The 115,343-nt window shown below is 50.4% G+C and carries 106 protein-coding genes and 6 tRNA genes; 27 read left to right on the top strand and 85 right to left on the bottom strand.

Annotation, left to right across the window (positions count from 1 at the left end; all coding sequences use genetic code 11):
• Positions 1-92 precede the first annotated feature (92 nt).
• The 5 genes from M6D81_RS11180 to M6D81_RS11160 all read right to left on the bottom strand — a co-directional run bounded on the left by M6D81_RS11180 (position 93) and on the right by M6D81_RS11160 (position 6,858).
• Complete coding sequence (locus tag M6D81_RS11180; protein WP_262676963.1) at positions 93-449, bottom strand: HesB/IscA family protein; 357 nt, start codon at positions 447-449, stop codon at positions 93-95.
• A 672-nt stretch (positions 450-1,121) separates the two neighbouring features.
• The gene (locus tag M6D81_RS11175; RefSeq protein WP_262676962.1) at positions 1,122-3,614 is read right to left on the bottom strand and encodes a glycoside hydrolase family 31 protein; all 2,493 of its coding nucleotides are present in this window, start codon (positions 3,612-3,614) and stop codon (positions 1,122-1,124) included.
• Between the two features lie 77 nt (positions 3,615-3,691).
• Entirely contained in the window at positions 3,692-4,984 is a 1,293-nt protein-coding gene (locus tag M6D81_RS11170; protein WP_262676961.1) for an ABC transporter substrate-binding protein, read from the bottom strand.
• A gap of 129 nt (positions 4,985-5,113) precedes the next feature.
• The gene (locus M6D81_RS11165; RefSeq protein WP_262676960.1) at positions 5,114-5,950 is read right to left on the bottom strand and encodes a carbohydrate ABC transporter permease; all 837 of its coding nucleotides are present in this window, start codon (positions 5,948-5,950) and stop codon (positions 5,114-5,116) included.
• Positions 5,950-6,858: a carbohydrate ABC transporter permease gene (locus M6D81_RS11160; protein WP_410795720.1), complete on the bottom strand. Its 909-nt coding sequence runs from the start codon at positions 6,856-6,858 to the stop codon at positions 5,950-5,952. The genes M6D81_RS11165 and M6D81_RS11160 overlap by 1 nt, the downstream gene beginning before the upstream one ends.
• A 178-nt stretch (positions 6,859-7,036) precedes the next feature.
• On the opposite strand from M6D81_RS11160, the gene M6D81_RS11155 reads away from it, so the two are divergent.
• The 4 genes from M6D81_RS11155 (at position 7,037) to M6D81_RS11140 (ending at position 12,809) form a co-directional block, all read left to right on the top strand.
• Positions 7,037-8,809, top strand: a complete 1,773-nt coding sequence (locus M6D81_RS11155) for a cache domain-containing sensor histidine kinase (protein ID WP_262676958.1) — start codon at positions 7,037-7,039, stop codon at positions 8,807-8,809.
• Between the two features lie 5 nt (positions 8,810-8,814).
• Positions 8,815-10,419, top strand: a complete 1,605-nt coding sequence (locus tag M6D81_RS11150; protein ID WP_262676957.1) for a response regulator transcription factor — start codon at positions 8,815-8,817, stop codon at positions 10,417-10,419.
• A 158-nt stretch (positions 10,420-10,577) separates the two neighbouring features.
• Complete coding sequence (mqnE, locus tag M6D81_RS11145) at positions 10,578-11,681, top strand: aminofutalosine synthase MqnE (protein WP_262676956.1); 1,104 nt, start codon at positions 10,578-10,580, stop codon at positions 11,679-11,681.
• Between the two features lie 60 nt (positions 11,682-11,741).
• Positions 11,742-12,809: an NAD(P)/FAD-dependent oxidoreductase gene (locus tag M6D81_RS11140; protein ID WP_262676955.1), complete on the top strand. Its 1,068-nt coding sequence runs from the start codon at positions 11,742-11,744 to the stop codon at positions 12,807-12,809.
• Between the two features lie 9 nt (positions 12,810-12,818).
• Here the strand turns inward: M6D81_RS11140 and M6D81_RS11135 are convergent, their stop codons facing one another.
• Complete coding sequence (locus tag M6D81_RS11135; protein ID WP_262676954.1) at positions 12,819-13,091, bottom strand: YuzB family protein; 273 nt, start codon at positions 13,089-13,091, stop codon at positions 12,819-12,821.
• An 88-nt stretch (positions 13,092-13,179) separates the two neighbouring features.
• On the opposite strand from M6D81_RS11135, the gene M6D81_RS11130 reads away from it, so the two are divergent.
• Positions 13,180-13,425 (top strand): NifU family protein, encoded by a 246-nt coding sequence (locus M6D81_RS11130; protein ID WP_262676953.1) that lies wholly within the window; start codon positions 13,180-13,182, stop codon positions 13,423-13,425.
• A gap of 111 nt (positions 13,426-13,536) precedes the next feature.
• Here the strand turns inward: M6D81_RS11130 and M6D81_RS11125 are convergent, their stop codons facing one another.
• From M6D81_RS11125 to M6D81_RS11045, 17 genes are all read right to left on the bottom strand, one after another.
• Positions 13,537-14,319 (bottom strand): SDR family oxidoreductase, encoded by a 783-nt coding sequence (locus M6D81_RS11125; protein ID WP_262676952.1) that lies wholly within the window; start codon positions 14,317-14,319, stop codon positions 13,537-13,539.
• A gap of 25 nt (positions 14,320-14,344) precedes the next feature.
• On the bottom strand, positions 14,345-15,058 hold the full coding sequence (locus M6D81_RS11120) for a Cthe_2314 family HEPN domain-containing protein (RefSeq protein WP_262676951.1): 714 nt from the start codon (positions 15,056-15,058) through the stop codon (positions 14,345-14,347).
• Positions 15,059-15,115: 57 nt separating this feature from the next.
• Positions 15,116-16,036, bottom strand: coding sequence for a COX15/CtaA family protein (locus tag M6D81_RS11115; RefSeq protein WP_262676950.1), 921 nt, complete (start codon positions 16,034-16,036; stop codon positions 15,116-15,118).
• Positions 16,037-16,264: 228 nt separating this feature from the next.
• On the bottom strand, positions 16,265-17,866 hold the full coding sequence (locus M6D81_RS11110) for a copper amine oxidase N-terminal domain-containing protein (protein WP_262676949.1): 1,602 nt from the start codon (positions 17,864-17,866) through the stop codon (positions 16,265-16,267).
• Positions 17,867-18,032: 166 nt separating this feature from the next.
• The gene (locus tag M6D81_RS11105; protein WP_262676948.1) at positions 18,033-18,476 is read right to left on the bottom strand and encodes an OsmC family protein; all 444 of its coding nucleotides are present in this window, start codon (positions 18,474-18,476) and stop codon (positions 18,033-18,035) included.
• Positions 18,477-18,588: 112 nt separating this feature from the next.
• A complete protein-coding gene (locus M6D81_RS11100) occupies positions 18,589-20,274 on the bottom strand; it encodes a putative polysaccharide biosynthesis protein (RefSeq protein WP_262676947.1) in 1,686 nt (561 codons plus the stop codon).
• A gap of 27 nt (positions 20,275-20,301) precedes the next feature.
• Positions 20,302-20,784 (bottom strand): DUF456 domain-containing protein, encoded by a 483-nt coding sequence (locus M6D81_RS11095; protein ID WP_262676946.1) that lies wholly within the window; start codon positions 20,782-20,784, stop codon positions 20,302-20,304.
• Between the two features lie 184 nt (positions 20,785-20,968).
• Positions 20,969-21,718 carry a Cof-type HAD-IIB family hydrolase gene (locus M6D81_RS11090; protein WP_262676945.1) on the bottom strand — a complete coding sequence of 250 codons (750 nt, stop codon included), beginning with the start codon at positions 21,716-21,718 and terminating at the stop codon, positions 20,969-20,971.
• A gap of 76 nt (positions 21,719-21,794) precedes the next feature.
• Positions 21,795-22,166, bottom strand: coding sequence for a DMT family transporter (locus M6D81_RS11085; RefSeq protein ID WP_262676944.1), 372 nt, complete (start codon positions 22,164-22,166; stop codon positions 21,795-21,797).
• Positions 22,167-22,181: 15 nt separating this feature from the next.
• Positions 22,182-22,502: a DMT family transporter gene (locus M6D81_RS11080; RefSeq protein ID WP_262676943.1), complete on the bottom strand. Its 321-nt coding sequence runs from the start codon at positions 22,500-22,502 to the stop codon at positions 22,182-22,184.
• On the bottom strand, positions 22,499-23,029 hold the full coding sequence (locus M6D81_RS11075; protein ID WP_262676942.1) for a TetR/AcrR family transcriptional regulator: 531 nt from the start codon (positions 23,027-23,029) through the stop codon (positions 22,499-22,501). Before M6D81_RS11075 ends, M6D81_RS11080 begins: the two co-directional genes overlap by 4 nt.
• 1,415 nt (positions 23,030-24,444) lie before the next feature.
• Positions 24,445-25,341: a metal ABC transporter permease gene (locus tag M6D81_RS11070; RefSeq protein ID WP_262676941.1), complete on the bottom strand. Its 897-nt coding sequence runs from the start codon at positions 25,339-25,341 to the stop codon at positions 24,445-24,447.
• Entirely contained in the window at positions 25,338-26,279 is a 942-nt protein-coding gene (locus M6D81_RS11065; RefSeq protein ID WP_262676940.1) for a metal ABC transporter permease, read from the bottom strand. Before M6D81_RS11065 ends, M6D81_RS11070 begins: the two co-directional genes overlap by 4 nt.
• Positions 26,276-27,085: a metal ABC transporter ATP-binding protein gene (locus M6D81_RS11060; RefSeq protein ID WP_317259114.1), complete on the bottom strand. Its 810-nt coding sequence runs from the start codon at positions 27,083-27,085 to the stop codon at positions 26,276-26,278. The genes M6D81_RS11065 and M6D81_RS11060 overlap by 4 nt, the downstream gene beginning before the upstream one ends.
• A gap of 38 nt (positions 27,086-27,123) precedes the next feature.
• Positions 27,124-28,119 carry a metal ABC transporter solute-binding protein, Zn/Mn family gene (locus tag M6D81_RS11055; RefSeq protein WP_262676938.1) on the bottom strand — a complete coding sequence of 332 codons (996 nt, stop codon included), beginning with the start codon at positions 28,117-28,119 and terminating at the stop codon, positions 27,124-27,126.
• Positions 28,120-28,376: 257 nt separating this feature from the next.
• Positions 28,377-30,482, bottom strand: a complete 2,106-nt coding sequence (locus M6D81_RS11050; RefSeq protein ID WP_262676937.1) for a peptidoglycan D,D-transpeptidase FtsI family protein — start codon at positions 30,480-30,482, stop codon at positions 28,377-28,379.
• A 56-nt stretch (positions 30,483-30,538) separates the two neighbouring features.
• Positions 30,539-31,039 carry a hypothetical protein gene (locus tag M6D81_RS11045; RefSeq protein ID WP_262676936.1) on the bottom strand — a complete coding sequence of 167 codons (501 nt, stop codon included), beginning with the start codon at positions 31,037-31,039 and terminating at the stop codon, positions 30,539-30,541.
• 165 nt (positions 31,040-31,204) lie between these two features.
• On the opposite strand from M6D81_RS11045, the gene M6D81_RS11040 reads away from it, so the two are divergent.
• From M6D81_RS11040 to M6D81_RS11030, 3 genes are all read left to right on the top strand, one after another.
• On the top strand, positions 31,205-32,368 hold the full coding sequence (locus tag M6D81_RS11040) for an MFS transporter (protein ID WP_262676935.1): 1,164 nt from the start codon (positions 31,205-31,207) through the stop codon (positions 32,366-32,368).
• Between the two features lie 99 nt (positions 32,369-32,467).
• Positions 32,468-32,605: a sporulation protein YjcZ gene (gene yjcZ / locus M6D81_RS31685; protein WP_317259113.1), complete on the top strand. Its 138-nt coding sequence runs from the start codon at positions 32,468-32,470 to the stop codon at positions 32,603-32,605.
• A 118-nt stretch (positions 32,606-32,723) separates the two neighbouring features.
• A complete protein-coding gene (locus M6D81_RS11030) occupies positions 32,724-33,098 on the top strand; it encodes a ribonuclease M5 (protein ID WP_262676934.1) in 375 nt (124 codons plus the stop codon).
• On the opposite strand, the gene M6D81_RS11025 is transcribed toward M6D81_RS11030, so the two are convergent.
• Together M6D81_RS11025 and cyoE are read right to left on the bottom strand one after the other, a co-directional pair.
• Positions 33,099-33,707 carry an SCO family protein gene (locus M6D81_RS11025; protein WP_262676933.1) on the bottom strand — a complete coding sequence of 203 codons (609 nt, stop codon included), beginning with the start codon at positions 33,705-33,707 and terminating at the stop codon, positions 33,099-33,101.
• Positions 33,708-33,744: 37 nt separating this feature from the next.
• Positions 33,745-34,632 carry a heme o synthase gene (gene cyoE / locus M6D81_RS11020; protein ID WP_262677053.1) on the bottom strand — a complete coding sequence of 296 codons (888 nt, stop codon included), beginning with the start codon at positions 34,630-34,632 and terminating at the stop codon, positions 33,745-33,747.
• 239 nt (positions 34,633-34,871) lie between these two features.
• Here cyoE and gerQ point away from each other — a divergent pair, with 239 nt between their 5' ends.
• Positions 34,872-35,342 carry a spore coat protein GerQ gene (gene gerQ, locus M6D81_RS11015; protein ID WP_410795724.1) on the top strand — a complete coding sequence of 157 codons (471 nt, stop codon included), beginning with the start codon at positions 34,872-34,874 and terminating at the stop codon, positions 35,340-35,342.
• Positions 35,343-35,346: 4 nt separating this feature from the next.
• Here the strand turns inward: gerQ and M6D81_RS11010 are convergent, their stop codons facing one another.
• On the bottom strand, positions 35,347-35,631 hold the full coding sequence (locus M6D81_RS11010) for a hypothetical protein (RefSeq protein ID WP_262676931.1): 285 nt from the start codon (positions 35,629-35,631) through the stop codon (positions 35,347-35,349).
• A gap of 92 nt (positions 35,632-35,723) precedes the next feature.
• Here M6D81_RS11010 and M6D81_RS11005 point away from each other — a divergent pair, with 92 nt between their 5' ends.
• Positions 35,724-36,710: a metal-dependent hydrolase gene (locus tag M6D81_RS11005; RefSeq protein ID WP_262676930.1), complete on the top strand. Its 987-nt coding sequence runs from the start codon at positions 35,724-35,726 to the stop codon at positions 36,708-36,710.
• A 164-nt stretch (positions 36,711-36,874) separates the two neighbouring features.
• Here the strand turns inward: M6D81_RS11005 and M6D81_RS11000 are convergent, their stop codons facing one another.
• Positions 36,875-37,078 carry an alpha/beta-type small acid-soluble spore protein gene (locus tag M6D81_RS11000; protein ID WP_262676929.1) on the bottom strand — a complete coding sequence of 68 codons (204 nt, stop codon included), beginning with the start codon at positions 37,076-37,078 and terminating at the stop codon, positions 36,875-36,877.
• Positions 37,079-37,194: 116 nt separating this feature from the next.
• Here M6D81_RS11000 and M6D81_RS10995 point away from each other — a divergent pair, with 116 nt between their 5' ends.
• The 3 genes from M6D81_RS10995 to M6D81_RS10985 all read left to right on the top strand — a co-directional run bounded on the left by M6D81_RS10995 (position 37,195) and on the right by M6D81_RS10985 (position 39,426).
• Positions 37,195-37,374 carry a DUF5325 family protein gene (locus M6D81_RS10995; protein ID WP_262676928.1) on the top strand — a complete coding sequence of 60 codons (180 nt, stop codon included), beginning with the start codon at positions 37,195-37,197 and terminating at the stop codon, positions 37,372-37,374.
• A 94-nt stretch (positions 37,375-37,468) separates the two neighbouring features.
• Positions 37,469-38,500, top strand: a complete 1,032-nt coding sequence (locus tag M6D81_RS10990) for a permease (protein WP_262676927.1) — start codon at positions 37,469-37,471, stop codon at positions 38,498-38,500.
• Positions 38,497-39,426 (top strand): TIGR03943 family putative permease subunit, encoded by a 930-nt coding sequence (locus tag M6D81_RS10985; RefSeq protein WP_262676926.1) that lies wholly within the window; start codon positions 38,497-38,499, stop codon positions 39,424-39,426. Before M6D81_RS10990 ends, M6D81_RS10985 begins: the two co-directional genes overlap by 4 nt.
• A gap of 114 nt (positions 39,427-39,540) precedes the next feature.
• Here M6D81_RS10985 and M6D81_RS10980 read toward each other — a convergent pair whose 3' ends face one another.
• The gene (locus M6D81_RS10980) at positions 39,541-39,948 is read right to left on the bottom strand and encodes an O-methyltransferase (protein ID WP_262676925.1); all 408 of its coding nucleotides are present in this window, start codon (positions 39,946-39,948) and stop codon (positions 39,541-39,543) included.
• 271 nt (positions 39,949-40,219) lie between these two features.
• On the opposite strand from M6D81_RS10980, the gene M6D81_RS10975 reads away from it, so the two are divergent.
• Both M6D81_RS10975 and M6D81_RS10970 read left to right on the top strand, forming a co-directional pair.
• Positions 40,220-41,485, top strand: a complete 1,266-nt coding sequence (locus M6D81_RS10975; RefSeq protein ID WP_262676924.1) for a methyl-accepting chemotaxis protein — start codon at positions 40,220-40,222, stop codon at positions 41,483-41,485.
• A 134-nt stretch (positions 41,486-41,619) separates the two neighbouring features.
• Positions 41,620-42,450 (top strand): polysaccharide deacetylase family protein, encoded by an 831-nt coding sequence (locus tag M6D81_RS10970; protein ID WP_262677052.1) that lies wholly within the window; start codon positions 41,620-41,622, stop codon positions 42,448-42,450.
• 76 nt (positions 42,451-42,526) lie between these two features.
• On the opposite strand, the gene M6D81_RS10965 is transcribed toward M6D81_RS10970, so the two are convergent.
• The 4 genes from M6D81_RS10965 to M6D81_RS10950 all read right to left on the bottom strand — a co-directional run bounded on the left by M6D81_RS10965 (position 42,527) and on the right by M6D81_RS10950 (position 46,303).
• On the bottom strand, positions 42,527-43,150 hold the full coding sequence (locus M6D81_RS10965; protein ID WP_262676923.1) for a 3D domain-containing protein: 624 nt from the start codon (positions 43,148-43,150) through the stop codon (positions 42,527-42,529).
• A 78-nt stretch (positions 43,151-43,228) separates the two neighbouring features.
• Positions 43,229-44,059 (bottom strand): CAP domain-containing protein, encoded by an 831-nt coding sequence (locus tag M6D81_RS10960; protein WP_262676922.1) that lies wholly within the window; start codon positions 44,057-44,059, stop codon positions 43,229-43,231.
• A gap of 428 nt (positions 44,060-44,487) precedes the next feature.
• On the bottom strand, positions 44,488-45,513 hold the full coding sequence (locus M6D81_RS10955; RefSeq protein WP_262676921.1) for a Gfo/Idh/MocA family protein: 1,026 nt from the start codon (positions 45,511-45,513) through the stop codon (positions 44,488-44,490).
• A gap of 22 nt (positions 45,514-45,535) precedes the next feature.
• On the bottom strand, positions 45,536-46,303 hold the full coding sequence (locus M6D81_RS10950; protein WP_262676920.1) for a sugar phosphate isomerase/epimerase family protein: 768 nt from the start codon (positions 46,301-46,303) through the stop codon (positions 45,536-45,538).
• 297 nt (positions 46,304-46,600) lie between these two features.
• Here M6D81_RS10950 and M6D81_RS10945 point away from each other — a divergent pair, with 297 nt between their 5' ends.
• Entirely contained in the window at positions 46,601-46,828 is a 228-nt protein-coding gene (locus M6D81_RS10945; RefSeq protein ID WP_262676919.1) for a 3-dehydroquinate dehydratase, read from the top strand.
• Positions 46,829-46,894: 66 nt separating this feature from the next.
• On the opposite strand, the gene M6D81_RS10940 is transcribed toward M6D81_RS10945, so the two are convergent.
• On the bottom strand, positions 46,895-48,175 hold the full coding sequence (locus tag M6D81_RS10940; RefSeq protein WP_262676918.1) for an MFS transporter: 1,281 nt from the start codon (positions 48,173-48,175) through the stop codon (positions 46,895-46,897).
• 257 nt (positions 48,176-48,432) lie between these two features.
• On the opposite strand from M6D81_RS10940, the gene M6D81_RS10935 reads away from it, so the two are divergent.
• The gene (locus tag M6D81_RS10935; RefSeq protein ID WP_262676917.1) at positions 48,433-49,350 is read left to right on the top strand and encodes an ROK family protein; all 918 of its coding nucleotides are present in this window, start codon (positions 48,433-48,435) and stop codon (positions 49,348-49,350) included.
• Positions 49,351-49,370: 20 nt separating this feature from the next.
• Here the strand turns inward: M6D81_RS10935 and M6D81_RS10930 are convergent, their stop codons facing one another.
• The 11 genes from M6D81_RS10930 to M6D81_RS10880 all read right to left on the bottom strand — a co-directional run bounded on the left by M6D81_RS10930 (position 49,371) and on the right by M6D81_RS10880 (position 65,092).
• Complete coding sequence (locus M6D81_RS10930; protein ID WP_262676916.1) at positions 49,371-49,952, bottom strand: TetR/AcrR family transcriptional regulator; 582 nt, start codon at positions 49,950-49,952, stop codon at positions 49,371-49,373.
• Positions 49,942-50,676, bottom strand: a complete 735-nt coding sequence (locus M6D81_RS10925; RefSeq protein WP_262676915.1) for an MBL fold metallo-hydrolase — start codon at positions 50,674-50,676, stop codon at positions 49,942-49,944. The genes M6D81_RS10930 and M6D81_RS10925 overlap by 11 nt, the downstream gene beginning before the upstream one ends.
• A gap of 527 nt (positions 50,677-51,203) precedes the next feature.
• Positions 51,204-53,744: a beta-mannosidase gene (locus M6D81_RS10920; protein WP_262676914.1), complete on the bottom strand. Its 2,541-nt coding sequence runs from the start codon at positions 53,742-53,744 to the stop codon at positions 51,204-51,206.
• A 268-nt stretch (positions 53,745-54,012) separates the two neighbouring features.
• On the bottom strand, positions 54,013-54,792 hold the full coding sequence (locus tag M6D81_RS10915; protein ID WP_262676913.1) for a YheC/YheD family protein: 780 nt from the start codon (positions 54,790-54,792) through the stop codon (positions 54,013-54,015).
• A gap of 125 nt (positions 54,793-54,917) precedes the next feature.
• Positions 54,918-55,784, bottom strand: coding sequence for a protease modulator HflC (gene hflC / locus M6D81_RS10910; protein WP_262676912.1), 867 nt, complete (start codon positions 55,782-55,784; stop codon positions 54,918-54,920).
• Positions 55,781-56,854, bottom strand: coding sequence for an FtsH protease activity modulator HflK (gene hflK, locus M6D81_RS10905; protein WP_262676911.1), 1,074 nt, complete (start codon positions 56,852-56,854; stop codon positions 55,781-55,783). Before hflK ends, hflC begins: the two co-directional genes overlap by 4 nt.
• A 118-nt stretch (positions 56,855-56,972) precedes the next feature.
• Positions 56,973-57,530 (bottom strand): hypothetical protein, encoded by a 558-nt coding sequence (locus M6D81_RS10900; RefSeq protein ID WP_262676910.1) that lies wholly within the window; start codon positions 57,528-57,530, stop codon positions 56,973-56,975.
• Between the two features lie 151 nt (positions 57,531-57,681).
• Positions 57,682-61,425: a thiol reductant ABC exporter subunit CydD gene (gene cydD, locus M6D81_RS10895; protein WP_262676909.1), complete on the bottom strand. Its 3,744-nt coding sequence runs from the start codon at positions 61,423-61,425 to the stop codon at positions 57,682-57,684.
• Positions 61,426-61,437: 12 nt separating this feature from the next.
• Complete coding sequence (gene cydB, locus M6D81_RS10890; RefSeq protein WP_262676908.1) at positions 61,438-62,454, bottom strand: cytochrome d ubiquinol oxidase subunit II; 1,017 nt, start codon at positions 62,452-62,454, stop codon at positions 61,438-61,440.
• Positions 62,455-62,484: 30 nt separating this feature from the next.
• Entirely contained in the window at positions 62,485-63,846 is a 1,362-nt protein-coding gene (locus M6D81_RS10885) for a cytochrome ubiquinol oxidase subunit I (protein WP_317259112.1), read from the bottom strand.
• A gap of 637 nt (positions 63,847-64,483) precedes the next feature.
• A complete protein-coding gene (locus M6D81_RS10880; RefSeq protein ID WP_262676907.1) occupies positions 64,484-65,092 on the bottom strand; it encodes a hypothetical protein in 609 nt (202 codons plus the stop codon).
• 200 nt (positions 65,093-65,292) lie between these two features.
• On the opposite strand from M6D81_RS10880, the gene M6D81_RS10875 reads away from it, so the two are divergent.
• Positions 65,293-65,460 (top strand): hypothetical protein, encoded by a 168-nt coding sequence (locus M6D81_RS10875; RefSeq protein ID WP_262676906.1) that lies wholly within the window; start codon positions 65,293-65,295, stop codon positions 65,458-65,460.
• A 412-nt stretch (positions 65,461-65,872) separates the two neighbouring features.
• Here M6D81_RS10875 and M6D81_RS10870 read toward each other — a convergent pair whose 3' ends face one another.
• The 15 genes from M6D81_RS10870 to M6D81_RS10800 form a co-directional block, all read right to left on the bottom strand.
• On the bottom strand, positions 65,873-67,735 hold the full coding sequence (locus M6D81_RS10870) for a leucine-rich repeat domain-containing protein (RefSeq protein ID WP_262676905.1): 1,863 nt from the start codon (positions 67,733-67,735) through the stop codon (positions 65,873-65,875).
• A gap of 447 nt (positions 67,736-68,182) precedes the next feature.
• Positions 68,183-68,265: transfer RNA gene (locus M6D81_RS10865), tRNA-Leu, on the bottom strand.
• 136 nt (positions 68,266-68,401) lie between these two features.
• Positions 68,402-69,322: an IS4 family transposase gene (locus tag M6D81_RS10860; RefSeq protein WP_410795723.1), complete on the bottom strand. Its 921-nt coding sequence runs from the start codon at positions 69,320-69,322 to the stop codon at positions 68,402-68,404.
• Positions 69,323-69,665: 343 nt separating this feature from the next.
• Entirely contained in the window at positions 69,666-70,208 is a 543-nt protein-coding gene (locus M6D81_RS10855; protein WP_262676904.1) for an Ig-like domain-containing protein, read from the bottom strand.
• A gap of 259 nt (positions 70,209-70,467) precedes the next feature.
• A complete protein-coding gene (locus M6D81_RS10850; RefSeq protein WP_317259111.1) occupies positions 70,468-70,767 on the bottom strand; it encodes a hypothetical protein in 300 nt (99 codons plus the stop codon).
• 70 nt (positions 70,768-70,837) lie between these two features.
• On the bottom strand, positions 70,838-71,800 hold the full coding sequence (locus tag M6D81_RS10845) for a copper amine oxidase N-terminal domain-containing protein (protein WP_262676903.1): 963 nt from the start codon (positions 71,798-71,800) through the stop codon (positions 70,838-70,840).
• Between the two features lie 401 nt (positions 71,801-72,201).
• A complete protein-coding gene (locus M6D81_RS10840) occupies positions 72,202-72,357 on the bottom strand; it encodes a hypothetical protein (RefSeq protein ID WP_262676902.1) in 156 nt (51 codons plus the stop codon).
• Positions 72,358-72,359: 2 nt separating this feature from the next.
• A complete protein-coding gene (locus M6D81_RS10835; protein WP_262676901.1) occupies positions 72,360-72,566 on the bottom strand; it encodes a hypothetical protein in 207 nt (68 codons plus the stop codon).
• A gap of 156 nt (positions 72,567-72,722) precedes the next feature.
• Positions 72,723-73,184 (bottom strand): site-specific integrase, encoded by a 462-nt coding sequence (locus M6D81_RS10830; RefSeq protein ID WP_262676900.1) that lies wholly within the window; start codon positions 73,182-73,184, stop codon positions 72,723-72,725.
• A gap of 121 nt (positions 73,185-73,305) precedes the next feature.
• Positions 73,306-73,391, bottom strand: a tRNA-Leu gene (locus tag M6D81_RS10825).
• Between the two features lie 59 nt (positions 73,392-73,450).
• Positions 73,451-73,526, bottom strand: a tRNA-Lys gene (locus M6D81_RS10820).
• A gap of 51 nt (positions 73,527-73,577) precedes the next feature.
• A tRNA-Glu gene (locus M6D81_RS10815) sits at positions 73,578-73,652 on the bottom strand.
• A 194-nt stretch (positions 73,653-73,846) separates the two neighbouring features.
• Positions 73,847-73,937 (bottom strand) — tRNA-Ser (locus tag M6D81_RS10810).
• 6 nt (positions 73,938-73,943) lie between these two features.
• Positions 73,944-74,019: transfer RNA gene (locus M6D81_RS10805), tRNA-Asn, on the bottom strand.
• Positions 74,020-74,047: 28 nt separating this feature from the next.
• On the bottom strand, positions 74,048-74,527 hold the full coding sequence (locus M6D81_RS10800; RefSeq protein ID WP_262676899.1) for a SprT family protein: 480 nt from the start codon (positions 74,525-74,527) through the stop codon (positions 74,048-74,050).
• 108 nt (positions 74,528-74,635) lie between these two features.
• Here M6D81_RS10800 and M6D81_RS10795 point away from each other — a divergent pair, with 108 nt between their 5' ends.
• Both M6D81_RS10795 and cmpA read left to right on the top strand, forming a co-directional pair.
• Positions 74,636-75,004 (top strand): hydrolase/acyltransferase, encoded by a 369-nt coding sequence (locus M6D81_RS10795; RefSeq protein ID WP_262676898.1) that lies wholly within the window; start codon positions 74,636-74,638, stop codon positions 75,002-75,004.
• A 157-nt stretch (positions 75,005-75,161) separates the two neighbouring features.
• Positions 75,162-75,302, top strand: a complete 141-nt coding sequence (cmpA, locus tag M6D81_RS10790; RefSeq protein ID WP_262677051.1) for a cortex morphogenetic protein CmpA — start codon at positions 75,162-75,164, stop codon at positions 75,300-75,302.
• Between the two features lie 593 nt (positions 75,303-75,895).
• Here cmpA and M6D81_RS10785 read toward each other — a convergent pair.
• The 5 genes from M6D81_RS10785 to M6D81_RS10765 form a co-directional block, all read right to left on the bottom strand.
• Positions 75,896-76,558: a nitroreductase family protein gene (locus M6D81_RS10785; RefSeq protein WP_262676897.1), complete on the bottom strand. Its 663-nt coding sequence runs from the start codon at positions 76,556-76,558 to the stop codon at positions 75,896-75,898.
• 148 nt (positions 76,559-76,706) lie between these two features.
• A complete protein-coding gene (locus M6D81_RS10780) occupies positions 76,707-78,935 on the bottom strand; it encodes a Tex family protein (RefSeq protein WP_317259110.1) in 2,229 nt (742 codons plus the stop codon).
• 81 nt (positions 78,936-79,016) lie between these two features.
• Entirely contained in the window at positions 79,017-79,664 is a 648-nt protein-coding gene (locus M6D81_RS10775) for an MBL fold metallo-hydrolase (RefSeq protein ID WP_410795718.1), read from the bottom strand.
• A gap of 3 nt (positions 79,665-79,667) precedes the next feature.
• Entirely contained in the window at positions 79,668-80,234 is a 567-nt protein-coding gene (locus M6D81_RS10770) for a thioredoxin family protein (protein WP_262676896.1), read from the bottom strand.
• A gap of 41 nt (positions 80,235-80,275) precedes the next feature.
• The gene (locus M6D81_RS10765; RefSeq protein WP_262676895.1) at positions 80,276-80,884 is read right to left on the bottom strand and encodes a DedA family protein; all 609 of its coding nucleotides are present in this window, start codon (positions 80,882-80,884) and stop codon (positions 80,276-80,278) included.
• Positions 80,885-81,047: 163 nt separating this feature from the next.
• Here M6D81_RS10765 and M6D81_RS10760 point away from each other — a divergent pair, with 163 nt between their 5' ends.
• Complete coding sequence (locus M6D81_RS10760; protein WP_262676894.1) at positions 81,048-81,359, top strand: dehydrogenase; 312 nt, start codon at positions 81,048-81,050, stop codon at positions 81,357-81,359.
• A 92-nt stretch (positions 81,360-81,451) separates the two neighbouring features.
• On the opposite strand, the gene M6D81_RS10755 is transcribed toward M6D81_RS10760, so the two are convergent.
• The 16 genes from M6D81_RS10755 to M6D81_RS10680 form a co-directional block, all read right to left on the bottom strand.
• On the bottom strand, positions 81,452-81,637 hold the full coding sequence (locus M6D81_RS10755) for an H-type small acid-soluble spore protein (protein ID WP_262676892.1): 186 nt from the start codon (positions 81,635-81,637) through the stop codon (positions 81,452-81,454).
• Between the two features lie 16 nt (positions 81,638-81,653).
• The gene (locus tag M6D81_RS10750; RefSeq protein WP_262677060.1) at positions 81,654-81,839 is read right to left on the bottom strand and encodes a hypothetical protein; all 186 of its coding nucleotides are present in this window, start codon (positions 81,837-81,839) and stop codon (positions 81,654-81,656) included.
• Positions 81,840-81,915: 76 nt separating this feature from the next.
• Complete coding sequence (cls, locus tag M6D81_RS10745) at positions 81,916-83,352, bottom strand: cardiolipin synthase (RefSeq protein WP_262676891.1); 1,437 nt, start codon at positions 83,350-83,352, stop codon at positions 81,916-81,918.
• Between the two features lie 138 nt (positions 83,353-83,490).
• A complete protein-coding gene (locus M6D81_RS10740; RefSeq protein WP_262676890.1) occupies positions 83,491-84,495 on the bottom strand; it encodes a glycosyltransferase family 2 protein in 1,005 nt (334 codons plus the stop codon).
• Positions 84,485-85,891, bottom strand: a complete 1,407-nt coding sequence (locus tag M6D81_RS10735; protein WP_262676889.1) for an undecaprenyl-phosphate glucose phosphotransferase — start codon at positions 85,889-85,891, stop codon at positions 84,485-84,487. The genes M6D81_RS10740 and M6D81_RS10735 overlap by 11 nt, the downstream gene beginning before the upstream one ends.
• 195 nt (positions 85,892-86,086) lie before the next feature.
• The gene (locus M6D81_RS10730) at positions 86,087-87,040 is read right to left on the bottom strand and encodes a glycosyltransferase family 2 protein (protein ID WP_262676888.1); all 954 of its coding nucleotides are present in this window, start codon (positions 87,038-87,040) and stop codon (positions 86,087-86,089) included.
• A 16-nt stretch (positions 87,041-87,056) separates the two neighbouring features.
• A complete protein-coding gene (rfbD, locus tag M6D81_RS10725) occupies positions 87,057-87,920 on the bottom strand; it encodes a dTDP-4-dehydrorhamnose reductase (RefSeq protein WP_262676887.1) in 864 nt (287 codons plus the stop codon).
• A 138-nt stretch (positions 87,921-88,058) separates the two neighbouring features.
• On the bottom strand, positions 88,059-89,048 hold the full coding sequence (rfbB, locus tag M6D81_RS10720; protein WP_262676886.1) for a dTDP-glucose 4,6-dehydratase: 990 nt from the start codon (positions 89,046-89,048) through the stop codon (positions 88,059-88,061).
• A gap of 2 nt (positions 89,049-89,050) precedes the next feature.
• Positions 89,051-89,614 carry a dTDP-4-dehydrorhamnose 3,5-epimerase gene (gene rfbC / locus M6D81_RS10715; RefSeq protein WP_262676885.1) on the bottom strand — a complete coding sequence of 188 codons (564 nt, stop codon included), beginning with the start codon at positions 89,612-89,614 and terminating at the stop codon, positions 89,051-89,053.
• Positions 89,615-89,628: 14 nt separating this feature from the next.
• Positions 89,629-90,372 carry a sugar phosphate nucleotidyltransferase gene (locus tag M6D81_RS10710; RefSeq protein ID WP_262676884.1) on the bottom strand — a complete coding sequence of 248 codons (744 nt, stop codon included), beginning with the start codon at positions 90,370-90,372 and terminating at the stop codon, positions 89,629-89,631.
• Between the two features lie 335 nt (positions 90,373-90,707).
• The gene (locus M6D81_RS10705) at positions 90,708-91,781 is read right to left on the bottom strand and encodes a CDP-glycerol glycerophosphotransferase family protein (RefSeq protein ID WP_262676883.1); all 1,074 of its coding nucleotides are present in this window, start codon (positions 91,779-91,781) and stop codon (positions 90,708-90,710) included.
• 75 nt (positions 91,782-91,856) lie between these two features.
• Positions 91,857-93,035, bottom strand: coding sequence for a CDP-glycerol glycerophosphotransferase family protein (locus M6D81_RS10700; RefSeq protein ID WP_262676882.1), 1,179 nt, complete (start codon positions 93,033-93,035; stop codon positions 91,857-91,859).
• 54 nt (positions 93,036-93,089) lie between these two features.
• Positions 93,090-93,485: a glycerol-3-phosphate cytidylyltransferase gene (tagD, locus tag M6D81_RS10695; RefSeq protein WP_262676881.1), complete on the bottom strand. Its 396-nt coding sequence runs from the start codon at positions 93,483-93,485 to the stop codon at positions 93,090-93,092.
• 17 nt (positions 93,486-93,502) lie between these two features.
• Positions 93,503-96,001, bottom strand: a complete 2,499-nt coding sequence (locus M6D81_RS10690) for a glycosyltransferase (RefSeq protein WP_262676880.1) — start codon at positions 95,999-96,001, stop codon at positions 93,503-93,505.
• 45 nt (positions 96,002-96,046) lie between these two features.
• The gene (locus M6D81_RS10685) at positions 96,047-96,787 is read right to left on the bottom strand and encodes an ABC transporter ATP-binding protein (RefSeq protein WP_262676878.1); all 741 of its coding nucleotides are present in this window, start codon (positions 96,785-96,787) and stop codon (positions 96,047-96,049) included.
• A 22-nt stretch (positions 96,788-96,809) separates the two neighbouring features.
• On the bottom strand, positions 96,810-97,586 hold the full coding sequence (locus M6D81_RS10680) for an ABC transporter permease (RefSeq protein ID WP_262676877.1): 777 nt from the start codon (positions 97,584-97,586) through the stop codon (positions 96,810-96,812).
• Positions 97,587-97,815: 229 nt separating this feature from the next.
• Between M6D81_RS10680 and M6D81_RS10675 the strand changes: the two genes are divergently transcribed.
• The 3 genes from M6D81_RS10675 to M6D81_RS10665 all read left to right on the top strand — a co-directional run bounded on the left by M6D81_RS10675 (position 97,816) and on the right by M6D81_RS10665 (position 101,730).
• Positions 97,816-100,071, top strand: a complete 2,256-nt coding sequence (locus tag M6D81_RS10675) for an O-antigen ligase family protein (RefSeq protein WP_262676876.1) — start codon at positions 97,816-97,818, stop codon at positions 100,069-100,071.
• A gap of 88 nt (positions 100,072-100,159) precedes the next feature.
• On the top strand, positions 100,160-101,218 hold the full coding sequence (locus tag M6D81_RS10670) for a peptidoglycan DD-metalloendopeptidase family protein (protein WP_262676875.1): 1,059 nt from the start codon (positions 100,160-100,162) through the stop codon (positions 101,216-101,218).
• A 65-nt stretch (positions 101,219-101,283) separates the two neighbouring features.
• Entirely contained in the window at positions 101,284-101,730 is a 447-nt protein-coding gene (locus M6D81_RS10665; protein WP_262676874.1) for a bactofilin family protein, read from the top strand.
• 120 nt (positions 101,731-101,850) lie between these two features.
• Here the strand turns inward: M6D81_RS10665 and M6D81_RS10660 are convergent, their stop codons facing one another.
• The 4 genes from M6D81_RS10660 to gltB all read right to left on the bottom strand — a co-directional run bounded on the left by M6D81_RS10660 (position 101,851) and on the right by gltB (position 109,279).
• Positions 101,851-102,654 (bottom strand): ABC transporter permease, encoded by an 804-nt coding sequence (locus M6D81_RS10660; RefSeq protein ID WP_262676873.1) that lies wholly within the window; start codon positions 102,652-102,654, stop codon positions 101,851-101,853.
• Positions 102,638-103,558, bottom strand: a complete 921-nt coding sequence (locus M6D81_RS10655) for an ABC transporter ATP-binding protein (RefSeq protein WP_262676872.1) — start codon at positions 103,556-103,558, stop codon at positions 102,638-102,640. The genes M6D81_RS10660 and M6D81_RS10655 overlap by 17 nt, the downstream gene beginning before the upstream one ends.
• A gap of 113 nt (positions 103,559-103,671) precedes the next feature.
• A complete protein-coding gene (locus M6D81_RS10650; RefSeq protein ID WP_262676871.1) occupies positions 103,672-104,496 on the bottom strand; it encodes a sugar phosphate nucleotidyltransferase in 825 nt (274 codons plus the stop codon).
• Between the two features lie 178 nt (positions 104,497-104,674).
• The gene (gltB, locus tag M6D81_RS10645; RefSeq protein ID WP_262676870.1) at positions 104,675-109,279 is read right to left on the bottom strand and encodes a glutamate synthase large subunit; all 4,605 of its coding nucleotides are present in this window, start codon (positions 109,277-109,279) and stop codon (positions 104,675-104,677) included.
• 314 nt (positions 109,280-109,593) lie between these two features.
• Here gltB and M6D81_RS10640 point away from each other — a divergent pair, with 314 nt between their 5' ends.
• Positions 109,594-110,925, top strand: coding sequence for an SGNH/GDSL hydrolase family protein (locus tag M6D81_RS10640; RefSeq protein ID WP_262676868.1), 1,332 nt, complete (start codon positions 109,594-109,596; stop codon positions 110,923-110,925).
• Positions 110,926-111,105: 180 nt separating this feature from the next.
• Here M6D81_RS10640 and kapB read toward each other — a convergent pair whose 3' ends face one another.
• Positions 111,106-111,498 carry a kinase-associated lipoprotein KapB gene (gene kapB / locus M6D81_RS10635; protein WP_262676867.1) on the bottom strand — a complete coding sequence of 131 codons (393 nt, stop codon included), beginning with the start codon at positions 111,496-111,498 and terminating at the stop codon, positions 111,106-111,108.
• 177 nt (positions 111,499-111,675) lie between these two features.
• On the opposite strand from kapB, the gene M6D81_RS10630 reads away from it, so the two are divergent.
• Both M6D81_RS10630 and M6D81_RS10625 read left to right on the top strand, forming a co-directional pair.
• On the top strand, positions 111,676-112,791 hold the full coding sequence (locus tag M6D81_RS10630) for an MGDG synthase family glycosyltransferase (protein ID WP_262676866.1): 1,116 nt from the start codon (positions 111,676-111,678) through the stop codon (positions 112,789-112,791).
• A gap of 245 nt (positions 112,792-113,036) precedes the next feature.
• A complete protein-coding gene (locus M6D81_RS10625; RefSeq protein ID WP_262676865.1) occupies positions 113,037-114,452 on the top strand; it encodes an NAD-dependent malic enzyme in 1,416 nt (471 codons plus the stop codon).
• Positions 114,453-115,343 lie beyond the last annotated feature (891 nt).

Below are 115,343 nucleotides of genomic sequence, written 5' to 3'. Positions count from 1 at the left end.
CTCCGTTCACGCCTACGCCAAGCGTCCGGCTAAATCAACGGAAATGGCGACGTATGCAAACTCCGAAATCCCGCACGGTTACGGCAATTACGTTAGCAGTCACTATCCGGCTTGCCCGCCGCTGCTGCTGTACGGAACGATGATCCGCAACCGCAAGTTACTGTAGCGTTGGGATTGTCAATCGTGAAACCGCCGCCCATGGCAGATTCCTTCCAATCGATGATCAAGCCATAAAGATATTTTTTGCTTTCTGCATCGACAACTACCTTTAGCCCGCCGGCTTCAATGGTTTCGTCTCCATCCTGATTCTCGTCGTCGAATCCCATGCTATAAGAAAAGCCGGTGCATCCGCCTTCTTTCACACCTACTCGCAGGAACAAATCAGGTGACGCCTCTTGCTCCAGCATTTCCTTTATCTTCTCGGAAGCTTGTTCACTAATTGTGATCATGCTCGATCCCTCCAATCATACTGTAAACATCAGTTCACTTACTTAATTACAGTATACTTCACTTGCTCCTCTACCTCAAGCACCCTCTTACCCAGTCGAAGTCGATGTTTTGATACTGCGCTTTAACCGAGGATTCATGCTCTACTGGCGTAAAAGGAGCTACTACTATTTTATTCGAGTATATGCAGTATGTGGCATACACTACCGAGCCTCAAAACCAACAATCCGCCGCTTTTGTGCATGCCACATACACTATCGAGCCTCAAAACCAACAATCCGCCGCTTTTGTGCATGCCACATACACTAACAGGCCTCAAAACCAACAATCCGCCGCTTTTGTGCATGCCACATACACTAACAGGCCTCAAAACCAACAATCCGCCGCTTTTGTGCATGCCACATACACTACCGAGCCTCAAAACCAGCCGCACAGCATTCAAGCGGCTGCAGCTTCACGCTCACCAAGTGTACGCACATATTCCAAGCTCCACCATGGCTTCATAACCAACCGCAACCGCTTCCCAAAACAAAAAAAAGCGCACCAGCCGGGCGCACAGTAATGGTTTCTCAGGCCAAACATTTTCCGGCTGATGCACATTCACATACTCTCTCTACGCGAAAGAGCTGTTATTCGTTCCAATTTTTTCGATAACATTTTAAATTTTTTTCCAATTATCTTGCTGTAATTCGGATATTTCCACCAGACTTCCGATCCGCTACCTGAACGATCAGCTCTCCGGCCGCTTCACTCACCAGCCATCCCTCGGCGCCGGACGCCATCTGCTCGGGGCTGATCTTCTCCATCCCCTCCACTCCGGCAGCCTCGAAGGCCGACTGGCGGAAAGAGAAGCGAAGCTGCTCGCGACCGGATGCATAAGCGCAGCCCTTCTCACCATACGTCCAGCTTACTTCCACTCCGTTCCCGTCGCCTGCAGCCGATACGTCCAGACGTGAATACGCCCCTTCGCGATAAGCGTAAGTCGAGCCGTCATCCTCATACAGGGAATACGCTGCCCCGAATCCGGCATCGACCGATGCGCCATACGCATGGAAGGTTATCGGCATTCCGGCCGATTGTCCCGCTGCTTCCCCCGCATATTGCTCCAGAGGACCTTCCGGCACGATTGCACCAGCCTTTACATAGATCGGCATCGTCTCTAACGGGGCATGCGCCAGAATATGGCGGCCCCCCATATGAGACTCGCCCGTCCAGAAGTCAATCCACGTTCCCTCCGGCAAGTAGACGGCACGATGACTCGTACCGGGACGATAGACAGGAGCAATAAGCAAATGCTCGCCTACAAGGAATTGGTCGCACAGGTTCGTTACCTCCGGATCATTCGGATACTCCAGCAGCAGCGGTCTCATGACCGGCAAGCCCGTCGCCGCAGCCTCATGGAACAGATTGTACAGATGCGGCATGAAGCGGTAGCGTAAACCAATATACTGACGCACGATCTCTTCGATCTCACCGCCGAACGACCACGGCTCCTGGCGCACTGTTCCCAGATTGGAGTGATTGCGGCAATACGGGAAGAACGCACCCATCTGCGTCCAGCGGACGAGCAGCTCGCCCGAGGTGTCATGCGCGAAGCCGCCGATGTCGGGTCCGGCGAACGGGATACCGGACAGCCCCATATTCAGCACCATCGGCATCGCCATCGCCATATGCTCCCAGAAGCTGCGGTTGTCTCCCGTCCATACCGCTGCATAACGCTGGATGCCCGCATAACCCGCGCGGGTAAGCACGAATGGGCGCTCGCCGTCCAGCAGCTTGCCCAGACCTTCGTACGTCGCCTTCGACATCAGCATACCGTACAGGTTGTGCAGCTCTTCATGCGTCTTCGGATCGCCGTTGTTGCCGTGCATGGCGTCGAGATCCATCGTCTTGCTCTCGTTGAACAGTGCCGGCTCGTTCATATCGTTCCATATGCCGGCAATGCCGAGGTCCGTATAATAACGATGCTGCTCGCCCCACCACTCGGCAGTGCGGTCCTCCGTGAAGTCGGGGAATGCACTGATGCCCGGCCACACTTCGCCAAGCGCGATATCCCCCTCCAGCCTGCGGACAAAGTGATTGTCCTGCACGCCTTCCCGGTAGATCCGGTACTTGGGGTCCTTCTTCACGCCGGGATCGACGATCGGCACGATGCGGATGCCCATCGCCTTCAACTCCGCCATCATACCTTCCGGATCGGGGAAGCGGACGGGATCGAAGGTGAACACGCGATACTCATCCATATAATGAATGTCCAGATAGATGACGTCGCAAGGAATAGCCTTCTCGCGGAACATACGGGCCAGCTCCAGCACTTCCTGCTGGTTCATATAGCTGTAGCGCGACTGATGATAGCCGAGCGCCCACTTGGGAGGCAGCTCCATACGGCCCGTCAGAGACGTGTAGCGGGAGACGACCTCCTTCAAGGACGGCCCGTGGATATAGTACAAGTCGTATGAACCTGTAGAGCATCCCATAGAGAACGCCGCTTCAGTCGAATGCGAGCGCATATCGACATCGGTCCGGCCCGGATTGTCCAGGAACAGTCCGCAGCTGAGTCCGCTATGCATGTGAATGACTAACGGAATCGACTCGTACAACGCTTCAATCTCCGGCACGTGAGGTGCGAACACATCGGTATTCCAGTTCGTATAGCGCTCGCCTCGCTTGTCCAGGAAGCCGGTCTTCTCGCCCAGCCCGTAGAAATGCGAATCTGACGGCATGCCATACATGGCAGTCAGCTCGCCGCGCGCATTCCAGCTTACCGTCTTCTGCTCCACTACTTGCTTGCCGCTCTTATCTTCTATCCGGAAGCTGAAGTCCCGCTTGTCCAGCACGAGCTTAATGGCATCCGTAGCGAACGCTATGGCTGCGTCGGTCTCTTCGACGACAGCCTCCCCCGTCCGATCCTGCGGCACCACTCCGGGAGTAGTCGACAGGTCCAACCCTCCCGCCACGACTGCCGCCAACGCCTCTTTCCCGTGCAGCACCTTCATGCGGACGATCTCGTCACTCAGGAAAACAAGCGCCATGCCGCCTTTCTCCCCCCGGATGACATAAGCGTTCCCCACTCTCTCCACCGAACGGACCGCCCCCAATTGTTGTCTCGCTTTCCCCTCTTCTCGCATCCCCATCTTCTCCGGATGAATCGCTGCGCTACCTTCCATCGGCTGTTCCCTCCTTGTTGTGAATAGAAAAGGCGGGCCGCCGCTATTCCGGTGTCCGCCTCTTCCTTGTTCAATCTTTATTTATTCAAGCTTACCCATGCTTTCTGCAAATCTTCGATCAGTTGTTTCGAATCGATTTTGCCGGCCACGTAAGCCTGCATCGGGCTTGCAAATTCATTCATTCCGCCGTCCGGGAATTTGTTGAAATTCCAGCTAAGCGCCTTGTCTTCCTGGCTGTACTTCACGACTTCGGAGCCAAGCGGACCAAGGTCTTCTTCTTTTGTTTCAATGCTCTTCACAGCCGGGATGAATTTGAACTCTTGCGTAATGTAACGCTTGCCTGTCTCGGAAGTGACGAGCCAGTTCAGGAAATCCTTCGCTTCTTCCTTCACAGGGGAGTTCTTGTTCACAACCCAGTTCGTCGGAACGCCGATCATCAGCTTGTCTTGACCTTCGTTGTTGTTGATCGGCATCGGCAGGATACCGACGTTCATGCCAGGCGTAATGCCGTCGATTTGCACCTGCGTCCAGTTGCCTTGCTGCGCCATTGCCGCTTCGCCCTTGGCGAACAGCGTCATTTGCGTATTGTAGTCTGTCGTCAGCGGGTTCTTGTTGCCGTACTTCAGCGTCAGATCGAACAGGTTCACCCAGTCTTCAAATATAGGGTTGCCAACCATCGTAGCCGATCCGTCGTTCAGACCTTGAATAAATGCGTCAGGGTCTTCCTGATTCGCGAATGCTACATTCAGCAAGTGCAGACCCAGCACCCATACTTCCTGATAGCCGTTCGAGAACGGTGTAACGCCGATAGCTTCAAGCTTCTTCGCCGCATCTTCAAGCTCAGCCAGCGTGTCCGGCGTCTCCGTAATGCCCGCTTTCTCGAACAGGTCCTTGTTGTACAGGAAGCCGTAGCCTTCCAGGTTCGCCGGCATGCCGTACAGCTTGCCGTCCTTCGTCATAGGCTCCTTCGCCACATCAACAAGATCGCTTACCCATGGCTCGTTCGACAAGTCTTCCAACGAGTCGATCCAAGTCTCCAGCTCCTTGTGGCCGCCGTTGATGAAGATATCCGGCTCTTCGCCGGAAGCGAACTTCGTCTTTAGAGCCGCGCCGTAGTCCGCGCCGCCGCCCACTGTTTGAATGTCCAGTTTAATGCCGGGATGCTCTTTCTCATATTCCGCTTTCAGACCGTTAAGCGCTTCGGCGATTTCAACCTTCAATTGGAAGATGCTGATTGTTTTCGTCTCGCCGCCTTTGCCGCCGTTGCCGGCAGCTTCGTTGCCTTCCTTACTGTTTCCACTGCCGCAAGCCGACAGCAGCAACGAGGATGTCAGCAGCATGGCCGCCGTTACTTTTAGAGATTTTTTCATGTCAATATGCCTCCCCTTTTTCTAGTCTGACTGTTGCTGTAATGCTGTGTACTCCTTCATTGTAGATGGATGAGCCCATCGGTTGAAGGCAGAATATTGATCAATCAGGTAGACGGAAGTGACCTCCCGTCATCCCTTCACAGCGCCTTGTGTAATGCCCTCAATAATATACTTCTGCAAGAACAGGAAGAAGATAATGATCGGCAGTATCCCCATCACCAGAGATGGCAGCGCCAAGTCCCATTGCTTCGTATATTGGCCGAAGAATGCGCTCGTCGCAATTGGTATAGTGCGCAGATCCGGCGATTGCAGCATAATGGACGGCAGCAGGAAGTCGTTCCATATCCAGAGCATATTCAAGATGAACACGGTGACCAGCATCGGCTTCATAAGCGGAAGCACTACCCGGAAGAATACGCCGTAAGCGTTCGTTCCGTCCACCGTAGCCGCTTCTTCAATCTCGAGCGGAATCGACTTGACGAAGCCGTGGAACAGGAAGACCGACATCGGAACGCCGAAGCCGAGATAAGCGACAATAAGTCCCGGAATGCTGTTCATCAGATTAAGCGTGCTCGTCACTTTCACAAGCGGAATCATGATCGACTGGAATGGAATAACCATCGCAGAGACGAAGACCACGAACAGGATGCGATTGAACTTCGTATTGCTGCGAACCATCCGGTAAGCCGCCATGGAGCTGATCATGACGATAAGCACGTTGCTCACGACGGTAATGACGGTAGAGTTCCAGATTGCCGAAGGGAAGTTCGTCAGCTCGAACGCTCGGGAGTAGTTGCTCCATTGGAACGATTCCGGCAAGCCGGCCGTATTCGAAAGCAGGTCGCCGAACGATTTCACAGAGTTGACGAGCAGGAAGTAGAACGGCACCAGGAAGATTAACCCTGCCACAATCATGACAATTTCTGTTATGATGGTTCCGGTCTTGTACTTTTTAATGACATCCATCAGGCTTCAACCTCCCTGCTCTTCGTCAGCTTCACCTGCAGGCTGGTAATCACCGCAACGATGATGAAGAATATGATCGCCTTGGCTGTTCCCAGCCCATAGCGGTTCTTGTCGAACGCTTCGTTGTAGATGTTCATGGCAACCGATTCCGTCGAGCCGAACGGTCCGCCCTTCGTCAGCGACAAGTTCAGATCGAACATTTTGAACGACCAGGAGATAGCCAGGAACAAGCAGATCGTAGCCGCCGGCATAATGAGCGGAATAATGACCGAACGCAGTACTTGCAGCTTGCTCGCACCGTCAATTTCCGCGGCCTCCAGAATATCCTTGGGCACATTATTCAAGGATGAGATGTAGATCACCATCAGATAACCGGCCGTCTGCCATACGAATACCAGCGTAATGCCCCAGAACGCTGTCGCTTCCGTACCGAGCCATGGGAGGTTGAAAAATCCGATACCCGTCGCTTCGCCGATTGCGGAGAAGCCTCTTACGAAAATGAACTGCCAAATAAAACCGAGCAAAAGGCCGCCGATAACATTCGGCATAAAGAAGATTGTCCGCAGCACATTCCGCGTTTTGAGCGGCTTCGTCAAAAAGTAAGCCAGCATAAAGCCGAGCACATTCGTCAACAGCACGCCAAGAATGGTAAACTTGGTCGTGAACAGGAATGAATCGCGGAATTGCGGGTCGTCTGTGAATATTTGTTTGTAGTTGTCGAAGCCTACCCATGATACTTCTCCCGATACACCGTTCCAATTCGTAAAGGAGTAATACAATCCCAGAATGAACGGAATGAGAATGATCAGGGAGAAGAAAATGACGGCAGGTCCGACGAATACGGCTTGCTGTCCGAACTGAGACAATTTGTTGGATCTCACGTTGACACTCCCCTTTGCACACTGCATTGTTGATAATTTAAGTATACCGAGATCGTGTACAATAAAAACGGACGATCGTGAACCGTTAGGGACACGATATTGATCAGCGGCCATCTAACGGATAGTGAAAGAAAGAACTAACTAACGAAGGGAAACGTTACGACCTATGCAAAGCATAAGCATACGCAAGAGACTTATTCAATTCATGCTTATAGTAACGATCATTCCGTTGACCCTATCGCTCTTCATCACCTTGTTCCATACGAGAGAATCGATCAAGGAACAGTCGATGAGCGAGAATACCCGCCTAATTTTTCAAGGGAAAACGAATCTCGTCAACTACTTGAACAATATTAACCACGCCAGCATGATCGTCTATTCCGACCCGCATTTCGTGACGAATATATCCAAAGGGCTGGATGACTTCCAAGCGGTGGCGGAATTGTACGCCACTATACAAGGATTGCAAAATTCGATCTCGGATATTCATCAAATTTACCTGCAGTCGTTCCAGAGCGGGCTCGCCACACTCATTACGAACAGCGTGTCGAGAAGAGAATATCGGGACAAGCCCTACGAAGCCATCGCGCCTTATCTGGTTGAGAGGACGGGCATTGAACCGCCGCACACCGTTCATCGGTACGGCTTCCCGCCCATCCTGAACGAGAATATGGATGAGACGGTCTACACGTTCTACCGCCCCATTACGAAAATTCCGTCCTCCGAGCTGCTTGGCATGCTTGCGATCGACGTAAGGCTGGATGGCATCGCCGACATAGGCAGGCAGCTGTTCGATGCTTCAGACGAATCGCTTTATTTGCTGGATGAGAACGGCATCGTCATCTACTCCGGAGACGACACGCTTATGGGGCAGCAGATTGACGAGAAGCATGTCCGGCTGCAATCGCTGCAAGGACATTCCGGCGTAATCGATGACAGCGATGCGATATGGGTGTACGAGAAGCTGGGCTTGTCATATGCCGACTGGACATTGGTGAAGCAGGTGCCGCACAGCGTATTGTACCGCACCTCTACCGAGCTGATCACCATCAACGCCTTCATCGCCGCCTTGGCCCTGCTCGCCGTCATTATCGGCACGCTGTACATCTCGATCCGCATTACGGGACCGATCAAGCAGCTTGCCAGCTACATGAATCAGATTCAAGCGGGACGTCTGGATACGAATATCCACATCGACAGCCAGGACGAGATCGGCTTCCTGTCCCGGCAGTTCAGAGGCATGATGGATACGATCAACAATCTGATTCTGCGTAAGTACAAGCTGGAGTTGGCGAATAAGACAAATCAGCTGCAAGCACTGCAAGCCCAGATCGACCCTCACTTCCTGTACAACACGCTGCAGTCTATCGGTACCGTGGCGTTGCAGCATTCCGTCCCCCGCGTCTATACGCTGCTCTCGTCGCTCGCGGATATGATGCGCTACAACATGCGCAGCGATGAGACGGTAGTGACGCTGCAGGAGGAAGTGAACCATCTCCGCTTGTACTTGGAGCTGCAGAGCGAGCGCTTCGACTCCCAGTTCCAGGTCGTCTGGGAGCTGGAGGAAGACAGCCTGTCGGCCAACATACCTAAAATGACGCTTCAGCCGCTGGTGGAAAACTATTTCAAACACGGTTTAGCGAACGGACCTGAGGGCGGCGTGCTGACGATTCGAAGCAGCGTGTCATTCGAAGGCAGGTTAAGACTGGAGATTGAGAACAACGGCGCCTCCATACCGCTGGACAGGCTGAGACGGATTCAGGCGGAGCTGGAGCGGGTGATGCATGACCAGCCGGAACGCCTCGACGAGCGGCAGGACGAGGATGAGGCCGCAGCCGGCGGCGCCCGGGCTTCTATCGGCTTGTACAACGTACTGATGCGGCTTCAGCTGCTGTCTGACGACAACGCATCGCTGCATATTGCGAACAGAGAGCCGCAGGGCGTAACGGTAACGATTGAATATGAATGGAGAATGTGATCCGCATGAAGGTATTAATTGTAGACGATGAGAAGCATGTCAGAAGCGCCATTGAACTGCTGGCCGATTGGGAGGCGCATGGCATTAAGGAAGTTAGACAGGCGGCGGATGGCGAGGAAGCTGTCGAGCTGATCGCCGCCTATTCGCCGCAAATCGTGCTGACGGACATGCGGATGCCCCGCAAAGACGGTGCGGAGTTATTATCGTGGCTGTATACGAACAAGCCCCATATGAAGGTCATCGTCATAAGCGGCTACGACAACTTCGAATATGTCAGGCATGCGGTGCGCCACGGGGGGATGGACTACATCCTCAAGCCGGTGAAGAAGGAGGCGCTTAACGAAGCCCTTGCGAAAGCGGCCAATAGCTGGCGCAAGGAAGAGGAGCAACGGCAGCACATGCTTCAGCAAAGCATCGAAGTCAATGAGATGAAGCCTCACTTCGTCGATGTGCTGCTGACGGACCTGGTGACCGAGCAGAGTCGCATGGACCTTCGCGCTCAGCTGCAAGAGGAAGCCCGTATCCCTCCTTCCGTCGCATCGTGCACAATCGCAGTGATAGCGATCTCGCAGCTGGATGCGGAGCTGCTCGACATGTTCAATCAGCAGCAGCAGCTTCTGTTCTTCGCCTTGACGAACATATGCAACGAGGTGCTCGGTACGAGCGGCATCGCCTTCCGCCAGTTGAACAGCAAGGAGGATATCGTCATTATCTATTGGGATCAAGCCCGGACTTTAAAGTCCGTACTGGGCGACATCAACGACGGTATCTTCCTCTCCTTGAAGCGAAGGGCGCATTACGGCATTTCCGCCGCTTCCTCCTTCCCGCAGCATATGCCGCAAGCCTACATCGAGGCATCCAAGGCGCTGTGGAAGAGGAATCTGCTCGGAAGCAGCCGGTTCCATACGCTTTCGGGCGACCGCTGCATGCCGAAGGCGGTGCGGTTGACAGCGATGGAAGAGAAGCTGCGTCTGGCCGCGCTCAGCAACAGCAGGGATCAGATTCACGATGTTGTGTCGGAATGTCTGGCGCAAGTGAAGGAGAACGGCTATCTATCGCCGGAGCAGCTGCTGCAGTGGCATAACGAATGGGAATGGATGCAGCTGCGCTGGTTCGAAGGCGAAGCGGCGGTCATGGATCATAACGAAGGGACGGAGGAGCTGTCTTCCTCTTCCCCTCTTCCGCTCAATACTGAAGGGGCGTTGTCTTGGGAACGTCTGACTGCCATGATGACCAAGCGACTGGAGGCGGCATCGAAGGTGCTCACGGAGCAGCACGTGAAAGAGCATCACTTCATCCACGATATCGCCCAATACATCGATCAGCATTACCTGGAAGACATCTCTCTGCAGAATGTGGCTGCGCGGTTCTTCTTGAGCAGGGAATATATCGCACGCAAGTTCAAGCAGGAGTACGGCATGACCTTGCTGGAATACTTGACCCGCATTCGCATCGACAAGGCGAAGCTGCTGCTGCATAATCCTCATCTGCGGATCGCGCAAGTGGCGGAGATGGTGGGCTATCAGGATGAGAAGTATTTCAGCCGCGTATTCAAGAAGCTGGAAGGAATGAATCCGGGAGAATTCCGCAAGGAGCAGACGCTCGGCTGAGGCCGGGCGACTATGCTTCCTTCTTTTTTGGGAGCATCCATATATGGAAATGGAAATAAACAGGTTTGATATTGCCCACTGTCGGGAATGAGGTTTATAATAGTTACAGCTTATGCAATGATATAGCATGTTATTTTTTTCACAAGGAGGCTTTCTCGATGCACGTTGTTATCCCGACAGAAGAGAAGCGAATGCAGCAAATTGCCGAGAAAGTACGCAACGGACAGCGTCTGACGCTGGAGGAAGGCGTATTTTTATATGAGTCCGACGATTTATTGACGATTGGCCAGCTGGCCAACGAAGTGAACCTTCGCAAGAACGGCAAGAAGGTCTATTTTATCGAAAATATGAGTCTCTACTTCACGAACGTATGCGAAGCGCATTGCGCCTTCTGCAATTTCCGGAAAGACGAAGGCGCGCCCGGCGCTTATACGCTCTCTGGCGAGGAGATGATCGAATATGTCGATCAGCATATTCATCCCGGCGTGCGTGAATTCCATATTGTAGGCGGCCATAATCCGCATGTGTCGTTCCAATACTATGTGGATTCGCTAAAGGCGCTAAGAGACAAATATCCCGATGTCACCTTGAAGGCTTACACGGCGGCGGAGATTGACTTCTTCTCCCGCATCAGCGGATTGTCCTACAAAGAAGTGCTGGAGGCGCTCATGGATGCCGGCTTGAAGTCGCTAACCGGCGGCGGGGCCGAGATTCTGTCCGATCATTACAGGAAGAAGATGCGCGTCGACAAGGCGGATGTGTCCCAGTATCTGGACGTTCACCGGACGGCCCATCAATTGGGGCTGCGCACGCATACGACCATGCTGTACGGCTCCATTGAATCCAAGGAAGACCGCGTCCGCCATTTGATGCAGATTCGCGAGCTGCAGGACGAGACGAACGGCTTCCTCGTATTCATCCCGCTGTCGATGCAGCCGATCAATCCGAAAGCGGGCATCCGGCGCCGCAACTCTGCCTTCGAGGACTTGAAGACGATCGCCATAAGCAGGCTAATGCTGGACAACTTCCAGCACATTAAGGCTTACTTCATTAATATAGGCGTGCAGCTGACGCAGGTTGCTCTGACGATGGGAGCTTCCGACGCTCACGGCACGATCGTGAAGGAGAAGATCAGCCATGCTGCAGGCGCATTGACGCCGGAAGGCATTACGCGGGAAGATCTGATCTGGCTGATTAAAGGCGCGGGGCGTATTCCAGTTGAACGGGATACGTTCTATAATGAAATCAAAGTGTACGAGTAAACCTGACTTTCTAAGCATAACCTAACGTACAACATCATGAAACATGGAGCTGGGGAACCGATGAGAAATGTAGTGATACTGGGTGGCGGATACGGCGGAACGGCCATCGCGAACGAATTGTTGGAGAAAGGCATGCCCTATGACGTGTCCATCGTCTTGATCGACCGCATGCCGTTTCAAGGATTGAAGACGGAGTATTACGCGCTCGCGGCGGGTACGGTATCCGATCTGGAGCTGCGCGTCCACTTCCCTGTCGATCCAAGGGTGAAGCTTACGTATGGCGAAGTGACGAACATTGATATGGAGACTCAGCTCATTCATGTGGAAGGCCACGATCCGATCTCCTATGAATGGCTCGTCATCGGACTTGGCTGTACGGATAAATATCACGGAATCGATGGCGCGGAGCAGTACGCCAACAGCATTCAGACATTCTCGGCCGCCCGCCACACGTATGCCCGTCTGAATGATGTCAAGCCATACGGTCAAGTGACGATCGTCGGCGGAGGCCTTAGCGGCGTGGAGGTAGCCTCCGAGCTGCGCGAGAGCCGGCCCGATCTGAATATTCGCATATTGGACCGGGGACCGAAGGTCATGTCCGCTTTCCCCGGCAAGCTGCAGGACTTCGTAGCGGAATGGTTCATGGAGCATCACGTCGAGATGCGGGGCCATGTATCGCTGCATAAGGTGGAACCGGGCATGCTGCACGACTCCAATTCCGGAGAAACCATCTATACGGACATCACGGTATGGACGGCGGGCATACAGCCTGTAGAGCTGGTGCAGCGTATGAATTTGCCGAAGGACAACGCTGGCCGCTTGGTCATTAACGCTCATCACCAGCTGCCGGATTACAATAACGTGTACGTGGTCGGCGATTGCGCCGCGCTGCCGCTGTCGCCAAGCGGGCAGGCCGCAGGCGCGCAAGGCAAGCAGATCGCAGAAGTGCTGTCTGCGATCTGGCAGGACAAGACGCCTCGTCTCGGCAAGATCAAGCTGAAGGGCGTACTTGGATCGCTCGGCAAGAAGAGCGGCTTCGGCATCATGGGCAGTACGCCAATTATGGGCAGAGTGCCGAGAATGATCAAGAGCGGCGTGTTATGGCGGTCCAAGCGCCATCTGGGCTAACGGACGGCCCTACAGGTCGTCCAGCAGCTTGTCCAGCGCTTCTCGATCTGCCTTCTGAGCAATTAATGCTTGCTTGATGGCTTCATCCAGCTCTTGCACGGTATCGGCAGCCACGATCGTGCCGTCCACAAGTGCGAACGGACGAAGGTAACATTCGCCGCAATTGCCCAGGCAGCCGTATTCCATCACTTCCACATCGTCACCCAGCTCAAGTCGGTTCATAATATCGTCGGTTCCATGATGCATGTTGCTCGCACAGAATTCAACCATAGGTTTTAACATTGTTGGTCACCTTGCTTTATGATTTATAGACATCCATTTTCAATTGCATCGCTTTGTACTATAATAGGGGAGAAAGGAGTTGAATGCAATGAGTGAACAAGTTCGCGACACCATGTACGATGAAGTACTGGACGTATTGGATAAGCTTCGCCCGTTCCTGCAGCGCGACGGAGGCGACGTGGAGCTAGTAGACGTAGAGGACGGCATCGTGAAGCTTCGCCTGATGGGCGCATGCGGCAGCTGCCCAAGCTCCACCATTACGCTGAAGGCCGGTATCGAGCGTGCATTGCTCGAAGAGGTTGAAGGCGTAGTCGAGGTAGAGCAAGTATTTTAATCGCCAACATGCAAAGAGTCTTACCGATAAGAAGCGGCAAGCTTCCCCGTTCGGTAAGACTCTTTTTGGTTCGCTGTTAGTGCCAGTTCAAAAAGTTCGGTTCTCAGTCTATTATGTAATATCTTTAATGTTCGCCCGGATAGGATCGAAGCCCCCGGTCACATCGATCACATTGCCGGTCAGGAAGCTTGATTCGTGCTGACAGAGGAAGTGTATGACGCGGGAGACATCCTCTCCCGTTCCGGGGCGGCCAAGCGGCGACTCTGCATCCATCTCCTGCTCCGCCTCCCGGATCGACCTCTCCTTGTTCGCGCCGCGAATATCTCCCGGACCGATCAGATTCACGGTTATGCCGTGCGGAGCTTCCTCGACGGCCAGCGACTTCGTGAACGATACGAGGCCGGTCTTCGCTGCGGCGTAGACAGCACGATGCGGCCAAGATCTTGCTTCTCCGGCATGGCCGAACCCGAAGTGAATAATGCGCCCCCAGCGCTGCTGTCTCATCCATGGCAGCAAGCGGTGGTCCAGCATCATGACGCTCAGCAGATTGCCGTTCATCAGCCGTATGATCGTCTCCTCGTCATATTCGGCGAACAGCTTGCGCTTGCGGACGAACGGTCCCGCATTGTTCACCAGAATATCCACGCCGCCAGCCCAGCTCTCCGCCTCGTCGGCAAGCTTGTGCGCCCCATCCAGCGTTGCGATGTCCGCTTGTACGGCGATGGACTTGCGTCCCATTCCGATAATGAGGTCGCGAACCTCACAGGCTTCCTTCTCGCTCTCCATATAGTTAACGATGACGTTGCAGCCCTCACCAGCCAGCTGCAGCGCGGTGCGCTTCCCAAGGCCTTTGGCACTTCCCGTCACCAGTGCGGTTTTGCCAGTCAGCTTCATTCCTGTTCACCTTCTCCCGGATGAATTATACCGACTGCTTGCGCATAAGCCTGCAAGCATACTGGAACGTCAATCTAAGCGATTCCATGCTCAGGTGCAAGCAATCCGTCAAATCTTGCGATTGCAGATGAATATCTTCCAATTGAATTTCCTGTCCGTACATCCGGTGCAATTGGATCAGATCGTCCTGCATTTCCGAATTCATATAATGAATTTCCGTATTTCTCCGTTTGCGAAGCCGCTTCATCGGCTCCTTGTAGCGCTCCTTCAGCTCGTTCAGCTTCCGGCTCAATTCCGGATGCTCATTGCTCTCCCGCATGTTGCGCAGCACCGTAAAGTAAGAGAAGTGAGGCTTGATCTTCTCCGTCCGCAGTTCCAGAAGATCGTTCAACAGCGTGCCCAGCTTGTCCAGCAGAGAGAAAACGCGAATAAATCCGTTTTTGTCAAAATAGACGTAGCGATCGTAGTTCAGCTTCTCTTCGTCAGACATATCTTCCACGGAAGTGGACGTAATCCTGCGCTTGAACCCGCTTGCGGCGTATTGGCTTTGCTCCAGCTCGTGCAGAGAAGCTCGAAGGCCGAGCGTCCAGATTTTATACTTCCTCAGCTTATGATCCGGGTCCTTGCCGGCGGTGATCAGTCTCGCCATATATTGTGCGAACTGCTCCATGAGATTGTATGTTTCCCCTAACCCGCCATCCGGTTCCCTGTCCGATTCATTGAACATGTAGTAAAGCATAGGCGTCGTCTGCCCCCTCTAGTCTCTGGTTCGCATGCCGGACCGCATCCGATTCCTCTACTTATGCGGCCGTAACCGCCATGAACGGATAAGGATATCCAGTAGAAGCCCGAATAAGCCGACAATGATCAAGTTATGAATGAGGCTTGTAAAGATGAATGTATTGGGGTCGTCGACAGTCGCTGTCAGGATGGCCCCGCTGAATATTTGCGCAAGCACGAGCAGTACCACCCACCATGAGCTCTCCGTCAAGCCTTCGCCCGAGCTTACCTTGCGAATATGCAAGTACAAGCCGAGCAGCATAAGGCCAAGAATAAGAGCAGCAACGCGGTGGACGAACGAGATTCCCGTCGCTCCGGTCAGCTCCGGAATAACCTCTCCGTTACAAAGCGGCCAGCCGACACAGCCATGTGCCGATTCCGTATGCCGAATGAATGCGCCTAAATAGATAACGACATAACAATAGACGGCCGAAGCGAGCGCGAACGGCATAACAGATCGCGGCACAGACGGCTCCTGCGGAATGCCGCTGCGCGTCCTGAACGTCCAGATGACCAGAAGAAGCGTTGCTGCAAAGGCGATGATGGAAATGCCGAAGTGCAGCGCCATAATCGGCGGAGATTGCGGCCACATGACAGCGGCTGCGCCCATCAATGCCTGAATAATCGTGAACAGCAGGGCAAATCCCGCATAATACATCGGCTCCCTGTAGGCTTGACGATCGCGTCTGAACTTGCGGTACATCGCGACGGCAACCCCCAGTACAAGAAATCCTTCCAGCGCGCTGACGACGCGATGGGAATATTCAATCATGGATTCCAACGTGTACGCAGGAATGAACTTCCCGTGACATAACGGCCAATCGTCGCCGCAGCCACGTCCTGACTCCGTATTCGTAACTAGCGCCCCGGCAAGAAGTACAAGAAGCATTCCGATACACGATGCGATAGCAAACGTGCGAAAACGGCCGGATACCATATGTTATCACCTTATTTCCATGAGATATGACAGTTCAATTATAGCGATAACAAGCGGCAAAAGCCATGTTGAAAATGTGAAACTTCGCACAAATGCGCTTCAAGGGCTGTGTCATTGTTAGTATGTCCAATCCATCCGTGATTAGGATGCAGCAAGGTCCGCAGAAAGCTGCGGGGCGACAATCACCGCCTCGCGCTTCTGCGGACCTCGTTATGCTGTACGGCTTCTCTACAGATCGCGCTGAATTGTCAGCATCTTGAAGTCTTCATACAGCGTCTCCCATTCGATCGTTGCCCCAAGCGCCTCAACAAAAACTCGCGCCGGCACGTAAGCGGTGGAATCGATCGATGTGACCGGGAACGGCCACACTGCCGCTTCCCCGTTCACCGTCACCTGGTCGCTGCCGATCGCCATAACGATCGTCGTATCCGTCGCCTCGTCGTATAGCTCAATGCTCCGCGTCTCAGGATCATACGCAATCTCCGAGCCGAACGTATCGGCTACATCCCGAAGCGGTACGATCGTAATATAGCCGGGCACAATAATCGGCGGATTGTAATAATCATCGTTGTAGGCGGTATACGTCTGACGGGTAATGTGCAGCTTGTTCTTAAGCAGATCGTACAGGAAGGAGTCTTCCTCGAACAGTCTGATCGTTTCATAGCCTTGCATGCTGTCCAGCTCTTGCACATCAATCGTATCTTCCGTCACGACAGGCTTATCCGCTTCCACAGAGCCGTTCACATTCCATTGCTCCATATCGGATTTCAGCGTAATGCGCTTGAGCGGCAATATCTGCTCCTCCAACTGATCGTCGCCCAGTTCTTCGTTCAGTTCGTAACTCAGTTCGAAGCCCGACTTGCGAATGTTCAGTTTGTTGTCCACATACATATCCACTTTCATGTTCAGTGCGTCACTCACTACGATGTCGAAGGAATCATCCACTTCGGCCGTCCTCATCTCTTCCTGCAGCGATTCCAGCATCTCCATGATCCCATCCGCTGCATCGGAGATCTCTTCGTCTACGGTCGGAGCATCCAGAACACCCTTCTCGGGCTGCAGCATTTCATTGTAAAGCGGCCACAGCTCGGTATTGTCGTTCATCAGTTCGATGACGCCCTTCATCATCGCTTCAAGTCCTTCGCGATCCGAATAGAGCGCGTCTACATACCCTTTCGCCCAATCCCACAGCTCCGGACCGTTCATTTCCATCTGTACATGCATCAGCGACGTTCCGACACCGTTAACTTGCTCGTAGACAGGCGATACTTTCAAATTGCGCGGATTAGGAAGATTATCGATCGCGTAATTGCCGACCATATCGATCATCTCCATCACAACGGGAGTGAGCGCCTCGGTATCGATCGACTCCATCTCCTCTTCGCCCTCGTACATCCACTCCTCATCCGCTAACGCCATCGAAGCGAGATCAACGACGAACGGATGCTTGGCCCCTTCCAGATCGGCTACCAGCTTCTCGGGGGACAGTTGGAAGGCGAAGGACAGGCCGGTATCGTCTCCGAACGACACGCGTCCTTCCATTGACATGTTCTCCGCGTCCTGAATCTTCACTTCGCTCAGCTCAAGCTTCACATGGGACAACATCCTGACAACCGCAAGCTCTTCTTCCGGAATGTCCTCCAGCATCTCGTCGTTCAGCTCAAGCTTGAGCTCCAACGTCTGCTTGCTCTCGCCAGACTGCACCTTCAGCGCATTCTTCAGCACCTTGTTGAAGTCGACACCGCCGACGGCTTGACAGCCGGCCACCAATACAAGCGACATTGCCAGCAGCAACAACATCAGCCTGCTACGCCACGATCTCTTTCCCATTTCAAGCATTCGCTCCTTTAATTATGTATCTCAATCTATGAACCTATCAGACTTCTCTATTGTACTAGAGATCAGAATCGCTTGTAAATCTAGGAGAGAGAGGATATTTTTTATAATGAAAAAACCCCCGTCTCCTGTTAAAAGGATCGGGGGGCGGTCCGTTCAATTACGACTCGATAATAATTTGATTGCGCTTGACATTCACAGGATTGGCGATCGTATCTCCTACCGGGCAAGTCTGCTCGATAAAGTCCACGAACTTCTCTACCTGTTCTCTGTCGGCATCCGTCTGTATAACGATATTGTAACGGATATCGGAATAACCGCGTCTTACATCGGATTTGTTCATGAAGCCGTCTGTATCCAGATCGCCTTCCAACTCTACCCGGAAGCTGTTCAGTTGAATATCGAATTTCTTTGCGTAGACTCTGGCAACAATCGCCTGGCATGCGCCAAGAGCGCACAGCACCATCTCTACCGGATTCATGCCGGTGTCGGTGCCTCCGAGCGATTTGGGTTCGTCCAGCGTTACCTGGAATCCTCTGGAGCCCGCTTTCACCACGAGTCCTTGTTGCAGTTCTGCAGTTGCTTTGAAAGTTTCTACAGCCATGATGCTCTCCTCCCAAAATGCAATTATATGGTTATGGTTCCATCATAGCATGCTTATCCCAATTGCATTGTGACTTTTGTTACATTGTCGCAAATGTGTCATAATTGCGTGCTTATACTGCCCGTTGCCGATAAATCAGCTTCATCAGTATATTAAACGGCTTGCGCAGCGCGGCTGGAAAGGCGTTCACATCTTCCGGCCTGACGACACGGAGCAAAATAAGCAATATCAGATACAGTCCTCCAATCACAAGTGCTACGGATGCCGCGGCAAGGAAGTAGGAGATTTTGGCATGCAGACCGTCTGTTAGCGACAATACGCCGACCTCCGCTCCCCATCCCGCCAGCGCCGCAATGGCAACTGCCGCGATATAGGGCAGCCAGCGCTTGCCCAGCACGGTAAGCTTCGCTTCCTTCTTGTTCAGCCAGCGCAAGTTCAGCATCGTCACGACGACGAAACAGATGATCGAAGCGACGACGAAGCCGTACACGCCCATCAACGGTGCAAGCGCGATGCTGATGATGGCCTTGAGAATGAGCCCGATCAGCGTATGGGTCATCGATATTTTTTGCTTGCCCATGCCATACAGGATAGAGTTGGATGTCATCATCGTAATTTGTACAATGGTGCTCGCGGATAGAGCCGCAACTACGTCGCTTCCGCTCGGTGACTCGAACAGCAAGCCCGTAATGGAATAAGATGCGATTGACAGAAGAAGAGCGAACGGCACGCCGGTAAAACATACAATGCGAATCACATTGGAGGCCTGACGCTCCACTTCCTTCATATTCTTCACTTTATAGGCAGCGGCAACGATAGGAACAATGGAGGAGCCTAGCGCAATAGCGAGTATCGGCGGAATGCCGGCCAACGACTGCGCCTTCAACGTCAAATCCTCCAATACGACCGTAGCTGCATCCTTCAAATAATAGCCATCGGTCAGTCGATTGAAGAATACCAGATCGAACAAGTAGATGACGTTGATCGCCATGGAAGTGACGATAGCGGGCAAGGACATCGAGAAAACTTCACGGTAAATTGCGGAATACTTCACTTTCGATCCGCCGCTTCTTCCGTTCGTTCTTGAGTGGATTGGCATGAACGGCGAAGACGACTCCGCTTTCATTCTACCGGCGTCTGCAGTATCCATCCGCTTCAGCTTGCGGGCAAAGTGCAGCATCACGCCGAAAGCGGCGATGCTTCCGAAGACGCTTCCGAAGGTAATGGCGGCAGCTGCCCAATCGTCTCCCCATCCCAGCTGCAGCACCAGAAAGCCTAGCGCCAGACCGAGCAGCACGCGCACGAATTGCTCCACAATCTGCGACATGCCGCCCGCCGACATCATTCGTCTGCCCTGGAAGTAGCCGCGCATCATTGCTATAATCGGGAACAAAATTAACGCAGGAGCAATAGCCCTTACAGCAAATACGGCCTCCGGACTTTGAGCTATTTCGCTAGTAATGAAAGGGGCGAATGCAAATAAAGACGTTGCAAGAATAAGCCCGGATACCGCTCCGAACACCAAAGCGGCGTGGTAAATACGCCTTGCTTCTTCCACTTTGCCCAGCGCATAGCGCTCCGACACCATCTTGCTGATCGCACTGGGGAAGCCAGCTGTGGCGACAAGCAACAGGACGAGATAGATTTGATTCGCAAGACCGAAAGCGATGTTCCCTTCTTTGCCCAGCATATAATCCAGAGGAATTTTTTGCAGCAATCCCAGAAATCGCGCCACCAGCGCCGCAGCCGCCAGGATGAGCGTGCCTTTAATTAATGAATCTTTCTTCAACATGGACATAGTCGATCATCATTACTCCTCAAAAGCTTAGAATATTAGCCACAGCACGAACAGGACGATCATGGCCAGCTGCAGCAGGAATTTCACCACAACACTTGTGAACAAGCCGACGACCGAACCGAAGCCGACCTTGATCGATTTCTCAATGTTAGCGCCTGCAATCAGTTCCCCAATAACCGCACCGGCGAACGGACCGATAATGAGTCCGAACGCCGGGATGACGAACGGGCCGAATATGAGCCCGATTGTACTGCCGACGATAGATGCCTTGGAGCCGCCGAATCGCTTCACGCCCCAGGCGCTGACTGCATAATCCGCAATGAACAGCACGACGACGATTAACGTCTGCACCGTCCAGAATACCCAGCCGAATTCACTGAAGCTGAAAAACCAGCCGTAAACAAAAAACGCCGCATAAATGGCAAGCGCACCCGGCAATATAGGGTAGATCGCCCCGGCCATCCCTACGACAAACAGCAATATGACAAGTATCCATCCCAAAATATCCATTGACAGCTCACCTTTCGCATATTCGCATGTATTATAGTAGCAGTCTGCCTATTATTCCTCCAACTGCGTTCTCATATATACGATGAACCGCCGCTGTCGTTCCGGTTAGTTGCTTGTCTATCGATGAGCCGCCAAAGGTAACGTGACCGTACTTGTGCTGATCGGAGCCTTAGCCAATGGCGGCCTATCTCAACACGTAATGCTTGATCAGCTCTGCTACGCCATGCTCGTTGTTGCTTAACGTTACGACATCGGCAGCCTGCTTCACTTCCTCCTGCGCATTGGCCATCGCCACGCCGAGTCCCGCTTCGCGAATTGCGGCAATGTCGTTCAAGCTGTCTCCGGCCGCCACTACCTGGGACATGTCAATATTCATTAACTTGCACAATTCCTTCAGTGCACTCGCCTTGGATACGCCTTGCGGATTCAACTCGATGTTCTGCGGCGATGAATTGCTGATCTCCAGCGCTCCCCAATTCTGCACTTCCGCCAGTATGGCTTCTCTAGCTGCATCATCTTCCGTATAATAGCCGAATTTCAGCCAGTGGTAATTGTCATAATCCTCTACTTCCTGGTACCAATTCTCCTTGTTGTAGATGCCGACAGTCGAATAAGCCCAGTACCAGACCTCGGGATAAGCCCGTGCCAATTGGTGGAGCTGCTTCACATACATGGAGCCCAGTTGAGTTCTTTGATGCAAGACGTGGGGACGTGACCAGATCTCTCCCCCGTTAACCGTTATCATCGGCGTCTCCAGCTTCAATTGCTCGGCGAAGGGATAAGCGCTCTGAAAGCCTCTTCCCGTCGAGAAGATGACAGCCACTCCGGCATCCAGCGCTTTGTGTATCCATTTCGCGTTTTCCTCGCTAACCTCGCTTGCTTCGTTCAACAGTGTGCCGTCCATATCCAGTGCTACCAGCTTATATTTTGTCATGAAGTCCACCCCTGTCCGTAAATCTCATAATGACTATTGTATCACAGAATATGGACATCAGCGACTTCAGATCCGTTCATCCTTTTGAAGACAGTTTAACAGCGGTGTTTCCTTTGCTTTGATCGTTGGAGTGGGACATATTCATAATAATGATGCCGACGATGATCAGGCCGAGAGCGCCCCCTTTTACCGCATCCAACTGCTCCGAGAACAGCATGAAGCCGATAATTGCCGTTAATGCCGTACCTGCAGCAGACCATGTCGCATAAGCGACGGACAACGGGATTTTCCTGAGGGCCAGACTCAGTGATGTGAAAGAAATAAGAAACCCGACCGCTACGCCAAGGGATGGCCAGACATTTGTAAATCCTTCCGACAGCTTCAGCATCGTTGTTCCGAATGTTTCAAATACAATTGCGCATGTTAAAAAAAGGACTGCCCTTCTCATATTTTCTTCCTCCGTTTATTTTTGCAGGTTCAGTAGAATAATGCCGACAAGCAGCAGCACCAGTCCAATTATTGTTTTCCGGTTAATCTTCTCTTTGAACATGTATACGCCAACCAGCACGGTCAATACGGTGCCAACTCCGCTCCAAGTCGCATAAGAGACGCCAAGCGGGAGCTGCTTCAACGCAATCGAGAAGAGATAGAAGGCAACGCTGTATCCAACGATGACCCCGATCGAGGGCAACAGACGCTTGAAGCCCTCCGACAGCTTCAGCATAGAAGAGCCGAGCACTTCCATCACAATAGCGCATCCTAGTAATAGATAAGCAGCAATCATGCCTTTGGCTCCTTCATCATGTTTTCCAATTCTGCCAGTATAAGCCGCTGTTCTTCCTCGCTAGGCGGGTCCAGATTGAACATTTTGGAGAACATTAAGCCGTCGCATACGAGCCGTACGATCAAGCTTTTCTCAATCGCTGCATTCTCCCCTGCGGCATTATGACGAAATACCGCATACTCATCCGACCATGAGCTAAGCAATTCCTTATAATTGGCAATCGCGGCGAGCATGCTCGCATTCATCGATATTTCATCGGGATCGTTCAACTGCTTGAACGATGCCTTGGCGAATGACTGGACATAGCTGCCCGATGTCTTCATCTCTTCCTGAATGAAGCCTTGGAACGACTCGACGCTTCTCTCGTTCAAGCCTCGGATCAAATCCTCCTTATTTCGAAAGTGATGAAGCAGCCCTCCTTTGCTGACACCGGCTTCGGCGGCAATCGCCTCAAGCGTTAAATTGTTCAAGCCTTTATCCTCAATAATTTTTACCGCGGCGGCAAGAATATCGTGTTTTTGAATCATCGTTTCGGCTTCCTCCTGTTTGTGCACAAATGATCATGACGGTATGGCTTCACACTAACGTGGAATGTTTTAGCACATTTGCGTATCGCAGCAGTCTTCCGCTGCCTCTCCTTATTGCGTATCGCAGCAGTCTTCCGCTGCCTCTCCTTATTGCGTATCGCAGCAGTCTTCCGCTGACCTCTCCTTATTGCGTATCGCAGCAGTCTTCCACTGACCTCGTGTAACTCTCTGCATCTCAACCGACCGTCTGGACGGTTTTTATTGTAGCACATGTTCCCCCGAAGAGACAATCCATCTAGCCGCACACCCCATTCCCCTGCACTTTGTACGATTTTTCATACAAACGCCGCATATTTACTCCACTTACCCAGCATTTTGTACGATTTTTCATACAAACGCCGCATATTTACTCCACTCCCCCCCTCACTTTGTACGATTTTTCATACAAACGCCGCATATTTACTCCACTTACCCAACATTTTGTACGATTTTTCATACAAACGCCGCATATTTACTCCACTCCCCCCTCACTTTGTACGATTTTTCATACAAACGCAGCGCATCTACACCACTTACCCCTCACTTTGTACGATTTTTCATACAAACGCGGCGCATCTTCTCCACTTGCCCCTCACTTTGTACGATTTTTCATACAAACGCGGCGCATCTACTCCACTTACCCAACATTTTGTACGATTTTTCATACAAACGCGGCGCATCTTCTCCACTTACCCCTCACTTTGTACGATTTTTCATACAAACGCGGCGCATCTTCTCCACTTGCCCCTCACTTTGTACGATTTTTCATACAAACGCCGCATATTTACTCCAATTACCCAGCAATTTGTACGATTTTTCATACAAACGCAGCGCATCTTCTCCACTTACCCAGCATTTTGTACGATTTTTCATACAAACGCCGCATATTTACTCCAATTACCCAGCAATTTGTACGATTTTTCATACAAACGCGGCGCATCTTCTCCACTTACCCAGCAATTTGTACGATATTTCATACAAACGCGGCGCATCTACACCACTTACCCAGCATTTTGTACGATTTTTCATACAAACGCAGCGCATCTACTCCACTTACCCCTCTCTTTGTACGATTTTTCATACAAACACGGCACATCTACTCCACTTACCCAGCAATTTGTACGATTTTTCATACAAACGCGGCGCATCTTCTCCATTTCCCCCCTCACGAATCCCGCCCGCTTTATACGAGCAAAAGGGTGTTCCATGCTGCAGCCCTATCGGCTACAACCTGGAAACACCCTTCACTCTAGTAGGCAGTACCATTGTTAAAATGAACGCCTTAAATTGAAGTACCGTGAAGCAAAATCCTAACTCGCCGCCAACACCTTCTCGGCACCACACTGCCACACTGCTACACAGCACAGCCATACAGCCTATGCGGAAGCTGAAACGCCGCTCCGAGAAGCGAGCTTGCGCTGGCGAAGCTTCCGCATGACATAGCCATGCGAAGGTGAGAACAGGAAAGCTGCGACGAACAGCACGCCCGAAGCGCACACAATACAGCCCGCAATAGAAGCGTCCAGCGCCATGGAGACATAATAGCCCAGGAATACGCTGGCAATACCGGAAACGATGCTCAAGACGATCATCATACCCAACTTGTCTGTTAACAAATAAGCGGTAGACGCGGGGATAATGATCATGCCGACGACAAGAATCGCTCCGACGCTCTCGAAGGAGCTGACCGTTGCCATCGACACGAGTCCCATCAGCAAGTAATGAAAGAACGCCACCGGTATGCCCAGCGCCGCCGCAAGCGCAGGATCGAAGGAGCAGAGCTTGAACTGCTTGTAGAACAAGCCGATAACCGTCCCGATCACTACCAGCGTGAATCCAAGCAGCCATACCGCCTTCGGTCCCATATTAACGCCGCCTGCTTCCCATAAGTTCCAATGCACGAACGCTATCTCTCCGTATAGAATCGCATCCTGATCCAGATGAACCTGCCGTGCGAACAAGCTGACCAGTATGACGCCGACAGCGAATAGTGCAGTGAACACTACGCCGATAGAAGCATCCGATTGAATGCCGCTTCGCTGGAACATGCCGATCAAGAATGTTGTAATCAGTCCGAATCCCAGCGCCGCAGTCATCATAAGGAACGAGTCCCTCGAGCCGCTGAGCAGAAAGGCAATGACGATGCCGGGCATGACGGAGTGGCTAATCGCATCTCCGATCATAGCCATCTTGCGCAGCACGAGAAAGACGCCGACTACGCCGCAGCATGCAGCAACGAGAGAACCTGTTAGCAATATCCAGAAGTCGCTCATAACGCCGTCTCCCCTTTCACACGCTTAGCACGGTGAACGTCATGCTCCAGCATGAACTGCTTCCTGACGCTCACACGCAGCAGCCGCTTGGCAATGAGTCCGCGCTGAGGTCCGAACAGTATCGAGATGCCGAACAACGTCGTTGCGGCAAGTACCGTTACCGGACCTGTCGGCAGGTTGGATACCGACGAGCTGACCCAAGTGCCCAGCGCGCCGCTCAAGCCGCCGAACACGCCGGACAATATGACCATCGTAGAGAGACGATTCGTCCAGTACCTCGCCGATACCGCCGGCGTAATGAGCAGAGCTGCAACCAGCACGACACCTACAGCCTGCACACCAGCTACGACCGCTATGACGATCAACAGCATGAGCAACTGCTCCAGGAAGGTAACGGGATATCCGAGCCCCTTGGCAAAGCCGGGATCGAAGGATATCAGCTTGAACTGCTTGAACAAGAGCATGCAAACCGTAATAAGCGAGATGCAAATGACAGACATCGTCACAACGTCGGAGCCGACCATGGCTGCCGCCTGGCCGAACAGAAACTTGTCCAGCCCTGCCTGATTGCCGTAATCGCCATGCTGAATGAAAGTTAGCAATACAATGCCAAGGCCGAAGAAGGATGAAAGCACGATGCCGAGCGCAGCATCCTGCTTCAGCCTGGAGTGTCTCGTTATAGCCTCAATTCCGAAAGTAGCAATGATTCCAGCTATGGAAGCGCCGATAAGCAAGACGCCGATCGACTTGACTCCCGTCAACATGAATGCGATACAGATACCGGGAAGAGCGGCATGCGCCAGCGTGTCGCCTACCAGACTTTGCTTCCGCAGGTAGGCGAAGCTGCCCATAGTGCCGCTGCTGAGCCCGAGCAATATACATCCGATGAAGATCCATTGCATATTGGGATCGGCCAGCATATCCCAAAAATTCTTCATTGCTGCTCACCTCTTCCACGGGCGGACCCCAGCTTTCCCTGATCCAGGAAAGCGAATCTCCCCCCGTAAGTGCGCTGCAAATTATCCTTCGTGAATACTTGCTCCGTAGGGCCGAACCCTTGCAGCTCCACATTAAGCATCAGAACGGAATCGAAATATTGTTCAACTGTCGCCAGATCATGATGCACGACGATGACGGTCTTCCCTTGCTTCTTCAGCTCCTGCAGTAGGGTAATGATCGCCTTCTCCGTCGCCGCGTCCACTCCCGCGAACGGTTCATCCATAAAATACAGCTTGGCGTCCTGCGCAAGCGCCCGTGCCAGAAAGACACGCTGCTGCTGACCGCCCGACAGCTGGCTGATCTGGCGGTCGGCGAAGTCGGCCATCCCCACCTTCTGCAGACATTCCATCGCCATTGCCTTCTCCTTGACGCCGGGACGGCGGAACCAGCCGAGCCGTCCATACGTGCCCATCAGCACAACGTCCAGCGCATTCGTCGGAAAGTCCCAGTCCACCGACTCGCGCTGCGGCACATAACCAATCAATCTACGCTGCTGCTTGACCGGCTTGCCATAGACGTTCACCTCTCCGTTAATGCTGGGGATGAGACCGAGCGCCGCTTTCATCATCGTCGACTTGCCCGCGCCATTAGGGCCGATGACACCGATCAGCTCGCCTTCCGTAATATCGAAGGACACCCCCCGCAGCACAGGTTTCTTCTGATAAGCTACGCTTAATTCCCGAACGGATAAAGGAGCGGCCGATGCTCCGACTTCCATCTTCAATTCCTTGTACGCCACACTCATGCAAATCACTCACTTTCGTCTTGCAATATGTTGACTTGTTACTTCAGCGCGTTGACAATCGTATCGATATTATGCTTCACCATGCCCAGATAAGTGCCCTCGGTCGTCCCTGCTTCCCCCATGGCATCGGAGAACAGCTCACCGCCTACGACAACTTTATGACCAAGCTTGCTAGCGCCTTCGATGACGGACTCGATCGAGTCGGTGGACACGCTGGATTCAATAAATACAGCTTTGATCTTATTCTCTACAAGGAAGTCGCGCAGCTCAGCGACGTCCTTGGAACCGAATTCGGACATTGTGTTCATGCCCTGCAGTCCTCTTACTGTCATCCCGTAAGCATTGCCGAAGTAGCCGAATGCATCATGCGCCGTGACAAGGACGCGGCTCTTCTCCGGAATCGTTGCGATCTGTTCCTTGGCGTAAGCATCGAGCTTCTCCATCTCTGCCAAATATTGCTCGGCTTGTTTCTTATAATCCTCGGCATGATCCGGGTCCGCTTCGACCAGCGTATCGCGAATGACTTCTGCCGCGGACATCCATAGTTTCACATCGAACCAGATATGCGGATCGTGAATCGCTTCGCCTTGCCCCTGCGGATCGTTCATCAGATTGTCCTCCTGAATCTTGGAAGCAACAGCTACAACTGGCTTCTTGCCTTCCAGCCTTTCGAAGATTTCGCCCATCTTGCCCTCCAGATGCAGGCCGTTGTAGAAGATGAGATCTGCCTCATCAAGCTTCTTCACGTCGCCTTGCGAAGCCTTGTACAGATGGGGATCGATCCCCGGTCCCATCAGCCCTTCCACCTCGACATGCACGCCGCCTATATTCGCGACCGTATCGGCTATCATGCCGGTAGTTGCCGTTATTGTCAGCTTGCTTCCATCGCCCTTGTCTCCATTGCCACTATCGCCGTTTTTGCCGTTATTCCCTTCATTGCCGCAGGCTGACACAAGCCCGACAATCATCGTTAAAAATAGGACGGTCATCATCCACCTGCGTACTGCCGAATTCACTCTTCCTGTTTTTTTCATCTCGTTTCTCCTCCAGATCCTTCATTATGTTTTTTCTCTGTTCCCCACCCATGAACTACTACATTTTTGCCTCAGTCTATTATTTTAGTCTTGCGCCTCTTTTTTAATAATACACAAAAATGTTTCTCTAGTGCAACATTTATTTTAAAAAAATGACATCCGCCTGGCTGACGAACATCGGGAATCAACTAAACTCTTCACAAAAATAGCCCTGCAGCCAGATCGCATCCGGCATGCAGGACCGTTCATTATATCATCTATTCCGAAGCTTCGCCGGAGCGAGCTTGCTCCTGACCTTCACCTGCCGCTCCCTCTTGTCCTCCTTCACCTTCCAGAGCAAGGTCGGCTGGCGACTTCAGCGCTTCGTTCGGAACGCCGCGAAGTCCAATCTCCGCATCGTAGGCGTCGAAGATTTGCCGGGCGATCGGCGCGGCGCCGTAAGTGCCGTAACCGCCGTCGGGAACGACGACAGCAACTGCAAGCTTGGGCTTGTCGGCCGGCGCATAGGCGATGAACACGGCATTGTTCGCTCTGCGCTTGGCCACATCCTGCTCCGACGTGCCCGTCTTGCGCATGAAGCTGTGCTGGAAGCCGTCGAAGCCTTTCACGCTAACCTGCGACATGCCGTCTTCGATTTCCTTCCAAAAGGCGTCAGGGTAATCCACTGTATTGAGCACTTCGGGCTGGAATGTCTGAATGACCCGTCCATCCGTATCGCGGATCTCGTTCACGAATTGCGGCTTCATCCGCTTGCCGCGATTGGCAAGCATCGCCGTATATTGCACCAGTTGCAACGCGGTATACCGGCCCTGCTGGCCGAAGGAGGCCTGAATGAGCGCCGACTGCGGACTGGCCCGCTCCGCTTCCTTGAAGTAGTCGATAACGCCTCTGCTCTCCCCGGGAAGTCCGCTCTCCGTCGATACGCCGAGACCGAATTGCTTCATATAGCTGTCCCATATTTCGACGCTGCTCTTCCCGTCCACCGATCCCCTCATATAGAGCGGATCGCCGATCATGGCCGCCATGAACGTATTGGAGGAATAGCGGATCGCATTCGCACCGTCAATTTTGCCGAACGACTTGAACTGGGAATTGCGGATATACGTCTCATACCCCTTCTTCCCGTATGAGAATAAACCTGTATCGTTATATCTTGTAGCCGGGGTAAAGAATCCTTCGTTCAATCCCACCAATACCGTCAGTGGCTTGATAACCGAGCCTGAAGGTACGATGGAGGAAGGATGTCTGTTGCGCTCCTCGGTCGTCTCATACGGGCCGTAGACCGACCTGATCGTGCCGTTGGACAGCACGTGGCTGAAGTTTTTGTAATCCTCGGGACTGATGCTGCCGCCCGCCCATATGTTGGGGTCGTAATCCGGCATGCTGGCCATCGCCACAACTTTCCCTGTGTCAACTTCCATCGCTACCGCGAAGCCCGTCTGCGCATATTCAGCCCTCTCATAAGGATTGGAAGACTTCCGGATCGTCTCCAGATGATCCATGATCGCCTGCTCCGTCTTCAGCTGCACATCCTTGTCGATCGTCAAGTACAGATCGGAGCCCTTCTCCGGATACGTAATCTGGGTTGGTCCCGAGATCATGCCCAGGTTGTTGATGGGATAGGACTTCAAGCCGTTTCTGCCGCGCAGCACATCCTGATACATGAATTCAAGACCGTCGAGACCGACTTCTTCTTCCTCCAAATATTGCAGTGTCTTGTCCTCTTCATCAAGCTTTCCCTTGTAGAACTCGTTGTCCACCCGAACGCCCTTGAACTTCTTCAAGTATCCGACAAGTTGCACGGCTATCGTATCCTCGTCGTAATTCCGGATGCTCTCCTCCACAATGTCGATTCCCTGATACGCGGACCGATTCTCCATGAAATAAGCGATCTCTTCATTCGTCAGTCCCGACTTGATCCGTCTAGGCGTCGTAATGATATCCCTTCTGGATTCCAGGTCCATTTGGAAGATGACATCGTCCACGTTCATCGCTTTATCGGGATCGCCGAATTCGTTGAACACCTCGGCGATCTCCACAGCCGCCTCCTTCGCCATCTCCAGCGATTTCTCTTGGCTGGTGGACGGCTGAATCGTGTAATAGAGCGATTGTGTCGATGTGGAATAGGCGATAGGATAGCCATTAGCGTCATAGATGTTGCCCCGAATGGGAGGCAGCGGATTGTCCTTCATATATTTGCGCATGCCTTCTTGGCTTAACGTGGGCCCCTCCACGAATTGCAGTACGGCAAGACGAATGATAAGTACGCTGAACAAGGCGAATACGACAAAGAAAAAAATATTCAATCGAAACGAGAACCGTCGGCGATTCTCGATTTCCCGCTTTTGCGGATCATCCGACATTTCTGCCCCCCCTAACACTTGCAAATTGCAATGGTTCACCCCATGATTGCCAACGATCAGTTATTGCTTTTGGACTGCTCAATGAATCCCTGTATCGCTTCGTCCAACTGAAGCTTGATATACGGCGCCCCGTGAACGGAGACGTACACTTGGCCGGCCCCCGTCTCGCCTTTCAGTTTAATTTTTTTTGTCTCTACGGTATAAGTGCCGTCTTCTTCCAATGTATAGGTTGCGTCTTGCGCTTCTCCCATCATGGCATTTACCGCTTCTTGCTTGACGGACTCGCTCACCTTCGAACCCAGTTCCTTCAGTTCGTCGATGGAAGTGTCCATCACCTTCGATCCGATCTCCTTCACATCCTCCAGCGTATAGCCGCTATAGAGAACGATCCCGATGACGATAATGGCTACGATTGCCCACTTAATGATTGTTTTCACAATGCGGATGACAAGGAAGAGCGCAATAAGCGCGATAAGCAGTATAAGCCAGTTCTCCTTCAAAAACGTCGTCCACGTATCCCAGTCATAGGAAGAAAAATCAAAAAACTCCATCATCATACCTCCATTATACCTCTCTCGAATTGCCATTACAAAATATTATAGCTTACCGGAAATAGGTCGTAAATGCCGCCTCTTCCAAAAGAAAGACATATCCTGTCCCATCCGGGCGTACAAGTAGGTAATAGGATACATACACGCACATCCCTGCAAGGAGGCACGCCTGTGAAAACCGCAATATGGCTTTATCTGTTCCTGTTCGTCGCGTTCTTCGACCTGCATGCGCAATATCCGATTCTGACGCCCTTCGCAATCTCCATCGGCGCGGCACCATCCTTCATCGGCCTCATGATGGGGATCTATTCCATTACCCACCTGCCGGGCAATGTGATCGCCGGCATTGGTGTGGACCGGTACGGCAGCCGCCTGTTCATCGTATTCAGCCTGCTGGCGGCAGGCATTATATTGCTGTTCCAGGCCTATGTCACGAATCCGTGGCAGCTGCTCGTACTTCGTTCCTTGAGCGGCTTCGTGCTGGCCTTCCTCTCCCCCGCTTGCCTCTCCCTGCTGGCTCGCTTGACCAGCAGCATCACGGAGCAGGGCAAGCTGATGGCGGGCAACGGTCTCGTCCATACGCTGGCCTCCGTCGTGTCTCCCGCTGCTGGCGCCTATCTTGTCGCCCGAATCGGCTTCAGCACCGCCTTCACACTGCTTGGATGGGTGCTAATCGTAACCGCCTTGTGCGCGATCTTCTTTATCAAAGACATGGACGCCTCTTCCGTCCGCCAGGAACAACCAAGTGAGGGCAAACAGGGCGTACAGCACGCGGCTCCTCCAGCGGAAGCGTCTATCCCTTGGCTGATCTACTCGCTTCCGATCGGGATCGCCTGCGCTCAGGGCATTCTCTCGTTCGAGCTGCCGCTGCTGGCGAAGACGAAGGAGGCGATGATGACGACCGGCCTTCTCTTCTCCGTTGTCAGCATCGGCGCACTGGTCACGCTAAGCATGATGTTCCTGAACCGCCTGCCCGCATATCACCGTACGCTCTACGGAACATTCGTTCTCGCGCTATTGTACTTTGGCATTGCGACCGACTTCCCGCTTCCGCTTACAGCCTTGCTGTTCGGCATCGGAATGGCGAAGGGCATTGTGCTTCCGGCCCTTTCCACCTTGCTTATTGAATTGAGCGGGGGCACACGCTACGGCCGCACGTTCTCGATTCTGTCCATCGCATTCTCCGTTGGCGCCTTCCTTGGTCCTACGCTGGCGGGGCAGGTGCGCGACCATGTCTCTCCTTATTACATTGCCTTCATTGCTCTGATGATCGCCGTTACCTTGATCCCTTTCCACCGCACGCGAACCTACTCGTCAAGTACCCATTTTTCCTAATCTGGGTATGCGCACATGGCATTCGCCCCTGAAGTACATATGATACATTAGGTCAGGTGACCACTGACTATTATAGACCGCGAGAGAGAGGTGGCTGTTATGTCAGGAGGCAATGTTTCGGTTAAAGGCGGCGTTGGCCCCGTTCATCATCACTGTGGCACGAATATAGGGATGATTCTTGTCCTGTTTATCTTGCTTGTCATTATTGGATGCACGATTTGCTCCGGGTACTGGTAATCCCTTCGTTCGACCCTGCAGCTCGCCTTCACGGCGGGCTGTTTTCAATTCCGCCTTGGAACGTGGTACACTAGACACACTATACTGATATTGACTGAGATGGAGTGAGGTGGAAGCGATGGCGGAGCCCATCATTATCGTAGAGGGCAAGAATGACCGCAGCAAGCTGCAGCGCGTGCTGCTGCCGGACGTACCCGTTCTGTGCACATATGGCACGCCCGGAACACGGCAGCTGGAGAAGCTGCGCATCCAAGTACTCGACAGGCAAGTATTCATCTTCACCGACAATGATGCCTCAGGCAGGAGGATAAGAGGCCTTCTGCGCGACGTATTCCCCGACGCCGAGCACATGTACACGCGCAAGGGCTATCCCGGAGTAGAGCATACTCCCGAGGATTATCTGGTCCAGCAATTGGAAAAAGCGGGTCTCGAGGAGCATATCCGCTATGACTCGCTCGATCCCGCTTCCGTATGGAGCAAGGAAGACTTCTGATTAAAGCAGCTTATCCAGCTGCTTCATCATCTCCTCTACGCTCATATCTTCCGCCGTCCCGGAAAACCGCTTGCGAATATTTCCGTCTTTGTCGATCAACGTAACGACGTTCGTATGAATGAAAGTGTTCTGTTCCTCGATTTTCGTAACCCCGACCATATAATCCTTGGCGATCTTCACGGTCTCTTCCTCGCCGCCTCTCAAGAAGTGCCAGCCGTCGAATTCCACGCTCGTCCGCTCTGCGAACGTTCGAATCACATCGGGCGTGTCCCGTACCGGATCGAAGGTGATGGAGACAAGCTCCACTTCTGTGCCCAGCTTCCCTTGCTCCCGCAGCTTCTCCTGCACTTCCGACAGCAGGTAAGTCGTAGGCGGGCATACATCCGGACAATTGGCGAAATAGAAGTACAATAGCCGCACTTTCCCATTCGACTCCGCCATGGAGAACGCATTGCCATCGATATCCTCCAGCTGGAAGTCGGCCGCGGCGCCAAGCATGCCAAGCTTCTCCTCCGGCTTCCATACATAGGTCAGCAGCAAGTAGACGGCCATGACGGCACAGAGCGCCAATACGGCAATCTTGAATCCGTGCTTTCGCAGCGTTGACATCTCTTCTTCCCCCATTCCCCATTGATACAGCGAATTGTCATGCCTTCAATGTATTCGCGATTAAAGCAATAAATACAATCATTAAGTAGTTGACGGATATTAAGAAATTGATCTTCGCCCATTTGTCCGTATTGTTCGCGGACAGGCCGGTCAATGTATGAATGAGCCATACGACAGTAAACACAAGGGCAATGATAAGGAAATAGATGCCGGCATAATGATACGTATACATCAGAACGACCGTCGGAAGCAGCAGCAGCACGTATGGAATCATCTGCATCTTCGTGCGCTTGATCCCTTTCACGACTGGCAGCACCGGAAATCCAGCCTTGCGATACTCCTCCACTCTGCGAATGGCCAGTGACCAGAAGTGGGCGGGCTGCCACAGGAACATGAGGAGAAACAACAGCCAAGCGCCTGCATCGACCTCATTCGTGACGGCGCAATAGCCGATAACCGGAGGCATGGCGCCGGAGATGCCGCCGACGGATGTGCTCCATGTCGACGTTCGCTTCAGCCATATCGTGTAAATAACGATATAAGCGAACCACCCGAGCAGACCGAGTAAGCCCGTCAGCGGATTGACCATTGTGAACAGAACCGCCAAGCCGACGATGCCGAGAATAAGACCGTAAGCCAGCACGGTGAGCGGCTTCATTCTGCCGGTCGGCAATACCCTGTTCTTCGTCCGTTCCATCTTCTCATCCAATTCGCGATCCCAATAATTGTTGACGACTGTCGCCGAAGCCATCGTCAATGTAGAGCCGATAAGCATCCATATCATTAACGGGATATCCAGATCCCATTTTGAAGCGACCCAGAAGCCGCCCAGCGCGGCAAATATATTGAGCCGCAACAGCCGCGGCTTCGTCAATGCAATCCAATCCTTCAACACGAAGCGAGCCTCCCGAGTGTGACCTTTGATGAATCGTTACTAATCATACCGAAAAAAAGGGTTGGTGACAATGTTCCTCTTGTTTGTTCATGAATTCGCCACTCAAATTGTGACAAAACTTCTGTAACCAATCCCGGCAGCCTGCAATACAATAACCATGTAGTGATTAGCCCATATGAAGTTAAAGATAATGCCGTGTACTAAAATGGAAAGCGAGGAATAGAAGAATGTCGAATTACGGTTACAAACAGCAAGTCAGCATGGCCAATATGGGACCTTCCTCAACGCCCAATGTGTCGCCTCTTGCAACAGCACCTAATACGAGTGCATACGCTTATGGCGGCGGCTTCGGCGGCTACGGCAGCCCCTATGCTCCAATGGGAGGCATGAGCATGCAATCCGCAGCCACTCCTCCCGTCGTGCCGAGCGGCTCTTATATGCAAGGCGGAGCGCCAGCGCGTGAGGAATCCTATATCGAGAACATACTTCGCCTAAATCGCGGCAAGATGGCCACCTTCTACATGACCTATGAGAACAATCGGGAATGGAATGCGAAGATTTTCAAGGGCGTCATTGAAGCGGCGGGACGCGACCACATTGTGATTAGCGATCCTTCCACCGGCATGCGCTACTTGCTTCTTATGCTGAATCTGGACTATGTCACCTTCAACGAACAGATCAATTATGAATATCCCTTCAATGGCCAGACAATCACGCAAAGCACCCCGTTGAACGCTTAACCGATCAGCGGATTGGCTTGAACGTCCATATATGGAGCTTGCCTCTGCCCCCGACTATCCATGGCGTCACGACATGCCAGGCTGAGCGCTCGTCAGAGCGCTCTTTCTTTATGCGCTCCGCTTCCTCAGAGCTGTCTGCATGCCACACTTCAACGAACAGGCAGGGCTGGTCTGTACCTTCATAGAGACCAACCTTGCCGGAATATTCATCCGTCAAGCGTTCTGTTTCCTTCACATAGCGTTCCCGATACTCCGGATGAATTTTGTACTCTGCAAAACATATGTACATTTGGCTGCAGTCCCCTTCCCGAACCAATGATAAAGTTGTCGCCAGTCGTCGATACTAAGCTCAAGTATACACGCAGGGAGGACATGAAGGAAATGGATACAGGAACGCATCTCGTGATGGGCATCGGGCTGGCCGGGCTGGCCATGGTGGACCCCGTCGTAGCCGGCAATCCCGCCGTCCAAACCGCCGTTCTGCTCGGGACGGTAGCCGGCTCGCAAGCGCCGGACTTCGACAATCTGCTTCGCTTGAGAGGCAATGCTTGCTACATCCGCAATCACAGGGGATTGTCTCATTCCCTGCCCGCCATTCTCGTATGGACAGTGCTGCTTACAGGCTTGCTGCAGCTGCTGTACCGGGGCAGTCTGCCTTGGCTGCATGTCGGCGGATGGATACTGCTGTCGGTCGTTGTGCATGTTCTGACCGACCTGTTCAACGCATACGGCACTCAAGCGATGAGACCATTTAATGAGAAATGGATATCGTGGAACATCATTCATATTTTCGATCCCGTTATTTTTACCGTCCATATTATTGCCATCTTGCTCTGGGCAGGCGGACTGGCCAATCCTGCGACTCTCTTCCCGCTCATGTACGCGCTGCTGTTCTTCTATTATATATGGCGTACAATTTCGGCACGACGCACGGTAAGAAGACTGGCCCGGCTCGACAAGACGCATGCGAAAGAAGATGCCTATATCGCCATTCCCACCATTTCGCTCGATGTTTGGAACATAGTGAAGCAGACGGCAGACGGCACCTTCCATGTCGGCAATTTGCGTCGCAATCATCTGAGCTGGCTGGACACCGTCAAGTGCGACGACCATCCTGCCGTAGAGAAGTCGAAGAGCGACCCCGCCATCCGCTCCTTCCTGTACTTCACAAGCTTCGCCTGTGCGGAAGTGATCCAGCACGGCTGGGGATACGAGGTCAGATGGTGCGATGTTCGTTATCGTCACCGCAAGCAATACCCGTTCGTGGCAGTCCTGCTTATGGACAAGCAATATCAGACGCTCGGTTCTTACGTCGGCTGGCTTAGCGACGAACGCCTGATGAAGAGGCTGCGCATGGATACTTATTAATGCCATGGGCATTGGCGGATTAACGGGATTGACGAAGCAAGCTCCATCCCTCACAATGGAAGGAGCTTGCTTTTTTTGCTTTTTTGCTTTCTGAAGTCAATATGAAAAAGCCCAAGGTTGCCCTTGAGCTTTAGCTTCAACTTCAAGTTGTGTATGAGTTGCTATTAGCGGAATCCGCCAGACAGTTGCTGCTCGGCCATTTGTACAAGCTTCTTCGTGATGTATCCGCCAAGCGAACCCGCATCACGAGTCGAAACGTTACCGTAATAGCCGTCTGCCGGAATTTGTACGCCAAGTTCTTGCGCTGCCTCAAGTTTCATTTGATTTAGCGCTTGCGTTGCTTGTGGGACAATTAATTGATTTGCCATTCGGTATTTCTCCTTTCGTCCTCTGCACTTTAATCTGTTGCAAGCTTGCAAACATATTATGTGCATCCTTTCGAAAACTATGCCGCATTCTAAAAAAAATATGAGGAGAGACTTCCATGTCCAAATCACTATCGCTATTTTTTGCCGTGATGTCCGTCCTGTTCATGAGCGCTACGGCTATCTCTATTAGCCACAACGGCTGGCTGGTCCTGTTGTTCAGCGTTCTGAGCCTATTCAGCATAGGTACCGGATTTATTGTGAAAGCGCGTCTCAGAAAAAAAACCGACAAACATTAAAGCTGTCCTATCGCCAAGACAAGCCGCATACGCTATACTAATCATAATGACGTTTAATCGTAATGATTACATAAAAGATGGAGTGGAATCATTCATGAGACGACCTTTAATGAAGTATGGCACCTCCTTGCTGGGCTTGGGCTGCATCGTCATGCTCTACTTGATTTTAACGGAACGGGAGCTTCTTCCGGAGCTTGCGCATGCGCTTGAGAGCGCCAATTTCCAGAACTTTAAAATTTTGTTCATCAGCATCATATTGGAGGCTTTTCCGTTCATCCTGCTCGGCGTCCTGTTCTCGGCGCTGTTGCAAGTATTCGTAACCGATGAGACCATCCGCAAGTATACGCCTCGCCATCCTGTCGCCGGCGTCTTGTTCGGGGGGCTGCTCGGCATCGTCTTCCCGCTGTGCGAATGCGGCATGATTCCCGTCATCCGTCGGCTTATCCGCAAGGGCATGCCCGCTTATATCGGCATTGTCTACTTGCTTGCGGGTCCGATCGTCAATCCTATCGTTTATACGTCGACCTTCACCGCTTTCCGAACCGCTCCGGAGATGGCTTATGCCAGAATGGCCATTGCCTTCGGTGTTGCGGTCGCCATCGGCCTGCTGCTTCATCTGTTCATGAAGAGCAGCCCATTAAGAGGCGAAGCGCCTCCTGCCGTCTCCGGCTGCAGTCACGGTCACAGTCACGTGGAACATCATCATGTGCCGAAGGGAATCGGAGCAAGAGCTGCAGCTACATTATCGCACGCCTCCGATGAATTTTTCGAGATGGGCAAGTACCTCATCTTCGGCGCCTTTCTTACCGCGATTATCCAGACCGTGATCGACCGGGCAGCCTTGGTATCCTTTGCCGACCAGCCGGCTCTCGCCTATGGCTTTATGATGGTATTTGCCTATGTGCTATCCATTTGCTCCACGTCGGACGCCTTTATCGCATCTTCATTCGGCGGCTTGTTCTCGCAAGGACCGCTGCTCGCCTTTCTCGTATTCGGCCCGATGATCGACTTCAAAAATACGCTTATGCTGCTGTCCACGTTCAAGGTTAAATTCGTTCTTCTGCTGATTGTGTTATGTGCAGCATTCACATTGATTGGATCAACGATTGCGGAGGTATGGCTATGATGCATCATCTGCTGCGGGCTGCCATTCTGGCGGGCTTCGCCATGCTGATTGTCTATTTGTTCCGAACAGGAGAGATGATTCTCTATATCGCCCCTCGGATGGAAATATGGATCAAGCTGTCCGCGATCGGCCTGTATACCGCCGCCGTCTATCAAGTGTATATGGCGCTGAAGGCGAGGTCCGGCAAACGAACCGCTTCCTGCGGCTGCGATCACGCTCCTCCTCCGTCCCGCATCAAAAATGTGATGATCTACGGCCTGTTCCTATTCCCGCTTCTGCTGGGCTTCCTCGCTCCTACCGGCACGCTGGGGAGCGCACTGGCGGCGAAGAAGGGGGTCAGCTTGAATGGCAGCGGCTCCATCGCCCGCTTGAACGATGAGACGGCGCCATCGAAGCAGAAGGCATCCGAGCTGGACAGAACGGAGTCCGACACAGGCGAGCAGGCTGAAGCGCCGAATCCATCAGACGATTCGGATGCGCTGGACACCTTGTTCCCCTCCGATCAGTATACGGTTGACCATGCCGCATACGGCAAGCTGTTGTACGAGCAGGAGCTTATTGCCGTGCCGGAGAAGCAATTTATCGAGACGTTGACGACACTGGATCTGTACCGGGAAGCGTTCATTGGCAAGGAAGTGGAAATAACCGGCTTCGTCTATCGGGAAGAAGAGATGGGCGAGGACAGGATTGCCGTCAGCAGATTCGCAATGAACTGCTGCTCTGCAGACGCTCTTCCTTACGGCCTGATGATTATCTGGCCGAAAGCGCGAGAGTATGGAGAGGATGAATGGGTGAGGGTGCGCGGCAAGCTAACGACCTCTCTCTACAGAGAACATGAAATCATTGTGATCGATACACGGAAGATCGAGCGTATCGAAGCGCCGGAATCGCCTTATGTCTATCCCGATCTCGAATTTGGCTCATAGCCATTATTGCTGCAATTTTATCGGAAGAAGGACCTCGCTAAGCCCGGTATGCGGATGCAAAGGTGATGCAGAGGTCCTTATGCCCATTCGTTAATGATCTTCTTGGAATCGCCGCTAGCAGTAATCGGTCTGAAGACCGAACTTGCGGGCTTGAAATCGCGAATTCCAGCTGGCCATATTGTAATTGGATTCATACAGTACGCTTGCCGACCAGGAATTCGTATTGGCGCGAACAGAGAAATCATACAGAATTTCGCCGTGTGTCCAATCTTTTCTGTACTTTAACGCAGCAATGGCCATCTGGCGAAAATCTTGAACCTGCTGGGTCGTCAGGCCGCAATTGGCAGGCTCCAGCTTACCGTCCTTGCTTGAGATGGGATGATGACGCAAGCCGAACTTCCCCACTGCATTGTTCCGAATGTGAATCAATATCGTACCGGCCGCCGTGTTCTTCAACTCCCCCTCCAGTTGCCGGAATACAAAATCCACCTGTCGCGCAAGCGATGTCGAATTCTCCTTCATACGCGTAAACTCCCTCCTTATAATCGACATAAAATATAGCAACCCGACAAATTTCTCAGGTCTCGAATTGTCTATAATGGTACATGGCCCCATGCTTGATTTCACCGAAAAGTTTATTTGTATTTTCCGAAAAGAAATTTGCGCTAATATACCTATTCAAATCGGTCTAAAGTCCTCCGATAAGTACTATAATAGGCTTTGACAATTATAGACCATTTTCGCACTTCGTGTGCTATAATATGGTTATTCTAAGAAAAGGAGCGCTTACATAATGATTCAATGGTACTATTCGCAAACGGTACGCAATAAATTGTTAATCATGCTTTATTCCAATTTGCTGCTCTTTACTATCGCTGCCATTACAGCGATTGCCATTGCAGGCGGCAATATCGTGTCCATTGTCATTGTTGCCGCAATCCTTGCAGTCGCATTGTATCCCACTGTATCCTTCCTCGAGGGAGCGATTACCCACTCCTTCGATGAAATATCCAGTGCCGCTTACAGCATCTCCAAAGGTGATTTCACTCAGAAGATCGATACTTCCTCTTCTTCGGGAACCGGAGAACTGGGCCATTCCTTCAACAGCATGGTAGACAAGCTCCGAGATATATTGTCCGAGACAACGAACATAATCCGTCATGTCGCCGATACGAGCCGCAGCATCTTCGACAAGAACAACAATATCAAGATTGCCATGGAACAGGTAGCCGCTTCTTCCAACGAGCTGGCGACGGGAGCGAATGCCATATCGGATGATGTCGCGGACATGAGCGAATCCATCAATGAGATCGAGCAGAAGGTATCCGCATATGCGCAGTCCACGAAGGAGATGAATACCTGCTCCGAACAGACGGTTCAGCTCGTACAGAAGGGGCAGGATGCGCTGGAGGTTCAGGCATCCGGCATGCAGCGCAATGTAGACGCAACCGCCAAGGTGGCCGAGACGATTCAAGATCTCGCGCGCAAGGCGCAAGGCATCTCCGCTATTACAACGACCATCTCGGACATTGCGGAGCAGACGAATCTGCTCTCGCTGAATGCATCCATTGAAGCAGCCCGTGCGGGCGATCATGGCAGGGGCTTCGCAGTCGTAGCGCAGGAGGTGCGCAAGCTGGCGGAAGAATCCACTGCATCTACGAAGCAAGTATTCAATCTTGTGAAGAGCATCGATGAAGGCATCAAGCAAGCTATCAACAATATGAAGATCAACGAAGAAGCCGTTCAGCTTCAATCCGTACACATCAATCAATCGGAGGTTGTGTTCAAGGAGATCGTCGAAAGCATACGATTCATAACGGATCAGATCTATGCGTTCTCCCAGGAAAGCGATGCCATGCTGGACAGCGCACGCAAAATATCATCGGCGATCCAGAATATCTCCGCCATAACCCAGCAATCCGCCGCGGGCACGGAGCAGGTATCCGCCTCCATGAACGAACAGATCGCATCCGTTCAGGCCGTCGTCGAGGAGACGGAGCGCATGCTATCTATGGCTACCCAACTGCAGCGCACGATTCAAGTATTCAAAGTGAAATAAAGGAGTTATTGCACCAGCTTGCTTCAGGACATCCCGTCTTGGAGCAAGTTTTTTTATTGGAGGACGAATGGATACCGGCAATGTCGGCAAAATTACGAATACACCATTTCATGATTGAAGGACGGGAAGTGAAAATGGGAATTTTTGCGTCGATTACCAAAACAGTCGCTGCGGTCATAATGATGAGTATGTTGATCAGCTTAACCCCCGTTTCCACCGTCCTTGCAAGAGATACCGGCCAGGAACAGGCCGAATCCGTCTCCGCTCAAAGCAAGCAGCGAAAGAAAGGGAAGCAGCGAAAGGCCGCTGTAATGTCATGGGTAAAGCTTCATCATATGTTCCCTTCCACATTCATCATGAATGGGCCGCGCAGCCGCAAGCTTGTCGCATTAACCTTCGACGATGTGCCCGATCCGCGCTATACGCCGGCCATATTGGATATACTGGCCCGGCATGATGTGTGCGCGACCTTCTTCGTCGTAGGCAGCAGGGCGGCCAAGTACCCGGCAATCATCCAGCGTATGAGCAGGGAAGGCCATATAATAGGCAACCATTCCTATAATCATGCGCTGTACTCCAAGCTGCCCCAAGAGAAGTTCGAATATCAGATCTGGCGTACGAATGTCATTATTCGCCATCTTACAGGCTTGTCCCCCCGCTTCATTCGGCCGCCCTATGGAGAAGTGCTGCCATCGCAAGTACGCTGGGGGATGAGGAACGGCTACACCATCATTAATTGGGATGTCGATTCTGAAGACTGGAGACAAGGGGCGACCAGCGATCGGGTGCTGGTCAATATTGATCGTACGCTGCAGTCCGGCTCCATCATTTTGCAGCATGGGGGCGGAGATGAGGATCTAAGCGGAACTGTAGAAGCGCTGCCGCGGTTGATCAGCAAGCTGCGTAAAGAAGGCTACGAGCTCGTCACCCTGCCTGAACTGCTGGGCAAGAAAGCGTACCGGTAACGAAGCGATCGGGAGAAGCAGCGACAGGAGAAGCAAGGACCAACTGCTTGTGAATCAAGCAATTGGCCCTTTTTTACTATTTCAGAATATATACCTGGACGTCTTGAATGCCGAATTTACTCGCTTGCTGAGTCGTGCCCGGGACGAACAGATCGATCCGGTTGCCTTTAATTGAACCGCCCATATCTGTTGCCGTAGCCAGCATGCCGCCTGCCGGCAACCCGTTATATTGATAGCCTGTAACATAAAGCTTCGTGCCCAGCGGAATCATTTTGGGATCTACTGCAACCGTCCCGACCTTCAGCTTGTTGCCGAAGTAGTCAAGACCGGCCCATCCTCCGTTCTCCGCTGCGGAAGCGGTATAGGCGGTTGCTTTCACATTCAATTGCTTGGCATAAGTATATTGCACGCCGCTAGGAGCCATAACTGTCTTGGCTTCCGGCTGTACAGGCGCCGCTTCATTGGCGTTCATACTTGTAATTGTACCGGGAATGACAAGCTTCGTGCCAATCTGCAAGTTCAGCGGATCGAGGCCGGCATTGGCGCTCATCAATTGCTCCAGCGCTATGTTGTACTGTTGAGACAATTTCCAGAATGTATCGTTGCTGACGACGGTATGCGACGAAGCCGCATAGGTCGTACCTGCGGATAACGAGATCGATAAAGCGATAGCTGCACTAATAATTATAGATTTCTTCACTGCATTTCCTCCTATAAAAACCAGTGTGCAGAGGGCGGCTAGCGCCCTGTGCACAAATATTTTAATTGCTCTTGCTGATTATCCAATAAACATCTGTACCCACTCGCCGTTCACATAACCTACGCCAATCTTCGTGAAGTTGCCGTTCAGGATGTTAGCGCGATGGCCGGGGCTGTTCATCCAGTCTCTCATCACTTGCTCAGGCGAGCGTTGGCCGGATGCAATGTTTTCGCCTGCGTATCTGTATTGCACACCGTACGAGCGCATCATGTCGAATGGCGAGCCGTAAGTTGGAGAAGTATGGCTGAAGTAATTGTTCACGTCCATATCTCTCGCTTTCTCCGTTGCGACTGTGGTCAGCAGCGAATCCGTAGCCAGTGGCTTCAATCCTTGATTGGCACGCTCTTTATTAACCAGATCCACCACTTGCGATTGGAATGTCCCCATCTCTGTACCCGTTCCAGGCGTTGGAGTCGGCTCCGGCGTCGGTACTGGTGTTGGTACCGGTGTAGGCTCTGGCGTCGGTACCGGTGTCGGTTCCGGTGTTGGCTCTGGCGTCGGTACCGGTGTCGGTTCCGGTGTTGGCTCTGGCGTCGGTACCGGTGTCGGTTCCGGTGTTGGCTCTGGCGTCGGTTCCGGTGTCGGTTCTGGCGTCGGCACCGGCTTTGCCGCACCACCCGGCCAAGTGATGACGATTCCGTTCCATTCGAAGTTCAGGTTACTGAGGTCGATTCCGCATTTCTCAGCCAAGTGATTTATAAATTCATAATTGATGTATTGCGTTTGAAGCTGGAAATTCGGATTCAGAACGGATGCTTCAGCTTTGGGAACGAGTGCTCCGCTACCGATCATCGTTGCTGCTACAACACTTGCTACGCCGACACGAATAGACTTCGACTTTCTTGTCATTACGAGTATCCTCCCAATGAATAATTTTGCAGGCTTGCGCCGACGCACTAATAGTAGCATGGGGGTATAGCGGATTCATGACACAATAATTTCCACTTCGTCCAAAAAGGAGCTCAATTACGCGCCAATACTGCTTTATTAGAATCTACTCATGCGAATATAAGCGCTTTATTTATGTCTGCAGCCCGCAATTCACCCACTTCCTAACTCCAACCGAGGCTACATGGCCTGCAGCCCGTCTTTCGCACATTTTCCAATCTCCAACCGTGGCTACATGACTTGCAACACCCAAAACAGTTGCTTTCCGATCTTCTGACGATGCACCGTACCTTACCGCCTCTCCCACACGCACCTTCTGCGCTCCGGACTATTAACCGCACGGCAAAAAGCCCTCAGAGCTTCCTCTGAGGGCATGTACAATAGGCAAATTAGTCGTTAACTGTGATGAATTTTCCACTAGCCTGGGATTCGAATGCGCACAGGATAACCTTGAGGGAAGCGCGTCCTTCTTCTCCCGACACCGCCGGCTCGCCTCCGCTCAGGATGCCGTCGACAAATGCGTCGATTACTTCGCTGGACAGTTGCTTCTCATTCGTGGAGATTGCGCCTACTTTATGTCTCTCCACTGTGCCGTTGCGCAGCTCAACGATAACTTGATCGTCCGGATGCGTGCCAATCTTCATCACGCCGTTCTCGCACCACAGAATCGTGCTGTTGTCCTCGCCCTTGTAATAGGTCCAGCTGGCAACAAGCGTGCCGATCGCGCCGCTCTTCATGCGCAGAATGCAAGATGCGTTGTCGTCCACATCGGTGCCTTGCTTATGGAGAGTTCCTACGAATGCGCCGATCTCCGCCACTTCGTCGTCCAGCATCCAGCGGATCAGATCGGACTTGTGCACGCCCAGATCCCCCATTGCGCCCATGATCGCTTCATCCTTGCGGAAGAACCAGCTGTCCGCTCCGTCGACGCTCCACCCGTCCGGTCCAGGATGACCGAAGGATGTACGGAATGTCAGCACTCGGCCCAACACGCCGGATTTCAGGATTTGCTTCGCCTTCACATGCGGAGGCATGAATCGCTGATTGTGACCGACCATCAGATGAACGCCGTTCTCCTTCGCCTCGATAATCATCGCTTCCGCTTCCTCGTCCGTTACCGCCATCGGCTTCTCTACCAGCACATGAGCGCCCGCCTTGGCAGCCGCTATGCTTGCCGGCGCATGAACCGCATTCGGCGTACATACGCTGACCGCGTCAGGCTTCACTTCCGCCAGCATCGTCTCGTAATCGGCGTAAGCTCTGCCGCCATGCTGCTCGGCGAAGGCTTGCGCACGTTCGATAACCGGGTCCACGAAAGCAACCAGTTCGACATTGACATTTGCCGCATATTCCGGGATATGACGATGCTTGGAGATAGAACCGCATCCGATAACCGCTACTCTTAATTTAGACATTTATTCAATTGCTCCTTCGCTTCTATTTCAAATAATGTTCTTTCAGCCATGTGATGCTTTCGGCTACAGACTCCAGCGGCGGGTTCGCGCACCGGTCCTGCTCGACGATCAGCCATTCCACCGACGCCTTGGACGCCGCTTCAATGATCGGAAGCAGCTGAAGGTCGCCTTGTCCCAATTCTACCGTATCGATAGCGTTGTCGGAATCGCCTTTGCGGAAGTCCTTCAGATGAAGGAGCGGCAATCTGCCGGCATACTTCGCAATATATTGCAGCGGGTCCCTCCCGGCGTACTGCACCCAGCCGATATCCATCTCCACTTGCAGATACTGCGGCGCAATGCGTGCGTAGAGCGCATCGAACACAGACTGGCCGTCCAGCTCCACTTGAAATTCGAAATCGTGATTATGGTAGGCGAACACAATGCCTTCTTCATTCAAACGCTTGCCGATGGCTAAAAACTTCTCGATATTGGCTTGCCATGCTTCGGCATCGCGGGCTTCGACCGGCATCCACGGACAGATGGCATACTTGGCGCCGATCGTTTTCAAATAGCTGATCTCGTCCTCCAAGTTGTCCTCCAGCAACTGCAAGCTGATATGGCTGCCGATCGCCTTCATATTCAGCTCTTGCAGCAAGTCGCGCATCCGCCCGGCTTCGATGTCGCCATATCCGGCGAATTCTACGCCCTCGTATCCCATAGCCGCAACTTTTCGCAGTGTGCCTTCAAAATCCGCAGCTGTATCTTCGCGTAACGTATACAGCTGCAAGCCAATTCCCATTCGATCCATATGCGCTGCACTCCCCGTTTATCATAGTGTCGGTAGCTTTTCCATTACCACTTTCAGTATAGCGAATGCATCGCTCAAAAAAAGTTGGGTTATTAGCTTATTTATATGCGATTTTGTCTTCCGGCTCTTTTTTTCCATTCCGATTTTCTTTCATTTTTCTGCAACCTTTCATCGGCTGTCACGTATACATCACCAATCGTACAAAATTGTAACCTTATAATCATCTTTTTTTAATAATGATTTAAGATTTGTCCGCTATACTCGAATAAATCCATAACAGGATGGAGGAATAAAGAGATGAAAACCGTACTGATCTTCCAAGAAAAAAGCATACCCGTCTATCTGACAGATACAAACAAGACGGCGCTGGACAAGCTCTCTTCCGTACTTAACAGAAAGCTTACAACTGGCAAAAACGCATTAAAAAAATGTCTCTCGACGCTAATAAGCGTTGAAATTATCGGCAGCGAAGCAACACTCCATTCCTTATACGAACGGGACTCGCTAACGATTTCCTTATACTGAGTTTACTTTGAAAAAGAGGGTCATTCTCCGCCGCATTGCGGCTCCCCTGGAGAATGACCCTCTTCTTCATGATTTGGTAACGATGGCCCGTCTTGGAAGCTTGCCTTCCTTATTGCCAAGCAGAAAGACAAGCGTACCCAGCCAACCGCATATTGATGCGAATATGAGCAATGCGCTCAAAGAAACGCTGCCGGTCAGCGCCGTTCCGATAATCGGGCCAAGTGTGCCCCGAATGCCGAATATCATCAGATGTATGCCGAACACCATCGCTTCACGCCCCGGCACAAGACGGAACACGAAGGCCAATATGCCGATATCCCAGATCGCCTCTCCAATACCTTGTACAGCGTTGCCTGCGATGACGGCCGGATAAGTGCCCCATAGTCCATACAACATTGGAACGACTGCATAAGCGCCGATGCCTACAAGCAATGTATATTTGATCGGAAAGCGATCCAGCATAAGCCCCGCTACCCAGAAGGTGACGAGCAGCGCTATGAAATAGGCGACCCGGCCATAACCGATCTGCACGTTGGACAGCTCCAGCACTTCGACCTGGATAATCTGATACAGCGGATAGGCCAGCATATTGCCGAATCCGGCGAACGTTGTAGCGATTAGAAAGACGGCAAGCGTCCGATTCGTACGAATCAGGTCCCATTGCTCCTGGAACGCGAATCTGCCGCGGCGCTTTCTTACTTTGTGATCGTCCTGCTCAGATGCCGGACGATTCTCCTTCTTCTTGGACAGCTTGATCGTATTGAACCAGCTAATCGACAGAAATCCCGCTATGGAAGCGGCAATAAGCGGCCCTGACGGCCCGAATGCGTCGGACCAGCTGCCGACGACATAAGCAAGCGGGATCATCAGCAGTCCCATCGCTCCCCGCACATAGCCCATTAATCGGCCGCGGATATCCGCAGGATACATTTTGGAGACGAGAGCCGCATATGCCGGTGCTTGAATGCCCATCAGCAATTGATAAGCGATGGCCGCCGCGACATATACCGCCGGAGCTCCGAACATTGCGGGAAGAAGAATGAGCAGCCTGCCGACCGCATTGGGAATAATGAAGTAGGCTTTCGGCTTGCCTGCCTTCTCCATCAGATTCGCCCAGAACGGCGAGAAGATTAAGCCTACTGCCGGCGCCGCAGCCAGCAAGCCTACCTGCAGATTGCTGGCCCCCTGCTGAATCGCGAATGCGATATAGAACTGATTCATAACGACGTTGAATAAGCCGAACAAGCATGAAGCTCCAAGATCGATCCGGGCATTCCTGAGCACTCTTGCTGTCATCGGCATACCGTATCGCACCATCTGCGATCCCGGTCTATTTGCGCGCGGCATCCTTCATACCCTCTTTATCGTGATGTCGGAATGGACGAGAGAGGACCCTCTGCATGTGCAAAGGATCCTCTCTCGCTGCTCATTCGATAGGATATTACTACATGCCGCAACCTTCTGTATATGATCAAAATTAGATCATTTCCGCCGAGAACCGTCCGCTATCAGCATGGATTATCGTGGTATGCGGCACACGAATGTGATAGACTTGTCATGACGGATATAACGAACCATTATTTCAACATCAGGAGGAGTTCAGCTTGAGTCGTATTGCTGCAGGAATAGATATAGGCGGTACCAAAATAGCAATCGGATTGGTCGATGAACAAGGAACTGTGCTTGCGCAAAGCACATTAAAAACAGATTTGTCGCTCACGCCGAAGGAGATGCTGGGGAGGACCGCAAGCGAGGTGCGCCGCCTGGCGGAAGAGCTGGGAATCCCGCACTCGTCGCTCGAAGGCGTCGGGGTCGGAGCGCCCGGACCATTGAATACGAAGGAAGGCATTCTAACATGCCCTCCCAATCTGAAGAGCTGGTGGGGATTCCCCGTTGTAGCGGAGCTGCAGGAGCTGCTGTCGCTGCCGGTGAAGATGGAAAATGACGCCACAGCTGCCACATTGGCTGAGAAGTGGGTCGGGGCTGCGCAAGACAGCGAGCACTTCGTCTTCATTACGATCAGTACCGGCATCGGCGCCGGCATTTATCTGCACGGCAAGCTCATCACTGGCAACACGGGCAATACAGGGGATGCGGGCTTCATGTTCGTTCATCCGCAAGGCGATGTCGTCCATGGCGAGCCTTCCGGCTACTGGGAGCAGATCGCTTCCGGCACAGCGATCGCCAGAGCGGCATCAGAGATGCTCGGACGGCAAGTGTCCACCAAGGAAGTATTCGATCAGGCTGCGGCAGGCGATCCTGCTATGACGGAGCTGACGGAGCGCGTATACACATACATCGGCATGGGTTGCGTCTCCTTGATCAACTTGCTTGACCCCGCGAAGATCGTAATCGGCGGCGGCGTATCGCAAGTCGGTGAGCCGTTATTCTCCGCCGTACGAGCGTACGTGGCGAAGCATGCGCTGAATCCTTCCGGACGGGAGACGGCTATCGTCCCGGCGCAGCTGCAGCAGAATGCGGGCCTCATCGGAGCCGCAGCGTTAATTCAACAGCCTTATTAATCGGAAGGCGGCAGCCCTGTTCAGGGTCTGCCGCCTTCTCCGTTCTGGCGCAAGCCTGCCAAATACTTGCCCAGCGCATAACGCAAGCTCTCATTCACTTCAAGCTTCAGACCGAATCCGCCTTGTCTTTCAATCGATGCAAAGCCGTGCAGCAGGCTCCTTAATCCTCTCAGTGCGTGAAGCGCATCTTCTCCACCTAGCCGGAAATGCTCCAGGCTGCGCAGCAGCCGCTGCACCAGTTCCTCCCCCAGCCTCGCATGCTCGCTATTCTCTCCCGCAGGAGCCTTCAACGTCAGCTCGTAAAGCCCGGGATGACGTCTCGCGAAGTCGATATAGACGTCGCCAAGCCGATAGATTGCTTCATCGCCCTCCCCTTCCCGCAAGACCCCCTTCACGGCATCGTTAAGCTTCCTCAGTCCATGGAGGACAAGCTGTTCTCTAAGCTGCGGCAAGCCGTTCACATGGTTGTAGAGCGATGGGGAACGTACGCCAAGACGGGCTGCAAGCGCCGCCAGCGTGACACCTTCCACACCGTCCGCATCGGCCATTTCGGCTGCCGCAGCAATGATTTTGTCCAGATCAAGACCTGCTCTAGGTGACATTATGCTCCCTCCTCCCGCTATCCAGTGTTCGCTCCGCCCTTGCAATCGCCCGCTCCATCTCCGCCAGCGGCTGCTCCAGCATATTGCCGTGACCGACGGCAAGCACGGATGGCGACAGCGCTGCCAGCTTCTTCGCACTCTGCAGAGCCAACTCCGGGCTCCAGGTCGCCATCGCCGGGAACGGGAACGTCCATCTCATCTGGCCGGATACGGCGATGCCGCCCCTGGTCTGGAAGGCGTCGCCTGCAATGACAATTCCGTTCCGCTCGTCGAGGAAAGACATCGACCCCGGCGTATGCCCCGGAGTGGCTATCGCGCGCAGCGAACCGACGAGGTCGCCATCCTCCAGCAGACTGTCCGGCTTCGTCGTAATGGTCGATGGTACGGCTCCGCGGATCGGCTTGTCAGGCTCATCATGTGCGAGTGTCTTGTCTCCGGCCAGCAGCCTCGCGTCGCGACGGGAGATTAGCACGGGGACATGCGGCAGCCTCTGCTTCAAGCCGTCCAGCGCGCCGACATGATCGCTATGAGCGTGCGTTAGCACGATGTGGCCGATGGGCTTGCCGATGGACTCCGCCGCTTGAAGAATCGCCCCCACGTTATTCGGCAGCGCCGCATCGATCAATGTCACGCTGTCCTCCTCTTCGACCAAGTAGCAATTGACAGGGAATAGCCGTGGCATATACGTCAACTGAACAACAGACAGGGTATGGATGGCTCTCATTTTTCATTCGCTCCTCAAAACTAATATTGTTAGTTTTAGTATAAACTAATGGTATTAGTTTTGTAAAGCCCATAGTGTATGCCACATACGCTCTAACCCCGAAAAGCCGCGGACGGGCGGACATAGTGTATGCCACATACGCTCTAACCCCGAAAAGCCGCGGACAGGCGGACATAGTGTATGCCACATACGCTCTAACCCCGAAATGCCGCGGACGGGCGCTCGTAGTGTATGCCACATACGCTCAGACCCCGAAAAGCCGCGGACAGGCGCTCGTAGTGTATGCCACATACGCTCTAACCCCGAAATGCCGCAGACGGACGGCCATAGTGTATGCCACATACGCTCTAACCCCGAAAAGCCGCGGACAGGCGCTCACAGTGTATGCCACATACGCTCAGACCCCGAAAAGCCGCGGACAGGCGCTCACAGTGTATGCCACATACGCTCCAACCTCCGTAACACTCAGACTCCGAAAAGCCGGGGGCAAGCAGAGATTGCCGCCCGGCAATTGTCTCATTCACAGCTTACTTCATGATGATATAGTCATACATGGAAGTTACATCAAGCTTGCCCGGATCAGCCGTCGCGAATGCCGCTTCGCCGTCGCTCCGCTCCAGAAACTGCACGGTTACCGGCCTGCCGGGAAGCAAATCAAAGTAGTTGTCCGTGAAGATGCCTTCCTTCTCCGCGGACAGACATACGCCCTTAGCCAGCGATGCGCTCTGCAGCGTAATCCGGGAGCCATTGCTGCTCTCCTCCACAGTTGCTTTAATACGCGGATCTCTTAACGTCATTTCCTGAGCCGAAGCGAAGTCATGCATCTTAACGTCGATAGCTTCTCCCTCTACGAACAGCGTAGCCACCAATACGGCTGATTGCGCTCTCTCGCCTGCGAACTCCTTCGCGGACCAGGCTGCCAGCTTCTCTGCACTTCCCGCGGGCACGGCAACCTCCAGCTCATGCCTTCCCAACAGCTCGCCGTCGAAGCTGTAGACGGCCGCTTCCAGACGGCCGTGAAGCGGCTCCGCCGCATCGTTCAGCACATGCAGCCGCAGCTCCGCCTCATCCGTTCCGTCGATTGACACCATCCTGTCCTTGAAGGATTGTGCGGCAAAATAATGCGTCGCTTTCCAGCGGCCATAATAATCGATTCCCGCCCAGGAAGCAACCGGCCAGCAATCGTTCATTTGCCAATACAGCGTCCCCATGCAGTAACCTCTGCGGCGGCGGTGCGCTTCGAACGCCATCTTCATCGCTTCCGCCTGCAGCATCTGGCTCAAGTACAGGAAGGCGGGGAAGTCCTTCGGCTGCTTCATGTAGCGGTCCATATACTTCTTAATGAGCCTATTGCCCGCAGGATTGCGTTGATGCGCCATCATGACCTCCGACTCCAGCGCCATATCGTCCTCTTCCGCATATGTCCTAACCGTCTTGTATTCCGGGAAAGACTGGAAGCCGTATTCGCTCATGAAGCGGCCGACCTTCACATTGTAATTCTCGAACGGCTCCTCTCCATGCCATACGCCCCAATAATGAATATCTCCGCTGGCGGATTGGTCGGTAGCGTGCTGGGAGGCGTCTCCCGTAAGCGCCTGCATCGGCGAAGACGGCCAATAGTCGATGCCATGTGAATGACTGGAGACCGCATCCGGCAACAAGCGATGGAATATCTCCTCGTAATCCCGCCACAGCTGCTCCCTCTGCTCGGCCGTATACTGCTTCTTCCAGCCCCATCCTGCTGTCTCGTTGTATTGCGCCCAAGCCGTATCGATCTCATTGTTGCCGCACCACAGCACGACGCTGGCATAGTTGCGCAGCCGTCTGACGTTGTATGCCGCTTCCTCACGGATGCTGTCGAAGAAATCATCTCCGCCCGGGTACATGCTGCAGGCGAACATGAAATCCTGCCATACCATTATGCCGTACTGATCGCATAGCTCATAGAAATCCTCAGCTTCATAGATGCCGCCGCCCCACACGCGCAGCATGTTCATATTGGCTCTTGCAGCACTTTCAATTTCATGGCGGTACCGCTCACGGGTTACCTCTGTAACGAAGCTGTCGTTCGGGATATGATTGGCCCCCTTCGCGAATACGGGAATGCCGTTCAGTTCCATATAGAACGTTGTCCCATGCGCGTCCTTCTCCCTTATCAGCTTCGCCGAACGCAACCCGACAGTCGCCGCAAGCGAGGTCGCCTTCACACCTTCCGCTTCGAATGACGCCTCGAACCGGTACAGATGAGGATCGCCAAGTCCTCTGCACCACCATAATCTCGGCTCGGCAATGACGGCTTGCAGCTCCAGAACATTCAAGCCGGCAGCGAGCTCCACGTCTCTCTCCCAGCAGAGACCGTCCGTGGCAAGCCTCAGCTTACCCTTGAAGGAAGCCTCTGATTCAATCTCCACGACCCCGCATAACCTCGCTTCGGCCGCGTTCACTGCATCCTGACGGATATAGAGATCGTTAATCCGGTAATGATCCCACGCTTCCAGTCTCACTTCCCGCCATATGCCGCTGGTGACGAAGCGCGGCCCCCAATCCCAGCCGTAATGATAAGGCGCTTTCCGGGCAAATACGCTTACCCGCTTGTCGCCAAGCCCCCCTACTTCCGATTGGTCGTTGCCGGCCGGAAGCGAATAACCAAGCTGCTCCAGCTTGGGCAGATCCTCGGCGATTGGCGAACGAAACTTCACAACCAGCGTATTGGCGCCCTTCTTCAGATGCGGCTTCACGTCCACCCGCCAGCCGCGGAACATATTATCGGCGAACAAGATAGGCCGATCGTTCAAATATACGTCCGCATACGTGTCCAATCCGTCGAACACAAGCTCGGCTCTTGAAGCTTCCCATATCTCTTCATCCGTTTCGAATACGGTGGCATATTCCCAATCCCGTTTGTCTACCCATTGCATCTCCCGTTCATTGGTGCCATAGAACGGATCAGCAATGCTCCCGTTCCGCAGCAAGTCCATATGTACGCAGCCCGGAACCTGTGCCGGCAGCCAGTCTTCCCCGTCCCCGGATCTGAATTGCCATCCCTCATGCAGCGCTTTCACAATCATCTTCTCCATCCTCCCACTTCTCAATTAAAGCTTGTGCTTCATCCCTTTCTCGCCTTATTGTATCATGTTCCGTACTTTTTTGTTATTTAAATTTGTTAGTTTTGTTATTGTTTTGTTAGGTATTGGTTAATAAAAAAATGATCACATTTGCAAATGTACATCACTTGATCGGGGCTTTATTATCCGTCGTGAATGGACTTAAGTAAAACAAAAAAAGCTGCCTCGATAGCAGCATAGCTACTTCCGGGACAGCTAACGGCATGCGGCTTCACTTCGCCGCAGATCTGCCGTATGAACGTGCATACTCTTTCATTTTATTGTAGGCGCTGCGGTCCAGCGTCTTAAGCGGATGAAATTGCGGATGATTGGAGTTGACCTCCAGCACCCAGATGCGACCGCTGTTGTCAATTGCAAAATCGATGCCCATCTCATACATGCCGCTCCGCTTCCTGCTCAGCAATTTGGCCATCTGCAGCGCGATAGACGAAAGCCTTGCCGTACGCTGCGCACCTTCTTCTTCCGGCAGGCCAAGCTGTCGGTGAAGCTTGCCGATCGTATAGATTGCGCCTCCCTGGAAGTAGTTCGTTACAATTTTCCCGACAGCGCCTACCTTCACCATATGGCCGGTGACCGTCCACGACTTGCCAGGCTTGCGCTGCACCATAACCCGTATGTCGTAGGGACGGTTGTTCACCTTGGCCAGCTTGATTCCCTGCTGGATAATCATCGGTCCCGACTTCATCGCGGCGATGCGGCTGTACGCGCCTCCAGCAGAGCTATACGTGCGGCTCTGTTGCCGCTTGCCCGCTATTTCCTTCAGCGTATATCCCGAATCATGCCGCTTCAGCTTGAATATCCCCATGCCAAGCGATCCTACATCCGGCTTCACATATAGAGTGGAGTGACTTGCAGCCATCGATTCCAGATTGACTCTATTGAAAGAGACGGTCTTCGGAACGTACTGCCTGAGCGTGCCGTCAGCCTGCAAGTAGCGGCATACTTTAAGCTTGCCTCTAATCGTACGGCTGGCATAGTTTTTCTTGGACACTAGGATTCACCTCAACATACTGTATGTGAGGGAATCCTGTCCCACTTGTACGATTAACTATAGTTAAGAGCATATTTTGCGAGTTTTATAGATTGCAAGAGCTTCTTCTCGCCAGCTTAACGGTGCTATTGGCCCATCAAAATTTTCGCATAAGGCGATTCGATCGGCAGCATAATGACAGGCTCGTTGTTGAGCGTCACGATATAACTCTCCAGCGTGCGGTACAGATTGTAGAACTGGGAGTCCTTGCCGTAAGCGTCATTGTAAATTTTCGCGGCTTGCTGCTCGCCTTCCGCAATAATCTTCTTCGCGTCCGCTTCCGCCTGTGCCATCAATTCCTTCGCCGTACGGTCTGCCTTGGAAGTGATCTTGCGGGATTCCTCATCCCCCTCGGACAGATAACGGGCCGCCATCGACTGGCGATCGGAGATCATCCGGTTGTATACGCTCTGCTTGTTGCTGTCCGGCAGATCTGTACGTTTAATGCGCACATCCACAATTTCAATGCCATAATCGTCGCGTTGCAGAGCAACTTTGACATCATCCGTAATTTCATCGTTAATGTTGCCGCGAGCCGTATTCTCGCTAATAATGTTATCGTAGTTCACCTCGGACAGCTTGCGTCTTACCGAGTTATATACCGCTTCGTCGATCCGCGCCATGCCGCCGCTGACGTTATGAACGGTACGAATGAACTTCTCGGGTGATTTGATCCGCCAGATCGTATAGTTGTCTACAATAATAGGCTTCTTATCTTTGGTCAGAATCTGTGTCGGACTGTTCTCATACGCCATCTGATACTTCGGAAGCGTAGATATATTCTCAATGAACGGCACTTTGAAGTTCAAGCCCGGCTCCTTCACCGTCCGAACCGCTTCGCCGAAGCGAAGCACGACCTTGTATTCGCCTTCTTTCACGATAAACAGCGAGCCGGAGCCCACTATGATAAGCAGTACTACTGCCGCAATGGCTAGCCAATGTTTCGTCTTCATCGTGCGTCATCTCCTTGCTTTTCTTGCTGGGCGTTGACATCCGCCGGCGGCTGCTGCGGAGGAGCCTGCGGCGAAGTTGCGGCATCGCTGCCAGAGCGCTTGTTCAGCAGCTCGTTAAGCGGCAAGTAATTGACTGTATCGCTTCCGGAGTTCGTGATGAAGATTTGGGCGTTCGGCATAATCTTCTCCAGCGTCTCCAGGACGAGGCGGTCTTGCGTAACGCCCGGACTTTTCGCATATTCACTATAGATCGCATTGAACTTCGCCACGTCGCCCTCGGCGTTCAGAATACGGGACTTCTTCTCCGCCTCCGCTTGCTCGATAAGCGCCTGCGCCTCGCCTCTCGCCTTCGGAATGCGGTCATTCTCATACTTCTTCGCGTTGTTGATCTTCGTATTCTTCTCCTCGCGGGCATTCGTAACTGCCCGGAAAGCTTCTTCCACTTCGCCGCTAGGCGGCTCGATATCTTGGAACTTCAAGTCGATAATCAGTATGCCTGTCTCATACTTCTTCTGAAGATCGATCAGGCGCTTGCGCACCTCGTCCTGAATGGCCGTCTTGCCGTCCGTAATCGCATAGTCCAGCTTCTGGGAGCCGATGACGGAACGGATGGATGCACTGGCTGAATTGCGCAGGAATTGCTCCGGATTATGAATATTGTGCAGATAATTGCGGATATTCTCAATCTTCCAGGTGACGACCGCATCCGCCGAGACGATGTTCTCATCCCCGGTAATCATCATCGCTTCGTCTTCGACGGGCATCATCTGATTGCCGTTCTGACGGTAGCCGATCGTAATTTTCTGCGTCAGTTCCGCAGGAACGATTCTCACATCCTGGATCGGATAAGGCCATTTGAAGTGCAGTCCCGCGCTCGTCTCTTGCGTATACTTGCCGAATGTCAGTATCGCCGCGCGCTCCTGCTCCTGCACCGTATAGAACGATGAAGTACCGATATAAATAAGCAGAATAACGGCGGCTACTCCGATCACCAATTTTCTCACCGTTCCCGGCTTCAACTCCGGCGGCTTATTGTTCTGCTGCTCTCCGCCCGGTTGGTCTTGATTCATGAAGTTCAATCCCACTCTCTCCCCTCGTATATCGCCTTGCTCACAAATGACTAATACGAAGCAGTCATCGTTTGGTCACACTTTTTTCATCTTCATTTAAGCTTTGCCCCATGCTGCATTACTCCGACGTGATCACAACGTTAAAATCGTAGCCGAGCATCGTCAGTCCCACCGAAATGCCGCCCTTGGAATAATAGTCGATATCCTCGTCCGACTTCTCTTTATTGTATGAGTACCCTTGCTTCTTCAGCACCTCTATGTATTGCTCGATCGCAGCATCTGTCGCGTCCGTCGCATCGTACACATAATAGACCGACTTGCGGTCCGACATGCTCACCCGCTTGCCATGATCAATATTCGCCACATGGGCGAAGTTGGGCACAACGCCGTTATAGTCGTTGTAGAACTGCGGCGGCTCGGTGAATATTTCCACCCGGTGCAGCTCTTCGTTCCATGCGTAATCCAGTCCCGTAAGATCGCCGAACTTTGCGAGCGGCACATATGTGTTGCCCTCGTAATTCAATACGGGCCATTTATCTTCTGCATATTTGGAACCGTCTACATAAATGGGGTATGAAGCTTTCGTAAGTATATACTCATTCACTGCTGCAGCCATCGCAGTAGTAGCTGCGCATATTCCGATCCCTGCCAGAAGTCCCGCCGTAAACTTTTTCACATCCATCCCTCCGCCTGCATCATGATTATTTCCATCACATTATACCGTAAATCGACAACAGTGTATGCATCTTTTCGACCTGTCGAGCATATTGCCCCCATATAAACGAATGCGGCCCGGGAACAAGTTCCCGGGCCGCAATACTTGCCTGTTATGCGCTCAATCGACTGAGCTCTCTCTCCTTCTGCAGCTTCCATAACCGATAGTAAGCACCCTTCCGCTGCAGCAGCTCGCTATGGGTGCCCCGCTCTGCGACGGCACCGTTGTCCAGCACGATGATCTCGTCCATCTTCTCCATTCCCGTCAGCTGATGAGTGATCCAGAGCACCGCCTTATGCTTGAGCCGCTCCTGCACGCCTTCCCGGAACGCCCGCTCCGTCAACGAATCGAGTCCTGTAGCCGGCTCGTCGAACAGCAGCGCCGGAGCGTCCATCAGCAGAGCGCGTGCGAGCGCAATCCGCTGTCGCTCGCCTCCTGACAGCTTCTCTCCCCACTCGCCGATCATCGTATCGTAGCCGTTCGGAAGCGCCATGATCATATCGTGTATGTTGGCCGTCCGTGCGGCAGCGTGAAGCTCCTCTATCGTCGCCTCCCGCTTGCCGAGCTTCAGATTGTCGGCTACCGACATGTTGAACAACTGCACATGCTGCGACACGACGGCGAATTGCGCGCGAAGCGACTGCTCCGTCCACTCTCCGATCGGCCGGCCGTCGATAACCATAGTCCCTTCATCCAGCGGACGCAGCTTCAAGAGCAACTGAAGCAGCGTGCTCTTGCCCGAGCCGCTCTCCCCGACGATGGCGACTTGACGGCCTTGCGCCAATGTCAGACTGACATCCCGCAGTGCGTAGGGGGCACTCTCGCTATAACGGTAAGACAGATTCGCGGCATGCAATCGCCATGGCATGCGTCCGATGCGTTCGGTACGCTCACGCTCTCTGTCGCACTGCTCGGCGTTCTCCGCCGTACCTTCGCTTGCGCGGTCCGATTCCGCTGCGCCCTCCCACTCCTCCGCCATACGGAACAGCCGCTCTCCCGCCGACACCGTCTGGCCGTAATGCTGGAACGATTGCGGCAACGGCATAATCGCCTCGAAGCAAGCCAGCGACATCATCACGAGCGCGGGCAGCGCATATCCTGGGATAGCTCCGGAGGCGACAAGCGGTATAGCGAGCATCAGCACCAGCCACATCGTGAAGTGCGATGCTCCTACCATCAATCCGCTCGTAATCGCGGCGATACGGTTATGCTTCTGCTGCTGCTGGCCAAGACGCTGCTGTATCCGCTCTACGCCGGTCAGCGCCTCTTCCTTCCTGCCGTACAGAGACAACGCCGGCATGCCCGACATCATATCCGACAGCTCGGTATACATCTCGGCCCGAGACTGAACGAGCCCTCTTCCGTTCTCGCGGCCAATGCGATGGCTAAGCCACGGGACAAGCGCTCCCGCGAGCAGCAGCATGCCGGCGAGCACAGCGCCAAGCAGCATATGATGGCTGCCCAGCACGATGAAGCCCAGCGTTACCGTTAGCACGGCTACAACCGGCGGAGCGATGACGCGAAGATAGAGATTCTGCAACTGATCCACATCGCTGATGATGGAGCCGAGCAGATCCCCGCTTCTTCTCTGCTCCAGCAGTACCGCACCACGCGGCTCCAGCCGTTCGTACAGCCATACCCGTATCCGGTGCAGTACCCGGAAGGTCAGATCATGGGAGACAAGCCGCTCCAGATAGCGCAGCACTCCCCGGGACAGCCCGAAGAACCGGACGCCCACAATGGGGATGTATAGCAGCAGAATCGTCTCAGGCTGCAGCGCCGCCTTCGCGATCAAATAACCCGACGTGCCCATTAATCCGACATTGGCGCCGATGACGGCGAAGCCCAGTACAATCGCCAGCAACGTGCGCCACTTGTACGGCCAGAGAAATTGCAGCAGGCGCAGCAGCGTGCTAGCTGCCGTTGAAGAAGCCCGCTTCCCACCGTCGTTCGCGCTAGCTCCGCTTGTCGCTTGCGCCGCCACCTCCGTTCTGTCGCCTTGCCGGGAAGTCGGCAGCTCAGCGCGATTGTGCGCTCCCGCCGATAATTGCTCTGCGCTCTGCATGCGTTCGCCATCGTAACGGGCGTCCCAGTCGCCGCGCTGTACAGCTTCATCGGCAAGCTGCTCTCCTTCCCGCCGATAAGCCGCCAGCATGCGGGCATACACGCCGCCCGACTGCCGAAGCTCCCGAGGCGAACCCGCTTCCTCCAGCTTGCCGTCCGCCAGCACGATGATCCGATCCGCATCGCGCACTGTCTCCAGACGATGCGCCACCGTTATGGACATGCGCCCTTTCATCACTTGCTCCATGCTGCTCTTCAATGCCTCTTCGCTGGCGATATCGAGCCCCGACGTCGGTTCATCCATCAGCATCAGCCGGCTGTCGCGCAGCAGCGCTCTGGCCATTGCGATGCGCTGCGCTTGGCCGCCTGACAGCTGAACGGCTTCCTCCAGCACAGTATGGTAGCCGTCGGGCAACTGTTGTATGAAGTCATCCGCGCAAGCTGCCCTTGCAGCAGCTGTAATCTCTTCCTCTCCCGCATCAGGATGGCCAAGCGCTATATTGTCCATGACCGTCCCGCGGAACAGATGCACCTTCTGCGGCACAACCGCCAATTCTCCGCGCCACCACTGCAGTGACAAGGACGACAGCTCCACTCCATTAATAAGGATGCGTCCTTCGGAAGGCTTAATGAAGCCTTGCAGCAGATCCAGTATCGTGCTCTTGCCGGAGCCTGTCGCACCGACCAGAGCGATCCGCTCGCCAGGCTCCATCGTCACGGACAAGTTCGAGAGCGCAGGGCGGTCCATGCCGGGATACGTCACCGTCACATTTTGGAATTGAATGCGATAACCTCTCCCGCCATCGTCCAGCCGCAATCCGTCTTCCTTCTCCACAAGCCCCTGCGGCTCTGTATCCAGAATAGCAAATATCCGTTTCGCCGCCGCCATCCCGTTGCGTCCCGCATGGAATTGCGTGCCCAGCGCCCTGACCGGTGCGTAGAACTCCGGCGTCAGCAGCAGCACGAGGAAGGCATGCTGGAAGCCGATATCTCCGTCCACCAGACGAACGCCGAGGAAGACGGCGACCATCGCGGTGCTTAGCGTAGCGAACAGCTCCATGACGAATGCGGACAGGAACGCCAGTCGAAGCGTCCCCATTGTTGAACGGCGATGCTCCTCGCTAATACGGGAAATAATGTCGATCTGCTCTCTGCTTCGATTGAATATTTTCAACGTCGGCAGTCCGCGCAGCACTTCATAGAAGTGCCCGCCCAGCCTTCCCAGCAGCTTGAATTGCCGATCCGTCTTCGCTTGCGCGGCAATGCCGATCAAGATCATAAAGACGATCAACAGTGGCAATGTGATGGCATAGACGATCGCCGTTATCGTATCCAGCCCCGCTGCGACGCAGAAGACGGCTGCTGGTATAAGCATGGACATCGCCACCTGAGGCACATACTTGGCCAGATACGTCTCCAGTTGCTCGACGCCTTCGTACACCGTGCTGATCAACTCGCCGCTTCGTTCACTCTTGCCATATTGCGGTCCCAACTCCGTCAGCTTGCGAGCAAGCCGGAGACGCAGCTCGCTCTTGATGCCGCCGGCCATGCGGTCCGCCATATATTCCGCTATGCCGTGAACTACAGCTCTGACCGCGATAAGCGCCAGCAGCATATATAGGGCGGGCATGACCGCGTGCAGTCCGAAGCCGTTCAGGAACGCGTCATTCACGGTCTCCGACAAGTAGACTGCTTCCGCTATCATAATCGCACCGCCGATAACCCCGAACAGAATGCTGGCTGCGAACAGCTTGCGTGTGCCTTTCGACTGGCGAATCAGCTTCTTCATCATGGGGCATCCCCCTTAGTAATCCAAATGGTCGCTTGCCGTCACCCGCTTGCGGAACACCCAGTATGTCCAGGCCTGATAAGCGAGTACGAACGGCAATGTCGTCAACGCCACAATCGTCATCACCTTCAATGTGTAGGCATTGGAGGAAGCGTTGTAAATCGTCAGATTCCATGCTTCATTCAGCGAGGAGATCATCACGTTCGGGTACATCGACATGAATACGGTAATCGTAGACAGCGTAATCGTCGCCCCAGTCATAATGAACGCCCAGCCGTCGCGCCCTGCCTTAATAAAGAAGTGAACGGACAGCAAAGCCATTCCCGCCAATACCGGCACCATGCCCGGGCTGATTCCTTTCGCCGTGAACAGGTCCGTCTCGAAGTAGCTGAATACGACGAACAGCAGCAGCGTTGCGCTCGTCCACTTGCCGATGCGAAGCGCCACCTTGCGCGCGCGTTCACGCAGCTCGCCTTCCGTCTTCAGGGAGAGGAACAAGGCGCCGTGCAGCAGGAACAGCAGCACGATGCTGACGCCGGCAAGGATGGAATAGAGGGATATCAGGTCCCAGAAGCTTCCGACATAGTTTTTATTCGCATCGATCGGTACGCCCTTCATCAGATTCGCCAGCGCCACGCCCCATAGCAGCGGAGGCAGCAGACTGCCGACGCAGATGATTTTGTCCCAGATTGCCCGCCATCTCTTGTTCTCCAGCTTGCTTCGGAACTCGAAGGCGACGCCCCGTCCGATCAACGCCAGCAGCATGAGGAACAATGCCATATAGAAGCCGCTGAACAAGGTCGCATACCACTCCGGGAATGCCGCGAACATCGCCCCTCCTGCCGTAATCAGCCACACCTCATTGCCGTCCCAGAACGGGCCGATCGTATTGATCAGCACTCTGCGCTCCGTATCCGTCTTGCCCAGGAACGGGGTAAGCATGCCTACGCCGAAGTCGAAGCCTTCCAAGAAGAAGAAGCCAACGAACAATACTGTAATTAAAATGAACCATAACGTCTCCAGCTCAAACATCGATTATTCCTCCCTCCTTATAACATGCACTCAATGTGCGGCCTCCGCCGTCGGCTCCGTGCTTCCATCCTTGCGCACCGTATGCACGACCAAATAAATAAACACCGCCGCCAATATGCCGTACACAACTGTAAACCCGATCAGGGAAGTCGCGACCATCCCAGGTGTCACAAGCGGCGATACGCCGTCCTCCGTCTTCTGCAGACCGAACACGATCCACGGCTGGCGGCCGACCTCCGTCATAATCCAGCCCGATGTATTGGCAATGAAGGGAAGCGCGATTGCAGGCGTCATCCACTTCAAATAACGGCGGTAATTGTCCAGCTTGTTGCGCAGCACGGCAACTGTGCCGATGAAGCTGAGCAGAATCATAAGCATGCCGGCACCAACCATAATGCGGAAGCTCCAGAACGTCGTGCGGACAGGAGGAATGTAGTCGCCAGGGCCGTACTTCTCCTCATAGTCCTTCTGCAAGTCCAGCATGCCCGGCACCTTGCCCTCCAGCTTGTTGTAGGCCAGAATGCTTAGCGCATAAGGAATGTCAATCTGGAAGCCGTTCTCTTGCTTCTCCGGATCAATCGTGGCAACGAGCGTCCATGGCGCGCTGTCGCCGCTTGTCTCCCATAACGCCTCGGAAGCGGCCATCTTCATTGGCTGCGAGCTCATCAGATGCTGTGCCTGATCATGGCCTGCGAACGCCGTCAGCAAGCTAGATGCCAGCGCTACGACAATGCCAATCGCGAAAGACGTCTTGAACATCTCGGTACGGCGCTTGCGCAGAATCTGATACGCACTTATGCCCGTCACGAACAGCGCGCCGGTGGATAAAGCACCGAATATAACGTGCGGGAACTCCACCCATAGCTGCGGGTTGCCGAGCAGGGCGAAGAAGTCGGTCATCTCCGCTCTTCCGTTCACAATCTCATAGCCGACAGGCTCCTGCATGAAGGAATTCGCGCTAAGTATCCATAATGCGGACAGCGTCGCTGCGATCGCAACGAGCCATATGCAGGCCAGATGCACCTTCTTCGGCAGGCGATCCCAACCGAATATCCATATGCCGAGAAACGTCGACTCCAGGAAGAACGATACGAGCGCTTCTACCGCAAGCGGGCCGCCGAATACGGCACCTACGAACCGCGAGTAATCGGCCCAGTTCATGCCGAACTGGAACTCCTGCATAATGCCCGTCACGACGCCGACCGCGAAGTTGAGCAGGAAAATCTTCCCCCAGAATTGGGCCATCGCCTTATATTTATCGTCCTTCTTCACCACATACATGGTCTGCATTACCGCAATCAAATAAGCCAAACCAATGGACAACGGCACGAACAGGAAGTGATATACTGTCGTTATTCCGAACTGCCATCTGGCTAAATCCACTGCTTCCACACTACCCACTCCTTTCACATCTCATCTGCTTTCCCAATATTAAGGGTTAGGAGCGTCAGTGTCTGTGATTTTTTTCACTATATAGAGCGGATTGTGAGGAATGGCATATGACAAGAAATGTGGCGAGTTGTACTACTAAAATGAAGAAGCCGATCGGACAGTTATGCCCGATCGGCCGTCTTTACCACAATAGAATTTCTAAGTTTCCGACTTAGCGGGAATTAGAATTCTATTTGGCGATAAAGCCTACCTCATCCTTCCGAAGCGAGTTTGCTTTGCAAACTTTAGTTCGCTCATCTTCGAAAGGCCTCGATAGAGGTTTTCTCATTAAGAAGCTTATTGGTTACTACTTAGACCCATTCATGACTTGTACTAAAGCCCCGAATAAGTAATGTACATTTTTAAATCTGACAGTTCAATCGCATCATTTGTCAGGCGACAAGGCAAGATGGGATTGACGGGGCATGTAGCCCTTGAACGATAGCTTCTACTTTTAGGCGGCTTGGCGGGGCTATGTGACCAAAATGAGCGAAAGCCCACAATTCCCACTTCTTTTCCGAGTCTATGTGATCATTTTGAGCGATAAGCCCTTATTCGCTTTAGCACCTAAGTAGTAACGTTTATTTTCAACTATTGGTCATTGTTCGACTTCCGCATATTGCGGGTTTTGCTCCAGCAAATCTCTAAGTTGATCCATGGCATCATCTATTGCTTGCATGTTTTTTTCTTCTTCTGACTTAAATTTAACCAGTTCTTCTTCCGTACTTGTTTCCAAACCTGCTGCCAACAATAGTTTCCTTTTCATTATCTGTTGCTGCTTCGTTTTCTCATCATACCACTTGGACACATGCTTATTCATTTCTTCCAGATATGCTTCCCGAGCTACCTTCTCTTCATCAACAATGGTGGTTAATCCAATGACGCTATCCTGAAAATCCACATGTTTACCGGCTATCTCCGCCATCTTTCGAAGCGGCAAATATGCCGAACCGTCATAAGCAAGCGGCGCTTTCTCCAGCACGACATCTTGTCCGTCAAGCTTTACTGTATAGTCCGCTTTCACCGTTGCAGGCACTCTATCGAATACCAAGCTTGCAACTACAGTACCTCCCGTAGCCAATAAAGCTCCTGCGACAAAACCCAAAATTACTTTCTTCACATGGTTCACCTCAATTGAAATTGTTGAAATGTTGTATTCATCCGGGGAAATAATTCTTCCTTTAAATCCCCCAGTCGCTCTCAACAAGCCTTATTTTAAACTCCTCTACCGCATATCGGTAGTTCGAGACCTAAGATTGATAGAGATGAGTAATTTCATATTGATCGTCTACGATTAATCATTTTGTTGTACGCTGTGTATCGGCTACACCATCACCCAGGATGACACATACTATATCGGAGGGAGAACCTAATTCGTTCGTGGAAAATCGATCTGTGGAGGCAGTCATGAAAAAAACAAAAACACAAACAAAAACAACCCACGGGCTAAATGCAGACCGCATTGCCCTGGTTGCTGCAATCATTGTAGCTGCAGGCTCTGCCGTAGCATTCAACGCATTGCTGAAGGAAAGAACCGAAAAAGAAGAAATCCCTCCGGTAGTAGGGGTGCTGTAGACAAAATAGCAACCGGTTTATATGATTTAAAAGAGGCTTCATCATTGAATCCATGCAGAAAGAAGCTCCCGCATCGATTAAGATACTCAATCCCCAAGAGCAAATACGTTAGCAAGCATTTATAAGCCCCGACGATAATTACGCGCCGGGGCTTATAAAAAGAATAGAGCCCTCGATAAACAAGGACTTTTCGTTGTATGCGTTAGAGAGGACTCGAACCCACACGTACGCCCACTCCCCCCTCAAGATAAGGATCGATTTTCTGTACATGTTCCAAAGCATCCGCATACCTTTCGTGTCGTGTCATCCAACACTTCGTTCCAGCTCCGCATCCACGATTCCTTCAATGTTAAAATTGGTCGGACTTACAACATCTTTAATAAACGCCTTGTTTGGGGATACCGTAGTTATCTCAATAAATCAAAACTGCATTATCAAGAACAGATATGTTTTGCACTTGATTCCCTAAAATATATACTTTTTGTAATTTCTTCAGATTCACCAGAGGCTCTACATTTGAAATAGCGTTATTTTCTAAATGAAGCACCTCAATTTGTTGCCAATTTTTCATAAAATCCAACGATTGGAGCGAATTGTCTTGCATCGTAAATGAACGCAAGCCCGTCAAATTAGCAAAGTGAGGCATCACGTTATCCATTTCTTTTACATTCTCATTACCGATTTGAAAATAGGCGTGATTCAAAGTTAAATGTTCCAGTGTGTTATTTGAAAGCAGATCCTGATCATTAAATTCGAGTTCACATTTATAACAATTTATCGTTGTTACATGCTGCAAATTGAAAACTGCACTCGTTTCCTCGTAAATAGCCGTCTCATTTAGATTTAATGTTTGCAAACTAGGTAAACTATTTAACGAATGGATACCTTTAAAGGTTCCTTTCATCACTGAAAGTTGTTCTAACTGCGGGTACTTCACTAAATCTGCTCCATTCAAATCTTTGCTTAGTTTATTAATAGTTAAAGATTTTAAAGCAGGCGCCTCTAACTTTGTTAGAAAAGAAGTTGATAATTCAGCTTTCTTTAAATTCGACAACGCGAATGTCGATTCAGATCCATAATAACCAGTTATTGATAAATCGGTCAGTGAAGTTAAGCTATTCACAACATCAACAGATTCTAATTGACTTAGAGATGATACACGCAGCTTCGTCAAAGATTGCTTATTTCTAAGGCGTTCTAAATTCGTAATGGGGGCATTCTGAATATCGAGCGATTGCAAGATAGGCATGTTTTGAATAAAATCAAGCGTTTTTAAATTTTTTACAAACGAAAGCTTCAACTCTTGCAATTGACTTAGTGAATAAAGTGAACTGAAATCTGTTGCTTCGCTATCATTTACCGTCAAAGACTCTAAACCGGTTAATGAAGACAACCACTTTATATCATTGATATACGATATTCCTAATGATTTTAACGGCAGCTGATTCAGGAGATGGAAGTCTGTAACGGATTCATCGACATATGTAATTTCAAGCGATTGTAAATTCGGAAACTCTAACAATAAAGCCATTTCCGCATTGCTTCGAATTTGGGTTGTGAGTTCTACTATTTTAGCTTTATCGCCAAAATAATGTGCAAACGAGCTAAATGATTCGTTAAAAGCGCCCGTATAACCTTTTAACCCTTTCAAGTGTCGAAAACTCACTTTCTGACTTTGTGAGACTTCGTATTCGTTCATAAAATTTAACCCCGTTAGTCCGCTAAATGCCTCAAAGTCTTTTTGTTCGATTCTTTGTGTATTCAGTATCTTATCCGTAATGACATAATCGGAAATGTTAGCTTGCTCATTCGTAAACGGATCGTCAAAGCTGTATGCAAAGTGCCACTGATCTTCATATTTGCGAGTAGACAAATAACGGATACTTGCGATTTCTTCTTCTGTAGGCATAGCAGCACCTTTGTTGAGAATATCTTTCAAAAAAAACAGGAGGACTTCGCTCTCAGGCATGGATCGAATCGATAACTTTACATCGCTGCTATTTTCCGATTGATTGCTGGTCCAAAGGAAATAACCGGCTATTGAACAAATCAATACGAGCGCCACAATGAATACCGTCATTACATTCGTCTTTGGTTGTACAGTCGTATTAGCGGGAGCTGTCCCGTAGTAGTTATTGATCGATTGGTTAACAAAATAGACGTTGTTCTCCTTCAACAATAATTCCGTTTCACAGTAAGGACATTTGAATGTTTTTCCTTTTTTATTTTCAATTTTCCCATTACAATTTGGACAATTTAATTTGATAAATTCCACCGGCCGCCCCTCCGAGTATTCTTAACTTTGAAATAAATTCTATCATTTCTTTTGTATAACGAAAAAACAATATAATATGTTTCCAATCTATCCGATTTATTCTCAATTAAGCTTATTAGCCAATAACTCAAATGTCAACTTTCTCTTGCCTCTCGATCCCAACCCGTTCAGCACGGCGATAAAGGTGCGGCCTGTACCCCGTTTTGCCCAGAACATCAGGAAAGATACTCTTGTCGCCACGGTGCATCATTCCAAGCAATTGGCCACTTCCGCCATAATACGTAGCGTTACAGCGGATACAGTTACCGCCGTACTGTTTCACCATGTCAGCAAGGATCAGGCTAGTTGAAAATGTGAACAATGTGAGCTATACGATCAATTTCTCGCATTCGATTTTGATTTGACTAAAGAAAAAAAGCCCTTGCTTCGCAAGGACTTTTCGATGTATGCGGTAGAGAGGACTCGAACTTCCACGGGCATACGCCCACTACCCCCTCAAGATAGCGTGTCTGCCATTCCACCACTACCGCTTAGAGCCACAAGGCTTTTCATACGATTGAACACTTTCTATTCAGAACTACTACCCATATTATATAGTGTCCTAGCTCTGAAGTAGAATGTGCAGGATAATTTCACGCCTGTTGATTTACAAGAAAATGCGGTTTATTAAATAGCAAACAAGCGTCGATAATCCTTAAGTACGGCTAACTTTACAAGCCAGATGCTTGGTAGTTTGTCGAGCAACAGAAGACGAGAGAATTGTACGAACGTAAGTGCAGCATGCTTAGGAACAATAGAACATCCAGTATCGAATAGGAACCTAACAAGGACATAAACAATTAATGCGGCGTAGAGTTGGCCGTACACTGCATTTTCAGACGTACCGAATATAGACGGAACGTTCAAGTGTTGTTTGATCCAACGAAAAAACAGTTCTATTTGCCAACGCGCTTTGTATATGTCGGCGACTTGCTCGGCCGAAATCGTCCTCATATCTGTGACGACCCGAATGTCATGTCCATGTCCATCATCAAATATAACGACGCGGTGACGCTTCTCCGAACGACACTGCTTTTTCCCGAGTTGACAAGTGATATCACGGACAACTGTAGAATGTTCAATCTTCTGTCGACGTAACGCATGCGGGTTTACAAGGTGGACGTTATCTTTTAAGCGAATGACGAAGGATTGGCCTTCGGCAAGATAACGATCGAAGCGCTCGATCTTTCCGTATGCTCGGTCTTGAACAAGAATAAATGCGTCGTTCGCAAGTTGTTCGCCCACCGGTCCATCATGCCGCAAACCTTCCGTCTCCACTACGTTTAAGGGTTGACCGCTGGAGGGGTGAAAGGCCACGTGTAGCTTGATGCCAGCTCGTTCACCATGGAAAGGAGCCCAGGGCAAACGGGTTTTCCCCACAGTGATAGTAGTCGAATCAATGAGCAGCAACTCCTTGGGCAGTTTCAATTGTCGCCGCGTTTGCCGACTACATTTCTGCAACACGAGTTGAAACAACTTTTTGAACAATTCGAAAGGTACCGCCTTGGCTTTCTTCGAGAACTTTGAATAATCAGCTTGGCGTGGGATAATTTATAAGATAGTGGTCTAGTACAGTCCCTTCATCTGCATCCTATTCCATGCAACGATTGAATCGCTTACTAAAGTTGCCTTCAATTGAACATAGCCCGATGTCACGTTATTGTTTTTAACAATACAGCCTGTTCCGATTTGGCTTGTAAATACCGCTAATGTTGTTGGACTAACTTGGTCATCAGCAAACAGTTCCCATGTTACTGTCTCTCCAGTGATGATGTTCGATCCCTCCATGACTTCAATGTAATATTCCTTCGTCAAGTTTTTCTTTATCTCGTATGGCGTACTTACTGTATATTTAATTGACATTGAATATGACTGAGGTACAGATTCAACGTTAACCGTCACTACATCGCTTATATGGGCATTTGTGGCGTTCTCGATGCATTGTTACCTGACCAATACTAACGCCTGTAACAAGCCCTCTAGCGTCTACAGTAGCAATAGATTCATCATTCGATCTAAAGACAACAGGAGCGCCATCCGTAATATCGACTTTACAAGCATTGCCCCCTACTACTCCATTAACAACATCATCATTGACTGTATTAATCGAATCTTTCTCACAAGTCAGATTGACGATTCCTTCCCTGCTGAAATCATCTATCCCAGTTACCTTGAACACCTGACCATTAACAAAGAACCTATCATCAATTTTAACGTTCAGTTCATTTGTTCTATTTGATAAATGAACTTGTATCGTACCGTCAGCGATAGATAACACCTGTCCAGATGATACGCCTAAATTACCAACAGTAATATAACAATCCAGAGCGTAGAATCGACATTGTGAATTGATAATGATGGTATGAGGAAGTAGTCGCATAATCCCTTTGAATTTGTTATATCGCTTTGATGATGCTCGGTTATGATCATACACCGCTGTCCAGCATAATCCACTACGTCACCACGATGCAAATTAGAGAGCGAGGAAATTTCTTATCGTCGTAATTCTGTTCCATATTCGTATTCGTGATAATGGCTCGTGTTGTTGTAGATGATTCGTTGACAACTACATTGCTACCCATTTCAGAAAGTAAGAACTCAAAGTCAGTTGTATCGGATAGATTAACCAAATTGACCATTTATAGCACCCACCTTATAAATTGAAAAGCATAAAAGTATTTGTAGTACTTGAATCATCGGATACCGACATCATGCGAATTTGACGTTCTAACTGGTCTATGCGGTTTTGAAGCGATTCTGCAAAATCTGAAACGGAAATATCGTCCTCTTTGTAGTTCTTCATGAGTCGGGTTATTTGCAACACTATTAAGAATAGCCAATGCTGCTGAATAGATTTTACGTTTGTTTGAATTAGATTGAGGATCGTATCCATCTGTATCAGTTAAACCTGATTCAGCGAGGTAGATGGATAATTCAGTTGGCAAGAGTATGATTCCTTTTGTTTCAAGCTGTAAGCGTTCTAAATTTGTCATTGTGATTGCTCCTATTATTTTGGTTTTTGGGTAAAGAAAAACCGCCGTTGATTGGCGGTTGAAATTGAGGTTAATTTAATATTGAAGAGTCTGGGTTAGGATTAGCTATTTCCATTACGAATGCATTTTCAATTGTACCCTCCATATTTACAGTAATGTCTGCTAGAAAGTGATTATATGCACCATAGTAGTTGAATCTAATATCCAATGGATAGTCTGGATTCTGCTTCTGTATCTCAACAGAAAATTTCTCCATGAGCTTCTGTTTCAAATCGCCTAATTGATTTAGATATTCGAAAAAATCTTCTAAATCCTCTGCACTACTTCCATGAGCATTAGCATGAACATATACAGTATTTTCTGTTGTTAATGTTTTATGTTCAATTTTAAAAAGTGACTTGAAATTAGGATATTCCTTTTCAATTTTTACTAAATCATTTTTTTGTTGTTCTAGTAACTTATCCTCAGCTTTTTTATTGACTGCTTTGACTTGGTTATGAGATAGTATGAACTTACTTTCTTTTATGTATGAAATTCCATTATATAGGAATCCGTCGGTATTAATTTCAGGTTTATCACTGATAAACAGTGTAACATCTGAATTTTCGAATGATATGGACTTCGTTTCATCATTCCAAATAGGAAAGACTTCATATTCTCTAGCACCATCTCGAAGCGAAAGATAGATTTCATTTTTAAATCTAATTGCAGGGTGCTCTCCATCTTCCATATATTCTTCTAATACCTCTATATCATCTTTTTCAATCGGAACTCGAGTTCCGATTTCAACTCTCTTTAATTCTTCGTTCCACTTCACAGGAGCACCCAACAAATCTCCTGTAATTTTAAGCGGCACATATGTATTCCCATTGTAATTCATGAAGGGAAGGTCATCATTTTTAAACTCTTTTCCGTTAACTAACACTGGAAATTTTAACTTTGTTAAAATATACTCCTTCGCGGACTCAGCAAAGACTGTAACGCTAGTCATTAGTAAGGCTCCAGCAATAAAACCGACTGCGTATTTTCTCATTCCAATCCCCCCCAATTCATTTCTCCATTTGTTATGGTAGCACAATCACAGAAGTAGTTCTGTCGAACTATGTCGGAATGAGAAATAAATTAGGATAGTGGTCTAAAAGTTGTAGAAAAATGAAGAAAAAGCACTCTTAGAAAAGTGTATATTTCTACTTCGTATCAAGTGATTTAATATTTAATCAATTCATCAATAGATGGGTAATTTCTTGGCTTCACTTGACCTTCTGCAAAATGGCACTCAAATCACTGGAATTCAGTAGGGTAGATATACCTATCAACATACCGCTGTAAATTGCCACTAAAATCATCAATACTGCCATCAAAAATAGTATCAATGAACAATTTAGCATCATCATCATTTCGAATGTAATACTCAAACGCTTCATAAGTTTGACTTCAAGATTCTTGAGTCATGAACCAGACATAATTGAGAAGTCCCTGTTTACCGCCGTTGTCAATCGTGTTAAAAAACATTGCATTAACTTCTTCGGCGGTCATTTCATTCATGTCCTTCACTTCAACGTCCATTGTCATAGTCAATACTACTGCCAAAATTAAATCTCTCCCTTTGAATTGATGTAATTTGTAATGATTCTTACACGTTGCTGGCGTAGGCCTTCAATTTCAAGCATAATGGCTTGTCTACGCTCTCTTGAAGTATCTTTATGCCCATGTTCCTTGGCTAACTCTAAATGGACTTTCATAACCTTAAACAATTGATCAAATGTTTCATCGTCCATAACCCACATTAAGCGTTTCATACTAATCGCATTCTCCAACTATTCTTTAGCCATGTTGTTCACCGTCTTACAAGTCGATGGAATTCAGCGGATTGTGTTTATTATCCAATTCCTTCAATTCTGTAGCAAACAAATTGACATACCTCTGTGTCATAGCCAATTGACGATGCCTGAGCATTACAACCTGTCCCGAGAAAGAAAAATGATAATTGTGTGGTTCCTGTAGGCGTTAAACGAGCGTGAGCGCTCTTTAATACGCCGATAGTAATTTAGCATTTGCTTTAGATGATTGTCGTTGAAAGTTTGAATTTGAATATCCTCTTTGACGAACATTAACCCTTTAATCGTATTTGCCTTAGGTTCAATTACTTCCGATTCTTGAAGGTAGTTAAAGAAAATCTTTAGAGTGTGGAGTTTCGAATTACGGGTGGTTGGATTATTGTTACGTTCCTTTTGGCAATGTAAAAGATACGACTTCACATTACTCTGCCTAACATCGTGAACATTAACAATCTCCTGTGAAGCGCAGAAGTCTTGAAATTCGTTCAAGGTCAACAGATACGAAGCGATTGTTTTTGGGGATAAGTTACGGTATTCACGAACATCCTTAAAGTCAGAAATAGCGAATCGTAATAACACGAAAAAACCACTCCCTAATCAGAATTGTGTTCTGAATAGAAAGTGGTTTCATTTATCAGAATCGCGTGAAGGTAATCACACTATCTAAATTCACCATCATAAATCGTTGAAAAGTAAGTTATGGTGCGGTAGAGAGGACTCGAACCTCCACGGGCATACGCCCACTACCCCCTCAAGATAGCGTGTCTGCCATTCCACCACTACCGCACATTTAGGGTTATTGCCATCCTTCATTCATACCCGTCCTCTTCATGAAAGAAGAAAACTGGTGAGCCATGAAGGACTCGAACCTTCGACACCCTGATTAAAAGTCAGGTGCTCTACCAACTGAGCTAATGGCTCTCATGATGATTGAAACCAACTCATAAGAGCTGTTTCATTCCAAGAATGGTTTGGTGACCCGTAGGGGATTCGAACCCCTGTTACCTCCGTGAAAGGGAGGTGTCTTAACCCCTTGACCAACGGGCCATATTCTACTTTCCAACAGCATTCGCTCTTGAGCGACAAGATTTATTATATCAACTCGTCCTCAATATTGCAAGCATTTTTTCTTGCTTTCTTCCCGCCATCACTTGGCATCTTATCCCCTCAATAGATCATGAGGCAAATAAAAAAGACCGCTGAACGGTCCTGCCGTTACTCGTGATGTCTTGGAAATAATGTGGCGGAGAAGGAGGGATTCGAACCCTCGCACCACTTACGCAGTCTAACCCCTTAGCAGAGGGTCCCCTTGAGCCACTTGGGTACTTCTCCAGAGAATGGCTCCCCGAACAGGACTCGAACCTGTGACAACACGGTTAACAGCCGTGTGCTCTACCAACTGAGCTATCAGGGAACAATCAAAGCGAACAATTAATAATTTATCACGCCTTGTCCTTATTGTCAAGCATAAGTAATATTAATTTTCCACGGCAATTGCCGCACGCATAGCGCGCAGGATTCATTCTTCGTTTGCGCAAATATTCCATGCCGCAGCTCCCGCATTTTAGCTTGTATTTGTAAGCGACAGCCTTGCTCTGCGCCCTCTCCGGAAGCGTCTGACAATATCGGGACCCGCCCACATGCGCCAGCAAGTGCTTGAAGTCCTGATCGCGATGTCGGTATCCCCGGTTTAATAGATGGAGATGATAATGGCACAGCTCGTGCTTGATGATTTTCTCCGTCTCCTCCGCCCCGAAGGCTTGCAACTGATGCGGACTGATCTCGATGTCGTGCGAGCCCGTAAAATAACGTCCTCCAGTCGCCTTTAAACGCGCATTAAATGTAGCCCTGTGGAGAAACGGCCTGCCGAAGCATGCCATCGATACCCGCTCCACCCATTGCTGCAGTTGTTTATTATCCATCGTTATACTCCCCCAAACTACTTGAATTGTAACGCTTTTATAGGCTACACTGTCAAGTAGGAATCAGGATGCGAAAGCAATTCATGTAAAGGGGAGAGCAATACAATTATGGCAACGATGCGCTACGTAATAATGAAACAGCAGGACGAGATCAGCTTCGTGGAGATGCCGCAGTCACACGCCTACCAGCTTAGTGCGCTGAACTTGCGTCTTCATAAAGAAATCGATAAATTGACGGCAGAGGGCGTTCCAGCCTTGCCTTATGCCATCGCGGAATGCGACAACGTCGATCTGCATGACAGGAGCGTTAATATCCACCATGGACTAACCTATATGAATGAGCTGGAGCAGAGCTTCGCTTCCATCCAGGAGAAGTCCTACCCTCTTATTTCCCTGCTTACCGAGATCCGCGCTCTTCAAGCGCAGTTGGAGCAATGGTACGAAGAGCTGGAGGAAGAGGAGCAGGCAGGGCTTTAAGTTGAGGCGAGCAATACAGGAATGCAGGCTGCACGAAAAATAGATGCTTGTAAGAAGCAGTTATTCACAGTTATTTGCAACAGACATGCACAGAAGCCCTCTCTTGCCCATATGGTAATAGAACAACAGGTTAAGGCGCGGGAGGTGGACGATGCGCATGCCACAGTGGCTTTGCAATCAACTGATGCGGGCATTCCTGCAGAAGGACCGGCGGCAGATCAAGCTGTTGAACGATTGCTGGTATTTCTACCGGACGAAGCAGACTCCGAAGAAGCAGAGTGAAACGTTTATACCGTAAGAAATTCTTCTATCGAAGCCTTTCGAGGAAGTGCGATCTGAATGCTTGTCAGAGCGGAATCGCTTCGCAAGCATCAGGTTGGTTATATCGCTAACATGATATCGAGCATCTCGATAAGTGAACCTCTCGTCAATGAATTGACAAGCTTCTCAAATCATCGGGACTCGTAACCTCGTCCCTCCTTGAAGGCCAGTTCCTGGCCTGCTGACAATTGATGCAACAGCGTACATTCGCTTTATTCGTTGCATCGGGTTACGCTCACAGCTTAGTACGTCGGGTAGCTTGAACATTTTACTTGACAAAGCCATTCTTGTCACAACCGCATATGTTCAGTTTTCAAGGTGCGCACAAGTAAATTATAGCACATTTGTTTGCCCTTGTTTCCCCGCAAGAGGGATTTCGGGCAAAGCGGACTTTCATCTGCTCCATTGAAAGGAGAGGATTCCCGTCCGCTCGTCCTAAAAATCCATATACAGTAAAAAGTCGGCCTCCTTCATGCAAGAAGGGGGCCGACTTATGGTTGCTCACTTGTATCCGTGCGAGACGAGAGGCACTGTGAGGGACTACGTGACCGTTCTGAGCGATAATCCCAGTTACATTCCGTTAAAGAACGAGATGTCCTCTACCGCCAGACGTGTCGTAGGATGTCCTGGAGCAGCGGCCTTGCCGATTGGCAGCATCAGCGTCGGCAAGTAGCGGTCAGGAATGCTGAACATAGCTTTCACTGCGTCACGGTCATAACCGCCCATCGGAACAGTATCATAGCCTTTGGCACGGACTGCAAGCATGAGCTGCATAGCTACAAGTCCTGTGTCGAAGACGACAATTTCCTTCAGACGCTCATCCGGAAGACCTTGATACAAATTGGTGGAGTTGGCAATCATCGTGTTTTTGATCTCTTCCGTCATGTAGCCTGCAGCAACCGCCGAGCTGTAAATTTCTTCAGCGCGCTCGTACATCTTCAAGTCAGCCATTACAATAACGATGGCGGAAGCCTCGGCCACTTGCTGCTGATTCCAGGCGATCGGGAGCAGCTTCTGTTTCAGTTCCGCATCCGTCACGACAAGAAAACGCCATGGCTGCATGTTGGATGAAGACGGCGCCTTCGTTGCCGTAGCCAACAGCTCGCGAATTTCCTCTTCCGGTATCACATAGCTGCTGTCATATTTACGAACGGAACGGCGCCCCTCCAGCACATCGATAAACGCCGCAGCTTGTTGATTTATTTGTTCCTTCATTTCCACTGATGTTGTCATTTTATATCCTCCTCAAAACTTTTGTTGAATTTCAACCTAACTGTAACTTTCATTTTTACAGTATAATCGCCCTTCGGAGGAATGTCAATTAACTAACTAATTGAAATTAGGTAACAAATTTTTGAAATCAACTCACTCTATACGGCTCCTATTTGGCGTTTGGCTTCTTCATCGTCAAGCTGACGCGGCCTTTCTTCACATCTGCGCTGAGCACCCATACCGTCACATTGTCGCCGACGGACACGACGTCCATGGGATGCTTGACGAATCGGTCGCTGAGCTGGGAAATATGGACGAGTCCGTCATTTTTGATGCCGATGTCGACGAATGCTCCGAAGTCTATGACATTGCGCACTGTGCCCTGCAGCTCCATTCCGGGCGTCAAATCTTCAATATTCAGCACGTCGGTATGGAAGATAGGCGGAGGAAGCTCCTCGCGCGGATCGCGTCCCGGCTTCAACAAGCTATCGACAATATCCCGCAGTGTAGGCACGCCTACGCCGAGAGAGGCCGCCGTTGTCTCCACTTCGATTGCCGTCAGCTTCTCCCGCACACTGTCCGACCGCAGATCGTTCAGCTTCAGTCCGAGCTGCTTGAACAGCTCATCGACGACTGCATACGATTCCGGATGAATCGGCGTATGATCCAGCGGGTTGACTGCTTCCGGTATGCGCAGAAAGCCGATGCACTGCTCATAGGACTTTGCTCCGAGCCGCGGCACCTTCTGCAGCTGCGCCCGCTTCTGAAAGCGTCCGTTCTCTTCGCGGTACTTCACGATATTCTTCGCCACCGTAGCATTGACCCCTGCAACGTATGCGAGCAGCGACGCCGACGCCGTGTTGACATCGACCCCGACATGGTTAACGGCGGATTCCACGACGCCGCCCAGACTCTCATCCAGCCGCTTCTGGCTGACGTCATGCTGGTACTGACCGACTCCGATTGCCTTCGGTTCAATCTTGACGAGCTCGGCCAGCGGGTCCTGCAGGCGGCGAGCAATGGAGACTGCGCTGCGCTCCGCTACGTCCAGCTTCGGGAATTCCTCCGCTGCCAGCTTGGATGCAGAATACACGCTCGCGCCCGCTTCATTGACGATAATATATTGCAATTCGGAGGATACGCGCTTGCTGATCAGACCGGCGATGAACTGCTCCGTCTCGCGCGAAGCCGTGCCGTTGCCAATGACGATCAGCTCGACCATATACTTGTCAATAAAGCCGCCAACCAGCTTCTCTGCTTCGGCAACCCGATTGTTCGGTGGCGTCGGATAGCATACCGCCACTTCCATCAGCTTGCCGGTATCGTCCACGACCGCCAGCTTGCAGCCGGTGCGGTAAGCCGGGTCGACACCAAGCACAACTTTGCCTCGTACCGGAGGTTGAAGCAGCAGATTGCGAAGATTCTCTGAGAAAATCGTTATGGCATGCTCCTCCGCCTTCTCCGTCAGCTCTGCCCGCACCTCACGCTCGATTGATGGGGCGATCAGCCGCTTGTAAGCATCTTCGATGACCGCTTCCAGCGTCTGGCGCACCTCTGCCGCCGTTCCGTTCCTGAGCAGCTTGCGCTTCATATGGTCATGGATGCGCTCCACAGGCGTATCGAACGATACGCGCAGTACTTCTTCACGCTCGCCGCGATTAATGGCCAGCACGCGATGCGGCGGCAGCTTCCGCACAGGCTCCTGATAGCTGTAATACATCTCGTATACGGATTCTTCGCCCCCATTCTTAGCTTCCGTACGAAGCAAAGATTGATCGAAGGTGAATTTCCGCACCCAGGAGCGGATCGCCGCGTCATCGGCGAAGTTCTCCGCCAGAATATCCATCGCCCCTTGCAGAGCTTCCTCTGCTGAAGACACTCCCTTCTCGTCATTCACATAGGAAGCGGCTTCCGCTAACGGATTGCCTTGGCGCGGCTGCGCCCACAGCCACTGAGCGAGCGGCTCAAGCCCCTTCTCCTTCGCCACGCTGGCGCGCGTCTTCCGCTTCTGGCGGTAAGGGCGGTACAGATCCTCGACCTCCTGCAGCTTGACGGCCCGCTCAATACCTGTTCGCAGCTCGTCCGTAAGCTTGCCCTGCTCATTGATCAAGCGAATAACCTCGCGCTTGCGCTCCTCCAGATTGCGCATATATTGCAGCTTCTCCTCGATAAGCCGCAGTTGATTCTCATCCAGCTCTCCCGTCATCTCTTTGCGGTATCGGGCAATGAACGGAATAGTGTTGCCCTCGTCCATCAGAGAGACTGCCGCTTTCACTTTGCTAATGGGAATACTGCTCTCGGCGGCTATGCCGCTCATGATTCTGGCGAGCTCAGCCGCTCTCTCTTCATCCGATAATTGCACCTTGCCGTTCGTCTCTTGCTCTATCGTATGCGTCAATGGGATTGCACCGTCCTCTTTAGAATAGTCAGTGAAGATTAGAGAAGCATCCCCTTCCTGCTCGGTCGGGAATGCTTCCGGTTATGCCGTATAGGGATTGTTCGCCATCTCGTAGCCGATCGTCGTCCGCCCCCCATGGCCGGGATAGACAATCGTATCGGCGGGAAGCTTGTACAGCTTCAGACTAATGGAATCGTAGAGATCGCGCTCCTTGCCTCCCGGAAGATCCGTCCGGCCGACCGACTGCCTGAACAGCACATCTCCCGAGAAGAGATGCTGCCCGCACAGGAAGCTTACACTGCCGGGAGAATGCCCCGGCGTATGCATGACCTGGAACGAATGTCCAATGAAGTCCAAGGTCTGTCCCTCGTCAAGCGCATATTCTGCAGGATCCGTCGATAGCGGTGGCGTGACATCCTGCCAGCGCATGGACCCGTTCTTGCGAGGATCGGTTAGCCAATCCGCTTCCAGATCGTGAATATAGACCGGCGCGTCGGAGAGCTTGCGAACGTCGTCGACTCCGCCCATATGATCGAAGTGAGCGTGCGTCAGCAGGATCGCCTCCAGCTTCACACTCTTCAGCCGTTCCGCCAGCCTTCCCGCATACATGCCGGGATCGATAATAATGCCCCGCTCCTGTTCCCCGTCTGTCACGGTGAGCAGATAGCAGTTCGTCTGCAGTGGTCCCAAGGAGTAGGCTTCTATGTTGAATGTCGCTTCCATCGTCATCGGTTAGAAGCTCTCCAGCAGCTCGCGCAGCTCTTGCACGACAACCGCCTGATAGCCGGGACCATCTCCATAACGGCGCATCATCTCCTGGCGCGTCTCCGCCAGCTTGTCCTGATAATCAGCCGCCTCGCGGTCGGGATTCGCCGTCTTGAATGCGATCATGGCTTCCTGCACATGCTTCGGACGCGGCCCCCATTGGCCCAGCACCGCGCCGCCGGTGTCGGCGAAGATCACGATCGGAATCGATCGGCCGCCCATTGTCAGGTACTGGTCCATCGTATCCAGATGATCCTCCATCACAAGCACCTCGGTAGGGATGCCGGATACCTCCAGTGCGCCGAATACGGCCGGCACATTGCGCACCACGTCGCCGCACCATTCCGCCATCAGAATGAGGCAGCGAAGGTCGTCCCGATTGTTGAGCGACTCGAAATATTCCCGGTCATCGGCGCTCGGCCAGCTGAATTGCTCCATCCAATCGACGAATTTTTCTTTGTTTTTCGTCATGCCATCGAGAAATTGCTGCGGGCTTATCCCTTTGCCAAGCTTGTCCGCAATGCTTTTGCTCATTGCTATCCCTCTTTCCATCACTATGTATGTGATCCATTATACTAGAATTTTCTTGCTCTGCGAATATACAAGTAAATAACGACGATAACGACTAAAGCAATGACCCCGTATACAATGTTGGAGTAGACATCCATGAACGACACGATATCGCTCCAATTGTCCCCCACCGTCGTGCCCAGCATGACCAGGATCGTATTCCATATTAGCGTGCCGATCGTTGTGAAGAACAGGAACGGTGCGAGACGCATGCCGGACATGCCGGCGGGAAGCGAGATCAGACTTCGGATCAACGGAACCATCCTGCACAGGAATACCGCCCAATAGCCATACTTGTCGAACCAGGCATCCGCCCTGCGAATATCCTCCTTCTTCACCCGCAGAATACCGCCCCAACGGTCGATAATCCGCTCCAGACGCTCCACATCAAGCCAGCGCCCGATGAAATACAAGATGATGGCGCCAATAAGCGAGCCCATCGTCGCCACGATGATGACGCCGAGCGGCGTAAGCGACGTGTTGATCGTCATGAAGCCTCCGAATGTCAGAATCACCTCCGAAGGAATCGGCGGAAAAAGATTTTCCAGCGCAATCATCAGCAAAATGCCAAAATACCCGTACTGCTCCATAATATCGGTAATCCAGTTCTCCATTCCTTACCTCCGCTACCATAATACCAGCCTTTACCCCCTGCTATTTTACCATATCATGAGCACCCCCTTCCACAATTGTCCTTGTTCGTCATCGCTTGCTTCAGCCAAGTGACCATTCCGGACTTCCATGCATATGGATGGAATAGAGAGGAGCGACGAGTCCATGAATCCGAATGGTCAAAAACATCAGCAGCAGTTGCCCACTGCGCGCAAAGTGCGCAGGGCATGCCAGAACGAGCTGTATCGGACGGCCAAGCGTCTGAAGCACTGGGTACCCAAAGACAAAATGGAAGCGGCAGCAGAGCTCTATTTCAAAAAAGTGCTGGCCAATATGGCCTGGATTGTAGAGCATCAAAACAACCGTAGAAAGCAGGCGGACTGGTGGGAGGAGCATGTCGCTCCGGAAATCGCCGAGCTGTGGGACATCGATCGGGAACGATTATGCGAAGCGTTCAGGGATGCCTATGGCGGGTAGATGGCAAGGAATGCGGCTGCGTCACGGCCAAAACATGAAAAATCCGGGAAGCATCAGACGTAATCATCGCTGTGCAGCCCGGATTTCGCAGTCTATTCCTTAGATTCCATCAATTGATCCACCGAAACCGTCTTTGTATTGACGGGGTTGTTGCCCACTGTCACCGTGGCCATGCCGTTCGCCTCATCCACATTTTCAATCCAGACGGAGTCGCCCTCCAGATGAACGGGAATCGTCCCTTCGAACTGATAGATCTCTTTCGCACGCTGTACATCCATTGCCTATTCTCTCCCCCTATTCCTCTTCCATCGTATCTGTCGTCGTCTCTTCAATAAGGCCGTTATGCATCGTCACGTTGCCGCCGCCCAGCCCTTCATTGATCATGCGGTCCACATCCATAAAATAATCGTCGCGCCCTTCCACATGCGGCTCCTCCGCTTCCTTCTTCGGATCAGCGGACATGGCTTCATGCTCTCTCATGGAATCCCTCCTGGTCGTAGTCAATCGCCTTGCCTTGACCACAATATGCCCTCAGTCCGACTGTTTCATGCATACTTTACAGCAAAGGAGACACGATGTGCATGACGGCTTCCGCCAGCTTCTGCTTCATGGGACGTGCAGAGAAGGCTTCGGCATCCATTTTTGCGGATTCCTGCAAATCCTGCATAAAATCGTTCTCCAGACGGGAAATGACCGCTTTGTCGAACAGCAAGGCAAGCAGCTCATAATTGCTGTAAAAACTTCGCATGTCCAGATTGGCTGTCCCGACGGAGGCCAACATCTCATCGATAATCACGACCTTGCTATGGATAAAGCCCTTGCCATACCGATATACCTTCACGCCCGCCTCCAGCATATCTGTCATATGGGACAGCGTAGCCAGCAGGACAAGCTTGGAATCGCTTATGCCGGGAATGATGAGCCGCACATCGACGCCGCTTCGCGCTGCGATGCGAAGCGCCGAGGCAATTGCGGGGTCCGGGATGAAATATGGCGTGGCCGCGTATATTCTCGTCGTGGCAGCTGACATAGCGGCAACGAGCACTTCCACAATTTTCTGATCCTCCATGCCCGGTGTGCCGGGAACGATTATAACTTCTCCGCCTGTCTCGTCCTGATGCGTCTGCTCAGGCATATACGGCGCGGGGTCCCGCCATACTTCGCCGGTCGTCATGCGCCAATCGCTCATGAACAGACGCTGCAAGTCATAGACGGCTTCACCTTTCAACTGCAGATGGGTATCCCGCCAGAAGCCAAGCTTCGGGTCCAGTCCGATATATTCTTCTCCGATGTTAATCCCGCCCAGGAAGCCCGTTGCGCCGTCCACGATCACGATTTTGCGGTGATTGCGGTAATTGAGCCTGCGACGAAGCACCCCTGCAGCAGGCGAGAAGCAATGCGCTTGTCCCCCGGCTCGCTTGAGCTCCCCTATAAATTGCCGATCAAGATGCATGCTGCCGATGCCGTCATAGAGCACGCGCACCTCCACACCTTTGCGCGCCTTGTCGATCAGCGTTCGGAGGAACCGCTTGCCCACACGGTCGTGACGAATCGTGTAATAATCCAGATGAATATGATGCCTGGCCCGCTTCATCGCAGCCTCGATCGCATCGAAGGTCGCTTCGCCATCTGTCAACACTCTGCACCTATTGCCGGTTCGCAACGGGAATGGCGACAGCCTCTCCAGTACATGAAGCAGACGCTGTCGATAAGCTTCCTCCTTACAGGATGTTGATATTTCACCGTCCGAGTCCTTGATCTTACGCCCCTCGCCTACGTGCTCATAGCGCTCCAGCCGCCATCTGCCGCGCTCTCTCCTCTTGACATAAGGACTGCCAGCCAGCCAATAGGCGGCAAAGCCGAGAAAGGGGCATAAAAGCACAATGAACAGCCATGCGGTCATATGAGCCTGCCTGCGGTATTCCAATAGCAGAATGACCGCGATCTGCAGAATATAGGCGATAAAAAGAACAGTCAGCCACGCAGCCATCATGCCAACACCTCACCTCTCCGCTTTGCCGCCATTAGCCACAGCTTAGTTTAAGCGGATGGGGAAAGGCATATTCCCGAATGGAAAAACGAAAAAACACACCTCAGTCAGAGATGTGTTCAACTCAACAGCAGTCGCTTGCTACATGGCACTGTCGGCGTTCACGTCGTTCCGCTCCTCGATACGATGCCAGATCAGCTTGTGCATGCTAATGCGCCGAGCCAGAAATCTTGGCAGCTTGCGATGATGAAAGCCTAGCTTGTAACCGAGCAGCTTCGCCGCCGATTCCACGATTAATCTTGGCAGAAGATACAGCTTGCCGCTCGCAGCGAGTCCCTTCAGCTGGAATCGTACAAGCGAGGAGCCTGCGCCTCCAACAGAGCTGTAAGACGTAATCCAGGCGTTCAGCCGCATTGAAGCGCCGTTGTCGAAATAACGGTTGAATTGCTGTCTGACGGAGTAATTGTGCGAATGGACCACTTTCGCATCGCCGCAATACGCAATGGCGTAACCGGTAAGCACGCATCTGGCCGCCATGAACATATCTTCATTAAAGAGCACCGGCTCCTGAAAGCCCCCCATCATCTGAAAAATATCCCGGCGTATGGCTGAGCATACATTGGAGCAAAAAAAAGTGCGAAGACCGTATTCATCAAGCTGATCCAATGACTTCACCGACGATTGCGGAGGGTAGTTATGCTCGCGTGCCAGTCTCTCGAGAATGTCGGCATCGGCTTGAGGCAACTGCCTGGCGTAAGACATGACCACACGACCGGGGGATGGCAGCTCATCCGGTTGAGCAGCTACCAGCAAAGGCTGAATAAGACGCTCAATCACCTCGTTGTCACAGGGCATTGCATCCTGCGTCATGAACATGAGGATGTCGCCGGTTGCAACAGCTGCCGCTTTGTTGCGCGCTCCGCCATGATCGAATTCCGCACGTTTGATTGGCAATACATGAGCGCCTGCCCTCTCCGCTCTTGATGGTGTGCCGTCCTCCGACTCGGAATCGATCACGATAATTTCCTTCGGCCGGACTGTCCCCCGCCATAGTCGCTCCAGCAGCTCTGACAGCTCCTCACCGGCGTTCAGAGTTGGGATAATAACCGATATGGTGCCTGATGGCGATAGAGGATTAGTAAGCATTTTTGTTCATCAGGCCCTTCACGATAGTCTTCATAATGATTTTCAAGTCGAAGATGAACGTCCAGTTCTCTATGTAGAAAATATCATGCATAATCCGCTCTTTAATGGATGTATCCCCGCGAAGACCGTTCGCTTGCGCCCATCCTGTAATGCCGGGACGGATCTGATGCTTGATCATGTACTTCGGAATGTCCTCCTTGAATTGGTGGACGAAATAAGGTCTCTCCGGCCTTGGCCCGACAACGCTCATCTGCCCCAACAGCACATTGAAGAACTGCGGCAGTTCATCCAGGCTCGTGCGCCTGAGGAACGAGCCGAAGGCGGTGCGTCTTGGGTCGTTCTCCACCGTCCACTGCGTGTCGGATACTTGAGAAGTCGATACATGCATGGAACGGAATTTAAACATGTCGAAGGACTTGCGGTCAAGCCCCATCCGCTCCTGCCTGAACAAGACGGGACCGGGAGAAGTGAGCTTGATGCCAAGCACGATAAACAGCATAATGGGCGACGTGAGAATAATCGCCAGAATAGAGAACACAATATCAAATGACCGCTTCAACAATCGGTTACCAAGCTCGTCAAGCGGCACGTCGCGCACGTTAATAAGCGGAATGCCTGCGAAGTTGTCGAAGTATGGCCTGGCGGGAAGCAGATCGAAGTAATCCGGGATGATCATCGTCTTGACGCCTGATCGCTCGCAAATATCGATAATTTCCCCATACTTCCCGTGCGCATCCAATGGCAGAGCCATAATGACTTCGTCGATCGGCCCCTTCTCCAGCTTGCGCTGCAGATCGTCTATCGTGCCGATAATCGGCTTCATATGGCTGTATTCCGGAGCATGCTCGCGTTGGAAATCGTCCAGGAAGCCTAGCACTTCATAACCGAGATCGGGATGCTGATGCAGATTCGCGTAGAAGCTGCGGCCGAGTGAGCCCGCTCCTACGATCAGTACGAACCGCTTATTGAAGCCCTTCCGCCGGAAATGCGACAGAATCTGCTTCACCCCATAGCGATAAGCGGAGACGGCGACGATATTTATACAGAAGAAGATGAGCAGAAATTGTCTGGACACATCCGATTCATTCGTGAAATAGAGCAAGCTCAGCAGTCCCAGAAAGCTGACCGTTTGAATTTGAACAATCTTCAACACATCGTAGGAGAAGCTCTTGCGGCGCTTCGGCGAATAAAATTGCACATAAAAACCGACCAGCACGCAAGAGAACGAATACACCGTCCCCCAGACCAGATAGGTCGAGAACGGGATCGACTTCACATGCGCCAGCCAGTCGCTTTCAAACTTGATCCAATAAGCGCCCAAAAAAACGAGAAGCGTACACAACAGATCAGCCAGCATATACAATTGTGTCAAAAACCGCTGATTTTGTCGCAGCATAACCTGTACCCACCCGCATTCTATCAAAGTTCGACATGATGTGTCGTCGCTCAACTCTTCCAATTTAACACTTCATCTATTAACATTGTACCAAATGAAAGAATGGAAGAAAACAAGTCTATCTGGAAATAATAGGACAACTATGGATGGAACGCCAATCCTAGCCTCATCATGGGCCGGGACGGCGACGGCAATTCAGGTATCCTCCTCATGGAGCAGCCGCCGCGATTTCCGATTGATCATTTTCCGCTTGCGCAGCATATTCGGTATTGTCCTCGCGAGTGTTGGCACACACTTCAGGAGGGCGGGCTCCCTAAGGAGGATATAGCCCAGCTTCAAGGCTTCCAGAATCGTGATAACTGGCACGACAAGCAGCAGATGCCAACCAATCGACTCATTCTTCAACAGCGTATAGAAGCGATTCATATATGAGTGCTGTCTGACGAAGAGCGGAATCGAGCTTCTTCCGCCTTTCTTCCATCCACGAGCATGAACCGCCTTGGCCGATGAGACATACTGCGACTTCCAGCCTAGCCGTTGTGCCCGCCATGCGACATCCACATCCTCCTTATAGGCAAAAAACTGCTCGTCAAAAAATTCTCCGTCGAGAGAGATCTCATCAATCATGCGGCGTGAATACATTGATGCCGCTCCGGACACGCCGAACACCTCGCCGCTTTGGCTCCAATTGGCAGCAGCCTCCCCCGCTCCCCGATCCTTTGCATTTCGGGATAGGCCCATAGCAAGGCCCGTGCTGTCAATCAAATCGGGTCGATCCTCCAGCACAAGCTGACCGGTAGCGCTGCCTGTCTTCGGATGCTGTTCCATCCAGGCGATAAGCTTCTCCACATAGTCCGGCTCCAGGCGTACATCGGGATTCAGTACAAGCACATAATCGCTATCCGTCGCTCTGATCGCCTGATTCTGCCCCCCTGCGAATCCGTTGTTAACCGTATTCCGTATAAGATTGATGGGCAGAGCAGCGGATTGATGCTCCCTTATCGCCTCCAGCGTACGGTCGGCGGATGCGTTATCGACGATGACGATGGACACCGGGATGGTCTGCATAGAGACTGCCTCGAGGCACGCTCCGATATCCTTCGCGCTATTATAGGTCACGATGCATACACTAACCGTTGGAGCAGACATAGACAACCCTCGCTTATCATTCCGTAAAATAGTGCTTCAGCGCCTCTCTCCATGGACGGAGGGACTGAAATCCCTGCTCTGCCAAGTCATCCCCATTCAGCACCGAATAGGCTGGTCTGGGCGCTGGCCGCGGAAATTCCTCCGTCTTACATGGCAGAAGCTCTACCACCGGTGCATCAGGACACAGCTCGAATATCGCCTTCGCGAACTCGTACCATGAGCAGTTGCCCTCATTCGTTGCGTGGTAAATGCCATAAGCTTCGCTGCGTGCAAGTTCCACCAGAAGGCGGGCCAAATCATATGTATATGTCGGACTGCCGATTTGATCGTTCACAACCTTCAAGACATCCCGTTCACTCGCCAGCTTCAGCATTGTAGATACAAAGTTATTCCCATGCTTGCCGAACACCCATGACGTTCTGACAATGAAATGCTGCGGCAGCGTTGCTTGCACCGCCCGCTCTCCTGCGAGCTTGGACTTGCCGTATATCGTCTTGGGATTAGTCGGTGCATGAGCCGGGTAGGGGGTTGAAGCACTCCCGTCGAAGACATAATCCGTGCTGATGTATATAAGCTTGGCTCCCGCTTGTTGCGCTGCCTCTGCTACATATCGCGTGCCCTCAGCATTAATGCGATAAGCTTCCGCTTCATCGGTCTCCGCTTGATCCACGGCTGTGTATGCTGCGCAATGGATAACGGTGTCGGGCTGCAACTGCTGGAATACGCTCATGCACTGTTCCGCATCCGTAATATCCAACTCTTGCCGGGTGAGTGGAATCATCGTCAGCCCTGAGGTGCTTAGCAGCGACAACTCTTTCCCCAGCATGCCTCCGGCTCCCGTGATCGCGATTTTATAAGTAGATTTGCTAGATTGGTTCAAAACTCAAGATTGCCCCCCTTACTCAAAGACGTGACCGGAACAGCACATTACATTCCGCTAAGCTTCTTCTATCAAACTAATAGCCTATTGAGGCTACCTATTCTGCAGTGCCATTCATCGAACAGACCGCTCTGTCGCTTACACTTGTCGTGTTCGATAGGCTCCCGTTATACAATCGTTCATCCACTGCTCACTACGGATATACCAGTCAATCGTTTCCTTAATTCCGCTCTCATAATTATGCTTCGGCTCCCAGCCAAGCTCCCTGCGAATCTTGTCGGCATCGATGGCATAACGACGGTCGTGTCCTAGCCGATCCTCTACGAAAGTAATAAGCGATTCCGGCTTCCCAAGCGTCTCCAGTATGGTCCGCACCACCTGCAAATTATTGCGTTCATTGCGACCGCCAATATTATAGACCTCACCGCTTGCGCCTTGATGCAGCACCAAGTCTATCGCGTGGCAATGATCTTCCACATAGAGCCAATCACGCACATTCAACCCATCGCCGTACACAGGCAGCGACAGATCGTTCCGGGCTCGATGAATCATGAGCGGAATCAGCTTCTCCGGGAATTGATAGGGACCGTAATTGTTGGAGCAGCGTGTAACGTTCACATTCATCCCGAATGTTTCATAATACGCCCGAACCAACAGATCAGCCCCCGCTTTGCTTGCGGAATAAGGACTGTTGGGCGCAAGTGGCGTGTCTTCCGTGAACAAGCCCGTTGCTCCAAGAGTACCGTACACTTCGTCAGTCGATACTTGGACGAACTTGCTGACGCCATATTGCTTGGACAAGTCAAGCAACGTCTGCGTTCCGAGCACGTTGCTCTTCACGAATATATCCGGCTCCTTAATGCTCCGATCCACATGCGATTCCGCAGCAAAGTTAATAACTGCATCGAGCCCCTCTTGGAAGAGGGGCTCCAGCTTCAAGCGATCGTTAATATCCGCATGGACGAAAGTATACCGGTCGCTCTTTTCAACCACACTTAAGTTATTGAGGTTGCCGGCGTACGTAAGCGCATCAACATTAATTAATTGATAGGAAGGATGATGCTTCATCATATAGTGAATAAAGTTGCTGCCGATAAACCCGGCGCCGCCAGTAATGAACAGCCTCACGTTCACTCGCCCTCCTTGTATGCAAAGTTCAATTCCGCCTCTGCCAAGGTCGGATGATGTGTATCCTTCTCAGACAGTACGGGCGAATTGGTCGGCCAAGTAATACCGAGCGCAGGATCATCCCAGCGGATTCCCCGGTCAAGCTGAGGTGAATACGGCGCATCCACTTTATATTGCACCTCCGTATTGGGCACAAGTGTGCAGAAGCCATGCGCGAATCCGGCTGGAATATACAATTGCAGCTTATTATCCTCCGACAGCACGAAGCTCGCCCAATGCCCGTAGGTTGGCGAGCCTCTTCGTATATCCAATACGACATCCATGATTTCTCCGGCAGTTACCCTTACAAGCTTGCACTGTGCCTTCGGATGCAATTGATAATGAAGCCCTCTAAGCACATGGACGTCCTTCGACAGAGAATGATTATCTTGCATAAAGCTTGTATTCATCCCATGCTCGGCGAACTGATCGAAGTTATAGCTCTCCATAAAGAAGCCACGATGATCAGAAAAGACTTTAGGCTCAATAAGCATTACTCCCGGCAAGCTTGTCTCCTGCAGTTTCATCTCTTCACCGCCATTTACAATTTCACCGTACCGAATTTGGCACTGTAGAGAATATCCTTCGCTAGCTCATTTGCCTTGCTGTAGGAAGCATGGGTTCCCGCATCGCTCCACCACTGCGACAGCACATCGTAAGACAACTCGCCTCTAGCTATATAGGCATTGTTCACATCCGTAATTTCCAGTTCGCCTCTTGCCGAAGGCTGAAGACTTCGAATGATATCGAACACCTTGTGATCGTACATATACACGCCGGTTACAGCATAGCTGCTTTTCGGAGAATGAGGTTTCTCCTCTATCGACAAGATCCGATTCTCCGCTAGCTCGGGAACACCGAACCGATGGGGATCGTCTACCTTTTGAATTAAAATCTTCGCGCCGCATTCCTGTTGGGCATAGCTTTCTGCGAATGGAGCGATAGAATCCTGGAAGACGTTATCTCCAAGAATAACAACCATTCGGTCGTCTTGGACAAAGTGCTCGGCCAGCCCCAGCGCTTGAGCAATTCCTCCGGCATCATCCTGCACCTTGTAGGTGAAAGAGAGTCCGAAATCAGCTCCGCTTCCGAGTAAGCTGACCACATCGCCCATATGCTCCTTGCCCGTCACGATGAGGATGTCTCGTATCCCGGCCTCCTCCAGCTTGGCAATAGCATGGAAGATCATCGGATACCGCCCCACCGGCAGTAGATGCTTATTCGTCACCTTCGTGAGCGGGTACAGCCTCGAACCCGTCCCTCCTGCAAGGATGATTCCTTTCATTGGGGCCTCCTTCACTATAGTTCAGCCTCTCTGCACTCGCCGAGGTAGATGGAACAAAGTTTTCCTCATATCATCTAACATTTCTTCCTCTTATCTTGGTAAGAAATTTCCCTAGTTGATCCTAGTTACAAAGACTAGCCACTCGCGGTGAAACTTTGGATGACTAACTTATTTACGTTATCTAAGCTCACGACTTTCATTGCTGACAAATACTCCTTACGTGAATCTTAATCATGTGTCCTGCCTTGCTGTTTCTCCAGACGAATCCTCATATGAAATGTAACCATCATTATCTTTACTCTCAGCCTGGCTTTTATTCCGAGAAACTATTAGTATCACAACTTACTAAAAACCAAATTAATTAATCTCTTAGTTGCATGTGCACCGTTTTCGTTAATATAAGTATTTTTAAATTCTCTTACCATGTCCAAGTTAAATGTCTCGTTTAAAATCTCATTAATTAACTGGTCAGTATTTTTAACCACAGGTCCTGGTACAAATGTCTCATAATCAAAATAAAAACCTCGAGAATTATCTTTGAACGATTTAAGATCATATGCATAGAAAATCATTGGTCTTTCGAGATACATATAATCAAAAATGATAGACGAGTAATCAGTTACTAGTATATCAGAAGCTAATAGTAATCCATTCAAATTATAATATTCAGAAACATCATATAATCGATTAGAATAATTATGTTTATATGAATGCTTCCGAATATGAGGGTGCAATCTCAATAGAATAATGTAGCTTTCATCTAAAGACTCTATTAACTTTTCAAAATTCATTTCGATGGAAGGTGGTGTATTAATCTCATCATCTCTGAACGTAGGGGCATATAGAATTTTTTTCTTGTTTTTCAACTCAGGGTAATTAGTATAAAACTCATTTAAGCTTTCTGATTGTGTACTACTTTCATAAAAGAAATCAACTCTAGGCACTCCTATTGGGTACACATTCTCTCTGTTTACACCAAATGCAGTGACATGTTGGTCAACTACTCGAATTGAACTTACTATAACATGTGTATATGATTGATTAGCTGAATACTCAAGTCTCGCAAGACGACCAGTATTACAATCTTGTCCGAATTTTTTCACTGCTCCAGAGCCATGCCATAGTTGAATCACTTTCACTTTCGCATTAAATTTCATATATGCCATTGGAAGAAATACATTATCAAGAAAAATATAATTCGCAGTCGCCATATGATATGACTTTACTAAAAACAATGAGATTGTCTTGAGCAGTTTTCTTGGAGCAACCCCCATCCCTAAATCATTTTTACAAATCCAGTAATATTTCAACGGATAATCTTTTTTAACTAATTCGTTATATACATACCCTATATTACCTTCTAAATGAAAATCATGAGTCATAATAAATAATACCTTTTTTCGATTCAAAGGAAAAACTCTATATATCCAAAACAAGAATGCAAAAATTCTATACATTAATGACTTCATAAATTCACCTAAATTCTAATTAAGCATTTCTATTAGTTCGACTATTTTTATTGCCGCAGTCCCATCATCTGCATGATTATACTTTTCAACAAAACTCTTATATTTTTCGTTATACTCAATATAGTAAGTTGAACTGGAACTTATTATTTTTTTTATTTGATCAATGAGATCTATGTCATTAAATACTATTGGTCCAGGTACTTCATCGACAATGTCAAAATAAAGCCCCCTTAATTGATCCCTATAAAATTCGTAATCATATACATAAAAAATCATTGGTTTACCCAGTATACTAAAATCAAACATAACAGAAGAATAGTCAGTAATTAAAATGTCTGAAACAATAAATAGCTCTTGTATATCTACTGAAGAAGAATTTAATAAAAGAACTGAATTATTTGTTTCATTATTTATTAATATATTTTTTGAAATCAAGTAATGGCTTTTAATAATAAACACAGCTTCTTCTCCTAATTCTTCAGAAAATAAATCAATGTTTATTCTTAAGTTCATTTCGTATTTCATTTTTGAATAGAACTCATTGTCTCTCCATGTAGGTGCATATAAAATGATTTTTTTTTCTAAGGGGAGCCCGTACTTTTGTTTTAGTGCATTTTTCTGATCGGTGTCATACTTCATTACTAGTCGATCATTCCTAGGATAACCAATCTCAATGATTCTATTTCTAAAGTCAAAAGCTCTTCTAAAAATCTCAGAAGAATACTTATTTTGTGATATTAAAAAGTCCCAATTTTGAGTGTTTAATTTAAACAATCTTTTATAGTTTTCAATATCAGTTTCACCACCCATGCTTAAGGAATCCATATCCAACGCCAATTTTTTCAATGGAGTTCCATGCCATGTCTGGATATAATTCGTATCTTTTTGTTTAATAATAAAGCGAGGATGTCGACTATCAAAAATCCAAAACTGAGAAATCATAATGTAGTAGAAATATCTTATTCTCAAGCGTTTAATTTTTTTGCATGTTCCCACTGTTTTAAGATTTTTATCTTTTGGGTTTTCAAATACCCATACACATTTATATTTTTTATCAAGATTTTGCCGAACCAATTCTTCATAAATGTATTTCGGGTTACCAGTATATGATTTACCTACATTACTTTCAAAAATAATCACACTTTTCTTTACAGACATGAAGTGATTGATAATTTTATATATTTTTATAATCAAATTGATAAACAGACTCCTTATTCGACTCATCACTCTCTCCAATCATCGAATCAGTTATTTATTCACAACTCTTAAATCATTTTTTATTTTTGTTGTTGAAATACCTGTAGTTCGAGGTAAATAAATAACTTCACAAAATACTTTTAGAAAATCAAACTCTCCTTCCCAATCATCTCCCATAACAAATATATCTACATCATTCATTTTAACATCATTAATTTTTTGCTCCCAATTATGCTCTGGTATTACTAAATCGACATACTTAATAGATTCTAGAATTACTTTTCTGTCATCATACGAGTGATACGACTTCTTGTTCTTTATTTTATTAAACTCGTCAGATGATAGTGCAACTATTAAATAGTCTCCTAATTCTTTTGCACGTTTCAATAAATTAATATGACCACGATGTAACAAATCATAAGTACCGTAAGTTAAAACCCTTTTCATATATAGTCCACCTCATTTCATACGTTACAAACTTCTCTATAAAACATTCTCAATGCTCGTACGTTATACTCTTTATAATTAAAATCCAATGAACTGTATTCCTGGTGTATATATTTCTGCATTCCATAAACAAGACCTTTCACATTATTTTCAACTAACAAACCATATCCTCCTTCAAGAACACTCCTTGATCCAGCTATGTCAGTTGAAATAATTGGCTTTCTCATTGTTAATGCTTCCAACAGAACCATAGGCTGCCCTTCATGATTAGAAGATAGAACAAAACAATCACATGCATCGATATATGAAAACGGATTGGTTAATTGTCCAGTAAAAACCACTCTTTCCTTTAATCTCAACTTAGCCACCTTTCTTTTAAGCTCTTTTTCCATAGGACCTTGTCCAATAATATGTAACATAACATTTTCATTTTCTTTGGACAGATACTCAAATGCATCAATCAGTTTGAGATGATCTTTTTCTGGCGATAACCTTCCCATTGTCACAAAGTGAATCTTCTCTCTATTTGGCACTTTAATCCCTTTCAACTCCAAAAAATCGCCTTCTATTTTTTTTATCAAGAGATAATCGTTATCATTCGCACAAATTATTTCTTTCGTAAGAAGTTGCTCCTGAATTTTATTGTAATCAAGACAATTATGTACATAAGTTATTTTATCCCTATCGATATATTGCTCGAGACCATTTAAATTTTTCTCCATTGTATGTTTTGAAACAGCAACAATTTTATCAAAATTACTATAGAGAGGGAAAATAATATCCAAGTTTCTCTTGTGTTTGTATACCCCTGATATTTTTTTTCTATACTCCTCTGCCATATCATTGTGTTGATAAATTACCTTTCTTTTAAAATTGCCTGAGGAAATTAACGATGTCCAAAATGGAGTATATCCGCTGAAATCTACCGCTACATCAAAGCGACTATTTCCCAATATTCTATTAATTTCGCGAGTATACAATTCAGTTGGATAAATTTTGCTTAACCATTTCGAATTTATACCTAGTTTTGTAATAAGTAAATTCTTATAAACTTCAAACAAGCTATGATTCATAGAGCCAACTCGATGTAATCTTTTAACTTTACGATTAATTTTCAAAAGATTATTCCTTGATACTTCATCATATTTATATTTTTCTAGTATTGCGACGTTGTATTTATTATAATCAATAGCATTTAATAAATTGATAACCGAACTTGTTATTCCATTATTAACTAACCCACCACAATAAAATAAGATATTAATTTTTTTCTCATCCAATATTGAGTAACTTGAAGCTATTGTAGCCTTTTTTTCAAACATATTACTTATTAGCCTAGAGCTCGCAAAGCCATCATCATTATAATTAAACACTTTCAGCATATTTTCATATTTCTCTTTACTGAGTTCATGCACTTCATTAATCCGTTCTAAACCTCGCATTAATTGCTCAATGGTTTCATAAACAGGTCCAGGAAGTGTTTCAATATCTATTATTAGTCCTCTTTTATCAAGATATTTATATCTATCAAACATATAAAAAATAATTGGTTTTTTAGTAACCATATAATCGACAAATATACTTGAGTAATCAGTAATTAATACATCGACTATAGAAAGTAATTCATTTGTATCGATTGTATCAGGAATTAATTTAAAACGATCTATATCAAGCTTTATTATTTCCTTGTAGGCTAAATTATGTATTTTTACTATTAGCTGATAATCTGTAGGAATAAGTGCAGTTAGTTTTATGATTTGATCATATGTTTCTTTAATTGCTTTCTCGGGTTTATTACCAATCCCTCTCCATGTCGGAGCATATAAAATTATTTTTCCCTCCTCACCGATTGACAAAGATTCCCTTACATTTTCAATTGGGTTTATTGTTAAATCTATTCTAGGATAACCTTGGTCAGAAATTTCCCCAGAGTATATTCCATCTAAATCATATGAATCGACAATTATATCAGCAGTAAATTTGTTTGGATTAATTATCATATCAGCTTGTAGCAGATTACGAGTTACATTTGCGTGATCTACTAAAGTATTATTAATATATTTCCCTAACGTTTTAATTGGGGTACCATGCCAAGTATTAATATAAACCTGCCCCTCTTTTTTTTGGAAATAAGTAGGGAACGTAACATTGTTAATCAAGTACTTCGCCGAGGTTAAGTATTTCAAGTATTCCTTACTATTAATTCTTACAAACTCAATATTTGAATATGACTTATACTTATTCAAGTAAACATCAAGATTATCATTTAAAGCCCATATATGCTTGTAATCATTATATTTAGGATTCTTTAGTATTTCCAAAAAAATAGCATATGGATTGCAAGACATATTTTTACCATGATAAGATTCATATAATATTGTATTTGAATTAATCTGATTTTCATTAAAATACTTTGTATATTTTATTCTAGTTCTAAAAGAGTTACTTTGAAAATAAGATTTCATTGGAGCAACTAACATTCTCATTCCTTTATTGATTTTCTCAAGCGTTAACACAATAACAGCTCCTTATTCCCGATAAATGTAATAAATAACAGAATTTTAATAAAAATTCTTATACCGCGAACAAACAACATCAGTTTGTCCATGTTCTTTGACAATCCCTCTCTCTAACCACAAAACACGATTACACAATTTTTCTATTTGAGTTATTGAGTGTGAAACAAACAAAACAGTTGTTCCACTTTGAATCATTTCATTCACTCTTTTTTCACACTTTTCTCTAAAAGTATAATCACCAACTGCTAGTACTTCATCAACAATAAGAATGTCTGGTTTGATTGATGTTGCTATAGAAAAGCCCAATCTTGCTTTCATGCCAGAAGAGTAATTTTTCAATGGTGTGTAAATAAACTCTTCTAGTTCAGAAAATCGAATGATTTCTTCTTCTTTTTCTTTTAAAAACTTTTTTGAATAACCCAGTAATAAACCGTTTAAATAAATATTTTCGATGCCCGTAAGCTCCTCTTTAAAGCCGGCTCCTAATTCAATTAATGGTGCAATAGTCCCTTTCCTTTCAACATTTCCTTTTGTAGGTTTAATAATTCCTGATATTATTTTCAACAGGGTGCTCTTTCCAGCACCATTCTTACCAATAATCCCAAAAACTTCTCCCTTATTTACTTCAAATGAAACATCATGTAAGGCACGAAAATCCTTATAATTAATATCATTTTTCAATCTTTTTATGAAATACTCTTTGTATGAATTTATTTTTTCCGTTGCAATCCTATAGTGCATTGAAACATTTTTCACAGTCAATGTAGATTTAGAATTTGTCATTTTAATACCTCAGTATATATATTTATAAGTAAAGAATAAATCGATCTTGGTTTTTATAAAAAATAAACAAACCAATAAACAATAGTATGATAGAATAAAATAAAGCAAATAAAATATCCATCAAGTTTGGGAACATGTTATACATCACAACATCACGTACCATGCCTACAATAGAGAACATCGGATTAAGTTCAATTAGAAATTTATATTTTTCAGGAATAATTTCCTCAGGATAAAAAATTGGTGTAGCATACATTAACATTGTTAAAATTATAGTATAAAAGTGCTTAATATCCCGAAAAAACACATTTATTGTCGATAATATCAAACCGATGCCGGAACAAATTGCAAAAAGTAAAGATAATGGAACTATAATTAGCAAATTATACAATGAAAAATCCATACCTGTTACAAACATTACAATAATAATTGGTACAATTGATATACAGCTTGTTATAAAAGATGAACATACTCGGGACATTGGAAAGAAATACTTTGGTACATAAACCTTTTTAATTAATTGACTGTTACTTCTTAAAGATTCTAATGCAAAATTAGTTGCTTCAGAAAAGTAGGTGTAGACAAGCCTTCCTGTAAGTACATAAACTGGAAAATTATCAATTGTCCTTTCAAATAATGCAGAAAATATTATAGTAAGTACTATCATCATGAGTATAGGATTTAGCATGCTCCAAACTATTCCAATGTATGAATTTCTATACTTTAATTTGACGTCTTGAATAACTAGTTCAATAAATAAATCTTTATACTTATTTAAATTCAAAAGATAGCTTGTCATATATACCTCCACATCACCTGCGAACTGCAATTTCTCAGAAGTCTTTTCTACGTTCCTTCCAACAGTTTACCAAACTATCCAACCCATGAACACACCTTTCTGAATTCCATATTAGCAAAACATGTCGAACTCTTTCACTCGTATAGTAATCCCCCACCACATTTGATAAAATAATAGAGTATCTTTTCCAGTTAAAGCATAGAATAAACAAAGATAGGAGTACATACGAATGGGCGCACGACAGAAAGCGACAAAGCGGAATTACCCGGGAAATACGGGAAAAGGAGAGGTGTCGCCTCTATGGTGGCTTGGCGCTATTGGCCTTGCCCTGTTTTTTGTTATTTTCCCTTATGACAGAGGTTTGTTCAATGGATACGAGTCCAGCTTCGAACCTCCAATCTACAAGTCGGCAATTTATATCTTTATTCTATCATTTCTTCCCCTCATTTACCTAATACGGAATTGGAAAATTTCCAGCCACACCGGTATTTTGTCGATTGCTGTCATGTTGATCCCGCTTATTTACTGGATTTCCTCCATGCAGGCGGTATCAGACTACTACGCAGACTTTATGGTGATGATCTACGGCATGTTCGCTCTACTCTTCATAAGCGGCTTATATACCGCAGGAGCAGCGCGGACGCGCCATATAATCGAGGGCGGTATCATGATCGCCGGCGGCATCATTGTGTTGTTCGGATTGTTCAACTTGTTTGGCCAGATTTATTACATGGACGCGCTATGGCTCGCGCATGACGGCTACCGCCTAACATCGGTATTCCAGTACTCCAATACATATGCCGGCTTCCTGATTGCTCTATTCCTGGCTTGCTTGTACTATGCATCCCATAACGGCAACAGTTATATCCGGCTGATGAACGCAGCTTTCCTTGTACCGATCTGGATATCGTTCATGCTGACGTTCTCTCGTGGCGCATTTGTCATTATCCCGGTCGTCGTCTTGCTTATTATTCCGTTAATGAAGCTGACGAAGCAGATTGCCTACTTGCTCTATATGGTCGTCTCCATAGCTATCTCCATGGTTATTCTGGGCAAGGTTACGGCTGTTATGAACGACATAGCGGCAATCGTCCAACCGACGGGGACGAAGGCGTTGTCAACGATATCGCTGTTCAACTCGCTTCCCGCTACGGGCTGGGGATTGCTGCTGGCAGCTTCCTTAGTAACGGCCGCATTCGTCTGGCTGTATCACGCCAAGCTGGAGACATGGGTAGAAGGGAAGTTCTCGCGAATTGCCGACCGGAAATGGTCGTTCCTGCTCATTCCTGCACTAATTGCCGTCGTGACGACCGTATGCGCCGCAGTACTGCTATCCAGCCCGGCCGTCAGAGGAATGCTTCCGCAGCAGCTGGCGGATCGCTTCGAGAATATTAACTTCAACCAGCACAGTGTACTTGAGAGGATTACGTTCTATAAAGACGGTGTACGTGCAGCCAGCGATTACCCTGTCATCGGTGCAGGCGGCGGCGCTTGGCAAGCGATGTACGAACAATACCAGAACAACCCTTATGAGAGCAGACAAGCACATAGCTTCTATGTGCAAGTGCTTGTAGAGGTCGGCTGGCTGGGACTGGCAATCTTGATTGGTTTTATTGCTTATGCTTACTTCCTGTTCGTCCGGTCGCATATTCGCCATCCCGAGCTTCGCGGCAGCCACTTGGTCTTCTTTATTCTGTCGCTGTCGCTGCTGGCGCATAGCGCAATGGATTTCGATATGAGCTATGTTTACATCGGTGCATTGGCCTTCCTGTCGCTTGGATGCATGCTCGCTCCGTACCATGACAAGCTGGAGGTAGCATCATTGGCCAAATTGCAGCTCAACGGCTGGCAGAAAGCCGTCTACCCCGGACTGCTTGCAGTGATTTGCCTTGTACTGCTTGTCGTTACATCTACCCAATATTCAGCAGTAAGCCGTTATAACGAGACGGTTTCACTAGCCGTCAAGCAGAAGGCTTCCTACAATCAGTTAATGGAGAGGCTGGAGAAGTCGATTGACCAGGCACCGGATCAATCGACGTATTCCATCACCAAGGTAAGCTGGATACTGCAGGTGTACGAGCAGAACAGGGATCCGGAATTGCTGAAGCAAGCGCAAGAGACGCTGGATGCGGCGCGCAAGCATGACGAATACAATCGTGGGCTGCTGGCGCTGCAGATCAGAGTGCATCAATTGAATGGCAAGCTGGAGGACACACTTCCCGTCTTGGATGAAGCGCTGCTGAAGTTCCCTTGGATGATCGAGATGTACGAGCATGCGATGCTCGCATATCGGGATGTCCGTACCATTGCACTGCAGAACAAGGACGAGGAGAAAGCGACGCAATACGAGCATCGTATTCGCGATTTGGAAGCTGAGGTGAACCGAAGAATAGCGATGCTGGAGACGTTGCCGGAGGAGCAGAAACAAGGACGCAGCTTCAATTTCACCGCTCCAATGAAGGAAGTGTTGGCTTCTTTGAAATAAGTTTCAAGGTATGTTTTCCCCTGCAGCGGAATAAATAGTCATAGGACGTTCTGTACGACTATACTGCCGGCGGGAAGGAGCAAGCTACTTGAGACGAGCGCGCAATCCATCATGGTCCTTCGTCGTCATGCGTGGCGCTGACAAGTCTGTCAAGCAGTTCTCGGTATCGAGAAGATCGGTGGTCGTGGCCCCTGTGGCCGCCGTTCTGGCGGTAACCGGCTGCGTAGTCGGCCTCCAGATGAAAGCCGCTTACGAGCTGCGAAGTCTGGAGAATCGGCTGGAGACGCAATCCGCCCAATATGCGCAAGCGATGGAAGGTAAAGACAGCACGATCACGGAGAAGGATCATGCTATCGCAGCTCTGCAGCAAGAGCTTGAGGAGCTGATGCACCAGGCTCAGGCTCTGAAAGAAAAGATGACTGAGCTGAACGAGTTGGAGCTGAAGCTCAAGGCTTTCATTGAAAAGTATGGAAGCAGCGTAAATATTGACTTGGAGGATTCGGAAGCCGGAACGAATACCGGGTATCAAAGGACGACTGCGCCTCGAGTCCAAACCTTATCCGCTTCCTCCACACGTATGAACAAAGAGGCGGCGGTTACGCCCTACTTCCGCGATGCTGTGCAGATAGCCTCCTATGCCCAAGATACTTCGCTTGACCTGAAGGAGCTTAGCCTAATGGTAGATGCGATGGAGCAATCGATGGCCCAGACGCTGCGCCAGGCTCAGCATAAGCGGAGGACGGTCGACGCCTTTCCTTCGAAGTGGCCCACCGTTTCCAAGCGGCTGACCTCCGGCTTCGGCTATCGCAAGGACCCGTTCACGGGCAGCATCAAGTTCCATGCAGGCATCGATATTCAAGGCAAGAGCGGAGATACCGTATTCAGCGCTGCGGATGGCGTCATCTCGGACACCGGTTATGACAGATGGCTCGGCCATTATATAATAATCGACCATCTGACCGATCTGCAGAGCGTGTACATGCATTTGAAGCAGATCGACGCTCGAATCGGCGACGAAGTCGTGAAAGGAGAACGGATCGGATTGCTCGGCTCCAGCGGCAGAAGCACAGGCCCTCATCTGCACTTTCAGATTATGCAGAAGAACGAGCCTGTCAACCCCCTCGAGTATATCGCTCACCGGAGTTAATGACATCATAGGGAGCAAGTCTGTCGTTTCAAATCGCATCGATATGAAATGGAGGATTAGGCCTTATGTTCAAAGAAAACCGGCGAAATGCTTCAACAGACACGCTGATTGGGGCAGGCACAGTGGCGGAAGGAAAGCTGACAAGTGAAGCCAATCTGCGGATTGAAGGGGAATACCGCGGTGAAATCGCATGCAAGGGCGCCGTCATCATTGGCGAGCAAGGGGTGGCGCACTCCAATATTTCCGCTCAGGATGTGACGTTGGCCGGCAAGGTGTACGGAGACATCGTGACGACCGGAAGGCTTATTATTACATCATCCGGTCATATAACGGGCAATATTATGGCGAATCACCTTATTATTCAAGAAGGCGGCATGATTAACGGAAGCTGCCATATGGAACCACCGGCCAGCGAAGCGAAGCCGTCGCATGAGAAGGAATCAGCCACCGCTTCCGGCAAGCAAGACAGCAAGGCCAATGAAGAACGAAGCCGTTCCAAGCAAGCCGTCTGACGGTTTCGCCATTGCGAGAACGCCGTGCCCGGATCAACTCCTGTCAGGAGCACCGGGCACGGCGTTTTTCTGCGAAAGCTTCGTCTTGTCAATCACGATAGTCGTCGCTATTATGCGCGTTCAAGCCGCTACGTCTCGTTTATTGAACACATACCAGGTCAACGCCATGAACAGCACATAGTAACCGGCCAGCACCGCTAAGGAGAAGCCCAACGACATGCCTTCCCGGATCGGAATGTCATTCAAGTATTGCGTCAAGTTCAAATGTACGAATAACAGGTAATCGACCCACTTATATTGCAGTGCTGCGAGCAGCATCACAACATTGTTCACGACCAGCAGCAGAAACAAGGCAAATCCGATTGCCAAGCCGCTGCTGCGAAACACGGTAGACAGCATGAACGCTAGTGTAACCGTCATAACCGTCGTAATGAGCGTCAGACCGTAATATTGCAGCAGGTAACCCATTGCCGACATGCCTTCCATCATCGGGAACGTCGGTTCCGCATGCACGGAATTGAACAGATCGAAAATAAGCCAGTTCACGACGATGGAGCTGATAAATAGCAGCACGGCAAGACTGAGAGCGAAGGCGACTACGGCGATATATTTGGCCAGCAATATTTTGGATCGGGACCAGGGTCTAATCAAAAGCAGCTTGATCGTGCCCGAAGTAAATTCTTCCGCCACAACTCCGGCTGCGACAACGACTGTGAAGATCGTAACCAAGAAGAATAGAATCGACGATTCCAGGAATACGACATCCCACATCGATACGTCCATGCCTCCGAATGCGGCCCACATGATCGAGATCATCAGCACAAGTCCGACCAGGATGGCCCCCATAATATAGGTGCGCACTCTTCTGTAAATTTTCATATTCTCATTGCGCAGCAATCCAGCGAAATTACCCAATACTCTCACCTCCAGTCACTTCCAGGAATTGATCCTCCAGCGACTTGCTGTCTTTCCTTATGCCGTATACTTTAATTCCAGCGGCTACGAGTAAGGCGTTCAACTCCGCCGCCCGCTCTCTCTCGGCTTCCAGGGCAATCAGCCCGTTGCCAACTCCCTCCGCCGCTTGCCCCTGCGTCAACAGTATCTCGAGCGCTTTATCGGCTTGATCGACCTCATACAATATCCTTGATACGCTGGCGCTCTCACGATGCTCGCCAATGATTCTCTCGTCGATAAGCTTGCCGTTCTGGATAATCGCTACGCGATCGCACATCAGCTCCATCTCCGACAGCAGATGGCTTGATACGAAGACTGCAATGTTCTCATCCTTGGCCAGCTTGCGAAGATAGTCCCTAAGCTCCCGTATTCCCGCAGGGTCCAGTCCGTTCGTCGGCTCGTCCAATATGAGCAGCTTCGGTCTGTGAAGAATCGCTTGCGCAAGCCCAAGCCGCTGCCGCATGCCGAGCGAATAGGTTCTCACTTTGTCATGTATGCGATTGCCCATTCCGACAACTTCTATCGCTTCTTGAATTCGCTGCTCCGTTACCCCCGGCATCATGCGCCCATAATGAAGCAGATTCTGATAACCGGTCAAATACTTGTACATTTCCGGATTTTCAACGATGGCGCCAACATAGCTGATCGCTTTCTCATACTCTTTTTCAATATTATAGCCGTTAATGGTAATCTCGCCTGCGTTAAGCGACATGAGTCCGACCATCATGCGGATCGTCGTTGTCTTGCCGGAGCCGTTCGGTCCCAGGAATCCGAATACTTCACCCGGTCTCAAGTCCAATGACAGTCGGTCGATAATGGTGCGCTTGCCGATTCGCTTCGTCACTTCGCGCATCGATACGATGATAGGTTCCATTCCGCGTCATACCTCCTTCTAATCATTTGCCGATTACGAATACCCCATTCTCCTTCGAGGCAGCTTCAACCCCATCATTATATACGATAGCGGAAATGAATGGTAGCAGCGGCTCACAGCGTAGCACGCAGCGATAGAGATGTCCAGGCGCCCAGTCTCAGGCATATTCCATCATATACAACCACAGACTTGCTAATCGTATGCTGATGGGCAAGCTTGTCCTCCATACTCTGATCGGATATTCGATGAAATTGCTTGTACAGCTCTTCATAGTGCACAGGCAATCCCAGCTCAGTCAAGCGATGCAACATGAATTCCAACCGAAAAGCATAGACTCCGCTGCTCCATAATGCGCCTTGATGCACCATTGCTTCGGCTTCAACTAAGGAAGGCCTTCCATGAAAGCTGGCCACCTCGTAATCGTAATGGGTCTCCGTCCCGGTATAATAACCCTCTTCCGGTATGATGTAGCTGTATTGCTCGCAAGCGAAGCTTGCTTTCGTGCCCACCATCATCATTGCCGCTCCGCTGTCGCGCAACAACTTGGGAAGGCTTCGAATGCAATGAAAAAAATCCCCGCCTACGTACAAGTCCATCGGGAGGATAATGATCGTCTCGGATAAAGGAAGGGATGCGGAGTAATAACTTGCCGCGGCCAATGCCGCTGAAGCAAATGTGTTCTTCTGCCGGGGAGAATGAATTATGGGCGTCTCTAGCCCCAATTGCTGCCTAATCATGGCGGCATGCTCACTGCATGCCACAAAGCTGCTGTGCTCCAGCAGATCCGCTCCCGCAAGTCCGCTCCACAACCGCTGCAGCAAAGATTCAGGTTTTCCTTCCTTGCTTTTCAACACCTCCGCATATTGATGATGCCTCTTCTTTCCCGTTAACGGCCACACTCTGTCGCCCGATCCGCCCGTCAATAAAATGATTTTCAATTCATCATCCTCCTCAAGGCTTCTCATACTTTCGTACATTATACCTGAGCCCCGGGAAGGATCATGTCGGATACTGGCAGCATTATCTCGCAGAATACTACGGGTTTTGTCGAAGGTACATAAAAACCCGCAAGAGAGGCACGATGCCCCTCTTGCGGGTTAATTGAACGGTGTCGGCTTACTTGCCGCCTGCGCGAGCCAGCTCACGCTTGTTCGCCTCGAATGCGGCCAGCAAGGCATCTCCGCCTTGCAGCCCCTTGTCCTCAGCTCGTTGGATCTGCTCCAGCATCCGCTTGTAATCCTTCGGTATAATCTTGATGAACTTCGTAAGCGAAGCACCCCAGTCCGCCAGAATGCGAGAACCGGCTGCGCTTTCCGTATATTGGACGTGTCTCTCGATCATGGTGCGAAGCTCAGCAACGTCGCCTTCCATCTCTACACGCTCCAACAGAATCATCTCCAGGTTGCAGTGATTGTGGAAGTCGCCTTTCTCGTCGTAGATATAAGCGACGCCGCCGGACATCCCTGCACCGAAGTTGCGTCCCGTCTCGCCAAGCACAACGACGCGTCCGCCTGTCATATACTCGCAGCCATGGTCGCCTACGCCTTCCACGACCGCGCTCACGCCGCTGTTCCGGACAGCGAAGCGCTCGCCGGCGATGCCGCTAATGTACGCTTCGCCGCTTGTCGCGCCGTACAGGGCTGTATTGCCCGTTACGACATTCTCTTCCGCCTTGAACGACGCCTTCGGAGACGGAGCGACGATCAGCTTGCCACCAGACAGCCCTTTGCCGAAGTAGTCGTTCGTGTCGCCTTCAACCGATAGCGTAATGCCCTTCGGAACGAACGCGCCGAAGCTCTGTCCGGCTGTACCGACGAAGTGATACCAGATCGTATCCTCCGGCAAGCCTTTCGCCCCGTAGCGGGACGTTACTTCATAACCCAGTATCGTTCCGACAACCCGGTTCGTATTGAGAATCGGGAATGTGCCGCGCACGCTCTCGCCGCGCTCTAGAGCAGGTCCCGCATTAGGCACAAGCTCCTTCATGTCCAGCGACAGCTCCAGACCGTGGTTCTGCTTCTGTACGCCATAGCGGTAAGAGCCTTCCGGCACTTCAGCTTCGTACAGAATGCCTGACAGATCAAGACCTTTCACCTTGTAATGCTCCATCAGCTTCTTCGTATCCAGACGGTCAACGCGGCCGACCATCTCTTCGATCGTACGGAAGCCCAGCTCCGCCATAATCTCGCGCATCTCTTCCGCAATGAAGCGCAGGTAGTTCACGACATGGGACGGATCGCCCATGAACTTCTTGCGAAGCTCCGGATTCTGCGTCGCCACACCGACCGGACAAGTATCCAGCTGACAGACACGCATCATGACGCAGCCCAGTACGATAAGCGGCGCAGTAGAGAAACCGTACTCCTCGGCGCCAAGCAGAGCCGCAATGGCAACGTCCCGGCCGTTCATCATCTTGCCGTCCGTCTCGATTACGACGCGGTCGCGAAGATTGTTCAGCATAAGCGTCTGATGCGTCTCCGCCAGACCAAGCTCCCACGGCAATCCCGCATGGCGGATAGAGCCCATTGGAGATGCGCCTGTACCGCCATCATAACCGCTCACCATAATGACATCTGCGCGGCCTTTGGCTACGCCTGCCGCAATCGTGCCGACGCCAACCTCGGATACCAACTTCACGTTGATGCGTGCGCGAGGATTGGCATTCTTCAGATCGTGGATCAGCTCGGCCAAGTCCTCGATGGAATAAATGTCATGGTGCGGCGGAGGCGAGATCAGGCCGACGCCCGGCGTGGAGCCGCGCACTTCCGCTACCCAAGGATATACTTTCAGGCCAGGCAGCTGACCGCCTTCGCCAGGCTTCGCCCCTTGCGCCATCTTGATCTGAATCTCGTCAGCATTGACGAGATAGTTGCTCGTTACGCCGAAGCGTCCCGATGCCACCTGCTTGATCGCGCTGCGGCGCAGATCGCCGTTCGCATCTGGCCTGAAGCGGTTCGGGTCCTCGCCGCCTTCGCCTGTGTTCGACTTGCCGCCAAGACGGTTCATCGCAATAGCCAGGCTCTCATGAGCTTCCTTGCTGATGGAACCGAATGACATCGCGCCCGTCTTGAACCGCTTGACGATGGATTCAACCGATTCCACTTCATCCAGCGGCACGGATTGGCCGTCCTTCTTGAAATCAAGCAGCGAGCGCAGCGTCAGATGCTTCTTGTTCTCGCCTTGGACAAGGCCGGAGAATTTCTTGTACAGCTTGTAATCGTTCGCGCGGGAAGCCATCTGCAGCGTATGAATCGTCTGCGGCGTGAACAGATGGTCCTCGCCGTCCTTGCGCCATTGGTAATCGCCGCCGGAGTCCAGTTCCTTCTCGGAACCTTCCTGTTCCGCGAATGCGCGATTGTGATGCTTCAGCGTCTCCTCGGCGATCACATCCAGTCCGATGCCGCCAATGCGCGACGGCGTCCATGTGAAGTATTCGTTAATAACCTCTTCACGTAGGCCGAGCGCTTCGAAGATTTGAGCGCCGCGATAAGACTGAATCGTGGAGATGCCCATTTTGGACAGTACCTTCACGACGCCCTTCGTGGCCGCTTTAATATAGTTTTTCACCGCTTTGTCATGGGACACGCCTCTCATCATGCCTTGACGAATCATGTCGTCCAGCGACTCGAATACGAGATACGGATTAACGGCGCTTACGCCGTAGCCGAGGAGCAGCGCGTAATGATGCACCTCGCGCGGCTCGCCGGATTCCAGCAGAATGGATACTTTCGTACGCGTGCCCTGACGGATCAAGTGATGATGCAGACCTGCCACGGCAAGCAATGCCGGAATCGCTGCATTCTCCTGATCGACGCCACGGTCGGACAGAATAAGAATATTATGGCCCTTGTCGATAACGCGGTCGGCCGCTTCGCACATCACCTTCATCGCCGCGCGAAGCCCTTCTTCTCCACTGTCGGCAGGGAAGAAGATCGGAAGCGTGATGGACTTGAAGCCCGGACGGCGCACATGCCGCAGCTTGGCGAACTCTTCATTGGACAGTACAGGCGTATCCAGCTTAATATGACGGCAGCTTTCCGGCTCCGGATTAAGCAGGTTGCGCTCAGGTCCGATCGTCGTTGCTGTAGACGTCACAAGCTCCTCGCGAATCGCATCGATCGGCGGATTCGTCACCTGTGCGAACAGCTGCTTGAAGTAGTTGTACAGACGCTGTGGACGCTCAGACAAGACGGCCAGGGGAGCATCATAGCCCATGGAAGCGATCGGCTCCATGCCGCTGCCTGCCATCGGCTCCAGCACCTTGCGGATGTCCTCGAATGTGTAGCCGAACGCTTGCTGTCGCTGCTGCACCGTAGCGTGGCTCGGTTCCGGCAGTTCAGGCGCATCAGGCAGTCCATCCAGATCAATCAGATGCTCGTCGAGCCACTCTCTGTAAGGATGCTCCGATGCGATAGCCGCTTTCACTTCCTCGTCGGAAATAATGCGGCCTTGCTCCGTATCTACAAGCAGCATGCGTCCCGGACGCAGACGATCCTTGTACTTGATGTCTTCCGCAGGAATCTCGACCGCTCCCGCTTCAGAGCCAAGAATGATATGATCGTCATTCGTTACATAATAACGCGCCGGGCGCAGACCGTTGCGGTCCAGCATTGCACCAATTTGGGTGCCGTCCGTGAAGCCCATCGCAGCCGGTCCGTCCCACGGCTCCATCAGCGTGCTGTGGTACTCGTAGAAGGCTTTTCGCTCGTCGCTCATGCTCTCATGATTGGACCATGGCTCTGGCACCATCATCATGGCGGCATGCGGCAAGGAGCGGCCGGCAAGGTACATAAATTCCAGTGTATTGTCGAACATGGCGGTATCGGAACCGTCCGGATTAATGATCGGCTTGATCTTCTCCAGATCTTCCCCGAACAGCTCGGAAGCGAACAGTGTCTGGCGGGCATGCATCCAGTTCACGTTGCCGCGAAGCGTGTTGATCTCGCCATTATGAATGAGGTAATGAAACGGATGAGCGCGTTCCCAGCTCGGGAACGTATTGGTGCTGAAGCGGGAATGCACGAGCGCGAGCGCCGATACGACGGTTTCATCGTTCAGCTCCGTGTAGAAGGAACGAACCTGTTCGGTCGTCAGCATTCCTTTGTATACGATTTTCTTGGAGGACAGGCTTGTGAAGTAGAACATATTGCCGCCTTCTTTGCCTGCATAACGAATGGCTAACTCCGCGCGTTTGCGGATAACGTACAGCTTGCGCTCGAATGCGAGCGTTTCCTTCAGATCGGCATTCCTGCCGATAAATACTTGACGCACATAAGGCTTGACTGCCAGTGCGGACTGACCGAGCTTCTCGTCATTGGTTGGCACAGTACGCCAGCCGATAACGGATTGGCCCTCTTCGGCTACAATGCCTTCCAGTTCCTTCTCAATCGCTGCTCGCGCAGCTTCATCATGCGGCATGAAGATCATGCCGACCGCATACTGTCCTTCATCCGGCAGCTGGATGCCCGCCTTGCCCATCTCCGCTGCGAAGAACTGATGAGGGATTTGAAGCATAATCCCCGCTCCGTCTCCGGTGTTTGGCTCGCTGCCTTGTCCGCCGCGATGCTCCATGTTTTCAAGCAAATCAAGTGCCTGGGTAATGATTTTGTGCGACTTTACCCCTTTAATGCTGGCGATGAATCCCATGCCGCAAGCGTCTTTCTCGAACTGTGGATCATAAAGGCCCTGCTTGGGCGGAAGTCCCAAAATGTTCTCTCTCATTGCATGCAACCTCTCTATTAGAAGATTTTTGGGTTTCTGATCACTTAATTGGCTTCATTTTTGGCATGAAGTGTCATAGAATGGTAGTTAACGAGGCGCATCGGCCGGATACTTGCCATTCCAGTTGCCATCTACCGTTGCTAAGCGATTATTTTATGATTTTATCATTAGGGGTAATTGGAATCAATTTAATATTTTTATAATTGTGATAAGGAATGTTTGGCAGCTTGCTTCACGGCTGGCGGGAACCATGGCACAGTATGCGTACATCGCAGATGAATCTACATATATATTAACAGAAGGATGTGTAATCATTGATTAGAAAATTCAGGAACTTCACTCTTGCCGCCTCCGCTTCCGTCATCTTGGCAACGAGCGTGCACACGAGCGGCATCGCGGCGGCAACTGCTCAACCAGTCACAGGCCAAGCGGACGAGCTTCGCGAGGAGTACCGGATCGTCGCACTTGGCGATTCACTTGCTGCCGGATACGAACACGGCTTCGACCTGGAATCCGTTCCATATGGGTTCGTGGAGCATGTGTACGAGCAAGCCCTGTTCCAGGGTGAACGCGCCATCTACAGCAATTACGGCGTACTGGGATTGCGCACAGACGGGCTGGAGAAGTGGCTGTCTCTCGCAGAAGCAAGCGAGACCGCCGAAGCCGAACTTATTCAAGCCGATCTGCCCGATCCGCGAGCGGAGGTCATCTTCGGTCAGACGCCGCAGCTTCGTGAAGACATTGAGAGTGCGGATCTGATCCTTGTATCCATCGGAAGCAATGATTTCTCTTCATTGATCAAGGAGCTTGGCGAAGAGGCCGTCTACGAAGAATTGGCGGATGCGGAGCAAGAAGCGCTGCTTGCCGGATTGCAAGACTCGCTGGACGCTTTCGAAGCGAGCTTGTCTGAAGCGCTCCAGACAATTGTCGCCTTGAATGACGAGGCGAAGATCGTCGTGTCCAATCAATATTTGCCCATCCCGTTCATAAAGGCTCGCGGCGAACGCAATTATTTGATCGATCAATCCACTGCCCAGTTCCTGGTCGATGGACAGACGCAAATCCATGAACGGCTCAACCATGTGGCGGAGGAACTGCTCGCGGAAGGCCATAATGTGGCAATAGTGGATGCAGCCACAGCTATCGAGAAGAGCATATTGGGCTTCACCTCTGTGAAGGAAGGAGATACTCATCCTACTCGGGAAGGCTACGAAGCATTGGGGAAAGCATTCTCCCAGCTGCTGTGGGGAGAATATCGCGAAATGCAGGACAGGGCGGAAGGCGTACCGATCTCCGTCGTCGTCAACGGAACGGAAGTGCTGACCGATTATGCGCCCGTCATCATTAAAGGCAGGACGTTCCTTGCCATTCGCGATATTACGGATGCCATGGGCGCCGCTTTGAAGTGGGACCCGGAGACCGATACGGCGATCATCTCACTGGCGGATCGCCAGGTTGAATTGACGATCGGTGCGGATACGATCGTCGTTAATGGCGAGCAATTGCCGCTCGGCGCCGAGCCCGCTTTCCTGAAGCAGTTCCCCGGCGAGAAGAAAACTTATGTTCCGCTGGCCGCATTGTCGGACGGCCTGGGCTTTCAAGTGGTATATCGGGCAGAAATGAAAGCCGCTTTCATCAACGAATAGCCAATTGCTGAACCAGGGCGTGTCTGAGAACTCTGAGGACAGCAAATTTTGCCGAATTTTCGTTCCATGCAAGGCGCGTTTGTGAAGGCGTACCCGGGGGTACGTCAAGCAAACGGAACGAAGCAGGGGGCGTAAAGGCGGTGAAAGGCGCCACTGAGCGGGTTTTCAGACACGCCCTAGTTATTGATATTCCTGCTGCAGCTGCTTCAGCAGCTCTACCGATTTGGCTGTCCAGCGGTTCATGCGCTCCAGCGCCTCGATATCCGCCGCTACGGCTGAATGCAGAGACTGTCGATAGTCGGGCACATCAGCCCGATAAGGCTGAATATCCCGTTTCAGCACGGTTGTTTTTTCCGTATAGCTGAGCGCGCGCCGCTCATGGAACATCACCGCATCCGGATTGTAAGGTTGATGCAGATCGCCTTGCTCCGGATGCTTTAATACAGCCAGCACTTTGACCACTGCTCGCGGTCCGTTCAGCTCAACGACTTCTCCAACGTAACGTCCGGAGCGCACCTCCGCCTGCACGATATCGCCAATCGCCCATTCATCCCGCTCATAACCGGTCATCATTGCATTGCCTCCTCTTTCCTGCGCATATGTTTAATGGATTGCTGTCGCTTGTTCAGCTTGACAATTCTTTAATTACTGTAAAACATGCCTTATTTATTCGCAAGCGGTGCGTATAAACTTGTATTCACCTGACATGAGAAGTAATATGGAAAATGAGAAAAGTGAGTAGGTGAGACTATGCGTAGAAAAAGAGTGCTGCTGCTCTCAGAAGGATTCGGCTCCGGACATATGCAGGCAGCGAACGCGCTCAGCGCCGGATTAAAGCAACTTTGTCCCGATATATCCGCCAAGGTTATCGAGCTGGGCAAGTTCCTCAATCCCGTGATCGGTCCGCTAATTGTATCCGCCTATAGGAAAACAGTAAGCAAGCAGCCCAAGATGGTTGGCATGCTGTACCGCAGCAATTATAAAAAACCGACGAACCGATTTACCCAACTTGCCCTCCATCGGATGTTCTATACGCAAACATCGCAAGTAATCGCCCAGTTGAAACCGGATTTGATTGTATGCACGCATCCCGTGCCCAATTCCGTTGTGGCAAGATTGAAGCGACTCGGCTTGCATATGCCCTTATATACGCTTATTACCGATTATGACGCGCATGGCTCATGGGTCAGCCAGGAGGTCAATCATTATTTGGTGTCATCGCCTATCGTAAAGCAGCGTCTCGTTGACAAGGGGGTGCATCCGAACAGTGTAGAGGTAACGGGCATACCCGTTCATCCCGACTTCTGGGAGCATTGCGACAAAGAAGAGGTGCGGCGGCAATTCGATCTGAAGGATATGCCTACTGTGCTCATTATGGGCGGAGGATGGGGAATCCTGTACGAGGACAGCGAGCTTTCTTATATGACGAAGTGGCGCGAGACGACGCAATTGATCTTCTGCGTAGGCTCCAATAAGAAAATGAAGCAAAAGCTGCTCGCAGACCCCATGTTCCAGCATCCCAACATTCGCATCATGGGCTTCACCCGAGAAGTATACAAGCTTATGGATGCGGCCGATCTGCTGGTAACGAAGCCTGGCGGCATGACGTGCACGGAAGGAATGAGCAAGGGGCTGCCCATGCTGTTCTACGAGCCGATTCCCGGCCAGGAGGAAGAAAATTGCGAGTACTTCATCAACAGCGGCTTTGGCGAAATGCTGGAATCCAACGATACGGTGGACAGATGGTTCAAGCTTATACATGATCAGGAAGCCGCCGGCAAGTTCCGCACCAAGTTGCTCTCCATCCGCGATAACCAATACGATCCGAGACGATGTCCCGAAGCCGTTCTGCGCCTGATGCAGTAACGGCTTTTCTTCTTGATTTTTGACACTTTTATCCCCAATAGGATAAGACCACTATGAGCGATTGCTAGCTGAATAGGTGGAGAGAACCCCTGTTGGCGTTCGACAAATTTTTATGAAGCATTTATGAAAGTGATAAATTGGAACTAAGGGGAAATCCGAAATTTGTGTTAAAATAATATCGCCATAGCATAATGAGCTAGTCCATCATGGCATATTATACATAAATGCGAGAGGAGCTGTGCACGATGCAGATGAAAATGGCAGACGGCAAAACGATCATTCTACGCTTGGAAATCGATACGCAACTAGCACAATTTGGCCGTGCAGCGACCGCGATTGAGGAAGCAAAAGGCGATATTGTCGCCATCGACGTTATTCAGACGGATCGCAACAAAAGCATCCGTGACCTCACCGTCAAAATTACCGGACCGGAAGCAGAGGAACGGCTGACAGCCGCATTGGAAGCTGTTCCAGGCATTCGGCTTCTGCACACTTCCGATCGGACATTCCTGCTTCATCTTGGCGGCAAAATCACGATTCAGCCCAAAACGCCGATTCAAAACCGTGATGATCTTTCAAGAGTCTACACGCCCGATGTGGCTAGAGTATGTCAGGCGATACATAAAGATCCTTCGAAAGCCCATACGCTTACCATTAAACGGAATACAGTAGCTGTCGTCTCCGATGGCAGTGCAGTGCTCGGACTTGGCAACATCGGACCTCATGCGGCCATGCCGGTTATGGAAGGTAAAGCGATGTTGTTCAAGCAGTTCGCCGATGTCGACGCGTTCCCGATCTGCCTCGATACACAAGATACGGATGAGGTGATTGCCGCAGTCAAGCAGTTGGCTCCGGCCTTCGGCGGAATTAATCTGGAGGATATCGCAGCTCCGCGCTGTTTCGAGATTGAGAGCCGTCTGCGCCAGGAACTGGATATCCCTGTCTTCCACGATGATCAGCACGGCACGGCGGTTGTGCTCTATGCCGGACTGCTGAACGCTTTGAAGCTGACTGGCCGCTCGTTAAGCGAGGCCAGAATCGTCGTATGCGGAATAGGCGCAGCCGGCACGGCATGTACGAAGATGCTTCTGGCAGGAGGGGCAAAATACATTGTAGGCATAGACCGGCCTGGCATTCTATGCTGTGATGAGCGGTATGACAACAGCATGTGGCAATGGTACGGGGAGAATACCAATCCTACACGGATTCGCGGTGGTTTGAAGGAAGCTCTGGAAGGAGCTGACGTATTCATCGGAGTATCGGCTGGCGGACTGCTGACGCGGGAGCATGTGATGAGCATGGCCAAGGACCCCATCGTATTCGCGATGGCGAATCCCGAACCGGAAATTCGGCCTGAGCTGGTAGAGGATATTGTCGGTGTATTCGCAACGGGCAGATCGGATTATCCGAACCAGATCAACAATGTGCTGTGCTTCCCTGGTATTTTCCGCGGTGCGCTGGACAGCCGCGCTCCTGTCATCAATGAAGCGATGAAGCTTGCTGCAGCTGAAGCTATCGCTTCTGTCATCGGCGATGAGGAGTTGAACAGAATGTATATTATTCCGAGCGTATTCAATACGAAGGTAGTGGAAGAGGTACGGCGCCGGGTCATACTGGCGGCCCAGCAAAGCGGTGTCTCCAGACGCCAGCTGCGCGAGTAATTGCTGCTTCACGCAGTAAAGGCAGCCAAAGCGGCTGCCTTTACTATTTTGAAAGAATGAATTATCGGCTTAATTATACCGCATACCGAAATGCTGCCCGTCAGCTTAATCTAGCCGCTGCAGTCTTCGAACACCTGCGACCGCACGTATGCTCCATTTTCACACCCCAGTGTATGTCACATTCACTATTTCGGCTCGCACGCTTCATATCTGCGCTCCAGTGTATGCCTCCTACACTAGATCCGCTCGCATGCCTCATATTCGCGCTCCTATGTATGTCACATTCACTATTTCGGCTCGCACGCCTCATATCTGCGCTCCAGTGTATGCCTCCTACACTAGATCCGCTCGCATGCTCCATTTTCGCGCTCCAGTGTATGCCTCCTACACTAGATCCGCTCGCACGCCTCATATTCGCGCTCCAGTGTATGCCTCCTACACTAGATCCGCATGCTCCATTTTCGCGCTCCTATGTATGTCACATTCACTATTTCAGCTCGCACGCACCATTTCCGTGCCCCAGTGTATGCCTCCTACACTAGATCCGCTCGCATGCTCCATTTTCGCGCTCCAGTGTATGCCTCCTACACTAGATCCGCTCGCATGCTCCATATTCGCGCTCCAATGTATGCCTCCTACACTAGATCCTCTCGCATGCTCCATTTTCGCGCTCCAATGTATGCCTCCTACACTAGATCCGCTCGCATGCTCCATTTTCGCGCTCCAATGTATGCCTCCTACACTAGATCCGCTGGCATGCTCCATTTTCGCGCTCCAATGTATGCCTCCTACACTAGATCCGCTCGCATGCTCCATTTTCGCGCTCCAATGTATGCCTCCTACACTAGATCCGCTCGCATGCTCCATTTTCGCGCTCTAGTGTATGCCTCC

Source organism: Paenibacillus sp. J5C2022 (genome assembly GCF_025567625.1).
Taxonomy (GTDB): Bacteria; Bacillota; Bacilli; order Paenibacillales; family Paenibacillaceae; genus Pristimantibacillus.
This window is presented reverse-complemented; position numbering and strand designations above follow the sequence as displayed.

Excerpts from the sequence above, each read along its gene's own strand:
- M6D81_RS10655 (WP_262676872.1), bottom strand. The coding sequence starts at position 103,558 with ATGGAACCTATCATCGTATCGATGCGCGAAGTGACGAAGCGAATCGGC.
- cydB (WP_262676908.1), bottom strand. The coding sequence starts at position 62,454 with ATGTTTGAGCTGGAGACGTTATGGTTCATTTTAATTACAGTATTGTTC.
- M6D81_RS11055 (WP_262676938.1), bottom strand. The coding sequence starts at position 28,119 with ATGAAAAAAACAGGAAGAGTGAATTCGGCAGTACGCAGGTGGATGATG.
- M6D81_RS10730 (WP_262676888.1), bottom strand. The coding sequence starts at position 87,040 with ATGTCTGCTCCAACGGTTAGTGTATGCATCGTGACCTATAATAGCGCG.
- M6D81_RS11050 (WP_262676937.1), bottom strand. The coding sequence starts at position 30,482 with ATGTCGGATGATCCGCAAAAGCGGGAAATCGAGAATCGCCGACGGTTC.
- M6D81_RS10735 (WP_262676889.1), bottom strand. The coding sequence starts at position 85,891 with ATGCTGCGACAAAATCAGCGGTTTTTGACACAATTGTATATGCTGGCT.
- M6D81_RS11120 (WP_262676951.1), bottom strand. The coding sequence starts at position 15,058 with ATGCTTTACTACATGTTCAATGAATCGGACAGGGAACCGGATGGCGGG.
- M6D81_RS10775 (WP_410795718.1), bottom strand. The coding sequence starts at position 79,664 with ATGACGATGGAAGCGACATTCAACATAGAAGCCTACTCCTTGGGACCA.
- M6D81_RS11135 (WP_262676954.1), bottom strand. The coding sequence starts at position 13,091 with ATGTTAAAACCTATGGTTGAATTCTGTGCGAGCAACATGCATCATGGA.
- M6D81_RS10875 (WP_262676906.1), top strand. The coding sequence starts at position 65,293 with ATGAAAAAAACAAAAACACAAACAAAAACAACCCACGGGCTAAATGCA.
- M6D81_RS11090 (WP_262676945.1), bottom strand. The coding sequence starts at position 21,718 with ATGACAAAATATAAGCTGGTAGCACTGGATATGGACGGCACACTGTTG.
- cls (WP_262676891.1), bottom strand. The coding sequence starts at position 83,352 with ATGATGGCTGCGTGGCTGACTGTTCTTTTTATCGCCTATATTCTGCAG.
- cydD (WP_262676909.1), bottom strand. The coding sequence starts at position 61,425 with ATGATGAAGAAGCTGATTCGCCAGTCGAAAGGCACACGCAAGCTGTTC.
- M6D81_RS10765 (WP_262676895.1), bottom strand. The coding sequence starts at position 80,884 with ATGGAGAACTGGATTACCGATATTATGGAGCAGTACGGGTATTTTGGC.
- M6D81_RS11005 (WP_262676930.1), top strand. The coding sequence starts at position 35,724 with ATGGATACAGGAACGCATCTCGTGATGGGCATCGGGCTGGCCGGGCTG.
- yjcZ (WP_317259113.1), top strand. The coding sequence starts at position 32,468 with ATGTCAGGAGGCAATGTTTCGGTTAAAGGCGGCGTTGGCCCCGTTCAT.
- mqnE (WP_262676956.1), top strand. The coding sequence starts at position 10,578 with ATGCACGTTGTTATCCCGACAGAAGAGAAGCGAATGCAGCAAATTGCC.
- kapB (WP_262676867.1), bottom strand. The coding sequence starts at position 111,498 with ATGATGACCGGTTATGAGCGGGATGAATGGGCGATTGGCGATATCGTG.
- M6D81_RS11000 (WP_262676929.1), bottom strand. The coding sequence starts at position 37,078 with ATGGCAAATCAATTAATTGTCCCACAAGCAACGCAAGCGCTAAATCAA.
- M6D81_RS11170 (WP_262676961.1), bottom strand. The coding sequence starts at position 4,984 with ATGAAAAAATCTCTAAAAGTAACGGCGGCCATGCTGCTGACATCCTCG.
- M6D81_RS10835 (WP_262676901.1), bottom strand. The coding sequence starts at position 72,566 with ATGAAACGCTTAATGTGGGTTATGGACGATGAAACATTTGATCAATTG.
- M6D81_RS10970 (WP_262677052.1), top strand. The coding sequence starts at position 41,620 with ATGGGAATTTTTGCGTCGATTACCAAAACAGTCGCTGCGGTCATAATG.
- M6D81_RS11080 (WP_262676943.1), bottom strand. The coding sequence starts at position 22,502 with ATGATTGCTGCTTATCTATTACTAGGATGCGCTATTGTGATGGAAGTG.
- M6D81_RS10795 (WP_262676898.1), top strand. The coding sequence starts at position 74,636 with ATGGCAACGATGCGCTACGTAATAATGAAACAGCAGGACGAGATCAGC.
- M6D81_RS11180 (WP_262676963.1), bottom strand. The coding sequence starts at position 449 with ATGATCACAATTAGTGAACAAGCTTCCGAGAAGATAAAGGAAATGCTG.
- M6D81_RS11065 (WP_262676940.1), bottom strand. The coding sequence starts at position 26,279 with ATGAAGAATTTTTGGGATATGCTGGCCGATCCCAATATGCAATGGATC.
- rfbC (WP_262676885.1), bottom strand. The coding sequence starts at position 89,614 with ATGAAACTGCAGGAGACAAGCTTGCCGGGAGTAATGCTTATTGAGCCT.
- M6D81_RS10685 (WP_262676878.1), bottom strand. The coding sequence starts at position 96,787 with ATGACAAATTCTAAATCTACATTGACTGTGAAAAATGTTTCAATGCAC.
- M6D81_RS11060 (WP_317259114.1), bottom strand. The coding sequence starts at position 27,085 with ATGAGTGTGGCGTACAAGGAATTGAAGATGGAAGTCGGAGCATCGGCC.
- M6D81_RS11030 (WP_262676934.1), top strand. The coding sequence starts at position 32,724 with ATGGCGGAGCCCATCATTATCGTAGAGGGCAAGAATGACCGCAGCAAG.
- M6D81_RS10625 (WP_262676865.1), top strand. The coding sequence starts at position 113,037 with ATGCAGATGAAAATGGCAGACGGCAAAACGATCATTCTACGCTTGGAA.
- M6D81_RS11045 (WP_262676936.1), bottom strand. The coding sequence starts at position 31,039 with ATGATGATGGAGTTTTTTGATTTTTCTTCCTATGACTGGGATACGTGG.
- M6D81_RS10760 (WP_262676894.1), top strand. The coding sequence starts at position 81,048 with ATGAATCCGAATGGTCAAAAACATCAGCAGCAGTTGCCCACTGCGCGC.
- M6D81_RS10995 (WP_262676928.1), top strand. The coding sequence starts at position 37,195 with ATGTCCAAATCACTATCGCTATTTTTTGCCGTGATGTCCGTCCTGTTC.
- M6D81_RS10950 (WP_262676920.1), bottom strand. The coding sequence starts at position 46,303 with ATGGATCGAATGGGAATTGGCTTGCAGCTGTATACGTTACGCGAAGAT.
- M6D81_RS11025 (WP_262676933.1), bottom strand. The coding sequence starts at position 33,707 with ATGTCAACGCTGCGAAAGCACGGATTCAAGATTGCCGTATTGGCGCTC.
- M6D81_RS10930 (WP_262676916.1), bottom strand. The coding sequence starts at position 49,952 with ATGTCACCTAGAGCAGGTCTTGATCTGGACAAAATCATTGCTGCGGCA.
- M6D81_RS10960 (WP_262676922.1), bottom strand. The coding sequence starts at position 44,059 with ATGACAAGAAAGTCGAAGTCTATTCGTGTCGGCGTAGCAAGTGTTGTA.
- M6D81_RS11010 (WP_262676931.1), bottom strand. The coding sequence starts at position 35,631 with ATGTACATATGTTTTGCAGAGTACAAAATTCATCCGGAGTATCGGGAA.
- gerQ (WP_410795724.1), top strand. The coding sequence starts at position 34,872 with ATGGGACCTTCCTCAACGCCCAATGTGTCGCCTCTTGCAACAGCACCT.
- M6D81_RS10710 (WP_262676884.1), bottom strand. The coding sequence starts at position 90,372 with ATGAAAGGAATCATCCTTGCAGGAGGGACGGGTTCGAGGCTGTACCCG.
- M6D81_RS10945 (WP_262676919.1), top strand. The coding sequence starts at position 46,601 with ATGAAAACCGTACTGATCTTCCAAGAAAAAAGCATACCCGTCTATCTG.
- M6D81_RS10990 (WP_262676927.1), top strand. The coding sequence starts at position 37,469 with ATGAGACGACCTTTAATGAAGTATGGCACCTCCTTGCTGGGCTTGGGC.
- M6D81_RS10975 (WP_262676924.1), top strand. The coding sequence starts at position 40,220 with ATGATTCAATGGTACTATTCGCAAACGGTACGCAATAAATTGTTAATC.
- cmpA (WP_262677051.1), top strand. The coding sequence starts at position 75,162 with ATGCCACAGTGGCTTTGCAATCAACTGATGCGGGCATTCCTGCAGAAG.
- M6D81_RS10740 (WP_262676890.1), bottom strand. The coding sequence starts at position 84,495 with ATGCTTACTAATCCTCTATCGCCATCAGGCACCATATCGGTTATTATC.
- M6D81_RS10770 (WP_262676896.1), bottom strand. The coding sequence starts at position 80,234 with ATGAGCAAAAGCATTGCGGACAAGCTTGGCAAAGGGATAAGCCCGCAG.
- M6D81_RS11175 (WP_262676962.1), bottom strand. The coding sequence starts at position 3,614 with ATGGAAGGTAGCGCAGCGATTCATCCGGAGAAGATGGGGATGCGAGAA.
- M6D81_RS11160 (WP_410795720.1), bottom strand. The coding sequence starts at position 6,858 with ATGCAGTGTGCAAAGGGGAGTGTCAACGTGAGATCCAACAAATTGTCT.
- M6D81_RS11105 (WP_262676948.1), bottom strand. The coding sequence starts at position 18,476 with ATGGCTGTAGAAACTTTCAAAGCAACTGCAGAACTGCAACAAGGACTC.
- M6D81_RS10800 (WP_262676899.1), bottom strand. The coding sequence starts at position 74,527 with ATGGATAATAAACAACTGCAGCAATGGGTGGAGCGGGTATCGATGGCA.
- M6D81_RS11150 (WP_262676957.1), top strand. The coding sequence starts at position 8,815 with ATGAAGGTATTAATTGTAGACGATGAGAAGCATGTCAGAAGCGCCATT.
- M6D81_RS10785 (WP_262676897.1), bottom strand. The coding sequence starts at position 76,558 with ATGACAACATCAGTGGAAATGAAGGAACAAATAAATCAACAAGCTGCG.
- M6D81_RS10675 (WP_262676876.1), top strand. The coding sequence starts at position 97,816 with ATGGGCGCACGACAGAAAGCGACAAAGCGGAATTACCCGGGAAATACG.
- M6D81_RS11075 (WP_262676942.1), bottom strand. The coding sequence starts at position 23,029 with ATGATTCAAAAACACGATATTCTTGCCGCCGCGGTAAAAATTATTGAG.
- M6D81_RS10925 (WP_262676915.1), bottom strand. The coding sequence starts at position 50,676 with ATGAGAGCCATCCATACCCTGTCTGTTGTTCAGTTGACGTATATGCCA.
- M6D81_RS11125 (WP_262676952.1), bottom strand. The coding sequence starts at position 14,319 with ATGAAGCTGACTGGCAAAACCGCACTGGTGACGGGAAGTGCCAAAGGC.
- M6D81_RS10985 (WP_262676926.1), top strand. The coding sequence starts at position 38,497 with ATGATGCATCATCTGCTGCGGGCTGCCATTCTGGCGGGCTTCGCCATG.
- M6D81_RS11165 (WP_262676960.1), bottom strand. The coding sequence starts at position 5,950 with ATGGATGTCATTAAAAAGTACAAGACCGGAACCATCATAACAGAAATT.
- M6D81_RS11070 (WP_262676941.1), bottom strand. The coding sequence starts at position 25,341 with ATGAGCGACTTCTGGATATTGCTAACAGGTTCTCTCGTTGCTGCATGC.
- M6D81_RS10850 (WP_317259111.1), bottom strand. The coding sequence starts at position 70,767 with ATGACAAATTTAGAACGCTTACAGCTTGAAACAAAAGGAATCATACTC.
- M6D81_RS11140 (WP_262676955.1), top strand. The coding sequence starts at position 11,742 with ATGAGAAATGTAGTGATACTGGGTGGCGGATACGGCGGAACGGCCATC.
- tagD (WP_262676881.1), bottom strand. The coding sequence starts at position 93,485 with ATGAAAAGGGTTTTAACTTACGGTACTTATGATTTGTTACATCGTGGT.
- M6D81_RS10680 (WP_262676877.1), bottom strand. The coding sequence starts at position 97,586 with ATGACAAGCTATCTTTTGAATTTAAATAAGTATAAAGATTTATTTATT.
- M6D81_RS11130 (WP_262676953.1), top strand. The coding sequence starts at position 13,180 with ATGAGTGAACAAGTTCGCGACACCATGTACGATGAAGTACTGGACGTA.
- M6D81_RS10955 (WP_262676921.1), bottom strand. The coding sequence starts at position 45,513 with ATGTCTAAATTAAGAGTAGCGGTTATCGGATGCGGTTCTATCTCCAAG.
- M6D81_RS11110 (WP_262676949.1), bottom strand. The coding sequence starts at position 17,866 with ATGGGAAAGAGATCGTGGCGTAGCAGGCTGATGTTGTTGCTGCTGGCA.
- M6D81_RS10845 (WP_262676903.1), bottom strand. The coding sequence starts at position 71,800 with ATGAGAAAATACGCAGTCGGTTTTATTGCTGGAGCCTTACTAATGACT.
- hflK (WP_262676911.1), bottom strand. The coding sequence starts at position 56,854 with ATGAATCAAGACCAACCGGGCGGAGAGCAGCAGAACAATAAGCCGCCG.
- M6D81_RS10755 (WP_262676892.1), bottom strand. The coding sequence starts at position 81,637 with ATGGATGTACAGCGTGCGAAAGAGATCTATCAGTTCGAAGGGACGATT.
- M6D81_RS10750 (WP_262677060.1), bottom strand. The coding sequence starts at position 81,839 with ATGAGAGAGCATGAAGCCATGTCCGCTGATCCGAAGAAGGAAGCGGAG.
- M6D81_RS10940 (WP_262676918.1), bottom strand. The coding sequence starts at position 48,175 with ATGCCGCGCGCAAATAGACCGGGATCGCAGATGGTGCGATACGGTATG.
- M6D81_RS11115 (WP_262676950.1), bottom strand. The coding sequence starts at position 16,036 with ATGGTATCCGGCCGTTTTCGCACGTTTGCTATCGCATCGTGTATCGGA.
- gltB (WP_262676870.1), bottom strand. The coding sequence starts at position 109,279 with ATGAGAGAGAACATTTTGGGACTTCCGCCCAAGCAGGGCCTTTATGAT.
- M6D81_RS10980 (WP_262676925.1), bottom strand. The coding sequence starts at position 39,948 with ATGAAGGAGAATTCGACATCGCTTGCGCGACAGGTGGATTTTGTATTC.
- M6D81_RS10630 (WP_262676866.1), top strand. The coding sequence starts at position 111,676 with ATGCGTAGAAAAAGAGTGCTGCTGCTCTCAGAAGGATTCGGCTCCGGA.
- M6D81_RS10920 (WP_262676914.1), bottom strand. The coding sequence starts at position 53,744 with ATGATTGTGAAAGCGCTGCATGAGGGATGGCAATTCAGATCCGGGGAC.
- M6D81_RS11085 (WP_262676944.1), bottom strand. The coding sequence starts at position 22,166 with ATGAGAAGGGCAGTCCTTTTTTTAACATGCGCAATTGTATTTGAAACA.
- hflC (WP_262676912.1), bottom strand. The coding sequence starts at position 55,784 with ATGAAGACGAAACATTGGCTAGCCATTGCGGCAGTAGTACTGCTTATC.
- M6D81_RS11095 (WP_262676946.1), bottom strand. The coding sequence starts at position 20,784 with ATGGATATTTTGGGATGGATACTTGTCATATTGCTGTTTGTCGTAGGG.
- M6D81_RS10665 (WP_262676874.1), top strand. The coding sequence starts at position 101,284 with ATGTTCAAAGAAAACCGGCGAAATGCTTCAACAGACACGCTGATTGGG.
- M6D81_RS11155 (WP_262676958.1), top strand. The coding sequence starts at position 7,037 with ATGCTTATAGTAACGATCATTCCGTTGACCCTATCGCTCTTCATCACC.
- M6D81_RS11100 (WP_262676947.1), bottom strand. The coding sequence starts at position 20,274 with ATGTCCATGTTGAAGAAAGATTCATTAATTAAAGGCACGCTCATCCTG.